The following is a 101,023-nucleotide window of genomic DNA, read 5'->3' on the forward strand; positions in this document are numbered from 1 at the left end:
GGCCTCCCCCGCCCACGAGGGTGGCGTCGTCCACCACGACCAGGGCGCCGAACGTGGCCGGGCCCTCCGTGCGGACCGGCAGGTCCTGGAGGTCGTGCCAGCCCAGGTGCGCCCCGACCCGGATGGGCGTGGGCAGCCCGGCGGCGGCGAGCCGCGCGGCGGACTCGGCGGAGTCGAGCACCGTGAGCGAGGAGCCGGCCAGGAGCCGGCGGGCCGTGCCCTCGCGGCGCGGGGACAGCTTGCCGACGCCGAGGTCGACGAACGCGACGCGGCGGCCGGCGGCCCGGTAGGCCTGGCTCAGCGTGGAGAGCGAGCGCAGGGAGAGCAGGGACTCCCGACGGCCGGCCAGCGGGCGGCCGCCGAGCACGACGAGGGTGTCGGTGTGGCCGGCCGAGCGCAGCAGGTGCGGCAGGTCCGCCGGCACGGTCGGGACGCCGGTGACGCGGGCGGTGCGCTGCGGGTCGGCGGTGGCGGCGGCCACGTCGATGCCGTCGATGCCACCGACCTCGCGGGCGACGACGGCCAGGGCGGTGTCGTCGGCGTTCTCACGCCACGGCGTGGTCTGCAGGATCAGTGCTGCGCTCATCGGTCACCTCCTGGCTCTCGGGAGCGGCGGGGGCGGTAGGGGCGGGCAGGGCCGCGTCGTCGACGGCCTCGTACAGGGCGGCGTGCCGACGCGCGACGGCCGGCCAGGTGCGGTCGGCGGCGAGGGCGTCGGTGCGCCCGCGCAGGGCGGCCAGCGCGCCGCCGTCCGCGGCGAGGGCGTCGAGGCGGGCCGCCCAGTCGGCGGCCTCCCCGCGCCCCCCGACGGAGAGCGCCGGCACGCCGATCACCTCGGCCAGGCGCGGCGAGAGCACCATCGGGGTGCGGTGCGCCAGCGCCAGCGCCAGCGGCCCGGAGGAGGCGTGCGGCTCGGGGTAGTTCAGGCAGAGGACGTCGGCGGCGCGGAACCAGTCGGCCACGTCGGCGTCGGGGACGAATCCGGTGAAGCGGGCGCGGTGGCCGTAGGTGGCGATCAGCCGCTCCTCGTAGTCGTCGCCCTGCGCGGCCAGCCGCGGGTGGGTGCCGCCGGCGACGACGACCTGCACGTCCTCCTGCGTCATGGTGGCCGCGGTGAGCACCGTCTCGAGGCCCTTGTACGGGGCCACGAAGCCGAAGCTCATCGCCACGAGGGCGTCACCGGTGACGCCGAGGCGCTCGCGGGCGCCCTCGCGGGAGCCGGGCTCCGGCACCTCGATCCCGTGCGGCACCACGACGGCGCCCGGCACCAGCCGCTCGAACGCCGGCTCGTGCACGATCGTGGTGCTGGCCAGGCGCGGCAGCGCCCGCTGGACGCCGGCGATCGCGGCCCGCGCGGCCACGGGCGGCACGCCGATCCGGTGCATCCGGGTGTACTCGGCGGTGACCTTCGCCGGGTCGACGACCTGGTGCATCGTCAGGGTCAGCGGGGCCCCGGCGCGGCGGTGGTGCGCGAGCGCCGCGACGGTCACGGGCAGCCCGGAGGCGCCGTGGTAGAGGAACAGCTCGAACTGGAGGTGCACCTGCGCGGCACCCGTGGCGCGGGCCGCGGCCAGGGCGTCGCGGACGGCGGCGGGCCGGCCGCTGGTGAAGGCCCGGCGCACCTCCACGGGGCCGTCGTGGCCCACCGCGGGCTCGCCCTCGAGCACGGGCGCGACCACGCACACCGCCAGGCCGGCGTCCGCGAGGGCGTGGGCGAGGTTGGCGGTGTAGGAGGCGACGCCGGAGTCGCCGTCGTGCCGCGAGCCGAGGCGCGGGTAGAGGCTGACGATCGCCACGTCGGGCGTGGTGCTGCCGGTCGTGCCGGTGCTGGTGCCGGTGCTGGTGCCGGCGGTGCTGCGGGGGGACGCGGGGTGCTCAGGCACGGGAGGCCTCCTGGGCGAGGGGATCGGGGGTGCGCGGGTCGTGGGCGTAGGTGTCGGGCGCGTAGGCCGCGCGCGTGCCGGCGGTCGGGTGCGGCAGCGGCTCGGGGAACCGGCCACCCCCGGCCCCGTCCGTGCCGAGCCCCGCGTCGATCACGGGCATCTCGCCGGTCGCGGGCGAGCCGGCGCCGGCGGGCAGCGACTCCACGAGGGCCTTGGCAGGCATCCGCACGGGGACGACGCGGTGGTGCAGCCAGAGGCGGCCCAGGGAGGCCGCCATGCGCACCGAGTCCGACAGGGCGTCGACGCGGGAGCCGTCGCGGTCGATCCACACCGTCGGCATCTCGGCCACGGTGAGGTCGAGCGCCCGGGCGGTGACCAGGAGGTCGACGTCGAAGACGAAGTCGCGGCTGGAGACCAGCGGCATGATCCGCTCGGCGGCGGTGCGGGTGAGCACCTTGGCCCCGCACTGGGTGTCGAAGAACGGCAGCCCGAACAGGCGACGCACCGCGGCCTGGAACCCGACGCTGGTCACCTTGCGCTTGAGCGAGCGCGGCCGCGGCAGCACGGACGCGGGGTGGAAGCGGGAGGCGATGGCGATGTCGGCCTCGGTCTCGTCCAGGGTCCGGGCGAGCAGCGCGATCTCCTCGGGCGGGGTGGAGCAGTCGGCGTCGACGAAGGCCACCTGGTCGGCCGTGCTGGCGCGCATGGCCTCGGCGAGCACGCCGCCCTTGCCGAGCCGCGGGTACTCGGTGAAGCGGATGCGGGGGTCGTGGACCGCCGCCGCGGCGACGATGTCGCGGGTGCCGTCGGTGCAGTCGTCGAGGGCGACGGTGATGACGAGGTCGGGGTCGGACAGCTCGGTGTACGCGTGCAGCGTCTGTCCGATGCGGTGCTGCTCGTTGTGCGCGGGAATGACGATCTCGATCGACACGGGATGCTCCTGGTGCTCCTCTACGTCACGACGGCCGCGCCCGACCGGGTGGTGGGGCACGCGACGTCGCGTTCGGGTGGGAACGCCGGCGCCACCCGGCGTCGTCGTCGACGTCACGGGTGGAAGGGCTCGGGCTGCCTCGTGGTGTGCGTCGCAGCGCCCTCCGATACCCGGGAGGGGGCTGCGGGACCGGGGGGGACCCGGTCGTGTCAGGGAACTGCGTTCGAGGTGGCGAGGTCGTGCGGGCGGTGCTGCTCCGTCGTCCTTCGGCGGCGGGCCCGGGCTGCGCTGGCGTCCTCACCGTGTCGAGCCACAAGGCGGCTGTGCAAGCGCGGATCGCTGTGACGCACGGCTCCGGACCGGCCGGGTGAGGGCCGTCCTGGCCGTTCCACGTGGAGGATCGACGCGGGACCCGGACCGTTACGTGACGAAGGACGCTTCTCGTTCCGTCCCCGGAATCGGGTAAACATGAGAATTGGCCTGGATTTCGGTGGCGCTCCTCTCAGTTTAGGCCGCCGTCCCGGACGTCTCGCACCACCCCGGGGCCGACCGCGAGGCCCCTGCAGGGCCCGCCACGGCTCCGTCGGGCCGCCGGCCCAGGCCCGCACGACGGCTCCGGGCACGGCACCCAGGGGCGGGCCACGCGACCCGGACCCCGCCCGGAGAGGCGGGTGGTCGCGACCCGCCACGGCTGCGACGATGCGGGCGTGACACCCCCTGCTCCGACCCCCTCCGAGGAGCCCGTCCCCGGGCCCGCCGCCGACGACCAGCCGACCCCGCTGGGATGGCCAGCCCGTGCCGAGGACGCCGTCGACGCGGTGCTCGGCCGGGCGCTGCGCGGGCGCGGCTGGACCGAGCGGGTGCTGCCCGCGCCGGGCTACGGCCTGGAGGGCGCATGGGTACGGGTGTTCGCCCGAGTGCTGCTCGCGCCCCCGCCGGAGGAGGGCGACCGCGAGCCCGCCCGCTCCGCCGAGGAGCCCGCGCCCCGGGGCTGGCGCCGCTTCACCGTGCAGTCCGTCTCCGACACCGAGGTCACGGTGGACGTCGGCGGGCGCACCGTGCTGCTGCGCACGAACCGCGAGGGCTACGTGGACGCGCGCCTCGACGTGCCGCTGCCGCCCGGGCCCACCGAGGTCTCCTTCTCGGTGCCCGGCCGGCCCCCGGTCTCGGCCACGCTGCACGTGGTCGCCGCCGACGCCCGGCTCGGCCTCGTCTCCGACCTCGACGACACGGTGATCGTCACGGTGCTCCCCCGCCGGCTCCAGGCGCTGCGCAACGCGTTCCTCTCCCGCGAGGACTCCCGCCGGCCCGTGCCGGGGATGTCCCGGCTCTACGAGGAGGTGCTCGGCGAGGACACCGGCACCGGCGAGGCGTTCTGCGTCTACCTCTCCACCGGCGCCTGGAACGTGGCGCCCGCGATCGAGCGGTTCCTGCGGCGCCACGGCTACCCCGCGGGCCCGATGCTGCTCACCGACTGGGGGCCCACCGCCGGGCGCTGGTTCCGCAGCGGGGTCGCCCACAAGCGCGGCGAGCTGCGACGCCTGCTGAACGACCTTCCCCACCTCACCTGGCTGCTGGTCGGCGACGACGGCCAGCACGACCCGGAGACCTACGCCGACCTCGCCGTCGAGCACCCGGACCGGGTCGCGGGCGTGCTGCTGCGGGACCTGCCGGCCACCGAGGCCGCGACCCGCTCCCTCCCGGGCCACGTGCACGCCCGGCGCCGGGCCACGGCCGCGGCGCGGGCGGTCGGCGTCCCCGTCGTCCACGGGGCGGACGGGGACGTGCTGCGGCGCCGGCTGCCCGAGCTGCCGCGGCTGCGGCGCCTGCGGGGCGGGCGGGCCTAGCCGCTCCTCGGCGCTAGTTCCAGGACCGGCGCCAGCCGGAGGTGCGCCCGACGCCGGCGAGCTCGCCCAGCGTGGCGGTGAGGTGGTGCAGGTGCCGCACGACGGGGTCGTCGTCGCGGTCGGCGTGCGGGCCGGCGAACAGCACCAGCCCGCCGCGGCTCAGCGGCTCCTCGGCCTGCGGCGCTCGCTGCCCCACGCCGGCGGCCGTGAGCGCCCGCAGCCCCTGTGCGATCGCCTCGGCGGCGGCCGCGGTCGCGGAGGGGTGGGCCGGGGGCCGCGCCTGGAGGCTGAGGGCCAGCGCGCGGCACTGGCTGGTGGCGGCGGCGTACAGCCCGAGGCGGCGGCGGGTGCCGCGGCTGCTGGCGCCGATCGGCAGGGTGCGCACCAGCGGCCGGGCCACGAGCGCCACCCGGCGCGCCTTGTCGTCGACCGCGCGGGCCAGCGCGTCGAGGTCGACCCGCCCCCCGCCGTCCGCGCCGGCGCCTCCACCGGCGCTCGTGCTCGTGGTCGTGCCCGACGACGGCCGCCCTCGTCGACGCGGGCGCTCGGGCTCGAGGGCGCGCGTGTAGGTGGCGACGCCGTCGAGCAGGGTGGCCATGGCCTCGTACAGCTCGTCGCGGGCGGCACGCACCGTGTCGCGGGTAGAGAGGGGCGCGATGACGAGCGCGACGACGGCGCCGGTCAGCGCCCCCACGAGGGTCTCGCCCAGGCGCAGCGCGAGCAGGTCGTCGCTGAAGGAGCCGAGCACCGTGTAGAGCTCGCCCAGCACCAGGGTGATGAAGAAGGCGGTGGCGGCCTGGGAGACCTTCACGAAGTACATCGCCAGGAAGATGCTCACCAGGATCACGGTGAGCACCAGCGGCGTGCTGCCGGCGGTGGCGTGGGCGAGCACGATGGCGACGGCGATGCCGAGCAGCGTGCCGACGACGCGGCCCAGCCCCTTGACGAAGGTCTCGGTGCGGCTGCCGGTGCCGGTGACCGTGATGAACGTGGCGACGACGGCCCAGTAGTACCGCGTCGGCGAGAGCAGGGAGCCCAGCAGCAGCGCCAGCACCCCGGCCAGCATCATCTGCACCGCCTGCCGGGTGGTCATGGAGACCCGGGTCAGCGGGTTGAGCCGGCTGCCCCGCACCTGCACGTCGCGGGCGACGGCCGGGCTGCCGGGCAGGCCGCCGAAGACGAGGCTGGTGGCGGCCTCGAACTCGACCTCGCCGGGGTCGACCTCGGGCGGCTCGTCGGCCGCGTGGGCGAAGCGGAGCAGCTCGCGCAGGCCGTGGGCCAGGTGCCGGGCCTGCCAGCCGCCGGTCAGGCCGGGCGACCCGTCGATCTCGGCGGCGCGGCGCACCAGCCGGTCCGCGGCCACCTCGGCGGCCCGGTCACGGCGGGCGGCGAGGTGGTCCAGCGCGCGGCGGGCCTCGTCGACCAGCGCGACGTCGACCCGCAGCCGCTCCTGCCCGCGCACCCCCTCGGCGCGCAGCCGGGCCAGCTCCTCGGCGGCGGACGCGCAGCGCTCGGCGGCCTGCTGGGCTTCCAGCGTGCGTCGGCGCAGCGCGGCGGCCGACCAGCCCTCGGGCACGGCCCGCGGCTCCTGCGACCACGCCTCCACCAGCAGCGCGGACTCCCCCAGCGCCGCGACCCGGGCGCCGAGGGCCCGTTCGGCGCGGGTCGCGCGGCCGGGGTTGTCGGGCGGCACCTCGAGCAGGTCCGCGGCCTCGCGGGCCACGGCGCGTCCGCCCGCGAAGAAGGCGCCGAGCGTCGCGTGCAGCACCCGCCGCGGGTCGGCGTGCAGCAGCGTCGAGGTCACCGTGGCCACCCACGCGGCGCTGACGACGGCGGCCAGCAGCAGCGCCGGCAGCTGGGGCGGGGAGACCTGCAGGAACGTGCCCGCGAAGAAGCCCATCCAGCCGAGGAAGCCGTAGAAGAACCAGGGCCCGCCGAAGCGGCGCACCCACACGGCCAGGAACAGGACGACGGCGAAGCCGAGGCCCTGGGTGAGCCGGTCGCCCAGCACGCTGGCCAGGCCGACGCCGAGGCCGGCGGCGACCGGGAACCACGCCGCCGTCCGCCAGGCGTACCCGCGGCTGCTCCCGAACAGGGCGTTGGAGCCGAGCATCGCGGTGATCGCGCCCAGCATGACCGTGGCCAGGCCGGTGGCCGCGTCGTGGCCGAGCAGGCCGGAGACGCCCATCTGGAGCGGGATCGACCCACCCACGCAGACGGCGGCCGAGAGCCCCTGCCGCAGCCGGCCCGCGCCCGGGTCGCTCACCCGGGCGCGGTCGCGGGCCTCCAGCAGGAAGCGCCGCACCGCGTCCGGCAGCGCCTCGGCGAGGCGGCGGGACAGGGTGGGCACGGGTCGATCCAACCACCGTCGATCACCCCACCGGGGCGGGCGGGGCTCAGGCGCCGAGGCTCTCCTGCGCCTCGAGGCCCCGGTCGTCGTCCACGCACGTCCGCTCGAGCTCGTGGACGAGGCGGACCCGGTCGGCGCGGAAGCGGTCGAAGACCGTCTGCACCGGCTGGTCCTCGGCGTCGTAGTAGGTGATGTCGCGGTTGATCAGCGCCGTGCCGGGCTGCACCTTCAGCAGCCGGGCGGTGCGGTCGTCGGCCACGTCCGCACCGATGCTCACGATGCCCCGGCCCACGGTGACGTGGAAGAAGCCGGAGAGCACGTCGACCATCCGCACCGGCTCGGTCACCCACACGGCGGGGTCGATCGAGTAGGAGGTGCGGAAGTAGGCGGTGCGCATGCCGAGGAGGTCGCCGTCGGCCGACCAGGTGTTCTCGACCATGCGGACCACCTCGTCGTCGGTCTGGAGCCGCTCGCGCAGCAGCGGCGACGTCGCGACCCGACCCTGCTCGGTGATCTGGAGCTCGATCTCGCCGGCGTCGTCCTGGAAGTCGGTGAGCGCCAGCTCGGTCCAGCCGCGGTTGAGCCACGTGCCGACCCGGGGACGGCGCTCGACCATGCCGGAGGCGGCGAGCTGGCCGAGGGCGGAGCGCACGGCGGCGCGCGAGGAGCCGAAGACGCGCATCAGGTCCTCCTCCGCGAGCGGGCGGTCGGGCGAGATGACGCCGTCGCGGATCGAGGCGTTGAGCAGGTCGAGCACGCGGCGGGCGGAGGGCTGGCGACCGCGGGCGGAGCCGCCGGTGGCACGAGGGTGTCCGGGCACGGGGGGAGGTTCCTCTCAGGGCGGAGACGAGGGACCCACCGGCACGGCGGCACTGACGTGGACGGGCACGAAAAGTATGTGACAGCGACGACAACGCCGCAGCCCCGAATCGGCGTGATCCGTGAAGCACCCCCTCTGACCTGCACGGATGCAGCGATCTTGATGGCGGGTAGATGCGCAAAGGCCGTTTAACCGCTGCGGTACCCGCGGCGAAATCTGGGCTGCGCACAGTTGCGTCTCGGTCGCCGCTCCAGCGTCGGGACGGCCGCCGCACCGCTCCCCGCTCCATCCCCCGCTCGCTCCCCACCACTCACCAGGAGGACGCCGTGAGCACCACCGACCACGTCGTGGAGGCCGCCCCGGCGGACCCCGACGCCGGGGCCACCGACGCCGGCACCGACGCCGAGAGCACCGCACCCCGGCGGCGCTCGGCGCCGTCGCTGCGCTGGCTCGTCCGGCCCGTGGCCACCGCCGTGGGCAACATGCTGGCGTTCGTCGTCATCTCCTTCCTGCTCGTGCAGCTGATCCCCGGAGACCCGGTGGTGACCGCCACCGGCGGCCGCCTCCAGGGCGACGCGCTCGAGGCGGCCCGCGCCTCCTACGGGCTCGACGGCTCGGTGTGGGACCAGTTCCTCACCTACCTGGGCCAGCTCGCCCACCTCGACCTCGGCGAGTCCATCGCCAGCGGCCGGCCGGTGATCGAGGACTTCGCCACCCGCATCCCCGCCACGCTCGAGCTCATCACCACCGGCCTCTTCTTCGCCTGCATCGTCACCGTGCTGCTCTCCCACTTCGTGGTGACCCACCCGAGCAACCCCGTCAGCCGCGTGCTGAGCGCCTACGCCCGCTCCGCCGGCGCGCTGCCCGAGTACGTGCTCGGCATCGCCTTCCTCTTCGTCTTCTACGCGGTGCTCGGCTGGGCCCCCGCGCCCTCGGGCCGGCTGGACCCGCTGCTCATCGCGCCCGACGACGTCACCGGCTTCCCGGTGCTCGACGCCCTGATCGCCGGCGACACCGCCGCCGCCTCGTCCTACGTCTCCCACCTGGTGCTACCGGTGATCGTCATGGTGGTCGCCCACACGCCGATCCTGATGAAGTCGCTGGTGCTCGGCCTCCAGGGCGCGATCGACGACCCCTCGACGCGGTTCCGCATCGCCGCCGGCGCACCCCGCCGCGTCGTCCTGCTCAGCATCTACCGCCGGGCGCTGCCCCAGGCCGTGGCGATGCTCGGCATGATGTTCGGCCTCTTCCTGGGCGGCGCCGTCGTCCTCGAGGCGCTGTTCGGCCTCGGCGGCCTCGGCCAGTACGCCGTGGACGCGGTGAACAACTCCGACATCTTCGCGCTGCGCTCGTTCCTGCTGGTCGCCGCCGCCCTGTGCCTGGCGATCTACCTGGTCGTCGAGATCGTCATCGCCCTGCTCGACCCGCGCCGCCGCACCGGAAAGGCCGCCTGAGATGACCGCCACCGCACCCACGCCCGACAGCGCCACCGCACCCGAGGCCGCCCTCGGCACCGGCTCCCCCGCCGGCGCCCGCAAGGCGCCCCGCACCTCGGCCACGAAGCCCCGCCACCGGCGGGTGGGCTTCTGGCTGCGGCTGCTGCCCTTCGCGATCCTGGTCGTGCTCGCCGTGCTCGGCCCGTGGCTCGCGCCGATGGACCCCGAGCGGGTCGTCGGCCCCAGCTCCAGCGCCCCCGACGGGGAGTTCTGGTTCGGCACCGACGCCAACGGCATGGACGTGCTCTCCCGGGTGCTGGCCGCGTTCCGGCTCGACGTCACCATCGCCATCGCGGTCACCGCCCTGACCACCGTCCTGGCGATCGTCATCGGCCTCGTGGCCGGCATGTACGACTCCCACCGGGGGCCGCTCGGCTGGGCGGCCCGCCTGCTCGGCCGGCTCATCGACCTGGTGCAGGCGATCCCGGTGATGATCGCCGGGCTGGTCGTGGTGTCGTTCTTCGGCCGCAACTCGCTGGTGATCTCGCTGGCCCTGGCCGTCGTCCTGGTGCCGTTCTCGGCCCGCCTCATGCGCACCGAGGTCGGCGTGGTCAAGCACGCCGGCTACCTCGACGCCGGGCGCCTCTCGGGCGAGTCCGAGCTGCGCATCCTGGTGCGCCGGGTGCTGCCGAACTCGCTGCTGCCGGTCATCGAGAACACCTCGGCGATCTTCGGCATGGCGATCATCTTCTGCGCCGCCCTCGGCTTCCTCGGCGTCGGCGTGCCGGTGCCCACCGCCGAGTGGGGCTCGATGCTCGCCACCGGCGCCCCGGACGCCGCCGTCGGCCGCTGGTGGGGCGTCCTCTTCCCCTCGCTCGCTCTCGGCTACGCCGTCTGGTCGGCCTCCACGCTCATCTCCGCCTTCGACCGCGACAAGGGCTGACGCCCCGGCCGCCTCTCTCCGCCCCGTCTCACCACCCAGCTCCCGGCTCCCACCAGGGACGTCGGCCGGGCCGGTGCGCCCTGCGCTCGGGCGCGCCACCCACCAGCACCACCCACCAGCACCACCCACCAGCACCACCCACCAGCACCACCCACCAGCACCACCGGCAACGGCGCCGTCCTCTCTCTCGGAAACCGCCCACACGCACCCTCCGCGTGCCACGGAAACGAACGGAGCTCCCCTGCTCATGAAGAACCGCACCAGGACTCGCCTCGGAGTCCTCCTCGCCGCCGGGTCGCTCCTGGCCCTGGCCGCCTGCTCCGGCGGCAGCTCGGGGTCGGACAGCGCCGCCTCCGACTCCGACACCCTCGTCATCGCGACCGCGTCGCAGCCCGCCGGTTTTGCCTACGAGATCTCCCCGACCGGCTACGAGACCGCCGAGTTCTTCGAGAACACCGGCGCCACCCTCATCCGCAACCCGTACGTGGACAACGAGGACGGCACCGCCCAGCAGCAGGACTACTACAACTTCGAGCCGATGCTCGCGGAGAGCTACGACGTCAGCAAGGACGGGCTCACCTACACGTTCCACCTCGACCCCGACGCGGTCAGCGTGAACGGCAACCAGCTGACGTCGGAGGACGTCGTCTTCACGATGCAGCGCCGGTTCAAGACCGACACCAGCATCAACGCCTTCATCTCCGCGCCGATGTTCACCGACCCCGACACCCAGGTGAAGGCCATCGACGACGAGACCGTCGCGTTCACCGTGGAGAAGAAGTCCTACGGCTTCACGCTGCTCTCGCTGCTGGCGAACATCCCCTACACGATCTACGACAGCACCGAGCTGAAGAAGCACGTCACCGACGACGACCCGTACGCCGTCGAGTGGTCCAACACCCACCCCAACTTCGGCTTCGGCGCCTACAGCGTCGCCGACTACACCCCCGGTGAGCAGATCGTCTACGAGGCCAACGAGGACTTCGTCCTGGGCGCCCCGAGCGTGAAGCGCATCGTGCAGCGCGTCGTCTCCGACGCCGGCCAGCGCGCCAACCTGCTCGCCTCCGGCGACGTCGACATCGCCACCCAGCTGCGCCCGGCCGACCAGGTCGACCTCGCCGACAGCGACGAGGCCAACATCTACACGGTCGACTCCAACGCGTTCGTGTACATGCCGCTGACCACCACCATGGAGCCCTTCGACGACGTCACCGTGCGTCAGGCGCTCACCCACGCGATCCCCTACGACGACATCATCAACGACGTCTACCGCGGTCGCGCCTCGGAGCTCTCCGGCATCCTCGGCTCCAGCGCCCCGGGCTACTCCGACGAGGGCCTCTCGCCCTACACCTACGACCCCGAGCTCGCGAAGTCGATGCTCGAGGACGCCGGCTACACCGACCCGGTCGAGTTCACGCTGACGGTCAACAACTCCTACCCCGACCTGGAGGAGGTCGCGACCCAGATCCAGACCGCGGCCGCCGACGCCGGCTTCGACGTCACCATCGACGAGGTCAACTACGCCACCTTCCAGGAGGGCCTGAGCGCCAAGACCTTTCAGGCCTCCATGGGTCGCGACTACGCGATCGTCCAGTCCCCGCCGTACGTCCTCGGCCTCTTCTACACCGCCGGCTCGCCGATCAACTGGCCGAACTGGGAGGACCAGGACTTCTACGACGCCCTCGACGCCGGCAACAACGGCGGCGACCCGCTCTCCGACGCGTCCGGCGCCTACTGGAACGAGGCCGAGCAGATCATGCGCGACCAGGTGCCGACCATCTGGATGAACTACGTCCAGCCGCTCAACGCCTTCGCCACGGACGTCGACGGCTACGCGTTCCGCTCCGACAACGTCATCGACTACTCGAACCTGTCGGTCGGCTGACGCACCCCGCCTGATCCAGGCGTCTGATCACAGCCCGCGGGGCCGGTCCACCACCGGCCCCGCGGGCCCCACCCCCGGCGGGAGGACACCCATGCCGAGCACCACCACCTCGCACCCCGAGCAGGGCACCCAGCCCGTGCTGTCGGTGCGCAACCTCGACGTCCGCTACGGCGACGTCGCCGCCGTCACCGGCGCCGACCTCGACATCCACCCCGGCCAGCGCGTCGCCATCGTCGGCGAGTCCGGCTCCGGCAAGACCAGCCTGGGCAACGCCGTCGCCGGCTTCCAGCCCGCCGCCGCCACGATCACCGCCGACCGGCTCGAGCTCCAGGGCACCGCCCTGGACCGCTCGTCCGCGCAGCCCATCCCCACCCGGACGCCGGGGCTGTCGATGATCTTCCAGGACGCCATGCGCTCCCTGGACCCCGTCTGGACGGTCGGCAGCCAGCTGCTCGCCGTCCTCAAGCCCGGCCGCAGCCGCAAGGAGGCCCACCGGGCCGCCCTCGGCTGGCTCGACGAGGTCGGCATCACCGACCCCGAGCGCGTCATGGACGTCTACCCCCACCAGCTCTCCGGCGGCATGCGCCAGCGCGTGATGATGGCGATCGCGCTGGCCTCCAAGCCGTCCCTGCTGATCGCCGACGAGCCGACCTCCGCCCTCGACGCCAGCCTGGCGGTGACCGCGATGCGGCTCATCGTCTCCATGGCCGAGCGGGAGGACGCCGCCGTCCTCGTGATCACCCACGACATCGAGCTGTGCCGGCACTTCGCCGACGTCGTCGTCGTGATGTACCACGGCGAGATCGTCGAGACGATCGCCGCGAGCGACCTCGACCGGGCCCAGCACCCCTACACCCGCGGGCTCGTCGCCTGCGTGCCCACGCTCGCCTCGGCGAAGCTGGAGGAGCTGCCCACCCTGGCCTCGGTCATGGGCACCGAGGGGGACGCGGCATGAGCGGCGTGCACCTCGCGGTCGAGGGCGCGGTCAAGCGCTACGGACGGGCCACCGCCCTGGCCGGCGTCGACCTCATCGTCCACCCCGGCGACCGGCTCGGCCTGGTCGGCGAGTCCGGCTCCGGCAAGTCCACGCTCGGCCGGCTCCTGCTCGGCCTGGAGCACCCGGAGGAGGGCAGCGTCCTCGTCGACGGCCGCGAGCTGCGCTCCGTGCTCTCCACCCGCTCCGGCCGGCTCGGCTACCGCCGCCGGGTGCAGCTCGTCGCGCAGGACACCAGCTCGACGTTCGACCCCCGGCACTCGGTGGGCGACTCGATCATGGTGCCGGCCCGCCTGCTCGGCGGGCACGACACCGCCGGCGCCCGCGCCGCGATGGAGCAGGTCGCGACCGAGCTCGAGATCCCCCTCGCGCTCCTCGACCGCCGCCCGGACCAGCTCTCCGGCGGCCAGCGCCAGCGCATGGCGATCGCCCGGGCGCTCGTCGTGCGACCCGAGCTGGTCGTGGCCGACGAGGTCGTCTCCGCGCTCGACGTCTCCGTGCAGGGCACGGTGCTGAACCTGCTCAAGCGGTACTGCCGCGAGCACGGCGCCGGCCTCGTCTTCATCTCCCACGGCCTGCCCGCCACGGCGTTCATCACCGAGCGGCTCGTCGTGCTCTACCACGGCGTGGTCGCCGAGACCGGCCCCACGGACCAGGTGCTCGAGCACCCCCAGGACCCCTACACCCGCAGCCTCGTCGCCGCCTACGCGTTCTCCGACGCCGACGCGGTCTGAGTCGCTCCCACTCATCCCCTCACGGCGGCACCCGCGTCGCCCACCAGCCACTCCCCTGAGCTTCACCCCACGAAAGGAAACGCAGCATCATGTTCCACCTCGGATGGTTCCTCGGCAACGGCTTCGGCATCCAGGCCTGGTCGCAGACCAACGGCGACGGCCCCTGGACCGGCACCAACATCACCGACTGGACGAAGCCCGACCTCTACCAGGACCTCGCCCGGGGCCTGGACCGCGCCGGCTTCGACTACATCCTCATCGAGGACACCGCGATGGTGGAGGACTCCTACCAGGGCTCCGCCGACACCTCGCTTCGCCGCGGCTTCATGGCGCCGAAGAACGACCCGATGCCGCTGGTGCCGCTGATGACCGCGGCGTCCAAGAACATCGGCATCATCCCGACGTTCTCGACCATCCAGTACCCGCCGTACATGGCCGCCCGCCTCGGCGTCACGCTCGACCACCTCACCGAGGGTCGGGTCGGCATGAACGTCGTGACCTCGGTGACCGACCGCGTGGCCCAGAACTACGGCTACGAGGAGCACCTCGCCCACGACGAGCGCTACGAGATGGCGATGGAGTGGGTGGACGTCGTCCAGCAGCTCCAGGGCTCCTGGCTGCCCGGCGCCGTCGTGGCCGACGCCGACGGCGGCGTCTACGCCGACCACACCAAGGTCAAGCCGATCGACCACGTGGGCAAGTTCTTCCGCAGCCGCGGCCCGCTGAACACGATCCCCGGCCCGCAGGGCAAGGTGCCGATCTGCTCGGCCGGCTCCTCCGAGGCCGGCCGCACCCTGGCCGCCATGTACGACGACACGATGATCGCCCTGGCCAAGACGCCGGAGTCCGCCAAGGCCCTGCGTGAGGACATGCGGGCCCGCGTCGCCGCCAACGGCCGCAACCCCGACGACTTCAAGATCTTCTTCATCGTCTCCCCCACCATCGAGGACACCGACGAGCACGCCCTCGAGGCGGCGGCGAAGTACAAGGCGTACATGGCCTCCGACAAGGGAGTCGAGTACAACCTGTGGAACATGTCCTACACCTCCGGCGGCCGCATCGACTTCGGCGCGATCGACCCGGACACCAAGGTCGAGGACATCGACCTCTCGAAGCAGAACGGTGAGTACACCTCCATCGAGAAGCTCTTCGAGAACCAGGAGGGCCGCACCCTGCGCGAGGTCGTGGCCGACTCGTTCCAGATCAACGACCTCGGCTTCGTCGGCTCCCCCGACACCGTGGCCGCCAAGATGGGCGAGTTCATGGACGGCGTCGGTGGCGACGGCTTCCTCATGTACCTGCCGACCACCCGCCACAACATCGCGAAGGTGGCCGACGGCCTCGGCCCGGCCCTGCGCCGGCGCGGCCTGATCCGCGAGGAGTACACCGGCGGCTCCCTGCGGGACAACCTGCTGCAGTTCTGACGGCTCGCCCGTCACCGGCACGGCGCGGCGCCGGCCACCCCCGGGTGGTCGGCGCCGCGCCGCGTCCGCCGCTCCCCTCCCTCTCCTTTCCTGCTGCTCCCCCTCCCGTTCTCCCACCTGGAAGGCACCCCTCGTGGACCACACCCGGCTCGGCTCGACCGGCCTCCGCATCCCCCACCTCGCCCTCGGCTGCATGAGCGTCGGCGACTCCTCGCGCGGCGGGCACCCGTGGGTGCTCGACGAGGACGCGGCGGCGCCGCTGTTCACCCAGGCGCTCGAGCTCGGCATGACGTTCTGGGACACCGCCAACAGCTACAACCTCGGCTCCTCGGAGGAGATCGTCGGGCGCGCGGTGCGCCGGTACACGCGGCGCGAGGACGTCGTCCTGGCGACCAAGCTGTGCCTGCCCGTGGGCGACGGCCCGGGCGGGTCCGGCCTGTCACGGCGGGCCGTGATGGAGCAGGTGGACGCCTCGCTCACGCGGCTCGGTACCGACTACGTCGACCTGTACCAGATCCACCGCTTCGACCCGCTCACGCCGGTCGAGGAGACGATGGAGGCCCTGCACGACGTGGTGAAGGCGGGCAAGGTCCGCTACCTCGGAGCCTCGTCCATGTGGACGTGGCAGCTGGCCAAGCTCCAGACCGCCGCCCTGCTGGGCGGCTGGACCCCGTTCGTGACCATGCAGGACCAGTACTCCCTGCTCATGCGTGAGGAGGAGCGGGAGATGTTCGGCTACCTCGCCGACACCGGCATGGGCTCGCTGCCCTGGTCTCCCCTGGCCCGCGGACGCGTCACCCGGCCCTGGGGCCAGCAGACCGCCCGCTCCTCCTCCGACCTGTTCGAGGGCGTCGTCGACCCGGCCTCCGACGAGGGCACCGTCAACGCGGTCGAGAAGGTCGCGGCCGAGCGGGGCGTGCCGATGGCGCAGGTCGCGCTCGCGTGGGTGCTGCGCAACCCCGTCGTGGACGCACCGATCGTGGGCGCCACCAAGCCCCACCACCTCACCGACGCGGTCGCGGCCCTCGGCCTCGACCTCTCCGACGACGAGGTCACCCTCCTCGAGGCCTCCTACACCCCCCGCCTCCCCACCGGCTTCTGACGCCCCCACCGGTCGTCGAGGTGCGAGGAGCCCCAGCAGCCACCGGTCGTCGAGGTGCGAGGAGCCCCAGCGGCCACCGGTCGTCGAGGTGCGAGGAGCCCCAGCGGCCACCGGTCGTCGAGGTGCGAGGAGCCCCAGCGACGAGCCACGAGACGCCCGCACCCGACCACGACGCACCCCACCGCCACCTACACCGGCCTCGCACCTCGACCACCGAACTGCCCCACCGGTCGTCGAGGTGCGAGGAGCCCCGGCGACGAGCCACGAGACGCCCGCACCCGACCGGGGCCCGGACCACGAACACGTGCACGGGTCTCGTGGCTCGGCCGTAGCCGGCCTCGCACCTCGACCACCGAACGCCCCCACCGGTCGTCGAGGTGCGAGGAGCCCCAGCAGCCACCGGTCGTCGAGGTGCGAGGAGCCCCAGCGACGAGCCACGAGACGCCCGCACCCGACCGGGGCCGGGACCACGAGCACGTGCACGGGTCTCGTGGCTCGGCCGTAGCCGGCCTCGCACCTCGACCACCGAACGCCCCCACCGGTCGTCGAGGTGCGAGGAGCCCCGGCGACGACCGGTCGTCGAGGTGCGAGGAGCCCCAGCGGCCACCGGTCGTCGAGGTGCGAGGAGCCCCAGCAGCCACCGGTCGTCGAGGTGCGAGGAGCCCCAGCGACGAGCCACGAGACGCCCGCACCGATCACCGCCCCGCTCCGCCGCGCCTCCGGGCAAGACCAGGCAGCAGGTCCGTGCGACCGGCGATCAGCGCCTCACGCTTGGCTCGGCCCCACCCCTGCAGCCGCTTCTCGAAGGCGAATGCCTCGTCCACCCGGGCGAACTCGGCTGCCCAGGCGAGCTGGACAGGACGACGACCTCGCCTGCGGGTGTACGCACTGGCGAGACCCTGGTCGTGCTCCCAGAGACGACGGTCCAGGTCGATGGTGCTGCCGACGTAGTAGGAGCCGTCGGCGCAGCGGAGGATGTAGGTCCAGGCCATGGGCGGAGCCTTGCCCGTCCTCGACCCCGCACACGTCAGCAGCCGGTGCCTGTGGAGAACGGTGGAGGCCGCCGGTCGGGTGCGGGGGTCTCGTGGCTCGGCCGTAGCCGGCCTCGCACCTCGACCACCGAACTGCTCCACCGGTCGTCGAGGTGCGAGGAGCCCCAGCAGCAACCGGTCGTCGAGGTGCGAGGAGCGCCAGCGACGAGCCACGAGACGCCCGCACCCGACCATGGCGAGCGCCACCACCACGTGCACGGGTCTCGTGGCTCGGCCGTAGCCGGCCTCGCACCTCGACCACCGAACTGCTCGACCACCTAGGGGGGACAGCACAAGGCCCGGCCCACCCCGAGACGGTGGGCCGGGCCTCGCGGGTCCGGTGCGGGTCCTGGCGGGTCAGGCCGGGGTCAGCGTGAGCAGCGACATCGCCGGGTTGGGCAGCTCGAAGTCGACCGTCACGGCGCCGGTGGCGTCGGCAGTGACGGTGCGGGCGGGCTCGAGGTGCTCGAGGTGGTCGTGGGCGCGCAGCTCGGCCCACTGCGGCTCGGTCGGCCAGGCCTGGTCGGCGTCCTTCATGGCGCCCCAGCGGCCGGTGACGTCGGAGTGGTCGGCGTCGACGCGCTCGTGGGTGAGCGTGTAGGTGCCGCCGGGGATCAGCCCGGTGACCGACACCGACACGTCGCGGGCCAGCTCGGCGCAGCCGGAGGCCTTGGTCTGGTCGAGGGTGAAGTTCCAGGCCAGGACGCCGACGGTGCCGTCGTCCTCGCCCCCGACCGTGCGGGCGGAGACCGCCTCGACCAGCGACCCGCCTCCGTCGCCCCCGGCGACCAGCGGCAGGCGGGTGTCGCCGAGCCGCTCGAGCATGGCCAGCGCCCACCAGCGGGGCTTGCGGAGCTCGCCGACGGTGCGCAGGCCGAAGCCGCCGTGGGTCAGCTCCTGCGGGCGGCCGAGCTCCTCGAAGTGGTCGGAGACGACCCAGTAGGACAGCGCCTCGATCCGGTCCATCGCCGAGTACATGCCGGTCAGCAGGAACGTGCCGGCGAAGACGGCGTCGGAGACCTCGTTGAAGTGGGTGGGGGTCACGCCCCACTCGGTCCACCAGATAGGGGTGCCGGCCCTGTCGTAGCGCTCGAGCATCGGGCGGAAGTCCAGCGGCGGGCTGCCGTAGGTGTGGGTGGAGATGAAGTCCACCGGCGAGCCGGTGCGCTCCGCGTGGGCCAGCAGCTCCTCGACCCACCCGGCGGCGGCGGACGACGGCCCGCCGACCACGAGGCGGGGGTCGACGTCGCGCACCGCGGCCGCTGTGACGTCGTAGAGGCGCAGGTACTCCTCCGGCGTCCCGGACCAGAAGACCTCCAGGTTGGCCTCGTTCCAGACCTCGAAGCTCCACTCGGTCACGACCTCCTCGCCGTAGCGCTCGAGCAGGTGCGCGGTGAGGTCGCGGACGAGGGCGTACCAGCGGTCCCAGTCCTTCGGCGGGCTGATGATCGCCTCGTACTCGAAGACCGTCTTGGTGGGGTCGGAGGCCAGGTCGTGCGGCATGAAGCTGATCTCGACGCACGGCTTCAGGCCGAGGGAGAGGATGTGGTCGTAGACCTTGTCGACCCCGGTGAAGTCGTGCACCGGCTGCCCGTCGACCTCGCGGTAGACGGCGTTGTCGTCGCAGAGGATGCCGTGGGCGCGCACGGTCGCCACGCCCAGCTCGTCGTGGGCGGCCTTGAGCGCGGACGACAGCTCGGCACCGATCGAATGGCCGCCGGTGGTGTCGGTGAGCAGCGCGTGGGACAGGTGCTCCGAGCCGATCATCGGACGCCACGGCCGCGCCAGCGGACCGGCGTCGCCGCCGGCGTCCACCGTGATGGTCGTGGCCTCCGCGGGTGCCGCGAGCGGGGCGGCGGCCACGGCCTCGCTGCGGGGCCCCTCGACGTGGACGTCGGAGAGGCTGGCCACCGCGTAGTAGCGGGTGACTCCCGGGGTGCCGGTGGTGTCGGTGTAGGGCGGGTGCGGCACGGCGAGCACGTCGCGACCGGCGTGGTCGAGCGCGCCCCACGGGCCGTCGGGGCTGTCGGCGACGTGCACCTGGTAGCCGATCGCGCCGGGCACGGTCTCCCAGGTGAGGGTGACCTGGTGGCCGCCGGGCGTGGCCGCGAGCGCGGTGGGCGGGTCGAGCAGCGGGGCGTTGCCGCCGAACGCGGTGCCCGAGGCGGTGCCGATCCGGGCCTCCCAGTCGGCGCGGGCCTCCGGGGTGCCGTCGGTGCGGGTGGACCCGCTGGGGTTGTGCTGGGTGCTGGTCATGGGGAGCTGCTCCTGTTCCGAGGAGGGTCAGGGGTGGCCGCCGAGTCGGCAGCAACGTGCTGCCGACTCGGCGACGGGGAGAGCGGGGTGGGGGTCAGTCCTCGCGGGGCGCGGAGGCGAACACCTCCTGGGCCATGAGCGGCTTCAGCGCGCTGCGCATCTCGTCGGTCGCGACGTCGTGGCGCAGGTCGTCGCCGGTCAGCGCGTTGCCGAGGGCGGCCATGATCATCCCCTGGTCCAGGGAGAGGTACTCGTGGCTGACCTGGCCGGACTGCGTGGCGATCGCGTCGTAGAAGCCGCCGGCGCCGTAGGCGTCGAAGTCGGTGCGGATCTTGCGCAGGTTGGCCAGCGCGGCGCCGGGCTTGTAGCGCAGCGCGAGGAACGAGGCGTGCGGGGTGACGACGCCGTCGCCGTACTCGGTGGGCGCCTCGGAGCCCTCGCGGCAGCCCTCGAAGGGCTGGTCGACGTCGGTGCGCTCCTGGTCGGAGGTGTAGCCGGGGCCGTCGAGGCCGAGCTGGTCGACGCCGTACTCGCGGTAGCCGCCGGCCGGGTTGTTCGAGGGGCTGAAGCCCCAGTAGCCGTAGCCGGCCTCGTCCAGGCCGTGCTCCATCTGGCCCTGCACGTAGAGCGGGTGGTTCACGCCCCAGGACTGCGGGCCCCACTCGTCCTCGGGCACGAACAGCGGCACCATCAGCGCCTCGAACATGGAGCCGCCCCAGGTGGGCACGATGTCCATGCCGCGGTAGGGCAGGGCGCCCTCGAAGACGCGCTCGCCGTCGTAGGTCTTCCACTCCCCCACCGGCTTGGTCTCGGTCCAGGACCAGTCGCAGGTGTCGCTGGGGAACGTGCGGTACATGCCCCAGTAGTGGCGCGCGGGGATCTGGCCGGCCGCGATGCCGAGGTAGGACGCCATCCGCGGCTCGGTGTTCAGCGCGCCGTAGTGGTGGCCGGTGTAGTAGACGTCGGTGCCCATGTCGCAGTAGTCGTCGAGGACGGCCGCGTCGTTGTCGGGGTCCTCGTCCCAGAAGCCGCCGCGGATCTGGTTCTCGGCCGGGTTGTAGTAGCAGCCGAAGTCCATCGAGGTGCGCAGGTCGTGCGCCTCCTCGGCGAGCGCCGGGACGGCCTCCTCGGTGACGAGCAGCCCGGTGGCGAGCCAGCCGTTGTCGACGGAGGAGAGGAAGTGCTTGACCTCGTTGCCGTCGTCGGGCCAGACGTCGACGCGGTCGCCGGTGGCGGGGTCGTACCAGTTGTAGAACTGGCCGGACGGCTCGTGCCGCTGCAGGCCCTCGACGGTCTCGAGCGTCTGGCTCATCCGCTCGCGGGCCTCGTCGGCGGTGATGAGGCCGGTGTCGCGGGCGACGACCGTGGACCACAGGTAGGCGCCGATGTTGGTGGGCGAGGTGTAGCCGGCGCGGGACGCGGCCGTGAGGTCGCCGCCGATGTTGTCGGTCGGCAGGCCGGTGGCCGGGTCGACCATCGCCTCGAACGAGTGCCAGGTGTCGGCCACGTACTTCTCGAGCTGGGCCTTGCGGCCGGTCGGGAAGCCGTCGTCCGACGTCTTCTGTGTGGTCTTCTCCCCCGCCGTGGAGGGCTGCCGGTCGGTGGTGCTGGTCGTGGCGGCGGTGGCCGCGGCGTGGATCGGGACGGTGAGGGCGAGCGCCGTGAGGGCGCCCAGGATCGGTGTGCGCACCGAGCTGCGCATGGTGACTCCTAGGGGTGGGGGTTACTTGATGCCGGTGCTCGCGACGCCCTGCATGATGTGGCGCTGCAGGACGAGGAAGACGGCGAGCACGGGCAGGACGACGACGACGGCACCGGCGATGAGCAGGCCGTAGTCGGTGGCGTTCTGGCCCACGGCGTAGAGCGCGAGGGCGACGGGGAGCGTGTACTTGTCCTCGCTGGTGGCGACCACCAGCGGCCAGAGGAAGTTGTTCCAGCTGGACAGGAACGTGAGCACGCCGAGCGTGGCCAGGGCCGGCCCGCACAGGGGCAGGACGACGCGGGCGAAGATCCGCAGCTCGCCGGCGCCGTCGACGCGGGCGGCCTGGATCAGCTCGTCGGGGATGGACAGGATGAACTGGCGCATCAGGAAGACCCCGAACGGGCCGGCCATGAACGGCAGGATCATCGCGGGCAGCGTGTTGGTGAGGCCGAGGTTCGTGGTGAGCACGAACAGCGGCACGAACGTCACCACGCCGGGCACCATGAGGGTGCCGACGACCAGGGCGAACATGATGCGGCGGCCCGGGAACTGCAGCTTGGCCAGGGCGTAGCCGAGCATCGAGCAGAAGATCATGTTGCCGACCATCGTGCCGAGGCTGACGATCGCGGAGTTCAGGAAGAACTGCGGGAAGTCGAGGTCGGTGAACAGCGCCTCGTAGTGGCTGAACGTGATGCCCTCGGGCAGCAGCGTCGGCGGCACCTGGCGCAGCTCGGCGTTGGGCTTGACCGAGCTGACGACCATCCAGATGAACGGGATGACCACCAGGAACAGGCCGGCGACCATGACGGCGTAGAGCCAGGCGGGGGTGCGCAGGCGTCCGTCGTCGCGGCCGCCGCGGCGTCCCTTCTTGTTCTTCTCCGGGGTCATGGTGTTCTCGTGCGTGGGCGCTTCGAGCGTGGCCATGGGGATCAGTCCTTCGAGCGCAGCAGCCGGAACTGCAGCATGGTGAGGAGCACGATGGCGAGGAAGAGCAGGTAGCTTGCGGCGGCGGCGAGGCCGTAGTTGCCGAACCCGAACTGGTCGTAGGTGTAGAAGCTGATCGACCGGGTCGAGTCGAGCGGGCCGCCGGAGGTCATCACGAAGGCCTCCTCGAAGAACTGCAGGTAGCCGATGCCGGTGATGACGGCGCCGAACAGGATGGTCGGGCGCAGCATCGGGACCGTGACGTGGCGGAAGCGGGACCAGGCGGACGCGCCGTCGGACTCCGCCGCCTCCAGCACCTCGGTCGGCACCGACTGCAGGGCCGCCAGGAAGATGACGGTCATGGTGCCGAAGTTGCGCCACACGGCCATGACGACCAGGGACGGCAGCGCGAGGTGGGTGGAGTCGAGCCACGCCTGGCCGGGCAGGCCGACGAGCTCGAGGGCGGAGTTCAGCAGGCCGCCGTTCTCGCGCAGCAGGTACTTCCACACCACCGAGACCGCCACGATCGAGGTGACGACCGGCAGGTAGAAGCCGACGCGGAAGAAGCCCTTGAACCGGGTGACCCGGTTGAGGCCCACCGCCACCGCCATCGCGACGCCGAGGGTCAGCGGGACGCCGAGCAGCAGGTAGAGCAGCGTGTTGAGCGCGACCTTGCGGAAGAGCTCGTCGCCCAGCAGCCGGGTGTAGTTCTCCAGGCCGACGAACTGCACCGAGAGCGGGTTGCGCACGTCGGTGGAGCGGATGTCGGTGAAGCTCATCCCGAGGCTGGCCAGCACCGGGCCGGCGGTGAACACGAGGAACACCGCCATGAACGGGACCGCGAGGATCCACGCGGCCACGGCCTGGGAGCGGGCGGTCGGGTCGTTCGACCGCCCGCCGAACGGGTGCCGCAGCGTCCTGCTGCGGGTCGGCGGCTGCGGGGGCGTGCGGCTACCGGTGGCGCGGGGCAGGTCGAGCCCCGCGTCCTGCTTCTCCCCCGTCTCCCGCGAGGGATGGGGTGCGTGCGTGGAGGACATGCGCGTTCATCTCCTCTGCTGGTCGGGTGGGTGCCTGAGGCGCGAGCCTCAGAGACCCGTCCCGACGCTCGAGGCCTGCGACTGCATCTCGTCAACTGCCTCGTCGACGTCCTGGACGCCCTTGGCGGTGCGCTCGACGCGGGCGTCGATGATGTCGGCGACCTGCTCCCAGGTGGGGACGGCCGGCGGGGAGACCGCCCGGTCGAGCTGGTCGCCGAAGACGGCGAGCTGCTCGTCGTCGGCCAGCGCGCCGGAGTCCCAGGCGGTGCTGTTGGCGGGCAGGTCGCCCACGGTCTCGTAGAAGTCCTTCTGGGTCTCGGGCTCGGAGAGCCACTGCACCAGCTTCCAGGCGCCGTCGGGGTTCTCGGCGTCGGTCAGCACGGCCAGGTTGCCGCCGCCGATGAAGCTGGCGCCGGGGCCGTCGGGGCCGGGGATGGGGGCGACGGCGTACTCGGACGGGTCGGTGCCGGCGTCCTCGATGAGGGCGGCGTGCCACGGGCCGGAGATGAACGAGCCGTAGCGGCCGTCGGTGAAGCCGGACTCGAGCTCGCCGGCGTCCATGACGCGGGTCTGTGCGAGGCCCTCGGCGAAGAAGTCGGAGTAGTACTGCAGCGACTCCTTCATCGGGTCGCTGGCGATGGACCACTCGGTGCCGTCGGCGTTGGCCAGCTCGGCGCCGTCGGACCAGGCGAAGGGCAGGAAGGTCTGCCAGGAGCCGGTCTGGCCGGGCTGGAGGTTGATGCCGTACTCGGCGCCGGCCTTGCTCTGCAGGTCGGTGGCGAACTGGGTGAGCTCGTCCCAGTCCTGGGGCGCGGCGTCCCAGCCGGCCTGCTGGGCGAGGTCGGTGCGGTAGTAGAGGACGCGGGTCTCGACGTACCAGGGGATGCCGTACTGGGTGCCGCCGACCTGGTTGCCCTCCCACGCGCCGGGGAAGAAGTCGTCGCCGTCCACGAGGTCCTCGGGGGTCGGCATGAGGCCGCCGGCCGCGCCGAACTCGCCCATCCACGTGGACCCGACGAGGGTGACGTCGGGGCCCTCGCCGGAGGTGATGGCGCCCTGGATCTTGTCGTGGGCGGAGTCCCACGGGATCGCGGTGACCTCCACCTCGGCGTCGGGGTTCTCCTCCTCGAACGCCTGGGTGAACTCGTCGAGGGCCTCGCCCTCGGCGCCCATCGCCCAGACCTCGATCGTGCCCGAGGCGGGGCTGTCGTCGATGGCGTCGCTCTGGGCCTCGCCTCCGGCGCTGGTGGCGTCGCGGCCGCAGGCGCTGAGCGCCAGGCCGGCGATGGCGAGGGCGGCGAGCGTCTTCGTCCCGGTCTTCATCGTCCGGTTCGTCTTCATGCGGGTTCCTTCCCGAGGAGGGTGCTGCTGGTGCGCACGACGAGCTCGGTGTCGAGCAGCTCGTGGCGGGGAGCGGTGCGGGTGCCGTCGAGCTGCTCCTCGAGCAGCCGGGCGGCGGTGGCGCCGAGCTCGCGCATCGGCTGGCGGACCGTCGTGAGGCCGGCCCAGCGGGCCGCCATCACGTCGTCCCAGCCGGTGACGCGGACCCTGTGCTCCTGGCCGGCCTCGGTGAGGCGGGCGAGGAGGCCGAGGGCCAGCTCGTCGTTGGCGCAGACGACGGCGTCGGGCAGGGTGCTCGACGGGTCGCAGTGGGGGGTTCTCGTGCCTGTCGTGTCGTGCAGGAGTGCGTCGGCCGCCCGGCGGCCGTTCGTCTCGTCCAGGTCGTCGACGGGCAGGATGCTCATCCGTGTCTGCTCGCCGCTCGCGGCCAGCGCCTGGCTGACGGCGGCGTGGCGGTCGGCGACGTCCGGGCCGGCGGCGGGGTCGCCGACGAAGACGAAGGTGCGGGCGCCGTCGTCGAGCAGGTGGCGCACCAGCGCGGTGGCGCTGCTGGTGGCCGCGGTGCTGACGGAGTCGATGCCGGCGTCGGCCGGGCGGGCCACGAGGACGAGGTGGGTGCCGGTGGCCTTGAGGTGCTGGACGAGCGGCTCCGGGACGGCGGGCCCCAGGATGACCAGGCCGTCGCAGCGTCCGGCCATGTCGGTGACCTGCTTCTCGACGTCGGCCCGGCCGCGGGTGCTGCTGATCAGCACGGAGCGGCCCACCTCGGCGGCGACGGACTCGTACCCCATCACGACGTCGGCGTAGTAGGGGCCGGACAGGTCGGGGAAGACGACCCCGGCTGCCGCGTGCCGACGCTCGGCCAGCTGGCGGCCGAGGTGGCTGGGGCGGAACTGGAGCCGCTCGGCGGTCTCGAGCACCTTGGCGCGGGTGTCCGGCTTGACGATCGCCGGGTCGCGAAGGGCGCGGCTGACCGTGGCGATCGAGACGCCGGCCTCGCGGGCCACGTCGCGGATGGTGGTCATCCCGGTTCCTCCTCAGTGCGAATGTGACCGGTTTCTGTAACCGGTATCAGCGGCTGTCTGGACCAGACCCTGCCTCACCCTTTGCCGACGTGTCAACCGTCACATCTGCCGCTTGTCGGACGGATGTGCCCGGTGAGAGGACGCGGCAATCCCCCGTGCCCGCAGCGTTGCTCACCGCGGGACAGGCGTGTGACCTGCGCCGATACGCACACAGGCCCGCGACCGGGGTGGTCACGGGCCTGTGTGTCGCTGCTCTGCTCGACGGGTATGTCGGCCGGCGCGTCGGCCGGCCGTCAGCTCGGCGTCACCCAGCGGCGGAGGTGCCTGCGTCGGCGGCGCCGTCCCCGTCCTCCCCGGCGTGGCCGCCGGTCTCAGGGTCGCTGCTCGGGTCGGCGAAGAGCGGCTGCTCGTCCTGGTCGTCACCGAGCAGCGACAGCTGGTGGGAGCGCCCCCTCCCCCGGGCTCCCGGCCGGCCCGCCGCGGGCCCGTCGGCCGAGGGCCGGACGTGGCGGTCGAGCGCGTCGTGCAGGCCGCGCCGCACGGTCTCGGCGAGCGTGTCCGCGTCGGTCTCGCCGAGGGCGACCCGACCGTTGCGGACGGCGACGATCGCGCGGATCATCCGCACCCGGTCGTCGTCGAAGAGGGTGGCCACGTGGCGCGCGGGCACGGGCCCGTCGTGCAGCAGCTCGACCACGCCCACCAGGGCCTGGTCCACCCGCTCGGCGGGGAGGCGGCGCTGGTCCGCGGCCTCGCTCGAGCGGTCCTCCGGGTGGCCGGTCCGGGGCGGTGAGGCTCCCGGGGACTCCCCCGGCGACCCACCCGGGGGCTCGAGGAAGAGCCGGCCGCCGTGCTCGGCGGCCACCTCGTCGGCGAGCAGCTCGGCCTCGACGGCGAACCGGGCGACCCAGGACATCAGGTGCTCCGCCACGAACGGGGCGGCGGGCAGCTGGCTGCGGGCGACGAGCTCGTCCTCCACGACCGCGAGGGACAGGAACGGCACCCGGGCCGCGATCCGGGGCAGCGCCCGCTGGACCGCGTCGGGCCGGGGCAGCTCGACGACCAGGTGGGCGGTGAGGTGGAGCAGCGGCCGCTCGTCGTCGGGGCGGACGAACACCACGCCGCTGCCGGCGGGGACGGGGCTGTCGCCGTCGGGGTCGCGCGGCGGGGCGGAGCCGAAGTGCGCGGCCAGGGTCGCGTCGACCAGCTGCTGGAGGTGCTCCGGCCCGGCCGGGATCGTCAGCGGCGGCGGCACGGGGCCGGCGGCCGGCTCGGCGACGTCGCTGCGCAGGCCCTCGAGGTCGATCTCCTCGCTGACCAGGAACGCGGGGTCGAGCACGCCCAGCGCGTCGCGCAGGGTCGTCACCACCACGTCGGCGGCACGGTCGGCCTCGTCCGGCCCGAGGTCGAGGCTGCGCGTGCCGTCGGCCGGCAGCCCGTAGCCGAGCTCGGCGAGGACGCGCTGCCCCGCCTCGTCCAGGGAGCGGGTGGGCGGGAGCCCCACCTCGCAGCGCAGGCCCTCCTGCGGCGACGGGCCGACCTGGACCACGGGCCCGACCTCGTCGGTGCCCGGTGCCCCGAGCTCGACCTCCAGCAGCACACGTGTGCCGTTCTCACCCAGCGTGGCCAGCGTCAGCGCCAGCCGGCGGCGCAGCTCAGGCCACGCCCCCTCGTTCTCGACCCGGTCGGTCACCCGCACCTCACTCCTCGGGCGGACCCTCCACCCGACGTCAGGGAACGTAGACAGCCCCACCGACAGCGGTGGCACCACTGGTCGAGACCACCGCCGTCGTCCCAGGTCAGAGCCAGGTCAGGGCCCAGGTCAGAGGTCCTCTGCCGTCACGCCCGGCGGCAGCGTCAGGGCGGGCACCCACTTGCCGCGGACCCGCGCGGGCGGCCCCGGCGAGGGGTCCTGGGCCACCGGCACCTCCCCACCGACGACCCGGACGTTCAGCGCGAAGCCGGGCCAGCCGAGCAGCAGCGCGGTCCGGTGCAGGCGCGCGGCGTGGCCCGGCTCGACCGACCCGGTGAACGGGTGGTGGTGCCAGAGCGCGGTGCGCTCGCCGCTCAGGGCGGCGACGACGACCACGTGGCCGTCGACCTGCTCGACGAGCACGTCGACCCACTCGTCGGTGTCGACGACGGCCAGGACCTGCTGGCGCAGGTCGGGGAAGTGGCCCGGCTCCATCGACACCGGGGTGCCGGGCTCGGGGTACAGCGGGCAGCAGCCCATGACGGTCCTCCTACGAGGTCAGGGGACCTCGACGAGGCCCCGCGTTGCCTCCGCCGGTCGGCGGACGCCGGCTCTTCCTCCGGGGGCACCTTGCGCGGGGGCAGGTAGCCGAGCGACCAGCCGGAGGGCTTGTGGTCGCTGCTCGTGAGCCAGTCATGAACGTAGAGGACGGCACCGACAGCCGCGTCCTCCTCCGCGTCGCCGCGCCCGTTCGTCGCGCCCGTGCTGGCGCCCCCGCGCCGGCTCAAGTGCGGGGGCGCGGATGCCGACACCCGTCAGGGCAAGGCTGTCGTCGAGGTGAGGAGATCGGTGTGGCTGCTGGCGGGTCGGCGCTGCGGCGCAGCCGTGAGCTGGAGGAGGACGCGGAGGCGCTCTTCTCCCTCAGCGAGCTCAAGCGCGAGGAGGCGCGGCGCTACCTGCGGGCGAGCGCGTCCGAGGCCGAGCTGGGTGGCGTCCTGGCTCCCCTGGCCGAGCTCGGCTGGCACGTCCTCGAGGACCGGCAGTGGCCCGGGTCGCGGCGGGCCAACGTGGACTTCCTGCTCGTCGGGCCGGGCGGCGTGGTGGTGCTCGACGCCAAGGACTGGGCCGAGCTCAGCGTCCGCGACGGCGCCCTGCACCGGGGCGAGGCGCGGGAGGACGAGGAGGTCGCCAAGCTGCGCGCCCTGTGCGACACGCTGGGCGAGCACCTCGCGCCGACCGGCGTCACCCGCGCCGCGATCCGCGCGGCCATGGTGTTCACCCGGCACGCCGTGAGCGCGGAGGTCGACGGGGTCGCCGCCCTCGGCCCGCGGGACGTGGCGGGCTGGCTGGCCCGGTTGCCGCTGCGCGTGGAGGACTCGCGGGTGGCCGAGGTGCTCGCGGCCGTCGAGGAGGCGAGCCCGCCGATGCCGGCTGCCCCGCCGGCGTCCGCCCGGGTGGGGGCCTCGACCCGACGCGGTGCCGCGGCCGCCGAGGTGCCCGTGGCGCAGGAGCCGCTGGAGGGTCTCGAGGACCTGACCGAGGCCCTGGTCGAGCGGGCGCTGGACGGTCCGCTGGAGGACTGGATGACCTTCCTGCACCCGGCGCAGAACCGGCTCGTGCAGGTGGGGTGGACCGGGCCCGGCCGGGTCCGCGGGCCGGCGGGCACCGGCAAGACGGTGGTGGCGCTGCACCGGGCCGTGCACCTGGCCGAGCGGCACGACGAGCCGGTGCTGTTCGTGAGCTTCGTGAAGACGCTGCCGCAGGTCTTCGAGGGGCTGGCCGAGCGGCTGCGTCCCGGCATCGGCGAGAAGATCGAGTTCACCGGCGTCCACGCGCTGGCCTACCGCGTCCTGCAGGACCTCGGCGGCCAGCCCGCGCCGGACCCGCGCCGGGCGTTCGCGGCCTTCCGGCGTGCCTGGCGCGCCTGCCCGCAGCAGGAGGTGCTGCACGGCATCGACCCTCGACCCACGTACTGGCAGGAGGAGATCGACCACGTCATCAAGCCACGGCGCCTCGCCGACCTCGACGCCTACCGCGAGCTGCGTCGGCACGGGCGGGTGACGCCGCTGCGAGGTGCGGGCCGCGAGGCCGCGTGGGAGCTGTACCTGGCCTACGAGGCGGAGCTGGCGCAGGCCGGCGTCCAGGACTTCAACGACCTCCTGCTGCAGGCCGAGGACGCCGTCGAGCGGTTCCCCGAGGCGTTCGGCTACGCGGCGGTGGTGGTGGACGAGGTGCAGGACCTGAACCTGGCCGGCCTCCGTCTCCTCGCGGCGCTGGCCGAGGGGACGCCGGGGTCGCTGCTGCTCGTGGGCGACGGCCGCCAGTCGGTCTACCCGGGCGGGTTCTCGCTGGCGGAGGCCGGCCTGTCGGTGGCCGGGCGGGGTGCTGTGCTCAGCACCAACTACCGCAACACGCGGCAGGTGCTGGCCTGCGCCCAGTCGGTGCTGGGCGACCACGACGTCGAGGACCTCGGCGAGGCGCCGGCGAGCCACGAGGTCGAGGTGCTGCGCACCGGACCGGCGCCGCTGGTGGTGCAGGGCGCCGGACGCGAGGACGTCGACGCCGCCCTGATCAGCCTGCTCCGCACCTCTCACGAGCGCGACCCCCGCGGGTGGGACCGCTACGCCGTGCTCACCGAGCGCTCCGCCGACGCCGAGCGGATCACCCGGCTGCTGCGGGAGCACGACGTCCCCAGCCTCCAGCTCACCTCGTACCGGGGCGTGCCGAGCGACAAGGTGAAGGTGGGCACCATCAAGCGGGCCAAGGGGCTGGAGTTCCCGTACGTGCTGCTCCCCTACCTGAGCCTCACCCCGCCCGAGCGGGGCGACGGCGAGCCCGAGGAGAGCCACACCGAGCGGGTCGACCGCTGGCGGCGGGAGATGTACGTCGGCATGACCCGGGCCCGGGACGGGCTGTGGCTGGGGTACGTCGAGGGCTGAGCGCTGCCCCGGTGAGGGCTCAGCAGCCGAGCCGCTTGGCCACGTCCGCCCTTATCGAATGTCGCGCAGCGTGCATATTCGGCGCAGCCAAATCAGCGCCGCTGTCTGACCGATGCGTCAAGCTATCCCCGATGAGCAACGCAATGCCCCAGGGCCTGTACGAAACCCTTCTCACCGAAGCGATCCGGCAAGGCCTTTCTGAAACGCCTGACGCCGTAGTCGAGACCGCCGATGTCCCTCGCGGCGAACGTGCGACTGCACTTGCACGACTCGTACACAGGGCCGCACTTTCTGCCTTCACGGCGGCCGGCGAAGGCGAAGAGCAGACCACGCTAGCGAATCAGGTCCTGGCCCTTCTCGACCAGGACACCGCGGTCGCAAGCCCCCCGTCTGAATTGCTTTCAATCGCCCCGCCCTCGTCGTCTTTGTTGCAGCCAGCCCCCATGCGTCGCCCAACCACGAGACTTTCCGACACCGCGCTCCTCACTAACGCGCGAGGCGAACCCAACCTGGGTGGCGAGCTCCGACTAGAGATCGAGTCTGCCGACGAGATCGACCTCCTATGCGCCTTCGTGAAGTGGTACGGACTCCGCCTTCTCGAGCCGGAGCTCGCCCGTGCGCACGCCGAGGGGCGCCGACTCCGCGTCATCACCACGACGTACCTGGGATCGACGGAACGTCGGGCAGTCGATCGCCTCATTCGCGACTTCGGCGCCGAGGTCCGTATCCAGTACGACAACACCAGGACTCGGCTGCACGCCAAGTCGTGGATGTTCCGGCGGCACAGCGGCTTCGACACCGCGTACGTCGGCTCGTCCAACCTGTCACGGGCAGCTCTCCTGGACGGGGTCGAGTGGAACGTGCGTGTCTCTCAGGTGGCCACGCCGAACCTGATCGACAAGTTCAATCTCACCTTCGAGTCTTACTGGAATGACCCGAACTTCGAGGAGTACGACCCCGACCGCGACGCGGACAAGCTCGACGACGCGCTGGCCGAGGCAAGTGGCCGGAAGCAGGGTGACCACGTCACGGTGTCCCTCTCCGGCCTCCAGGTGAATCCCTATCCGTATCAGCAGCGCATGCTTGAGGAACTCGCCGCCGAGCGCGCCGAGCATGACAGGCATCGCAACCTCGTCGTGGCAGCCACCGGGACCGGCAAGACGGTTCTCGCCGCACTGGATTACCGCAACCTTGGCGAGGCCATGGGGCGGCGCCCGTCCCTGCTCTTCATCGCTCACCGCCGCGAGATCCTGCTGCAGTCACTGCGTACGTACCGAGAGGTGCTGCATGACGCCACCTTTGGTGAGCTTTTCGAGGGCGGACGTCGCCCCGAGCGAGGCGAGCATGTCTTCGCCAGCATCCAGTCGCTGCACTCGGTGGGCATCGAGACCATCGCGGCAGACAGGTTTGAAGTCGTCGTGGTGGACGAGTTCCATCACGCCGAGGCCTCGAGCTACCGACGAGTCCTCCAACACCTCGAACCGACCGAGTTGCTCGGACTAACTGCTACGCCCGAACGAGCCGACGGTGCGGACATCCGTACGTACTTCGACGGCCGCATCGCCACCGAACTCCGTCTGTGGGATGCCCTCGGCGCCGACCTTCTTTGCCCTTTCCACTACTTCGCGGTGGCAGATGGCACGGACCTCTCCAGCATCTCGTGGGCGCGCGGTCGCTACGACGAAGCCGCCCTGGAGGCGATGTACACGGGAAACCGGGCACGCGCCGCGCTCGTCCTGCAGGAGGTGTCGGACAAGATCCTCGATCCCGGCAGCATGCGCGCGTTGGGATTCTGCGTGAGCGTTGCGCACGCCCACTTCATGGCTGAGGAGTTCGCACGGGCCGGTATCAACGCCCGTGTGGTCAGTGGCTCTACCCCGCCGACGGAGCGCGCCGACGCGCTTCGCCTCTTGGCGCACGGGGAGGTTCAGGTTCTCTTCACTGTGGACGTCTTCAACGAGGGTCTCGACATACCTGACGTCGACACCGTTCTCTTCCTGCGCCCCACTGACAGCGCCACGATCTTCCTGCAGCAGCTTGGCCGCGGCTTGCGCCGCACCAAGAACAAGGCCGTCCTGACGGTCCTCGACTTCGTCGGGGCACAGCGACGGGAGTTCCGATTCGACCTCAAGCTGCGCGCGCTGACCGGGCTGTCCCGGCGAGGTCTCGAACGTGAGGTCGAGAGGGACTTCCCACTTCTTCCCGCCGGCTGTCAGATTGTGATGGACCGCGTGGCCCGTCAACTCATTCTCGACAACATTCGAGGGCAGATCAGCGGACGCTGGAAGGACCTCGTTCGCGAGCTACGCGACCAGCCCACCACTGACCTGTCGTTCTTCCTCGGCGACTCGGGTGTTGAACTCGCCGATGTCCTCAAGAAAGGCAACAAGTCGTGGACCGCACTGCAGCGTGAGGCCGGCATCGTAGATGTGCCGGAACTCGACGGGGAAGCACCACTCCTCAAGCGCATTCGCGCCATGGCACACGTTGACGACGACGTTCGAAGGCGAGGCTATCTAGCGCTCCTGGAGGAACCAGCCGACCTGGCATCCCTGTCGAACGAGCAGCAACGACTCGCACGCATGCTCTACTTCACTGCGTTCCCGTCCGGTCCACACAAGTCCTACGAAGAGGGACTAGCGGAAGTTCGGCGCCACCCAACTGTGACCGCCGAGGTCCGCCAGGTCGTGGACCTCGCTTTCTCACAGTCCCGGCGTCAGACCATCGAGCTAGGAGGCGAGCTGGCGGCTGTTCCGCTCCGAGTGCACGCCAGTTACCAACGGGAGGAGATCCTGGCGGCCCTCGATTACGCGTCACTATCTCGGAAGCCGACAAGCGTGATGCAGGGGGTTGCCTACTCGGAAGGGTTGAACGTCGACATCCTCTTTATCACCTTGAAGAAGTCGGAGGCTGATTTCTCCCCCACGACGATGTACCGCGACTATCCCATCGACGCCCACACATTCCATTGGGAGTCGCAATCAACTACCACACTGCGCTCCCCCACCGGGCGTCGCTACATCGACGGCACGAGCACCGTCTTGTTGTTCGTCCGACACGAGGGCACCGATGACCTCGGTACCTCGCCGTATCTGTTCCTTGGACCTGCCACCCACCTCAGTCACAGAGGCGAGCGGCCCATCGCGATCACCTGGCAACTGGAACATGCGATGCCTGCGGCTTTCCTCAATCGAGCTGCACTCATCGAGCGCTGAGCTCGGTTCTTCCACGGCTGCCAAGCAACTGAGCCCCCGACCGCATCGCGGTCGGGGGCTCAGTCGTTGAGGCTCGCTAGCCGATCAGCTGCAGCCCGAGGTGCTGCCGCAGCCCTCGCACACGTAGCACGAGCCGGCGGGGCGCATCTTGGTGCCGCAGGTGAAGCAGAGCGGGCTGTCGACCGCGGTGCCGGTGATGGCCTCGAGGAGCTCGGCGGAGGTGTGGGCCTTCTTGGCCGCGCCCTCCGGTGCCTTCTCGCCGTGGACGGCGTGGGTCCCGGGCTCCTCGGTCGTCTCGGTCTCGCGACGGTCGTGGCCGACCTCCTCGACCAGCGACGAGGCAGGTGGGGTGCTGACGAGCTCAGCGGCGGAGCCGGTCTCCTCGGCGGGCTCGTACGAGCCGGTCTCGAGGTAGCGCTGACGCTCCTCGGCCGAGTAGATGCCCATGGCCTGGCGCTCGTCGAACGGCAGGTAGTCGAGGGCGAGGCGACGGAAGACGTAGTCCATGAGGGACTGGGCCATCCGCACGTCCGGGTCGTCGGTGAGGCCGGCGGGCTCGAAGCGCAGGTTGGTGAACTTCGAGACGTAGGTCTCCAGCGGCACGCCGTACTGCAGGCCGATGCTGACCGCGATCGAGAACGCGTCCATCACGCCGGCCAGGGTCGAGCCCTGCTTGCCGAGCTTGAGGAACAGCTCGCCGAGCTGGCCGTCCTCGTGCGCACCCGAGGTCAGGTAACCCTCGGCGCCACCCACGGTGAAGGAGGTGGTCCGGGCGATGCGGGACTTCGGCAGGCGCTTGCGGGTCGGGGCGTAGACGACCTTCTCCACGACCTTCTCGACGACCTCGGCCGCGGGGGCGTCGGTGGTCGACTCGGCCTTCTTGGCCTTCGCGTCGGCGAGCGGCTGGCCCACCTTGCAGTTGTCGCGGTAGATCGCAGTGGCCTTGAGGCCGAGCTTCCACGACTGGAAGTAGACGTCCTCGATCTCCTCGACGGTCGCCGACTCCGGCAGGTTGACCGTCTTGGAGATGGCGCCGGACAGGAACGGCTGGCAGGCCGCCATCATCCGCACGTGGCCCATGGGCTTGAGCGCACGCTGGCCCATGGCGGTGTCGAAGACCTCGTAGTGCTCGGTCTTGAGGCCGGGGGCGTCCACGACGTGGCCGTTCTCGGCGATGTAGTCGACGATCGCCTCGACCTGCTCGTCCTGGTAGCCGAGCTTGCGCAGGGCACGCGGGATGGTCTGGTTGACGATCTGCATGGAGCCGCCGCCGACGAGCTTCTTGAACTTCACCAGGGAGAAGTCGGGCTCGATGCCGGTGGTGTCGCAGTCCATCATGAAGCCGATGGTGCCGGTGGGCGCGAGCACCGAGGCCTGCGCGTTGCGGAAGCCGTTCTTCTCGCCGAGCTTCACCACGTCGGCCCACATCTGGGTCGCGAGCTTGTGGACGCCGGAATCGGAGACGTGCATCGGGCGCACCGAGTCGTTGGCCGCCTGGTGCTTGCGCATCACACGGTTGTGGGCCTCGGCGTTGCGCGCGTAGCCGTTGTACGGACCGACGACGGCCGCGAGCTCGGCGGAGCGCTTGTAGGAGGTGCCGGTCATCAGCGAGGTGATGGTGGCGGCCATGGTGCGGCCACCCTCGGAGTCGTAGCCGAGGCCCATCGCCATCAGCAGGGCGCCGAGGTTGGCGTAGCCGATGCCGAGCTGGCGGTAGTCGACGGTGGTCTGGCCGATGGACTCGGTCGGGAAGTCCGCGAAGCAGATCGAGATGTCCATCGCGGTGATGATCAGCTCGACGGCCTGGGCGAAGCGCCCGGCGTCGAAGGTGTCGTCGTCCTTGAGGAACTTCAGCAGGTTCAGCGACGCCAGGTTGCAGGAGGAGTTGTCCAGCGACATGTACTCCGAGCAGGGGTTGGACGCGGTGATGCGGCCGGTCTCGGGGTTGGTGTGCCAGTCGTTGATCGTGTCGTCGTACTGCAGGCCCGGGTCGGCGCAGGCCCACGCGGCCTCGGCGATCTTGCGCCACAGGGTGCGGGCGTCGACGTGCTCGATGACCTCGCCGGTCATGCGGCCGCGCAGGGCGAAGTCGGTGCCCTCCTCGACGGCGCGCATGAACTCGTCGGTGACGCGCACCGAGTTGTTGGCGTTCTGGTACTGCACGGAGGTGATGTCGTCGCCACCGAGGTCCATGTCGAAGCCGGCGTCACGGAGGACGCGGATCTTGTCCTCCTCCTTCGCCTTGGTCTCGACGAACTCCTCGATGTCGGGGTGGTCGACGTCCAGGACGACCATCTTCGCGGCGCGACGGGTGGCGCCACCGGACTTGATGGTGCCCGCGGAGGCGTCGGCACCGCGCATGAAGGAGACGGGGCCGGAGGCGGTGCCGCCGGAGGAGAGCAGCTCCTTGGAGGAGCGGATGCGGGAGAGGTTCAGGCCGGCGCCGGAGCCGCCCTTGAAGATGAAGCCCTCCTCCTTGTACCAGTTCAGGATCGAGTCCATCGAGTCATCCACGGAGAGGATGAAGCAGGCGGAGACCTGCTGCGGGGACTGCGTGCCCACGTTGAACCAGACGGGGCTGTTGAAGGAGAAGTACTGGTTGACCAGCAGCCAGGTCAGCTCGTGCTCGAAGACCTCGGCGTCGGCGTCCGTCTTGAAGTAGCCGTTGTCCTTGCCGGCCTTCACGTAGGTGAGGACGACGCGGTCGACGAGCTGCTTGAGGCTCCACTCGCGCACGTCGGAGCCGACGGCGCCGCGGAAGTACTTGGTGGTGACGATCGTGGAGGCGTTGAGCGACCAGGTCGTCGGGTACTCGACGCCCTTCTGCTCGAACACGGTCACGCCGGTCTTCCAGTTGGTCTGGACGACGTCGCGACGCTCCCACTCGAGCTCGTCGTAGGGGTGCACGCCCTCGGTGCTGAACACCCGCTGGATCGTGAGGCCGCCTGCCGCCTTGCGCGACCGTGCGCCCGTCTTCGCGCGGCCGCTCTGCGTCTCCGTCATTCCTGGTTCTCCTGTGTCCCGCGATGTCCCGCGATGGTGGGGGTTCGTGCGTTGCTCGTGCTGGCTGGGGAGCCTGGCTGTCTCCGTCGTACACGGAGGCTCCGACAGCGTGGGGGGAGGAAGCGTGGTGGTGCGCCCGGCCGGCAGCTTCCCCACTCCCGGCCGGGCGGTCCTGGGTCAGCCGGTCGGTGCAGGCTGAGGGGTGGGCGCCGGCTGGGCCGCTCCGTCGCGGCGCATCAGCGCGATCTCCTCCTCGAAGTCCGCGGCCGAGGTGAAGGCCCGGTACACGGAGGCGAAGCGGAGGTAGGCGACCTCGTCGAGGTCGCGCAGCGGCCCGAGGATGGCGAGGCCGACCTCGTGAGCCTGGATCTCGGCGGAGCCGGAGGCCCGCAGCACGTCCTCGACGTCCTGACCCAGGCACGCCAGCTGGTCCTCGTCCACCGGGCGGCCCTTGCAGGCCTTGCGCACGCCCGCGATCGCCTTGCTGCGCTCGAACGGCTCGGTGGCGCCGGAGCGCTTCACGATCGAGAGCTGCATCTGCTCCACGGTGGTGAACCGCTTCGAGCAGGACGAGCAGGTGCGGCGCCGGCGGATCGCGGAGCCGTCCTCGGTGACGCGGCTGTCCACGACGCGGGTGTCGCCGGCCCGGCAGTACGGACACTGCATGGCGGACCTCCCTCTCCTGGACTGCTCGCGTGCTGAGGTGTGCTGGTGGGTGTGGAGAACTCGCCTCCGCATGTGGAGAAACGAGCCGCTCCTGTGGGCTATCCGCCGGTTGCTGTGCAACAAGATGTGGATAACTACATCCGTGTAAGTACTAGATGTTGTGGGAAGCCTAGTTCCGCACCACCACGCCCGCAACCTGATCCTGTGAACCCGCACGACTGATTTCGAATGCGCAGGTCGCGACGGAAGAACGCCCATCGGGGTGGGGCCTGATCCGGGGCTCAATCACCACATGTGGGGGTGTGAAGAACGCCTCCCACCACCCCTGGGGGGTGGGGAACCAGGGGTGTGGACGACGCACCACGCCGTTTCCGGCGGCCCCGGTGTATCCGCCCGGCGGTGTCCGCTCAGGAGGCGGCGGCGTCCAGGGAGAACCAGACGGTGGTGCCGGCGGCGTCGCGCTCGGAGCCCCACCGGTCGGCGATGGCCTCGACCAGCATCAGCCCGCGACCCCAGACGGCCAGCGGGTCGTCGACCTCGTCGGGGTCGGGAGGCTGCACCTCGCCTGAGCCGCCCCGGTCGCGCACCAGCACGGTGAGGACGCCGTCCAGGAGGCTGACCCGCAGCAGCGAGCGCGAGTGGGCATGGTTGACCGCGTTGGTGACGACCTCGGAGACGCAGAGCAGCGCGCTCTCGACCACCTCGTCGTCCAGGCCCCAGCGGTCCAGCTCCTCGCGCAGGAAGCTGCGGGCCACCCCGGGGGCCTTCGCCGTCTCGGGCAGCGACACCGCGGCGCGCAGTGCCTCGGAGTCGGACTCCTCCTCCGCCTCGGCCAGCTCGACGGCCTGCTCGCGGGCGAGCCCGGCGCGGATGCGCTGCACCGCGTCGGAGGCGGTCAGCGCCACCGCGTCCAGCAGGGCCCGGTAGCGGGTGGAGAACTCGACGTCGGCCTCGAAGAACAGCACCACGGCGCCGATGGGCGACCCGGTGCCGGGCAGCGGCAGCGCCGCCAGGGACGTGGAGCCGGCGGCCAGCTCGCGCTCGACCAGGTGCTCGAAGCTGCGGCGCACGTCGGCCAGCCGGGCCAGGAGCGGCTCCCCGGAGCGGACGACGGCGGTGATCGGCACGTCCTCGAAGGCGTCGATGTGGCACCAGGGCAGCGGCTCGCCGTCGGGCGGCAGCGCGTCCTGGGGCAGGAACCGGATGCGGCGCCCACCGCCCTCGGTCAGCCCGAAGCCGACCCGTCGCACGCCCGGGAGCGCACCGAGGTCGCGGACCATCGCGCGGGCCACGTCGTCGACGTGCTCGGCGGCCGCGAGGGCCTCGTCGAGCTGCGAGAGGCGTCCCAACGGGGCGCGCGGACCTGCGGTCCCACGCGGCGACGCCTCCCAGTCGACCTCCGGCACGACAGCAAACTAACGCGTGTCCGACACCTGTGCACGCTTCCTCGTCACCCTTTCTGGTCCGGGACGGGTGCGGCGTCGGCGACACTCTGGCCCCGTCCGTCACACTGTGGGCGTGGCAGAGGGAGGTACCGGACGAGGCGGGCGACACGGCGGCGCGCGTCGGGCCGCCCCCGCGCCGAAGCAGCCCAAGCCGCCCCGCCCGGCGCGTGGGCCTCGGCAGCCGGGCGCGTCGTCCGGCACCGCACGTCGACTGGCGCTCCCAGCCATCGGCATGACCGCGGCGGTCGGTGCCTGGGGCTACCTGGTGTGGGCCGCGATCGACTTCGGCCGCGGCCTGCGGGACGGGGATCAGGGCGTGCTCGCCTTCTTCCTGCTCGCGTGCGTCGGCGCGGTCGCCTGCCTGTTCATCGGGCTGATGCTGCTGGCCCGGATCGTGCGGACGCTGTCCAGCACGGGCGAGGAGGCTCCTCCCCGGGCGGACGACGCTCCTCTGGAGAACCCGTACGAGGTGCCGCCGACGGACTCCCCCGACCCGGCGCCGAACCCGGCTCCGAACCCCGTGCCGAACCCTGTGCACCACACGAAGCCCGGGGGCAGGCGGAAGAAGTAGCGCCTCGGCACGGTGAGCCGAGGAACGAGCAGACAGGAAAGAGCAGAGGGGCGGGCAGCGTCGGGTGAGTGACGCGGCCCGCCCCTCGGCGTTCCCCGGTGTCGCCGGCCGGGGTCGAAGCGACCGGCGACGTCTGTGGCGGTCGGCTCAGCCGACCGGGACCTCGAGCGTCTGACCGGCGACGAGCATGCCGCCGTCCAGGTCGTTGAGCTCGGAGATGAGGGTCATGGTGGAGCGCAGGTCGGAGCCCGTCTCCTCGGCGATCTCGCCGGAGATGCCCCAGAGCGTGTCGCCCGTGCCGACAACGATGTCGTGGGTCTGCACGGCGCTGTCGGTGCCGGCGGCCATCGACGCGCCGATCACGGCGACCAGGCCGGCCAGGGCCAGACCGAGCAGCACGACCACCACGCGGCCGCGGCGGGTGAGCCTGAGCTCGCCGGGCCGGGCGGACCGGACGGGAGCGGTGCGGGCCAGCTGCGGGTGGATCGTCATGGTGCTCATGGGTGTCTCCTGGGGAAGTCGGAGTGGTGTGTCGGTGGGTGCTCGTCCTTGCGGGAGATAGGTCTACTCGCGACCTCCGACAGCCGGCCCCGACCGAGCTCTCGCCCCGCCGGACCGGCGCTGCCGGCATCCCGCTCGATCGTGCGTTCGATCGAACACAGGTACGAAGGTAGATCAGGTGTTCGAACGACCGCAAGGGCCCGACCGAACGAATTTTCGACGGAGTCGCGTTCGATTGAGTCGCGACCACCTGCACACTCACCCGGAACGGTGGACGACACGCCGTTCGAACAGACGTTTGAGGTCAGGCGTTCCCAGGCACTACGGTTGACCCACATCCAGCGGGAACCACGCCAGAGGAAGGCAGCAGATGGCCGACGAGACAGGCAAGGCCGGCGGACGCCGCGGCAAGGTCACCGAGCTGCCGGACCGTCCCACGTCGACCGCGGGGCTGACCCAGCGCCAGCTCAAGGTGCTCGCGACGATCAAGAAGGCGGTCGAGGCCCGGGGCTTCCCGCCGAGCATGCGCGAGATCGGTGACGCCGTCGGGCTCACCAGCACCTCGAGCGTGGCCCACCAGCTGAAGGTGCTGGAGGAGAAGGGCTTCATCAAGCGCGACCCGCACCGCCCCCGCGCCATGGAGATCTTCCTGCCGCAGGAGAACGCCAGGCCGCGGGCCATCTCCTCGGCCGACGAGTCGGACTTCGACGAGACCGACGTCGGCGACTCCATGCCGACCGCGACCTACGTGCCGATGCTCGGCCGGATCGCCGCCGGCGCGCCGATCCTCGCCGAGGAGCAGGTGGAGGAGGTCTTCCCGCTGCCCAAGCAGCTCGTGGGCGACGGCCAGCTCTTCCTCCTGGAGGTGCGCGGCGACTCGATGATCGACGCCGCCATCTGCGACGGCGACTACGTCGTGATCCGCCAGGCCAACACCGCCGAGAACGGGCAGATCGTGGCCGCGATGATCGACGGCGAGGCCACGGTCAAGACGCTCTCACGCAAGAACGGCCAGGTCTGGCTCCTCCCCCACAACGAGGCCTACGAGCCGATCGACGGCACGCACGCCTCGATCCTCGGCGTCGTCAGCGCGGTGCTGCGCCGCCTCTGACGCACACGCACGACCCGGGACGCCGGCGGCGCGACCCCTCTGGCAGGGGTGGCTCCGCCGGCGTCGTGCTGTCTGGGGTCGGCGGGTGCGGGCGTCGGCGTCGGGTGCGGGCGTCTCGTGGCTCGGCCGTGGACGGCCTCGCACCTCGACGACCGGTGGGGCCGTAGACGGCCTCGCACCTCGACGACCGGTGGGGCCGTGGACGGCCTGGCACCTCGACGACCGGAACGATCTCAAACCTCGGTCCCAGCGGTGACGTCCCCGTGAACGGACGGTGGCATCGCGGGACCTGGCGTCACGTCCGGCTGGGTGCGTCGTTCGAGAGTCGTGACCACTTCCGCTGACGACCAGTCCCAGCCGGCCCGACCCTCGCGCCGCACGGTGCTCTCGGGCGCCGCTGCCACGGGCCTCACCGCGAGCGCTCTCACCGCGTCCACGGGCACCGGCCCGGCCACCGCGGCCACCAGCACCCACCAGACGCAGGACGCCGACGAGGCAGCGGCGCGCCGGGCCGGGCACCGCGTCTTCCGGCACGGCGTCGCCTCGGGCGACCCGCTGCCCGACGCCGTCGTCCTCTGGACCCGCGTGACCCCGACGAGGGAGGCCTCGCCCGGCTCCGGGATCGGTCCGCGCACCACGGTCGGCTGGCAGGTGGCCGCCGACCGCGCCTTCACCCGGGTCGTGCGCCGCGGCCGGTTCACCACCGGCCGCGGCCGCGACCACACGGTCAAGATCGACGTCACCGGTCTGGCTCCGGCCACCACCTACTACTACCGCTTCACCGCCCTGGGGCAGACCTCCCGGACCGGCCGCACCCGCACCGCCCCGTCCCACGACGCCGCCCTGGCCAGCCTGCGCGTGGGCATGGTGTCCTGCGCCAACTGGCAGGCCGGCTACTTCGCCGCCTACCGCGGCCTGGCCGACCGCGACGACCTGGACCTGGTGCTGCACCTGGGCGACTACCTCTACGAGTACGGGCCCGGCGAGTACGGCTACGGCCCCGACGACGTCGACATCCGCAGCCACGAGCCCGCCCACGAGATGGTCGGTCTTGCCGACTACCGCCGTCGGCACGGCCAGTACAAGACCGACCGCGACCTCCAGCGCGCCCACGCCCGCCACCCGTGGGTGGTCACCTGGGACGACCACGAGACCACCAACGACGCCTACGACGACGGCGCCGAGAACCACCAGCCCGACACCGAGGGCGACTGGCCCACCCGCCGGGCCCGGGCGCACCGCGCCTACGACGAGTGGATGCCGGTGCGGATGGCGGGCACGGCCGACCTGCGCGACGGCTCCCGGCTCTTCCGCCGGCTCCGGTTCGGCACGCTCGCCCAGCTCAACATGCTCGACCTGCGCACCTACCGCTCCCAGCAGCCCGGCCTCACGGACGGAGCCGCCATCGACGACCCGGACCGCACGATCACCGGCGCGCAGCAGATGGCCTGGCTCAAGGACAGCCTCACCAACGACGCGGGCACCCCGCAGTGGAAGGTGGTGGGCAACCCGGTGATGATCGCGCCGGTCACGTTCGCCGGCCTGCCGAGCCGCGTCACCCGCGCCGTCGACGACGTCACCGGTCTGCTGCCCGACGACGGCCAGCCCTACAACGTCGACCAGTGGGACGGCTACACCGCCGACCGCCGCGAGGTGTTCGCCCACCTCCAGGACGAGGGGGTCACCGACGTCCTCTTCCTCACCGGCGACATCCACTCCGGCTGGGCGTGCGAGCTGCCGGTCGAGGCGGGCGACTACGCGGTGACCCGCGAGTCCGTCGGCGTCGAGCTCGTCTGTGCGTCGGTCACGTCGGGCAACCTCAAGGACATCACCGGCGCTCCGGAGGCCACCCCGGCGGTCGAGGCCGCGATCCTGGCCAACAACCCGCACGTGAAGCACCTCGACTTCGACAACCACGGCTTCTGCGTCCTCGAGCTCACCCCGGAGCGCGCCCAGTGCGACTGGTTCGTCATCGGCGACCGCGCCGAGGTCGACACCCCGATCACCTGGTCGGTCTCGTGGACCACGGAGGCCTCCAGCAACCGCGTCACCCGCGCCGCCGCTCCCCTGGCCGGCACGCCTGAGGAGGTCCGCTGATGTGCGGCACGACCCGGGCCTGCGCGGACCCGGCCCACCGGCACGTCCGCCCCTTCGAGCGCGGCGCCCAGGCCCTGCGGACGGGGCGGCGCACCCTGCTCACCGGCGCCACCGCGGCCGCCGGCGCCGCGGCCATCTCGGTCGCGGCGTCCCGGCCGGCCTCCGCCGTCGTCCCGACCGACACGCGGCGCCGCGCCTACGTGCTCGTGATCGACGGGTGCCGCCCCGACGAGATCACCCGCACCCTCACCCCGCACCTGTGGGCGCTGCGCCAGGGCGGCGCCTGGTGGCCGAACGCGCGGTCGATGCCGGTCATGGAGACCATCCCGAACCACGTGATGATGATGACCGGCGTGCGCCCCGACCGCACCGGCGTGCCCTCGAACGCCGTCTACGACCGGGCGCTCGGCGAGGTCCGCGACCTCGACCAGGAGTCCGACATCCGGGTGCCGACCGTCATCGAGCGGCTCAACGCCCAGGGGTTCACCACCGGCACCGTGCTCTCCAAGGAGTACCTCTACGGCGTCTTCGGCGAGCGGGCGACCTACCGCTGGGAGCCGACGCCGACGCTGCCGGTCACCGGGCACGCGCCCGACGTCTTCACCATGCAGGCCGCCCTCGACATGCTCGAGGCCGACCCGCACCTGATGTTCGTCAACCTCGGCGACATCGACCGCTTCGGGCACGCCGACGTCACCGGCGGCACCGTCAAGGCGCTGCGCACCACCGCCCTGGTCGACACCGACCACCAGGTCGGCCGGTTCGTCCAGGCGCTGAAGGACGCCGGGACGTGGGAGCGCTCGCTGGTGATGGTGCTGGCGGACCACTCCATGGACTGGTCCGACGGGTCCGACTACATCACCCTCTCCCCGCTCCAGGAGGCCGACGACCTGCTGGCCGGCCAGGTCGCCATCGCCGACAACGGCGGCGCCGACCTCCTGTACTGGACCGGCCCCGACGCCCAGCGGGACGAGGCGGTCGACCGGATGCTCGCCATCGCCCGCTCGGCCGACGGCGTGCTGCGGGCCTTCAGCCCGGCCCGCGAGCGGGCCCGCTACCGGCTCGGGGACGAGGCGGGCGACGTCGTGGCGTTCTGCCGGGCCGGGCGCCGCTTCTCCGACCCCGACCCGTGGTCCAACCCGATCCCCGGCAACCACGGCCACCCCGCCACCCGGCCGATCCCGTTCTTCCTCTCCGGCGGTGCGGGGGTCGTGCCGTCGGGGCAGGTCAGCTCGGCCCAGGCCTCGACCATGGACGTGGCCCCCACCGTCGCGACGTTCTTCGGCCTGCGGCACGGGTCGCGGGTCTACGAGGGGCGGGCGCGCATCTGAGCCGGACCTCCGTGCCGGCACCCCAATAGTGCGCGACGAAAAGCACCCCAGACGCCGGGTCTGTGGTGCTTTTCGTCGCGCACTATTGGCGGTCGGGCCGGGTCAGGAGGAGACGGCCGCGGAGAGCCGCTTGAGGGCCTGGCGGACGATGCCGCCGTCGGTGGTGGTCCACATCGGCGGGAGGCTGGCCTTGAGGAAGCTGCCGTAGCGGGCGGTGGCCAGGCGCGGGTCGAGGACGGCGACGACGCCCTTGTCGGACGTGGTGCGGATGAGGCGACCGGCACCCTGGGCCATCAGCAGCGCGGCGTGGGTGGCGGCGACCTGCATGAAGCCGTTGCCGCCGGCGTTGTCGGCCGCCTTCTGGCGCGCCGACATCAGCGGGTCGTCGGGGCGCGGGAACGGGATGCGGTCGATCAGCACCAGCTGGCAGGTGTCGCCGGGCACGTCGAGGCCCTGCCACAGGCTCAGCGTGCCGAACAGGACGGTGTGCGGGTCGGCCACGAACTGCGCCGACAGCTCGGGCAGCTGGGCGTCGCCCTGCGCGAGGGTGGTCAGGTGCGGGAGCCGCTTGCGGACCTCCTCCGCGGCGGTCTCCGCGGCCCGCCGGGAGGAGAACAGCCCAAGAGCACGCCCGTCGGCGGCGTCGATGAGCTCGACGATCTCGTCCAGCTGGGCCTTGCCGAGGCCGTCGCGGCCCGGCTGCGGCAGGTGCCGGGCGACGTAGAGGATGCCCTGCTGGCCGTAGTCGAACGGGCTGCCGACGTCGAGGCCGCGCCACGGCAGGACGTGGTCGGGCACGTCGTGGCCGCCCGAGCCGACCTCCACGCGCTCGCTGGGCTTGAGGCCGACGCTCGTGGCGACCGAGGAGAAGTCTCCGCCGAGCATGAGCGTGGCCGAGGTGAACACGACCGTCTTCTCGGTGAGCAGCTTGTCGCGCATCTGGCCCCAGACCTGGAGCGGCGCCACGCACAGCCGCTGCGGGCCGCGGTCACCGCCGTCGGTGAGCCAGAGGACGTCGGCGTCCGACCCGGCCGCCATCCGCTCGGCGGTCGCGAACACCTCCTGGACCCCGCCCTTGGCCTGCTGCCGGCCGGGGTCACCGTCCCCGCCGTCGCTGTTCTGCTCCTTGGGGAACGCGCTCACGCAGGCGCGGGCGGCGTCGCGGACCAGCTGGAGCGCGTCCGCCATCTGCTCCGGCAGCGCCTCGAACCGGCCGGTCGGCGCGGCGGCGATCGCGTCGCGCAGCGCGTCTCCGGCGTCCGCGAGGTCGTCGGCCTGGTCGCCCTCGACGTACCGCTGGGCGCGCTTGGCGGCGCGGTCGACCTCGGGGGCGGTGAGCTCGTCGGTGGCCGCCTGGGTGACGCGGGCAACCAGCTCGTGCGCCTCGTCGATCACCACCGCGTCGTACTCGGGGATCATCGGCACGCCCTCGATCGCGTCGATCGCGAGGAGGGAGTGGTTGGTGACGATGAGGTGGCTCTTCTGGGCCTTCTCCTTCGCCACCTCGGCGAAGCACTCCTGGCCGAACGGGCAGCGCGTGGCGCCGAGGCAGTCGCGGTGGTTGACCGAGATCTGGCGCCACTCACGGTCGGTGTGCCGGGGGGCGGCGTCCTTCTCGCCGGTCCCGCCCTCCTCGGCCTGCTTCTCGGCCCAGCCGCGCAGCTCGAGGATCTTGGCGCCCATCGACCCCTCGGGCAGCTGCACGAGGGCGCCCTGGTCGTCCGGCACGCCCTCACGCACCCGGTGCAGGCAGGCGTAGTTCGAGCGGCCCTTGAGCACGGCGTAGGAGGTGTCGAGGCCCGGGACGTCCTTCACGGCCTCGACGAGGCGGGGCAGGTCGCGCTCCACGAGCTGGTGCTGGAGCGCGAGGGTCGCGGTCGCGACGACCACCCGGTCGTCGTGGAGGAGGCTCGGGACGAGGTAGCCCAGCGACTTGCCGGTGCCGGTGCCCGCCTGGACGACGAGGTGCTCCTCGTTGACCAGCGCCTCGCCGACGGCCTGCGCCATGGCCACCTGGCCGGCGCGCTCGGAGCCGCCCAGCTGCTCGACGGCGCGCGAGAGCAGCGCGGCCACGTTGTCGCGCGTGGTCGGGAGGGTCTGCTCGGCCGACTGCTCGGCCTGCTGCTCGTCGGGGTCCTCAGGCACCCGAGAACCCTAGAACGCGGCACCGACCGTCCGCGGCACCGGTGCGGCGGGGCTGTGGACGAGCGGGGCCGGAGCCGCGCCGGAGCCGCGCCGGAGGCCTCAGGGCGTCGAGGTCGCCGACGCCGGCTCGGTGGGGGTCTCGGTCGGGGTAGCAGTGGGGCCTTCGGTGGTGGCGCTCTCGGTCGGGGTCCCGGTCGGGGACTCGGACGGAGACTCCGTCGGTGAGGCCGAGGGGCTCGCGGACGCCGTAGGCGTGTGGCTGTGCGTCGGGCTCGGCGTCGGGTCGCTCCCCCACGCCAGGTCCGGCTCGCGGGCGTCGGCAGCCTCGATCACCCCGACGGGCTCGGGGGTGGCCCAGGCCAGGTCGGGCTGCGAGGTGGGGTCCGGGGCCTCGTCCTGCCGTGCGGGGAGCACGACGGTGACGGTCACGTCGGTGACGCAGACACCCTCCTCCAGCACGGCGGGAGCGACGCAGGGGGCCCAGCGGAGCACCCGGGTGGGCCGGGCGGCCGTCGGTACGGTCGCGGGTTCCGCGAGGGCGGCCGCCGTGGTCGTGGTCGCTGCAACACCCGAGGTCGCCGCGGCGGGGGTCACCGCGGGCGCGCCGTCGGGCTCCCCGCGCGCGGCACCGAAGGCGGCCACGGCCGCGAGCGCTCCCCCGCCGGCCAGCAGGGCGGTGAGCCCGACGCAGGCGGGCACGGTCCACCGGCGTGCGCACGCACGGGCGGGCGCGGACGCACGAGACGTGGGATGGGAGGCAGGCACGAACCCCTGATCGTCCGACAGGGCGACCGGAACAGCCGGAGGAGGACCGGCCGGGGCATCTTCACCCAAACTTGTCCGGCGCGGACGCGGACCGGACCGCCACGGGCCGATGGAGGCGGCATGACCTACTCGTCCGCGACGCGGGACCGCTTCCGCCTGCTCGTCTCCGCCCTCACCGGGCTGGGGGCGGCCGGTGCGCTCGTGGGCACCGCCGCGGCGGCGGGCGTCGCCGCCCGCGAGCACGACGAGCAGCAGGTCGACAGCACCTCCGCCGACACCACGCAGAGCCGCGCCCAGCTCCGGGAGCAGCGGCAGGCCCAGCGCCGGTACGAGCGCGACCTGGCCGCCTACGAGGCCGCGGTCGCCGCCCGTGCCGAGCCGGGCGAGACGGGCGAGTCGGGTGCCGGACGGGCGAGCACGGACGCGGCGGCGCGCCGCGTCGTCCTGCGCCAGCGCCCCACGGCCACCCGCACGACCACGGTGCACGTGACGGCCGCGGCCGAGGCGGGCCCGTCCCAGGTGACGGCGAGCGGGGCGGCCGCCGGCGCGGCCGGCCAAGGCACCCAGACCTCCACCGCACAGACCGGGAGCCAGAGCCAGACCAGCACCCAGACCGGGAGCCAGACCCAGACCGGGAGCCAGAGCGGCAGCACCCCCGCCACCCCGGCACCCTCGGCCGCACCCCCGCCACCGCCGGCCAGCCCGACCCCACCGCCGCCCCCGCCGACGACGAGCGCGTCGTGAGCACGCTCCTCCAGCGCCCGCTCGCCGCGGCCACGCAGCCCGCCCCGGTCATGGCCGGCGCCGCCGCGTCGTGGCGTGCGCTCGGCACCACGGTCGAGGTGCGCACCGAGCGCCCCGACGAGATCGAGTGCGCCACCACGCTGCTGGGTCAGGTGCTCACCGACGTCGCCGACGTCGCCAGCCGCTTCGACCCCGACTCCGACCTCTCCCGCGTCAACGCCGCGGCCGGCCACTGGGTCGAGGTCGACCCGCTGCTCGTCTCGGCCGTGCGGGTCGCGCTGGACGCCGCGGCCGCGACCGACGGCCTCGTCCACCCGCTCCTGGGGCGCCCGATGATCGAGCTCGGCTACGACGCCGACCTCACCCAGGTGCGCCGCCGCGGCGAGCTGACCCCGCTCCCCCACGCACCCGCCCCGGCCCCGGCCGTCGACGCGTGGGAGGACGTGGCGCTGCGCGAGGACGCGGTGCGCATCCCCGCCGGCACCGCGCTCGACCTGGGCGCCACCGCCAAGGCGTGGTGCACCGACCTCGCCCTGGCCGCGTTCCGCGCCGCGGGCCTGCACCGGGCCCTCGTCTCGGCCGGCGGCGACCTGCGCACCCACGGCCCCGGAGCCTGGACGGTCCGGGTCGCCGAGCGCCCCGGCGACGCCGCCGAGGCGGGCCGCACCCAGCTCGTGGACGCCACCGGTGCGCTCGCCACGTCCTCGGTGCTCGAGCGACGCTGGCGCGCCGCGGGCACCGAGCGGCATCACCTGCTCGACCCCCGCACCGGGCAGCCCCTGACCGGCCCCTGGCGCACCGCCACCGTGGCCGCTCCCACCACGGTGCTCGCCAACGTCGCCGCCACGCAGGCGCTGGTGCTGGGCCACGACGCCCTCGCGCACCTGCACGCCACCGGCCTGGCCGCCCGCCTCGTCGACCACGACGGACGGGTCACCGCCGTCAACGGCTGGCCCACCACCCCCCTCACCGACCCGAGCCCCGACGGAGACCCGCACGCATGATCGACGGCCCGCTGACGTGGTTCCTCGAGCGCGGCACCGGCGTCACGCTCGTGGTGCTGCTCAGCCTCACCACCGCCCTCGGCGTGCTCACCGTGGGCGACCCCCGCGGCGGGCGACCCGCCGGTGGGGACGGCGGCGCGCGACTGCCCCGGTTCGTGGTCCGCGCCCTGCACCGCAACCTCGCGCTGCTCAGCGTGCTGGTCCTCGCGGGCCACGTCGTCACCTCGGTGCTGCACGACTGGGTCGGGCTGCGCTGGATCGACGTCGTCGTCCCCGGGCTCGCCTCCTGGCAGCGCCTCGGCGTCGCGCTCGGCACCCTCGCCACCGACCTCGTGCTGCTGGTGCTGCTCACCACGGCGCTGCGTGCCCGCCTCGGTCGCCGCGCCTGGGCCGGGGTGCACCTGACCGCCTGGCTCGCCTGGGCCGCCGGCACGCTGCACGGCGTGCTGGTCGGCACCGACCTCGCCGGGCTGCGGACCCTCCAGCCCTCGCTGGGCTGGGCCGAGGTCGCCACCCTCGGCTCGGTGCTGCTGGTGGGCCTCGCCGCGCTCGCGCGCCTCGGCCTGCTCGTGCGTGCCCGCCGGTCGCCGCTGGCACGGCCGGTCCGGGCTCGGGCGGGCAGCGCCGACAGCGCACCTGGCCGACGCGCCGGGCTGCCGCCGCTGGGCCGGCCGACCTTCCAGGTCGTCGACCCGCACACCGGTCGCGCCCACGCTCCCGCGGGCCCCGAGAGCACGGCCGACACCCAGGCCGGCACCCACGCGGGGCTCGCCGGCACCCGCGCCGACCACGAGGCCGTCTACGGCACCGGCCCGCACGCCGGTCCCCACGCCGGCCCCCACACGGGCACCGACCACCTGGAGGGCCACCGATGAGCACCACCCCGTTCCCGCGCCGCGCGGCCGTGGCGGCCCGTGGCGTGCCGCTGGGCGAGGACGTCGTCGTGCTGCCCGGCCCGGTGCTGCTCGCCGGCGTGGGCGACGGCCCCTCGCTGCTGGCCCACCGCGCCCGGCACGGCGCGCTGGACGCCGCGGACCCCACGTTCCCCGACGCCGCCGGCCTCGCGGCCCGGGCCGCGAAGGTCCGGCTGCGTGGACGCGGCGGGGCCGGCTTCCCCCTCGCCGAGAAGCTGCGCCGCGTCGCGGCCGTGCGGGACCGGCCGGGCCTGCCCGGCACGGCCGCCCGCCGGCGTCCCGTGGTGGTCGTGAACGGCGCCGAGGGCGAGCCGGCCAGCCACAAGGACTCCGCGCTGCTGCGGCACGTGCCGCACCTGGTGCTCGACGGCGCCGCGGCCGCCGCCCACGCGCTGCGCACCCACGAGGTGCACGTCGTCGTGCCAGGCGAGCGGCCGCGCGTGCGCGAGGCCGTCGAGGCGGCGCTGGCCGAGCGTCGCGACCGCCGCGACCTCAGCGACCGCGACCGCTGCGGCGAGCGGCTCACCTGGCACGTCCACGTGACCGCGCCGCGGTTCGTGGCCGGGCAGGAGACCGCCGTGCTGCAGCTGCTGTCCGGGCGCGAGAACCTCCCCGTCACCGCCGACGCCCCGGCCGCGGCGCGCGGCCTGCGAGGGCGACCCACGCTGCTCTCCAACGCCGAGACGTTCGCCCACCTGGGCGTGCTGGCGCTGCACGGCCCCGGGCCGCTGCTGGCGCACGGCACCGACGAGGAGCCCGGGACGACCCTGGTCACCACCGTGCAGCCGACGGTGCCGGGCTACCCCACCACCGACGCGGTGGTGCGCGAGGTCGCGTTCGGCACGTCGGTGGCCGCCGTGCTGCCGCCGGGCCACGACGGGTACACGCTGCCGGTGCTGGTCGGCGGGTTCCACGGCGCCTGGCTGCCGCCGGCGCAGGTCGCGCGCGCCAAGGTCAGCCCTGCCGACCTCGCCCGCCGCGGAGCCGCGCTGGGCGCCGGCGTCCTGATCGCGCCGAGCGCCCGCACCTGCCCCCTGTCGCTGACCCGCACCGTGGTGGCCTACCTGGCCGCCGAGTCGGCCGGCCGCTGCGGCCCCTGCGTGCACGGGCTGCCCGCGCTCGCCGACGCCGTCGACGCCCTCGCCCGGGGCCGCGACGGCGCGGCCGAGGAGGCCGCGGAAATCGCCGGGCTGCTGCCGGGACGCGGCGCCTGCCGGCACCCCGACGGCACCGGCAGGCTCGTCGCCTCGGCCCTCGACGCGCTCGCCGACGAGGTCCGCGCCCACGCCGCGGGCGCCTGCACCGCCCTGCGCGGCCGGGAGGAGCAGCAGCGATGGGCCTCCTGAGAGGGTCGCGCGCGGCCACCCCGCTGCACGCCCGGTCGCAGCTGCGCGTGGACTGGAACGCCTGCCACGCCGCCGGCCTCTGCCACGAGCTGCTGCCCGAGGTCGTCTCCCTGGACCCCTGGGGCTACCCCGTCGTCGAGGACGGCCCGCTGCCGGTCGAGCAGGTGCGGGACGCCCGCGCCGCGGCCCGGGCCTGCCCCCGGTTCGCGCTGCGGGTCGTCGAGGCCCCCGCCGGCTGAGCCCGCCTGAAGCCCTTCAGCCCAGCCGACTCAGCCCAGCCGGTTCAGCCCCGGTTCAGCCCAGCGCGACGCCCGCGTCCGCGAGCCGACCGGCGACGAGCCGACCGAACGTCCGGTGCGAGGCGGCGGAGAGGTGCAGGTCGTCGGAGAGGTAGTTCAGCCCGGTCACGTCGATGACGGAGACGTAGGTGACGCCGGCGTCCGCGGCCAGCCGGGAGAGCAGGCCGTCGACGTGCTGGGCCTGCACGGCCCGCGAGGGCGCCGGGGCGGGGCCGACGACCACCAGGTCGTGCTCCCCCACGGCGCCCACGGCCCGGACGACGCGGGCGAACCCGGCCGCGACGGCCGCGTCGGGCAGGTCCCAGTCGTTGAGGCCGCCCATCACGACGACGGGGGCGTCCTCGTCGACGGTGAGCAGCGCGTCGTGCATCCGCGCGGCGAAGGAGAACCGCGGCCCGCAGGGGCTGGCGAGCGCCCCGAAGCCGGACCCGGAGAACGCGGCCACGTGCACCGTGCCGGGCAGCTGGCGTGCCCACGACTGCGACGGGTCGTCCAGGCCCAGGCCGGCCGACCAGGAGTCACCGACCACCAGCACGTCCGCGCCGGAGCCGGTCACCGCCGCCGCCCGCGCCTGCGAGCCGGCGACGTAGACGTCGCAGCGGCTGGGCCGCGAGCCGGTGGCCGTCCCGCCGGTCACGCCGTCGGCCAGCACCACCACGCCCGCGACGAGCAGCACCAGCGCCGCCAGCACGGCGAGGCGCAGGCGGGTGCGGGCGGGCCCGGTGGGCAGCCGGAGGGGGGAGGTGGGCATCGGCACGGTTCCAAGGATCAGTCAGGAGGGGCGGACGCGGGGCCGGAGTGCACGAATCGTTGACGTCGCGTGACCGGATCGTGGACCAGACCAGTGCGACCCCGCCGTCCGGCCCCTCTCGCCGAGTCGGCAGAAAGCTGCTGCCGACTCGGCGGGCGGGGGTGCTCAGGCGGGGGCCGCGTCCAGGGCGTAGGGCGCGAGCTCGCCGGCGAGCTGCTCGGTGGCGCGGCCGACGACCACGGACCCCTCGGCGGTGTGCTCGAGGGAGTCGATCTCGCCGCCCTGGTGCAGCTTGTTGAGCAGGTCGCCCCGCTCGTAGGGCAGCAGCACCTTGAACTGCACGGCGGGCCGCGGCAGCTCGGACTCGATCACCGCGAGCGCCTCGGCGATGCCCTGGCCGGTCTTGGCCGAGACGACCACCAGGTGCGGCTCGTTGGCCTGGAGCCGGGCGAGGACCAGCGGGTCCGCCGCGTCCGCCTTGTTCACCACGACGAGCTCGGGGACGTCGGAGGCGTCGACGTCGGCCAGCACCGCCCGGACCGCGGAGAGCTGGCCCTCGGGGTCGGGGTGGGAGCCGTCGACGACGTGCAGGATGAGGTCGGCGTCCGCGACCTCCTCCAGAGTCGAGCGGAACGCCTCGATCAGCTGGTGCGGCAGGTGCCGGACGAAGCCGACCGTGTCGCTCATCGTGTAGACGCGGCCGTCGGCGGTGGTGGTGCGCCGGGTGGTCGGGTCCAGCGTGGCGAACAGCGCGTCCTCGACCAGGACGCCGGCGGAGGTGAGCCGGTTGAGCAGGCTCGACTTGCCGGCGTTGGTGTAGCCCGCGATCGCGACGCTGGGCACCTCGCGGCGGCGACGCTCGGAGCGCTTGGCGTCGCGGGTGACCTTCATCTGGCGCAGGTCGCGGTGCAGCTTGGCGATCTTGGTGTTGATGCGCCGACGGTCGGTCTCGATCTTGGTCTCACCGGGGCCACGGCCACCGATGCCGGCGCCGCCGGCGACCCGGCCACCGGCCTGGCGCGACAGGTTGCCGCCCCAGCCGCGCAGGCGCTGCTTCATGTACTGCAGCTGCGCGAGCTCGACCTGGGCCTGGCCCTCCCGGGACTTCGCGTGCTGGGCGAAGATGTCGAGGATCAGCGCGGTCCGGTCGACGACCTTGACCTTGAGCCGGTCCTCCAGGTTGCGCAGCTGGCTCGGGGCGAGCTCGCCGTCGCAGATCACGGTGTCGGCGCCGGTGACGGCCACGATCTCCTTGAGGGCGTCGGTCTTGCCGCGGCCGATGTAGGTGGCCGGGTCGGGCGAGGTGCGGCGCTGGTAGAGCGCCTCGAGCACCTCGGAGCCCGCGGTCTCGGCGAGCAGGGCCAGCTCGGCCATGGAGTTCTCCGCGTCCTGGGCGGACCCGGAGGTCCAGACGCCGACGAGGACGACGCGCTCCAGCCGCAGCTGGCGGTACTCGACCTCGGTGATGTCCTCGAGCTCGGTGCGCAGCGAGGCGACGCGGCGCAGCTGGTGGCGCTCGGCGAGCTCCATCGCGCCGGTGGTCGGGTCGACCTCCTCGGGGTCCTCGCCCGAGGCGTCCACGAGGTCGTGCGGCTCGTCGCCGGCGTAGCCCGACTCGAAGTCGTCGTCCTCGGCGCTCGCCCGCGTCGACGCGGCGTCCGCGTCCGTGGGGTCGAGGGCGTCCTCCCAGCCGGCGGTCTCGGCCAGCTCGGTGTCGAGGGAGAAGGGCTGTGCGTTGCTCATGTGCCTCCGTGGCAGTCGGTGTCCTGCATCCAGGGTAGGTCCGGTTCAACGCGGGCGCGAAGCAGTTTCATCCCGACGTCAACCCCACCCGACCCCTCGTGCGTTGATGGGGGGCACGCTCGGGAGAGGACAGGGATGAGAGAGACGGACCGGCACTCCTTCGAGGAGTGGGCCCGCGGCCGGCAGCAGGCGATGCTGCGCACCGCCTACCTGGTGACGGGAGACCTGCACCGGGCCGAGGACCTCCTCCAGGAGGCCCTCGTCGCGGCGGCGCAGCGCTGGGGCACCCTGCGCGAGGGCAACCCGGAGGCGTGGGTGCGCACCGTCGTGGCCCGTCGGCACATCTCCTGGTGGCGCAAGCACCGTCGCGAGACGCTCACCGACGCCCCCGCGGGTGCGGGCGAGGGGCGGACGCCGGCGGCGGACCCCTCCGGTCGCGTCACCGGCCGCGTCGTGCTGCTCGACGCGCTCGACCGGCTCACCGCCAAGCAGCGCTCGGTGCTGGTCCTGCGGTTCCTGGAGGACCTCTCCGTCGCCGAGACCGCCCATGCGCTGGGCGTCACCACCGGCACCGTCAAGCGGCAGACCTCCGTGGCGCTGGAGCGCCTGCGCGACGTCGCCCCCGAGCTGCGCGACCTCGTGGAGGAGAACCGATGAACAGCAACGACCTGCACGACCGGCTCCTCGCGCTGCGCGAGGACCTCGACCTGCCCGAGACCCGCGTCGCCGAGGGCGCCTGGGAGACCGGGCGCACCCGCCAGCGGCGCCGCCGTGCCGCGGGGGCGGTGGCGGGCGTCGCCGCCGTGGCCGTGATCGCGGCCGGCACCGCGCTCGTCGGTGGCGGCACGACCGACGCCGGGAGGATCGGCCCCGCGAGCACGGTGCCGTCGACGTCCCTGCCCTCCGCCACCGCGACGAGCGGTCCGGTGACGCCGATGGGTGAGTTCCGCGGCCTGGGGGTCGGCGGCGCCGTGGTGACCCGAGCCGGTTTGGGAGGCCTCGCCGAGGAGGCCGCGTCCGTGACGCTCCAGGGCCGCAGCGCCGGCACGGTGTCCGAGGCGATCGAGGTCGTCGGCGGTGCCCTGCCCGACTGGGCAGCGTCGTCCTCCGACGGCGTGCTGATCTGCTGGGCCGGCGGGGAGCAGGCACTCGTCGCCGACCCCACCCAGCAGCTGCGCCCCGACTCCTTCAGCCCCACCGGGGCTCTCCTCGCCACGTTCTCCGACCAAGGCCTCGAGGTCCTCGACCTCGTCGACGGCGGCGGCTCCACCTACCCGTTCGACTCGCTCGGCGACCTCGCCGACGTCGGCCCCGACGCCCTCCAGCTGACCTGGGCGGACGACGAGCACCTGCTGATCGCCGAGGCCCGCTCCGCCTACGAGGACGCGGGCACGCCGCGCGCCGTGCTGCTCGACGCCGTCACGGGCGACGTCACGGCGACGGCACTGTCGGGCGGCACCGTGTACCTCGACGGCTCGCCGATCGTCCTGCACGCCAGCCGCGCCTACACCGGCAGCACCGTCTGGTGGAGCCGCGCCGGCAACCTCGGGATGACCACCCTCCTGCCGCTCGCCGCCGACGGGCTCGTCGCCGGGAGCAGCTCCACCTCGATCCCAGGCGCGGACTCGGCCGAGGCCGGACGATTCACCCAGGTCGAGGTGTGGGACAGCACCGACTTCGCCCTGGCCGCCCAGCTCCCGGTGCCGAACGGCACGCACCCCGCCGTCCTCGACCTCGACGCGAGCCACGTGCTGGCGAGCCTGCGGGACGCGGACGGCACCACGCTGGTCGACGTGCCGTTCGGGGCGCGGGAGGGCGAGCCGGTCACCGGCGTCCTGCGCCTGGACGGGGCCACCGGCGCCGTCGCCGTCCGCCCCGGCGGGCTGGGCTGAGCCAGGCCCGGCGGACCGAACGTCATACGGAGCGGACGCACAGTCCCTCAGAGGTATGACGCTGCGCGGCCGAGAAGAGGAGCAAGGTCTGGTCAAGGCCGACGGCAAACGCTTGTGACCGGACGCACCCGTGCCGATGGCACGGGTGCCATGAACACGCTGCAGATCCTGACGTCCCGGCCCGTCCGACGGTGGCTCGCGCCCCTCGGCGTCCTCGGCGTCCTCGCCCTCGCCCTGCTGTTCCTCCACCGCTCGCTGGGCGGGTACGACTGGCACGCGCTGCCGGCCGACCTCGGCGCGATCGGCCCTGTGCCGGTCACGGGGGCACTGGCGGCGACGGCGCTGAGCTACCTGGCGATGACGGGGTACGACGCCCTGGCGCTGCGCTACGTCGCCGACCTGGTGCCGCAGCGGCTGCCGTGGCGGCGCTACGCCTCGGCGTCCCTGGTGGCCACCGCGTTCGGCAACAGCCTCGGCGCCTCGGCCATCGTCGGCGCCGCGCTGCGCGCCCGGGTCTACTCGGCCTGGCAGATCCCGGCCGCGGCGATCCAGCGGATCATCGGCTTCAACCTGCTCACCCTCGGCCTCGGCTTCGCGGTGCTCTCCGGCGGCGGCGTGCTCGCCCACCCCGAGCGGGCGTCGGCGGCGCTGCACCTCCCGGAGCCGGTGGTCACCGGTCTCGCGGTCGCCGTGCTCGCACCGGTGGTCGGCTACCTCCTGTGGTCGCGGCTCGGACGCCGGCCCCTCACCGTCAAGGGCCACGAGCTGGCCCGGCCGGGCTACGGCCTCGCGGTGACCCAGGTGGCGCTGTCCACCGTGGAGGTCGCGCTCATGGCCGCGGCGCTGTGGTTCCTGCTGCCCGTTGGCCTGGACGTGGCGTTCGTGCCGTTCGTGGCCGCGTTCGCGATCGCCACGGTGGTCGGGCTGGTCAGCAACGTGCCCGGCGGCGTGGGGGTGTTCGAGTCCGTGCTGCTGGTGCTGCTCTCCTCGGCCGTGGACCCGGTCGCCCTGGCCCCGGCGCTCGTGGCGTTCCGGGTCGTCTACTTCCTGCTGCCGCTGCTGGTGGCCGCCGTCCTGCTGGTGGCCCTCGAGGCCCGCCGCGGACGCGACGCCGAGACCGGCGCCTCCCGCTCCCAGACCGTCGAGCTGGTCGGTGTGCTGACCCCGTCCGTGCTGGCCCTCATCGTGGCCGGCCTGGGCGTGGTGATGCTCGCGACCGGCGAGGTGCCCGGCCTGCGCGCGCACCTGCCCGAGGGCTCCGCCTTCGCGGTGAGCCTCGTGGGCATCACGCTGCTGCTGCTGGCTCGCGGCCTGCACCGGCGCCTGCGCGAGGCCTGGGTCGTGACCCGCGCCCTGCTCTTCGCCCAGGTGGGGCTCTCGCTGCTGCTCGGCGCCACGGTGCCGGGCCTGGCCGGCCTCGGCGTGCTGGCGCTCCTCGCCCCGGCGCGCGGCGTCTTCCACCGCCGCTCCGGCTCCTTCCACCACCCCCGCGGCCTGTCCTGGACCCTCGCGGCGACCGGCATCGTCGGCGCCGCCCTCTACTGGCACCAGAGCGCCGCGTGGGGCACCGACGGCACCGTGCTGCTCAGCGTGAGCGACCAGCACCCGGCCAGCGTCCGCGTCGCGGCCCTGCTGGGCGTCGTCGGCGTGCTCGTGCTCGGCCTGCGCCTCCTGCGCCCGCTCGTGCCCGGCCCCCGCACCACCCGCTGCCCCGAGGAGCTGGCGAAGGCCGAGGAGATCGTCTCGACGCGGGGGCGCGCCACGTCCCACCTCGCCTTCACCGGCGACAAGCGCCTGCTGTTCTCCGCCGACGGCGCCTCGTTCCTGATGTACCAGGTCGAGGGCCGCTCCTGGATCACCATGGGCGCCCCCGTCGGCGACCCCGGCACCTTCGCCGCGCTGCTGCGCGACTTCGTGGCGCTGGCCGAGCGGCACGACGGCCGCCCGGTGCTCTACAGCGTCGGCGAGGAGCACGCCGACCTCTACCGCGAGCTGGGCCTGAGCCTGACCAAGCTCGGCGAGGAGGCCGTCGTCGACCTCACCACCTTCGCGATGACCGGCAAGCGCTACGCCAAGATGCGCCGCTGGGTGAACATCAACGTCACCGCCGGCTCCGAGGTCGAGATCCTCGCCCCCGAGCAGGTCACCGACGCCCTCATGGCCGAGATGCGCGAGGTCTCCGACGAGTGGCTGGCCGAGCGCAACGCGAAGGAGAAGCGGTTCTCCCTCGGCCCGTTCGACGACGAGTACGTGCGCCGCTTCCCGGTGGCCACCGTGCGGTTCGAGGGCCGGCTGCTCGCCTTCGCCACCCTCTGGGTGGGCCAGGAGGACGGCTCCGTGGCCGTCGACCTCATGCGCCAGCGCTCCGGCGGCCCGGCGAACGTCATGAACTTCCTCTTCGTCCGCATCATGCAGTGGGGCCAGGAGCAGGGCATGCGCTCCTTCAGCCTCGGCATGGCCCCGCTCTCCGGCCTGGCCACCGGCGAGGACGCCACCACGTGGGACCGGATCGGCGCCCTCGTCTTCGCCCGCGGCGAGAAGTACTACAACTTCCAGGGCGTGCGGCACTTCAAGGACTGCTTCCACCCCACCTGGGAGTCGCGCTACGTGGTGACCCCCAAGGGCCTCGCGTTCCCGACCGCCATGGTCAACGTCGCCACGCTCGTCGGCGGCGGCGTGCGGGGGCTCGTCTCCCGCTGAGGCCGGCGGCCGGGTGGCGGCGATCTCGAGGCTCCTCGCCAGGGCTCGTCGCGCCTCGATCACCGGTAGGGGCCAGGGCTCGCCGCGCCTCGACCAGCGGCCCCGGGGCCACCACTAGGGTGGCCGCATGCAGCGCTGGCCGCGGTGGGTCTACGGCGAGGGCGAGGACCCGGACTACCGGTTCACCCTCGCCAACGAGCGCACGTTCCTGGCCTGGATCCGCACCGCGCTGGCGCTGATCGCCGGTGCCGTCGCGGTCCGCGCCCTCGACCTCGGCCTGCCCGGCTGGGCGACGCAGGCGCTGGCCGGCGTCCTGGCCGTGCTCGGCATGGCCGGCGGCGTGGTCGCCTGGTTGCGCTGGGCGCGCGGCGAGCGGGCCATGCGCAGCAACGCGCCCCTGCCCGACAACCGCGCCGGCCTCGGCCTCACCGGAGGCGTGGTGCTGGTCGCGGCCGTGGTCGTCGTCGTGCTCGTCGCGGTGGCATGACCCCGGGCATGACTGATGGAACCGGCTCGGGGACGACGGGGCCCTGGCGCGACCCCACCGTCGGCACCGCGCCCGAGCGGGCCGCCCAGCACGAGCGCACGGCACTGGCCTGGCAGCGCACCGGCCTGTCGGTCGCCGTCGCGGCCCTGGCCGCAGCGCGGTTCGCCTGGCTCGAGGTGGGTCCGCTGGCCCTGGTCGACGTCGTGGTGGCGCTGAGCCTGATGGGGTGGTTCGTCCGCGAGTCCCGCCGTCGGCACGGACGACGGCAGGCGGGCGTGCCCGCCGCACCGGCCGTGGGCCCGGCGCTGGTCGCGGGCGCCGTGGTGGTGCTGGGTGCCGTCGAGCTGGTCGCGGTGCTCCGGGCCGCGGCGGGCTGAGAAACCCTGCGGTAGCCCGGGCCGGCCTCAGAGGTCGGTCTCGCCCCGGGCGACGAGCACGGCGGGGCCGGTCATCACGATGCGCCCCTCGGCCGTCCAGTCGACGGTGAGCGTGCCGCCGGGCAGGTCCACGACCCGGGTGACGGCCTCCCCCTCGGCGCGGCCGTCGCGCAGCGCGCTGGCCACCGCCACCGCGCAGGCGCCGGTGCCGCAGGAGCGGGTCTCGCCCGAGCCACGCTCGTGCACCCGCATCCGCACGTGGCCCGGGGCGACGTCCTCGACGAACTCGACGTTGACGCCCGCGGGGTAGAACGACCGGTCGAAGGTGGGCTCGGCCAGCAGCGGACCGACCGGGCCGCCGGCGTCCACGCTCTCGACGAACGCCACCGCGTGCGGGTTGCCCATGTCGACGCCGACGGCGCCCCACGAGGTCTCGCCGACCGCGACGGTGGTGTCGCCCATCAGCCGCGGGACGCCCATGTCGACGCTGATCTCGCCGTCGGCCGCGCCGCCGGCGAAGGTGATCGTCTTGAGGCCGTCGCGGGTGGCCACCGGCAGCGGGGCGGAGGCGTCGGCCAGGCCCTCGGTGACGAGGTGGCGGGCGAAGACGCGGATGCCGTTGCCGCACATCTCGGCGACCGACCCGTCGGCGTTGCGGTAGTCCATGAACCACTCGGCCTGCTCGGCGCCGGTGCCGGGCTGGTCCACGTACCGGGCCCGCACGACCCGCAGCACGCCGTCGCCGCCGAGGCCGGCACGGCGGTCGCACAGGGCCGCCACGCGGGACGCGGGCAGCTCGCCGTGCAGGTGCAGGTCGGGGTCCGGCAGGAGGACGAAGTCGTTCTCGGTGCCGTGGCCCTTGAGGAACGGGTAGGTCACCGCTCCACGGTACCGGCCACGCGGGGACCAGACGGACCTAGTCCGAACGGGCCATCCGAGTGCACCCGTTCACTCCTGACGCGGCCCGCCCGCCGAACGTAACGTTTCGGACAAGGGCGACCCGCCGGATCCCGGGCCGCTCCGCTACTGCTCCCCCTCCCCCCTCTCTCGATCCCGCTCCCCTCCCCCCGCCCCCGTCCGCCGACGTCCCCCGTCGGCCTGCCGAGCGCGCCCGGAGGTGGCCCCCAGCGAAGGAGCCTCCGCCCATGAGTCCCCGACCTCCCACGCCCCCCACCCGCCGCAGCAGGCTGCGCCGGCTCACGGCCGCGACCGCGACGGTCGGCACCGGGATCGCCGCGTTCGCGGTGCTGCCGGCCCTGCCCGCCGCGGCCGCCGACCCCGACTGGACCGCGAGCGCGCACAGCGACGTGGTGGACCTCAGCGCCTCGCTGCTGGGCCAGAGCCTCACCGACGTGGTCGTGGGGCACTCGCTCGCCGAGGTCGACACCGCGGGCGCCCCGGTCGTCACCGCGACCTCCTCCAACGTGGACACGGCGCTGCTCGGGATGGCGCTGCCCGCCGACGGCCAGGTCGCCACGGCCCCGCCGAGCACCGACCCGGCGTCGGAGACCCTGCTCCCGCTCGACCTCGCGCCCCTGCTCACCCTGGGCGTGATCACCGGCGACACCGAGGCCTCGTGGAACGCCGACGGCACCTGCGTCAAGGAGGTCGACGGCGTGCGCACCCTCGGCGGTGCCGACACACGGCTGGCCGAGCTGAGCCTCGTCGGCGTCGAGGGGCTCGCCACCCTGGTCGACGTCGGCGCCTCGCGCGTCACCTCCACCACCGACCTCGTGCCGACGTTCGGCGACCGGCACGACGTCGTCTCCACCACCACCGCGCGGATCGGCGACATCTCCCTGCTGGACGGGGCGGTGCAGGTGCACGTGGGCAGCCCGGCCGTGCTCACGGCAACCTCGGACGGCACCACCGGCACCGTGGAGTACACCGCGCCCGTGGTCACCGTGACGGTCGCCGGGCAGTCGCAGCCGATCACCCTCGAGGCCGGCACCACCGACATCCCGCTGGACCTGGGCCTGCTGTCCGCCGACGTCTCCCTCACCCTCAACGACGGCGTCGACGCCTCCAGCGCGGCCGCGGCCTCCGGGTCCGTGGACGACGTGCTCGCCATCGACCTCACGGTCGACACGCTCATCCTGGAGGTCGCGAACGTGCACCTCGGCGTCGGCCGCCTGGAGGCCGACGCGACCGCACCCGCCGGAGGCGTGACCTGCACGTCGGAGACCGACACCGACGGCGACGGCCTCACCGACGCGGTGGAGGGGACGCTGGGCACCGACCCGGCCGACCCCGACACCGACGACGACGGCCTCTCCGACGGCGAGGAGGTCGACACCTACGGCACCGACCCGCTCGACGCTGACTCCGACGACGACGGCCTGACCGACGGCGACGAGGTCAACAGCACCGGCACCGACCCGCTCGACGCGGACACCGACGACGGCGGCGTGGACGACGGCGACGAGAACGCCGTGGGCACCGACCCGCTCGACGGCAGCGACGACGGCAGCGGCGGCCCCAGCGGCACCGACACCGACGGCGACGGCCTCTCGGACGCGGCCGAGGACGTCCTCGGGACCGACCCCGACAACCCCGACACCGACGGCGACGGGCTCACCGACGGCGCCGAGATCAACACCTACAGCACCGACCCGCTCGACGCCGACAGCGACGACGGCGGCGTCTCCGACGGGGCCGAGGTCGCCAACGGCACCGACCCGAACGACGGCACCGACGACGTGCTCGTCGACGACATGGACGGCGACGGTCTCACCGACACCGAGGAGGTCGCGCTCGGCACCGACCCGGCGGACGCCGACACCGACGGTGACGGCCTCACCGACGGCGCCGAGGTCAACATGGTCGGCACCGACCCGCTGGACTTCGACACCGACGACGGCGGCGTCTCCGACGGGGCCGAGGTCTCGGCGGGCACCGACCCGCTCGACGGCAGCGACGACGTCGAGGTCGACGACGCGGACGGCGACGGCCTCAGCGACGAGGCGGAGGCCGGTCTGGGCACCGACCCGGCGGACGCCGACTCCGACGACGACGGCCTCACCGACGGCGCCGAGGTCAACACCTACGGCACCGACCCGCTCGACGCGGACACCGACGACGGCGGCGTCCTCGACGGCGCCGAGGTCTCCCGCGGCACCGACCCGCTGGACGGCACCGACGACGTCGCGGCCGGCCCGACCGACCCCGACCGTGACGGCGACGGGCTCACCGACGGCGAGGAGCTCTCCCTGGGCACCGACCCCGACGACCCGGACTCCGACTCCGACGGGCTCACCGACGGCGACGAGGTCAACACCTACGGCACCGACCCGCTCGACGCCGACACCGACGACGACCGGATCAAGGACGGCCGAGAGGTGGCCGGTCCGATCAGCCGCTACCCGCGGTGCACGACCGACCCGCTGGCGACCGACTCCGACGGCGACGGTCTCACCGACGGCGCCGAGGTCCGTGGCATCACGATGAACCTGCTGGTGGTCCGCCCGAACAAGAAGCTGACGGTGAAGAAGGTCCGCACGAGCCCGTGCCGGGTCGACACCGACGGCGACAAGCTCACCGACCGGCGCGAGGTCCGCGGGTCGCGGCTCGGCATCCGGGTCGTGCTGCGCAGCGGCACCATCCGCATCGGCTCCCGCAAGACCAACCCGCTGGTCCGCGACACCGACGGCGACGGCCTCTCCGACCGCGTCGAGGTCACCGGTGCCCGCAACACCGCGTGGGGTCGCAAGGCCACCGACCCGACCCGTGCGGACACCGACCGGGGCGGTCGCACCGACCGCGCCGAGATCCGGGCCGGCTCGAACCCGAACAACGTCTACTCGGGGCCGAAGAACCCCGACCGGACCAAGCCCTCGCCGCGGGCCTCGGCCCGGCTGGGCTGAGCCCCGGCCTCCACCCCGGCTCGACCCGCTCCATCCCGGCGCCCGTCGTCGTCCTCCGTCCCCACCCGGGGCGGGCGGACGGCGGCGGGCGCTGCTACGCCGTGGCCGCCCGCACCGCCGCGAGCGCACGGGTCAGCCGGTCGGGGTCGTCGAACCGGACCCACGTGATCCGCGGGTCCTTGCGGAACCAGGAGTCCTGGCGCCGGGCGAACCGCCGCGTCGCGACCACCGTGCGCTCCTTGGCCTCCTCGAGGCTCAGGACGCCGGCCAGGTGGTCGGCCACCTCGCGGTACCCGATCGCGCGGCCGGCGGTGCGGCCCTCGGCCAGTCCCTCGCCGAGCAGCCGCTCCACCTCGTCCACGAAGCCGTCGGCGAACATCTGCTCCACACGCTGCTCGATGCGTGCGTCCAGGGTCGGCCGGTCGATGTCCACACCGACCTGCACCGCGCCGGGCAGGGCGTACTCCAGCCGGGGCAGCGTCGCGGTGAACGACCGCCCGGTCAGCTCCACCACCTCCAGCGCCCGGACGATGCGGCGACCGTTCTCGGGCAGGATGCTCGCCGCCGCGGCCGGGTCCACCGCGGCCAGCCGCGCGTGCAGGGCGCCGCTGCCCACCTCCGCCAGCTCCGCCTCCAGCCGCTCGCGCAGCGCCGGGTCGGTGCCGGGGAACTCGAACTCGTCCAGCACCGCCCGGGTGTAGAGGGCCGAGCCGCCGACCAGGACGGGCACCCGGCCTCGTCCGCGGAGGTCGGCGACCAGCCCGCGGGCCCAGGCCTGGAACTCGGCGACGCTGGCGGGCTCGGTGACGTCGAGGACGTCGAGCAGGTGGTGGACGACGCCGCGGCGCTCGGCGGGCGGGAGCTTGGCGGTGCCGACGTCCATGCCCCGGTAGAACTGCATGGCGTCGGTGTTGAGCACCTCGCCGGGCGTGCCGGCGGCGGTGAACGCCTCGGCCAGGTCGAGGGAGAGCGCCGTCTTGCCGGACGCGGTGGCCCCCACCACCGCGACCACGGGCAGGCCGACCGGCACCCGGGCGGGCGAGTCAGGAGCACTCGTCATGTGGCTAGTGTGGCAAGACCCGAGGAGCAGACCTGAAGGAGGAGCCGATGGGCTTCCTGGACAAGGCCCGCCGCCAGCTGGACACCCCCGCCAACCGCCAGCGGCTCACGCAGCTGCGGGGCAGGGTGGCCGACACGGTCGCGAAGAACGAGACGAAGATCGGCCAGGGCCTGGACAAGGCCGCCGCGGCCGTCGACCAGCGCACCAAGGGCAAGCACCACGCACGCATCAGCCAGGGGGTCGCCGGCGCCAAGAAGGGCGTCTCCTACCTGGGCCGCAAGCCCAGCAGCGCTGATGGCGGGCCCGGCACCACCGACGGCAGCACGGGAGGCACCCGATGACCGCACCCATCCCCGAGGAGCGCGACGCCGCGCCGCTGGAGGACTCGATGGACGGCATCCGCCCGCCCGGCGAGCACGGCGAGGACCTCCCCGACGGCAAGGACGGGGCGTCCGCCGCGGCAGCCGAGCAGGAGTCGAACGCCGAGGAGTCGGACGCCGGCGAGCCCAGCCAGTGACCGACGCGCACGTCCCGGAGGTGGGCGGCCGCTTCGTCGTCGTCCCCGCCTCCTACGTCTTCCTGCTCCGCGACGGACTGGCCGGCCTGGAGGTGCTGCTCCAGCTGCGCACCAACACCGGCTTCATGGACGGTCACTGGGCCGCCGGCGCGGCCGGGCACGTCGAGCGCGGCGAGACCGCGGTGGAGGCGGCCCACCGCGAGGCGGCCGAGGAGATCGGCGTCTCCGACCTCGTCCTGGAGTTCCTCACCACCATGCAACGCACCCGCGGCGGGGAGCCGATCGACGAGCGGGTCGACTTCTTCTTCGCCGCACGCTCGTGGTCGGGAGAACCCGCCCTCCAGGAGGGCAAGGCCGCCGACCTGCGGTGGTGCCCACTCGACGCGCTCGACACCCTGCCCGGGCCGGTCGTCCCCCACGAGAGGGTGGTGCTCGAGGCGCTGCGCACGCGCACCCTGGAGCCGTACAGCACGCACGGCTTCGTCACGGGGTGACCAGCATGTCCGAGACCAGCACGACCAGCGACTCCACCGACTCCAGCGCCTCCACCGGCAGCGACCTGGGGCCGATGCCCCAGCCCGAGGCCACCAGGCCCCAGCTCGTGCCGGGCGGCCCCGACGCGGTGCTCGAGGCGCAGCGCAGCCCGGTGGTGCCGGACGTCGCCGCCGAGGCGAACCCGGCCACCGCCGCCACGCCCGCGGCGAACCGCTCCGGCGAGGACACCTCCACCCAGGCCACCCGCGGCGAGAAGGCCCCGGCGGCGTCGGAGTCCCCCGCCTGAGCCCACCGGCCTCGTCCGTCCACCCGGGGAGTCGGCGTGGGCCGACCGGAACATCCGCCCGGATGCTCTGACCCGCGCCACGGACCCGCAGGCCAGCGGCGTGTGCCGGAGGAGGGCTCGGCGTTGTTCCGGTCCGCCGACGTCACGCGGCAGTCCTCAGCCGCACCGCGTCCCGCAGGGTCTGCTCGACCCGGCGCGGGTGGAGCATCACCTCCTCCCAGCTGAACCTCAGCACCGTCCAGCCGTGGACGACCAGCGCGTTGTAGCGGGCGGCGTCCCGGACGAGGTCGGCCCGGCCACCGTGCCAGGAGAAGGAGTCGGCCTCCGCGACGATCCGCGCCCGTCGGTCGACCAGGTCGGGCTGGCCCAGCCACCGCGGGCTCGCGATCGGCACCTGGGGCTCCGTGCTCAGGCCGGGGGACGGTCGCGGCGATCGCGCGCAGGACCGACTCGAACGGGTTCGCCGCCCGGCCGTCGGCGGCCGCGGCCACCGTGCGAGCCCGGGCGCTCCCCGGCCCCCTCAGGCCGGCGACCAGGTCGAGGAGGTCCCCGCGTGCCAGGCCGTCGCGCAGGGCCGAGTCGGCCACGCAGAGCGCCTCGGCGAAGGGCAGCGACCGCAGGCAGTCGGCCACGGTCCGGTCGGGCGAGGTCACCCCGGCCTGCTGCTCGGCCCGGGTCAGGGGCGCCCACCGGACGTCGGCCCCGTCCGCCTGCCCGGCGGCGAGGCGGCGGTGCCGCGGGACGGTGGCGACCGGCCGGTCGGGCGACCACTGGACGGCCAGGCCGTGCAGCAGGGCCGCGCTGAGGTGCGAGGCAGCCCCGGAGAGACGGGCCGCCTCCGTCCTCGCGCGGTCGGCCCCGGGCAGCGCGTAGCGGCCGCGGGCGACGCGGACGACCGCGCCGGTGTCCCGAGCGGCCTCGGCGCGGGCGCGGCCGACCAGGTCCACCAGCCGCGACCAGGTGGTCACGCCTCCGGTGCGTGCGAGCTCGGTCTCCAGGTCCACACCGGCAGCCTGCCGCGCCGGAGTCGCGCGTGCACGCGGCTCTCCACAGGGACGTCGCAGGACCGGAACAACACCCGGCCCCGAGCCGGCAACCCGGCGAACCCGCAGGTCAGCGTGCCGCACACACCAGGGGCAGGCCGTTGTTCCGGTCCGCCGACGAGGGGCTCAGAGCCGGGTGACGTCCAGCGGGGTCTCGACGACACCGTCGGCGCCGGCCTCGACGAAGTAGGCGCCGGCGTCATCGGTCTCGGCGTACGCGCCCACCATCTCGGTCCCGCGGTAGAGCACGCCGGCGCCGTCGTCGGTGGCGTACCCGGCGGGCAGGGTGCCGTCGGCCACCAGCGACTGGAACAGCGGGCGCCGCTGCGGCTCGCTGTCGTAGTGGACGCCGTTGCTGAAGGGCACCAGGCCGAGGCCATTGGTGACCGGGCGCAGGTCGGGGCCGAAGGAGTCGGTGGTGCCGCCGGCGTGCCAGCAGATGGAGCCGGCCGAGACACCGGTGAGCACGACGCCGGCCTCCCAGGCGGAGCGCATCGCCTCGTCCACGCCGTGCAGGCGCCACATGGCGAGCAGGCCGGCCACGGAGCCGCCCCAGACCCAGACCACGTCGGCGTCGAGGAGGTGGGCGGTCACGTCCTCGACGTTGGGCATGGTGAACAGCTGCAGGTGCGAGCCGGTCCAGCCGCGGGTCTGCACCGCGTCGTAGAAGTCGCGGATCAGCCCCGGCGAGTCGCCACAGGCGGTGCCGAGGAAGCAGACCTTGGGAGCACGGCCGGTGACCCCGGCCAGGTCGACGGCCAGCTCGGTGAGCGGGCCGGGCTCGAACCTCGTGCGGGTGCCCATGACGGCACCGCCAGAGGTCGCGAGGATGGTGGGGGCGTCAGCGGGCACGGCGGACCTTCCGAGAGAGGTTCGTCAAGGATCCCTGACCGTAGCGGAGCGTCCGCGCGCGACGATGCGCGGGGCGCGCCCGCGAGGGGCCGGGGGGTGCCCCGATGCTGCCACCTCGGCCCGGCCGCGCGCTGCACCGGGGCGAGCGTCGGTGCGTCAGCGGCAGGCCGGGGCGTCCGGCAGCGGGGCCGGGACGCCGACGGTGGGCATGCCCAGGCCGACGCCGGCCGGTGCCGGCGGGGCGGCGTGGCGGCGCTCCCAGGCGTCGCCCGAGCGGGTGCGGCGCACCGCGTGCACGGTGTCGGCGACCAGGTGGTGCGGGGCGGCGTAGGTGACCTCGACGGTGACCATGTCGCCCGGGCGCGGCTCGCCGAGCGAGGCGTCCGGAACGGCGAAGTGCACGAGCCGGTTGTCGGGGGCGCGGCCGGAGAGCCGGCGGGTCTCGGCGTCCTTGCGCCCCTCCCCCTCGGCGACCATCACCTCGAAGGTGCGGCCGACCTGGAGCTTGTTCTGCTCCCAGGAGATCTCCTCCTGGAGCGCGACGAGGCGCTGGTAGCGGTCCTTCACGACGGACGCCGGCACCTGGTCGTCCATCGTGGCCGCCGGCGTCCCGGGGCGGATGGAGTACTGGAAGGTGAACGCGCTGGAGAACTTCGACTCCGCGACCACGCGCAGGGTCTCGGCGAAGTCCTCCTCGGTCTCGCCGGGGAAGCCGACGATGATGTCGGTGGTGATCGCGGCGTGCGGGATCTGCTCGCGGACGCGCTCGATGATGCCCAGGAACTTCGTCGAGCGGTACGAGCGGCGCATCGCCTTGAGGACGCGGTCGGAGCCGGACTGCAGCGGCATGTGCAGGCTGGGCATCACGTTCGGGGTCTCGGCCATCGCGTCGATGACGTCGTCGGTGAACTCGGCCGGGTGCGGGCTGGTGAAGCGCACCCGCTCGAGGCCCTCGATGTCGCCGCAGGCGCGCAAGAGCTTGGAGAAGGCCTGACGGTCGCCGAACTCGACGCCGTAGGCGTTCACGTTCTGGCCGAGCAGGGTCACCTCGGTGACGCCCTCGGCGACCAGCGCCTCGATCTCGGCGAGGATCTCGCCGGGGCGGCGGTCCTTCTCCTTGCCGCGCAGGCTGGGCACGATGCAGAACGTGCAGGTGTTGTTGCACCCGACGCTGATCGAGACCCAGGCCGCGTAGGCCGAGTCGCGCTTGGTGGGCAGCGTCGACGGGAAGACCTCGAGGCTCTCCAGGATCTCGACCTGGGCCTCCTCGTTGGCCCGGGCACGCTCCAGCAGGGCGGGGAGAGAGCCGATGTTGTGGGTGCCGAAGACGACATCGACGTACGGCGCCTTAGCCGTGATCGTGTCGCGGTCCTTCTGTGCCAGGCAGCCGCCGACGGCGATCTGCATGCCCGGCCTGGCCGCCTTCACCGGGGCGAGGTGGCCGAGGTTGCCGTAGAGCTTGTTGTCGGCGTTCTCGCGCACGGCGCAGGTGTTGAACACGACGACGTCCGCCTGCTCGCCGTCGGGCGCGGCCGTGTAGCCCGCGTCCTCCAGGAGGCCGGTGAGGCGCTCGGAGTCGTGGACGTTCATCTGGCACCCGTAGGTCTTGACCTCGTAGGTGCGGGGCTGCGCGAGCGGGGCGGCGGTCTCGGTCATGGCCTCACCAGGGTAGGAGCCTCCCGTGGCGAGCGGGAATCGTGAGCGCTCAGAGCACGACCCACGCCGCAGTCCCGTGCATGATCGCCACCGTCGGCACCTCGACGAGGAGAGGGTGCGCGAACACGAATCCGTCGGCGCTGTCCCGGACCCAGGACGAGATCGGCCGAGCGTGCGACCACCCGTGCTCGATCACCACGAAGCAGCCGCCGAACGTGAGTACTGCCGGCAGCACCGTGAGCGGGGCCAGGACGAGGTGGAGGCCGGTGAACCACAGCATGAACGATCCGGCGAGCAGGCTCATGACCGTGACTCTGGTCCAGCTGGACAGCAGGACGGAGCGCAGGCGCGCCCCCACCGAGGCCGCGCGAGCGGCGCGCTCGGACCCCGGGCGGGTGTGGGTGGACGGGAGGTCGGTGCGGTGCGAGGTGGTCATGCCCGAGAGGCTGCCCGCGGGCGGGACGGCGAACCGGACGCCGCCGCGGCCTGTGGAGAACCACCGGCCCCGCCTCGTCCTGGCCCACTCGTTCCGACACCTGTCAGGCATCGCCGACTGACCCGGTCCGGCCAGCGCCGTGACCCTCGCGTGGCACCACTGGGCCTGTTTCGTGACCCGTCAGGGCCAGGGGGGATGGCTCCGAACCTGAGAACTTGGTTAGGGTGCCGACGCATGACGGCAGAAGCGACTGCGGCCGAGACCGCCGCCCGCCCCGGCGAGCCCCTCGTGGTGCTCGACCACGTGGACAAGCACTTCGGCTCCCTCCACGTGCTCCAGGACATCGAGCTCACGGTCAACCGTGGCGAGGTCGTCGTGGTCATCGGCCCCTCCGGCTCGGGCAAGTCCACGCTCTGCCGGACGATCAACCGCCTCGAGACGATCGACGACGGCTCCATCACCCTCGACGGCGAGCCGCTGCCCGCCGAGGGCAAGGCGCTCGCCCGCCTGCGCGCCGAGGTCGGCATGGTCTTCCAGTCCTTCAACCTGTTCGCGCACAAGACGATCCTCGAGAACGTCACGCTGGGCCCGACCAAGGTCCGCGGGATGAAGAAGGCCGAGGCCGACAAGCTGGCCAAGGAGCTCCTGGACCGCGTCGGCGTCGGGCACCAGGCGGACAAGTACCCCGCCCAGCTCTCCGGCGGCCAGCAGCAGCGCGTCGCCATCGCCCGCGCGCTGGCCATGCAGCCGAAGGTGATGCTCTTCGACGAGCCCACCTCGGCGCTGGACCCCGAGATGATCAAGGAGGTCCTCGACGTCATGGTCGACCTCGCGAAGCAGGGCATGACCATGGTCGTGGTGACCCACGAGATGGGCTTCGCACGCACCGCCGCCGATCGCGTCGTGTTCATGGCCGACGGCGCCATCGTCGAGGAGAACACCCCCGAGGAGTTCTTCACCAACCCGCAGAGCGCTCGTGCGCAGGACTTCCTCGGGAAGATCCTCAAGCACTGAGCCGCACCAGGCCGACCCCTCGGCCCCTCACACCCCTCCCCGCCGACCACCGACGGGGAAGCACCGCACATCCATCGAAGGAGACCCCCGTGCGACTCAACCGACTCAAGGCCGGCGCCGCTGCGGCAGGCCTCGCCCTCGCCCTCACCGCGTGCGGCTCGGACTCCGGTTCCGACGTCGAGGTCGCGAGCGACACCGACTTCCCCGCCGGCTCCACCATGGCCGAGATCGCCGACGCGGGCACCATGACCGTGGGCACGAAGTTCGACCAGCCCGGCTTCGGCCTGGCCAACCTCGAGGACGTCCCCGAGGGCTTCGACGTCGAGGTCGCCAAGATCATCGCCGGCGCCATGGGCATCGCCCCCGAGGACATCGAGTGGACGGAGACCCCCTCCGACATCCGCGAGCAGGTCATCGAGGACGGCGACGTCGACATGGTCGTCGCCACGTACACGATCAACGACGAGCGCAAGCAGCGCATCACGTTCGCCGGCCCGTACTACACCGCCGGCCAGCAGCTCATGGTCGCCTCGGACAACGACACCATCACCGGCCCCGACGACCTCGCGAGCAACCCGGACGCCAAGGTCTGCTCGGTCACCGGCTCGACCCCGGCCGACCAGATCAAGGAGTACCTGACCAGCGACGACCAGCTCGTGCTGTTCGACGTCTACGAGAAGTGCGCGGACGCCCTGAGCACCGGCCAGGTCGACGTCGTCACCACCGACAACGTCATCCTGCTGGGCCTGTCCTCCGAGGCCGACGGCGAGTTCAAGCTCGTCGGCGAGCAGTTCACCGAGGAGCCCTACGGCATCGGCATCGCCAAGGGCGACACCGAGTTCTGCGAGTTCATCAACACCACGCTGCAGGAGAACGAGGACGCCTACAACGAGGCCTGGGCCTCCACGGCCGGCGAGGTCGAGGGCACCGAGGCCCCGACCCTCCCCGAGCCCGACGAGTGCGTCTGAGCCTCGACAGGCACCACGCGCGGCCCGACGAGCGGCCGCGCAGCAGGACGGCGGCGGGGCACCGCCCCGCCGCCGTCCCCCGTCCCGGACCGAGTGAAGGAGCCGCGCCGTGGGACCGGTGATCGACAACCTCGACCTGTACTGGTCGGGATTCCTCCAGTCGCTGGAGTTCATCCTGTGGTGCCTGGTCGGCTCCCTGCTGGTGGGGACAGTGATGGCGGCCTTCCGGGTCTCGCCCGTGCCGTCGCTGCGGGCGCTGGCGGTGGCCTACGTCAACGTCTTCCGCAACACGCCGCTCACCATCGTGCTGTTCTTCATGGCGTTCGGACTGCCCGAGCTCGGCATCAACCAGAGCTACTTCTTCTTCGCGGCGCTCGGCCTGATCCTCTACACCGGCGCGTTCGTGTGCGAGGCGCTCCGCTCGGGCGTGAACGCGGTCCCGGCCGGTCAGGCCGAGGCGGCCCGCGCCCTGGGCCTCACGTTCACCCAGTCGATGCGCCAGGTGATCCTGCCGCAGGCGTTCCGCAGCGCGATCCCGCCGCTGGGCAGCGTCCAGATCGCGATGTTCAAGAACTCGGCCGTGGCCGGCGCCTTCGGCATCGGCGGCGACCTCTACAGCGTGGGCAAGACCCTCACCAGCGCTCGCGGCTACGACTACGTCCCGGTGCTGACCGGCGTGGCCATCGGCTACCTGATCATCACCCTGACGGCCGCGGCCCTGCTGACCCTCCTCGAGCGGAAGGTGGCGATCGTCCGATGACGGACTCCTCCAGCGTCCTCTTCGACGTCCCCGGCCCCAAGGCACGTCGCCGGGCCCAGGTGCTCACCGTCGTCGGTGGCCTCGTGATCCTGGCCCTGGTAGCGCTCGCCGTCATGCGCCTCGCCGAGCGCGGGCAGTTCGACGCCGAGCTGTGGAGCCCGTGGATCAACCCCACGGACGAGAACTTCGCCCAGGTCTGGCGCCTGGTCGGCGAGGGCCTGCTCGCCACCGTCATCGCGGCGGCCCTGGCGATCGCCCTGTCGCTGGTCGTCGGCATCGCCGTCGGCGTGACACGCATGATGTTCACGCCGATCCTGCGGATCCCCGTCGTCGCGTTCATCGAGCTGTTCCGTGGCCTGCCGGTGGTCATCACGATCGTCTACGTCTGGCGGGCGATCGTCGAGACCGAGGTCCCGATCGACTGGCTGCCCGGGGACGACGCGCTGTGGTACCTGGTCATCGGCCTCACGCTCTACAACTCCGTGATCATCGCCGAGATCCTCCGTGCCGGCGTCGCCTCCCTCCCCCGCGGCCAGCGCGAGGCGGGCCTGGCCATCGGCATGACGCCGTGGCAGACGATGCGGAGCATCCAGCTGCCGCAGGCGTTCCGCACGATGCTGCCCGCCCTGGTCAGCCAGCTGGTCGTGATCCTGAAGGACACGTCCCTCGTCGCCGTCATCGGCCTGGGCTACCGGGAGCTGCTCGACCGCGGCAACCAGATAGCGCAGTTCCTCGACAACCCGATCCAGTCGCTGTTCATCGTGGGCGCGATCTACGTCGTCATCAACTACACGCTGTCGCGGATCGCGATCTGGCTCGAGCGACGGCTCAGCCGGGCGTCGTCGTCCGCCGACGAGCCGGAGGCCGAGCCCGCCGCCGCGGGCGCCTGAGCACCACGGCCCCGACGCGCACAGCGCCCGCCACCTCGCTCGAGGTGGCGGGCGCTGGTGCGTGCGCGGTCAGTCCTTCTTGCGCGGCGTCACCCAGAGGTGGATGACGCCCTCGATGACGACGGTGCCGTCGGTGCGCGTGCCGCGGACCCGGACGTCGAGGGCCGGCTCGTCCGAGGTCCACTGCTCCGGGTCGGTCTCGGCCACGCACGTGACGTCGCTGCTGGCCTTCGCGGTGTAGGCCACGTCCATGCCCTTCGGTATCCACCGCTTGTCGGCGGGGATGGTCACCTCGGCCAGGGCGCCCATGGCCGCTTCGAGCCCGTTGCACAGCGCGATGGCGTGCAGGGTGCCGATGTGGTTCTTCACCCCGCGACGCAGCGGGATCACCAGCTCGGCCCGGTTGGGCTCGAGCACGGTGAACCGCGGACGGATGGTGGCGAAGTAGGGGGCCTTCTGCCCGAAGAGGAGGGAGAAGACCCGCTTGCCGAGGACGGGGCCGACGACCGGCAGGTTCGTCGTGGTGCGCCACAGCGCGTGGACCGAGCTCATGTGAGCCAGCCTACAACGGATCTACCGATCGGTAACTTGCGTGTGCGAACCGACCGTCAGGTCATGGAGAGGAAGCTGCGCTCGAGGCGAGCGACCTCCTCCTCCGAGAGGTCGGCCAGCGAGCGACGCAGCTCGGTGGCGATGAGGGCGAAGCCGGCACGGTCGAGGGCGCGCGAGACGGCCTTGAGCTGGCTCAGCACGTCGTCGGTCTCGCGACCTTCCTCGATCATGCGCAGCACGCCACCCAGCTGACCCTGCGCACGGCGCAGGCGGTTGACGACGCTGACGAGCTCAGGCTTGCTGTCCATGACGGGTGGTGCCTCTCTGCTGCGGGAATCTGTCTGTGGCTCGACCCCATGTCGAGCCGCCAGTCGCCGGTCCGGTCTCCCGCACTCCCCCGTGTCGTTCTCCGGTCGACGCCCAACACTTCTCCAACGCTCCCCGTGGGTCGAGGTTATGCCCGCACGGGCATCTGGTGAGAGAGGTGTCAGTGATCACCTGTCGCCCGAACGACAGGGTGGTGCTCAGCCTGCCGAGCATCCGGGTACCCCGTGGGGGATTCTCGGAGATTTGCCCAACTTCGGGCAGATCGCTCGACGACAAGCGTCCCATGACGTCCTGGCGGGAACGTCCGCGACGCTCCGACAAGGTCCTCACGACCTCACAGCGTAGTAGACCGGTCCAGCCCGGAAGCCCGAACGACCCCAGTACCTCCCCACACCCCTCCCCGCACCGACCGAGATTGTCTCGACGTCGAGAATCTCGACGGTCCGCGGCATGGCCTACACTGGTCGGGTGCGGGACGACGTCGACGAGCTGAGCGAGGCCTGGGGCCGCGAGCGCCCCGACCTGGACATCGCCCCCGTCGCGGTCTTCAGCCGGATCAGCCGACTGGCCCGCCACCTCGACCTGGCCCGCCGCGAGGCGTTCACCGCCGAGGGCATCGAGGCCTGGGAGTTCGACGTGCTGGCCGCGCTGCGGCGCGCCGGCGGCTCCTACGAGCTCTCCCCCGGCCGGCTCATCCGCGAGACGCTCGTGACCAGCGGGACCATGACCAACCGCGTCGACCGGCTCACCTCCCGCGGGTTCGTCGAGCGCCACCCCGACCCGGCCGACCGCCGAGGCGTCCTGGTCCGGCTCACGCCCGAGGGCCGCGCGGTCGTGGACAGCGCCTTCACGCGCCTCCTGGACGCCGAGCGCGTCCTGCTGGCCTCGCTGCCGGCCGAGCGCCACGAGGAGCTGGCCGACCTGCTGCGCACGCTCCTGGTGCCCTTCTCGGGCACGCCGCACGCCTGAGGCCGCGCGGGCCCGGGCAGCGGACCCGGACAGCGAGGTCAGACCGCGAGGTCGCGCACGCCGCCCAGGACGGCCCGCGCGTGCTCGCGCCCCAGCCGCACGTGCTCGGCGGTGCGCGAGAAGTCGTGCATCCGCACGTCGAGGTCGGGGGCGGTCAGGTGCACGAGCTCCACCCCGGCCAGGTCGACCCGCGGACGGATGCGCATGGAGACCGACAGCGCAGCCAGCAGCACGTCGATCGGGTGCCGCAGGGGCCGGTTCCGCGGGCCCACGGTGGCGTCGAGGAGGAACACCCGTGTCGGCGCCAGGGCGGCCGCGCCGGCCAGCGGCACCAGGTCGCCGATGCCGCCGTCGACGTGCGTGCCCGCCAAGCCGTCGTCCCCCGGCAGGACGACGGGCGGGAACACGCTCGGCAGGGCGGTCGAGGCGAGCAGGACCGACCGCAGCAGGCCGGTGTCGTGGTAGACGGCCTCCCCGGTCTCCAGCCGCGCGGTGCACACGCGCACGGGCACGGGCAGGTCCTCCAGCCGGCGGGCCGTCGTCCACGCGTCCACGAGCCGCTCGAGGCCCTCGGTGCGGTAGAGCGAGGTGCGGTGCCGCAGCACGTGCAGCGGGCGGCCCCAGTGGCTGCCGGGGAAGACATCGCGCGAGCGCAGCCGCAGCCAGTGCTCGGCCAGCTCGTCGGGGCCGTCGACGGGGTCGTGGCCGGCCAGGTAGGTGGCGTTCAGCGCGCCCACGGAGGTGCCGACGAAGCCGGCGGGGCGCACCCCGTGCTCGGCCAGGGCCTGCATCATGCCGACCTGCACGGCGCCGCGCGAGGCGCCTCCGGTGAGGACGAGGACGTCACGGTTCGTCTGCACGGGCACCTCCTGGGCAACGGGCGACAGCGGGGGCATCGGGGGCGGCTGGTCCCAGTCCTGATCGGCCGTGATCGGGCGCGGTTGAGGCCGTGCCGGCACGCGCCTCAGCCGCGGCGGGCCACCGCGAAGACCCGCCGGAACGGCAGGACCGTGCCGTGCTCCCCCGGCGGGTACGCCTCGGCGAGCGCCGCGCGGTAGGCCTCCACGAACGCCGGGCGCAGGTCGTCGGGCAGCGCGTCCAGGGTCGGCCGGGCCCCGGTGGCACTGACCCATGTGAGGACCGGGTCGGGGCCGGTGAGCACGTGCAGGTAGGTGGTCTCCCAGGCCTCGACGGTGCAGCCGGCACCGGCGAGGACCTCCAGGTAGTCGGCCGGGTCGTGGGCGCGGGGGAAGGCCACGCCGACGAGGTGCTCGGCGTACGGCTCCCGCGCGCCCAGCCGGCGCAGCAGGGCGTGGCTGGGCGCGTCCTGGTTGCCGGGCACCTGCAGCGCCAGCAGGCCGCCGGGGGCGAGCCGGGAGACCAGCGTGGGCAGCAGCGCGAGGTGCCCAGGGACCCACTGGAGCGTGGCGTTGGTGACGAGCACGTCGACCGGGTCGCCGGGCTCGGCCGCCCAGTCGCGCAGGTCCGCGTGCCGGACCTCGAGGCCCTCGACGCCCTCCAGCTCGCGCGCCCGCTGCACCATGGCGGCGCTCGCGTCGACGCCGAGCACGTGCGCGTCCGGCCAGCGGCGCGCCAGCAGCGCCGTCAGCGTCCCGGGCCCGCAGCCGAGGTCGACGACACGACCCGGGGCGGACGCCGGCACCCGGGCGAGCAGGTCGAGGAACGGGCGCGCCCGCTCGTCCGCGTACGTCAGGTAGTGCCCGGGGTCCCAGTCACCGCTGCGCACGTCCGCCCGCCCGTCCCCTCACTCGAGGAGCTCGGCGGCCTCCAGCCACTCGGCCTCGACGTCGTCCTTCTCCGCCGCCAGCGCGGAGAGCTCCGCGGAGAGGCCTGCGAGCCGCTCGTGGTCGGTGGCGTGCTCCAGGACGGCGGCGTTCAGCTCCGCCTCACGCTCGCCGATCCGCTCCAGCCGCTTGTCCAGCCGCGCCAGCGTCTTGCGCGCGGCCCGCTCGTCGGCGGAGCCGGCCTTGGCGCGGCCGGCGGAGGACCCGGCCGGAGCCCCGGGAGCGGCCGGGGAGGCGGCCTCGGCGCGCTCCTGGGCGGCCAGGAGGGCCGTCCGCCGCTCGAGGTACTCGTCGACGCCACGCGGCAGCAGCGAGACCTGGCCGTCGCCGAGCAGCGCCCAGGTGGCGTCGGTGACGCGCTCGAGGAAGTACCGGTCGTGGGAGACCACGACGAGCGTGCCCGGCCAGGAGTCGAGGAAGTCCTCGAGCACCCGCAGCGTCTCGATGTCGAGGTCGTTGGTGGGCTCGTCGAGGAGCAGCACGTTGGGCTCCTCCAGCAGCAGCTTGAGCAGCTGGAAGCGGCGGCGCTCGCCGCCGGAGAGGTCGCCCAGGCGCGCGGTGAGCCGGTCGCCGGTGAACCCGAACTGCTCCAGCAGCGCGGTCGGGGTCAGCTCGCGGCCGCCGACGGTCCTCACCTCGGCCTTGGTGCGCTCGATCGTGGCCAGCACCCGGGCCTCGGGGTCGACCTCGTCGATCGCCTGCGTGAGGTGGGCGAGCGCGACGGTGCGGCCGTGCTTGACCCGGCCCGCGGACGGCGGCACGGCGCCGGAGACCAGGTTGAGCACGGACGTCTTGCCGGCGCCGTTGACGCCGACGAGACCGATCCGGTCGCCGGGGCCGATGCGCCAGGTGGCGCGCTCGAGCAGCCGCCGGTCGCCGCGGACCAGGTCGACGTCCTCGAGGTCCACGACGTCCTTGCCCAGGCGCTGGGTGGCGAACTTCTCCAGCTCGAGCCGGTCGCGCGGCGGCGGCTCGTCCTCGATGAGCTGGTTGGCCGCGTCGATGCGGAACTTCGGCTTCGAGGTGCGGGCGGGGGCGCCGCGACGCAGCCAGGCGAGCTCCTTGCGCACGAGGTTCTGCCGCTTCTCCTCGGTGGCCGCGGCCTGGCGGGCGCGCTCGGCCTTGGCGAGGGTGAAGGCGGCGTAGCCGCCCTCGTAGACGTCGACGGCGCCGTCGTGGACCTCCCACGTCCACTGGCAGACCTCGTCGAGGAACCACCGGTCGTGCGTGACGACGACGAGCGCGGAGCTGCGGCGGGCCAGGTGCCGGGCCAGCCAGGCGACGGCCTCGACGTCGAGGTGGTTGGTGGGCTCGTCGAGGACGAGCAGGTCGTCGTCGGCCAGCAGCAGCGAGGCCAGCGCGCAGCGGCGGCGCTCGCCGCCGGAGAGCCCGACGACGGCGCGGTCGAGCTCGACGCCCGCCAGCAGCTCGGTGACGACCTCGCGGGTGCGGGAGTCCGCGGCCCACTCGTGGTCGGCGCGACCACCGAGGACGGCCTCGCGCACCGAGTGGGTGTCGTCGAGCCGGTCTCCCTGGTGCAGGTAGCCGACGAGCAGCCCGCGCTGGGCCGAGACGCGGCCGTCGTCCGGCTCCTCCTGGCCCGTCATGACCCGCAGCAGCGTGGTCTTGCCGTCGCCGTTGCGGCCGACGATGCCGATCCGGTCGCCGGAGCCGACGCCGAGCGAGACCTCGCTCAGCAGCGGGCGGACGCCGTAGGACTTGGAGACCTTCTCGAGGTTGAGCAGGTTCACGGGGGCGGCCATCAGGCGTGCTCCACCACGTGGACGCCGGCGACGGGCGCCGGGACGGCGGTGACCCGCTCGTGCCCCAGCCCGGCCAGCTTCTCGCGGGCCGCGTCGGCCTCCTCGCGGCTGGCGCACAGCACCAGCACGGTGGGACCGGAGCCGGAGAGCACCGCGCCCCGGCCGCACGAGCCGGCGTCCTCGAGGGTGCGGCGCAGGTCCGGGCGCAGGTGGAGCGCGGGCTCCTGGAGGTCGTTCCACAGGGTGACGCCGACGAGGTCGACCTGGGCGTTGACCAGGCCCTCGACCAGCGTGGTCGGCAGCTCCAGCGCGTGCGGGTCGGGCTCGGTGCCCTGCTGGGCGTGCAGCTCGTCGAACGCGCGGTAGACGGCCGGCGTCGAGAGGCCCTCGTCGCTCTCGACGACGACCCACCACCAGCCGCCGGCGTCCTCGAGGTCCTCCAGCTGCTCGCCGCGGCCGCGGCCCACGGCGGTGCCACCGAGGAGGGAGAAGGGGACGTCGCTGCCCAGCTCGGCCGCGATGGCCAGCAGGTCGTCGTCGGAGGTCTGGAGGTCCAGGGCGCGGTCGACGGCCACGAGGGCGGCCGCGGCGTCCGCCGAGCCGCCGGCCATGCCGCCGGCCACCGGGATGGACTTGTGGATCGTCATCGCGGCGGCCCGGTGCTCCATGCCGTGGTGAGCGAGCAGCCGGCGCGCGGCGCGCAGCGCGATGTTGGAGTCGTCCGTGGGCACCGCGTCCAGGTCCAGGCGCGGGTCGCCGACGACCCGCAGCGACCACTCCGTGGCCTCGCTGACGGTGACGTCGTCGTAGAGCCCCACCGCCTGGAAGACGGTGGTCAGCGGGTGGAACCCGTCCGCGGCCAGCGCGGCGACACCGAGGTAGAGGTTGATCTTGGCCGGCGCCCGCACCGTGACCCGGGGGCCGAGGGGCTCGTCGGTCAGCAGGCTCACGCGTTCTCCTCCCCCGGTGACCCGGGGCTCTTCTCCTGGCTGTCGGTGGCCCGGGTCCGGGCCTTGCCCGACCTGGCGGTGGCGGACCACCCGGTGGCGGCGAGCGCCTCGGCGACCGCGACGAAGTGGTCGATGACCAGGCTCTCACCCCGGGCCAGCGGGTCGACGCCCGCGGCCGCCAGGGCCTCGTCCACCGACGCGGCGGGGGCGATGGCCCGCAGGGCCCCGCGCAGGGCCTTGCGGCGCTGGGCGAACGCGGCGTCGACGACGGCGAAGACGTCCTCGCGCCGCACCGGGCCGCCCGAGGGGCCGAGCGGTGCCGGGTGGCTGGTCCAGGCGACGAGCCCGGAGTCCACGTTCGGTGCGGGCCAGAAGACGTTGCGGCCGATCGCGCCGGCGCGGCGGACGTCGGCGAACCACGCGGCCTTGACCGAGGGCACGCCGTAGACCTTGGAGCCCGGCTTCGCGGCGAGCCGGTCGGCGACCTCGGCCTGCACCATCACCAGCCCCCGCTCCAGCGACGGCAGGAGCGCGAGCAGGTGCAGCAGCACCGGCACCGAGACGTTGTAGGGCAGGTTGGCGACCAGCGCCGTGGGCGGCGGGCCGGGCAGGGCGTCCACCTTGAGGGCATCGGAACCCACGATCTCGAGGTCACCCTCGCGACCGGGCGCGCGCTCGGCGATCGTGCGCGGGAGCCGGGAGGCGAGCAGGTCGTCGATCTCGATCGCCACGACCCGCGGCACCACCTCGAGCAGCGCCAGGGTCAGCGACCCCAGCCCGGGGCCCACCTCGACGACGACGTCGGCCTCGCCCACGCCGGACTCGCGCACGATGCGGCGCACGGTGTTCGGGTCGATGACGAAGTTCTGGCCGCGCTGCTTGGTGGGGCGCAGGCCGAGCTCGTCCGCGAGCAGACGCACCTCCGCCGGCCCGAGCAGGCTCGGACCGGCGGAGGTGTCTGTCATGGGGTCAGGCTAGTCGGCCCGGGGCCGTCGACCGCACTCGGCGGCGACGGGCGCCGATCAGGCGCCGATCAGGTCGGCAGGCCGAGCGAGGCCGCGCAGCCGGGCCAGGCGCCGTAGCCGCCGTTGGCGTCACGGAGCTTGGTGGCGATGGCGATCTGGGTCTCGCGACTGTTCTCGCTCGGGAGACCGGTGCCGCCGTAGGCCTGCCAGGTGCTGAGGTTGAACTGGAGGCCGCCGTAGTAGCCGTTGCCGGTGTTGATGGCCCAGTTGCCGCCGGACTCGCACTGGGCGAGCTGGTCCCACACGGTGCTGCCGGAGGCGAAGTTGGTGGCGGTGCTCGACTTCGTCGCCTTGGGCTCGGGTCGCGCCTTGGTGCCGACCTCGACGACCTCGTCGACCGGCTCCGTGGTGACGACGGCCTTCACGAGGGTGCGCTTGACCACCTCGCCGTTGCGGTAGAGGACGCGGTAGGTCGCGTCGCGGCTGCCGGAGACACCGTCGGTCACGACGGTCTCGGTGCCCTCGAACGAGGAGGAGTCCTCGCGCTCGACCGTGTCGAAGCCGATGGCCTCGGCCACGGTGCGCTTGCGGACCTCCATGTCGGTGACGACGATCCGGTCGCCGCTCTCGACGGCGGCACGCGGGCCGGGCTTCACCGAGTCGCGGCCGTCCAGCTCCACGCCGGCGGCGGCGAGCGCCTCGCGGACGGTGGAGACGGTGTAGGTGCGGGTGACCGGCTTCTTCGCGCCGACCTTGAGCGTCAGCTTCTTCGGCGTGACCACGGAGAGCGTGGCGCCGGAGCGGTCGAGCGTGCCGCCGCGGGAGAGCGAGAGGTCGGCGTTGCCGTAGCTCTGGCCGATCTCGTCCAGGGCGGAGCCGATGTCGGTCGCGGTGACCCAGTAGCTCTTCTTCTCGCCGTCGACCTCGACGTGCAGCTGGCGACCGAACTTCACGGTCACGGCGGTGCCGTCCTCGAGCGACTCGTCCACGCCCGGCGCCACGACGTCGTGCGGGCCGACCTCGACGCCCTCGGCGTCGAGGAGCTCGCCGACGGTGTCGGCACGGGAGTCCACGGTCTGGGTGGAGCCGTCGAGGCTGAGGGTCACGGTCTTGCCGAGGGCTGCGTAGCCCACCGTGGTGCCTGCGAGCGCCAGCACCACGACGGTGGCGAGGGCGACGAGCAGGGCGCGGCTGCGGGCCAGGGTCATCAGCGAGTGCTGCACAGTTCTCCGAACGTCGAGCTACCCGGGCAAGGCGACCGGCGGGCCGGCTGCGGCCGCGGGCAGGACCCGTGGCCGCTCTCGCTCCTCCGGCGCGGTGGGTGCACCGTCCGGCTGCACGAGAGGGCTCCGCCGGTGGGTGCGTGGTGCGCGCCCACCCGGCTGTCAGCGACCCAGAAGACCAGCGAGTCCCGGTGAGCGCAAGTTGATGTCCACAGCCTGTGGACGACCTCTCACCCCGATGTGCCGCTCCCCGGGGGTGGTCGCCGACCTGCGCAAACACCCGGACCCGTGTCCCGACCTGCACGGACGTGATCTTTTCGTGACCTTGCGCGGGCCCGTCCCGCGACGGTCGCCCGGATGGGACGCGCCCCGGACGCCGGTGACGATCTTCACGGGTGGTTCACGGCAGGACGGGCATCCCGGGAGCAAGCGTTTGTGACGCCTGTGGTGGGTGTGACGGACGAGGCCGGCGGCCGAGGCCTCAGCGCCCGTTCCCCGCCGCGCGTCCCGCAGCGCTTCCCCAGGGCCCACCGAACGCCCGGTCGGTGGTGGCGTCGATCGCCGCGCACAGCTCGCCCAGGTCCTCACCGCGGGTCTCGGCCATGACCCGCAGCGTGACGGGCACGAGGTAGGAGGCGTTCGGGCGCCCGCGGTAGGGGTGCGGCGTCAGGTAGGGGGCGTCGGTCTCCACGAGCACCCGGTCCTGCGGGGCCACCCGCAGCGCCTCGCGCAGGGCGTCGTTCTTCTTGAACGTCACCGGGCCCGCGAACGACAGGTAGGCCCCGCGGTCGAGGCAGGCCCGCGCGAAGGCGGCGTCGCCGGAGAAGCAGTGCATGACCCAGCGCTCGGGCGCGCCCTCCGCGTCCAGCAGGTCCAGGACGTCGGCGTGGGCGTCGCGGTCGTGGATGACCAGCGTGCGGTCCAGCCGCTTGGCGAGGTCGACGTGGAAGGCGAAGGAGCGCTTCTGCGCGGCCACGCCCTCGGGCCCGGTGCGGAAGTAGTCGAGCCCCGTCTCCCCCACGGCGCGGACCTTCTCGTGCGCGCCGGCCAGGCGCTCGATCTCGGCCAGGGCCGCGTCCAGCTCGCCCGCCTCGTCCAGCACGGCGGCGTCGTTGGGGTGGATGGCCACGCCCGCCACCAGGTCGTCGTGGGTCGCGGCGGCCTCGACGGCCCAGCGGGCGCCCTCGAGGTCGCAGCCGATCTGCACGATCCGCGGCACGCCCACCGCGGCCGAGGCGGCGAGGGCGTCGGCGGTGGCCAGCCAGTCGCCGTCGGCGATGTCGAGGTGGCAGTGGTTGTCGACCACCGGGTGCGGCAGCGGCTCCGGTGCCGGCGGGCGCTCGCGGTTGCGCCGGGCGCCGTCCTCGCTGGTCGCCGCGCGGCTGCGGACGGCCCCCTGGTCCTGCTCGCTCACTGCTGCTCCTCGTCCGTCTGCGTCTCCAGGTCTCCCCGCACCCGGGCGGCGATCGCCTCGGCGGCGGCCTCGGGCGCCTGGGTCGGGATCCAGTGCGTGACGCCGCCCAGCACGACCAGCTCGTACTCGCCCACCACGAAGTCCTCGCAGCCCTCGGCCGCGGCACGGCCGATGGCGTCGTCGCCGTCGGACCACACCATCGTGGTGGGCACGCGGACGCGGCCCACCCTCGGCGGCGCCAGCGGCAGCGCGCGGTACCAGCCGAGGGCGCCGGTCAGGGCACCGGTCTCCACGACCTCGGCGCGGAACCGGGCCAGCTCCGGCGTCGTCATGCCGGTGCGCGCCAGCAGGCTCTCCAGCGGTCCACCGGCGCTGCGGGCCAGGGCCTCGGGCACGCGGGGAAGCTGGAAGAAGCCCATGTACCAGGAGCGTCGGGCCTGGTCGGAGCGGGTGAACGAGCGGACGAAGGCGGCCGGGTGCGGCACCGAGAGGGCGGTGAGGGAGGCCACCAGCCCGGGTCGCGCGGCCACCGCCCAGGCGACGGCGGCGCCCCAGTCGTGGCCGGCCACGTGCACGGGCTGCCCGGTGGCGGCGCGGACGGCGGCCACGACCGCCCCGGCGTCGTCCGCGAGGTTCTTCAGCCGGTAGGCGCGGCGCCCGCGCGGCCGGGCCCGCGGGGCGTACCCGCGCTGGTCGACGGCGAAGGTCCGCAGGCCCCGCTCGTGCAGCAGCGGGGCCACCAGCCGCCAGGAGGTCGCGCGCTCGGGGAAGCCGTGCAGCAGGACGACGGGCGTGCCGTCCAGCGGTCCGGTGTCGGTGACGTCGAGGACGAGGCCGTCGGGCGTCGTCACCTCGGTGAGGCGGTCCATCGTGGCTCCGATCTGGGGGCGACTCGGGGGCTCGGGTGTCAGGCCGGGGGCCAGGCGGACGGGTTGTGCACGAGGTCGTAGACGACCCGCTTGGGCACGCCGGCCAGGCGGGCGACCTCGCGGATCGCGTCCTTGCGCGGGGTGCCCTCGGCCTCGGCGTCGGCGACGGCCGCGAGCAGGGAGGCCGGGTCGCTGCCCACGGCGGCCACCGGCTCGGCGCCGGTGACGACGAGGGTCACCTCGCCGCGGACCCCCTCGGCGGCCCAGTCGGCCAGCTCGCCGAGCCCGCCGCGCACGACCTCCTCGTGGGTCTTGGTCAGCTCGCGGCACACGGCGGCGCGGCGGTCGGCGCCGAACGCCTCGGCCATCGCGCGCAGGGCCGCCTCGGTGCGGTGCGGGGCCTCGAAGAAGACCATCGTCCGCTCCTCCGCGGCGATGCCGGCCAGGCGGCGCGACCGCTCGCCGGCCTTGCGGGGCAGGAAGCCCTCGAAGCAGAACCGGTCGACCGGCAGGCCGCTCACGGCCAGCGCGGTCAGCACCGCGCTGGGGCCCGGCACGGCCGTGACCGGCACGTCGTGCTCGACCGCCGCGGCGACGAGGCGGTAGCCGGGGTCGGAGACGCTGGGCATGCCCGCGTCCGTCACGAGCACGACGCGCTCGCCGTCCAGCAGCGCCTCGAGCAGCACCGGGGTGCGGGCCGACTCGTTGCCCTCGAAGTACGAGACCAGCCGCCCGGGGGCCTCGATCTCGAGCTCGCGCAGCAGCCGGGTCAGGCGACGCGTGTCCTCCGCGGCCACGACGTCGGCGCGCACCAGCTCGGCGGCCAGGCGCGGCGGGGCGTCGTCGACGCGGCCGATGGGGGTCGCGGCGAGGACGAGGCGGCCGGCGGGGCTGTCGCTGCTGTCGGTTCCGGGCACGCCGCCATCCTGCCTCCTGCGGACGAGGAGGGCGATCTCGGCAGGGCGATGCGCCGGGCCCGGTCAGGCGCCGCTGCGTACGATGCCCGCCGTGAGCACCCAGGCGCCGGAGGGCGAGGCAGCACCGCGCCCAGGACCGGCCCAGGGACCGGCCCAGGAACCGACACAGGGGTCGACCGAGCGACAGCTGCTCTCCCGCAGCGCCGGCGGGTCCGGCGTCCCCTCGGCGTGGCAGCGCGCCCGGCACCGGCTGCGTGGCGAGGACCCGGTGATCGCGTGGGCCTCCGCGCTGGCCCTGGGGCTGCTCGCGCTGTTCCTGCGGCTGTGGCACCTCGGCCGCCCGGCGGAGTTCGAGTTCGACGAGACCTACTACGCCAAGGACGCCTGGTCGCTGATCAACCACGGCTACGTCCAGGGGTACGTGGACGACGCCAACGACCAGATCCTCGACGGCACCGTGCGCGGCCTGTGGGACGGCGAGCCGTCGATGATCGTGCACCCCGAGGTCGGCAAGTGGCTGATCGGCCTCGGCGAGAAGCTCTTCGGGATGGACCCGTTCGGCTGGCGCATCGCCGCCGCCGTGATCGGGTCGCTGATGATCGTGGTGATGGTGCGGCTGGTGCGCCGCCTCACCCGCTCCCTGACGCTCGGGCTGGTCGCGGGCGTCCTGCTGATGCTCGACGGGATGCAGTTCGTGCTCTCGCGGCTGGCGCTGCTCGACATCTTCTGCGCGTTCTTCCTGCTCTGCGCGGTGGCGGCGATCGCGGCCGACCGCGACTGGTTCCGGCGCCGCCTCGCCGACCGGCTGCCGGCCCAGGTGGACGGCGGCTTCGGACCCGTCCGCGGGCTGCTGCTGCGGCCCTGGCTGATCGTGGCGGGGGTGAGCTTCGGCCTGGCCGCGGGCACGAAGTGGACCGCCGCGTACCCGCTGGCAGCGTTCGGCGTGCTGGTGTGGCTGTGGAGCGCCGGCGCGCGGCGCAGCTTCGGGGTCCGCGGGGCCTGGCTGCGCTCGGCGCTGGTCGACGGCCTCGGCGCGTTCTCGCAGCTCGTGCTGGTCGCGCTCGTGGTCTACGTGACCTCGTGGACCGGCTGGCTGGTGCACGCCTCGCAGTACGAGGAGCACCTCTCCTCGACCCAGTACACGCAGTTCACCGGCTCGGGCCATTGCGACGGGGAGTCGTTCGTCTCCGACGACCCCGACCCCGACGCGCGCTGGCCCACCGCCACGGAGCCGGACGCGAGCGGGCTGGGCGAGGTCGTCCAGTCGCTGCGCTCGCTCTGGTACTACCACCAGGACGTCTACACGTTCCACACGCACTTCCTGAACTGCGCGACCCACACCTACCAGTCGCAGCCGTCGGGCTGGCTCTTCCTCAACCGCTCCGTCGGGGTCGCCGCCGACACCGGCATCGAGCCGGGCACCCGCGGCTGCACCGCCCCCGAGGGCAGCGACTGCCTGCGCCAGGTGCTGCTGATCGGCACCCCGGTGCTGTGGTGGGGCGGCTGCATCGCGCTGCTGTTCTCGTGCGTGATGTGGGTGCTGGCCCGCGACTGGCGCCACGGCGTGGCGGTCGTGGGCACCGCGTCCACGTGGCTGCCGTGGCTGCTCTACGACGAGCGCCCGATCTTCCTCTTCTACGCGATCCTCACGCTGCCGTTCCTGGTGCTGAGCGTGACGCTGGGCATCGGGCACCTGATCGGGCCCTCGCGCGAGCCCACGGCGCGACGCACGATCGGGGTCGTGGTCAGCGGCTCGTTCGTGGTGCTGGTGCTGCTGAACTTCGCGTGGTTCTGGCCGATCTTCACCAACCAGCTGCTGACGCACTCGCAGTGGCTGGGCCGCATCTGGTTCGAGAGGTGGATCTGATGGCGTCGCTGCGCCCGTCGACACGACCGGACGGCGGCTGGGAGCCGCTGCCCGAGGCCCTCGCGGCCTTCTGGACCGAGCGGCACCTGTGCACGCTCACCACGCGTCGCCCCGACGGCCGCCCCGCCGTCGTCCCGGTGGGGGTCGCGCTGGACCCCGAGCGGGGCTGCGCGTGGGTGATCGCCGGCGGCGGGTCGCGCAAGGTGCGCACGCTGCGCGCCGCGGCCGCCTCCGGCGACCCGCTGGACTCCTTCGTGGCCGCCTGCCAGGTGGACGGGGCACGCTGGTCGACCCTCGAGGCGCAGGCCGAGGTCGTCGACGACCCGGCCGAGGTCACCCGTGCCGTCGAGCGCTACGCCGCCCGGTACCGCCAGCCGCGGGAGAACCCCGAGCGGGTGGCGCTGCGCCTCACCGACTGCCGGTTCGTGTTCGGCGCGCGGCTGGCCGGCTGAGGCCGCTCCCCCACCGGTCGCGCCTCACAGCGGCCAGGTGACCCCGGTCCGGGCCTCGGAGACCTCCCACAGCCGCGCCGCGGTGGCGGTGTCGAGCGCCTCCGCCGACCGTCCCACCGGGCCCGGGGCACCACGGGTGCCGCCGAGACGGGTGGGGCCGACGAAGGTGTTGCCGGGCAGGTCGTCGGTGAGCGCCATGAGGGTGGGGCGGGCGCCCTCGGCCGCGGACGTGGCGACGACCGCGTTGCCGATCGCCATCGCGGCCACGGCCAGCCGGCTGGCGTGGTGGCTCTGGAGATGGGTGGCCGCATACCCCGGGTGGGCGGCCAGCGCCCGCACCGGCGAGCCGGCGGCGACCAGGCGCCGGTCCAGCTCGAGCACGAACAGCAGGTTCGCCAGCTTGGAGGCCTGGTAGGCCCGGGTCGGGGTGTAGCCGCCGGCGAGCTCGAGGTCGTCGAGGTCGACCTGCGGGCCGCGGTGCAGCAGGGAGGAGACCGCCACGACGCGGTCCGTCACGCGCGGCAGGAGCAGGTTGACCAGCGCGAAGTGGCCCAGGTGGTTGGTGCCCATCTGCCGCTCGAAGCCGTCCGCGGTGCGCCCCTCGGGCACCATCATGATCCCGGCGTTGCACGCCAGGCCGGCGATCGGCCCGTCCCAGGCGTCCGCGAACGCGTGCACCGAGGAGAGGTCGGCCAGGTCGAGGGCCCGCACCTGCGTGGAGCCCGGGCCGGTCACGGACGCGGCGGCCTGCCGGCCACGCTCGGTGTCACGCACCGCGAGCACCACGTGCGCCCCGGCGCCCACCAGCGCCCTCGTCGTCTCCAGCCCGAGGCCGGAGTTCGCGCCGGTGACCACGTAGGTCGAGCCGGTCAGGTCGGGCAGCGTCAGCGGTGGCGCGGAGGGGAGCAGCGGCATGGGCCCACGCTAGCCAGTGCACCCTCAGCCAGTGCACCCTCGTAGTCGCGCCCTCGTGGTCGCACCCTCGTCGTCCCGCTCGCGGCGGGAGCACCGGCGGGGCTACTCGAAGCTCGAGAGCACCTCGCGCACCTCGACCTCGTGGCCGGTGACCACCTCGAGGCGGATGCCCATCGACTCCGGCACGTCCAGCAGGTCCAGCAGGTCCTGGTGCGGCGGCAGGTCGCCCGGTGCCGTCACCGAGACGACGGCGGTGAACCCGTGCAGCTCCACGCCCGTCACCGTGGCCCCGTCGACGTCCGCGACCCACGCGGTGGCGGCACGCTCCACGTCGCGCGTCCAGGTGTCGACGAACCACGCGACCGTGGTGTTGAGCGCCAGCGGCAGGCTCACCAGCAGGACGAGGGTGGTGAGCAGCACGTAGGTGCGGGCACGGGTGCGGCCGTGACCGGGAGCGGGCACGGCGTAGCCGAGCACGGCGAAGACCAGGGTGCCGGCGAGCACGAGCGCCAGCACGTTGGAGACGAACAGGAGGCCGGCGCCCCAGGCGAGGTCGGACCGACCCAGCCCGAGGCAGATCCCGACGACGGCGAGCGGGGGCACGAGCGAGATCGCGATGGCGACCCCCGGGAGGACGGCGGCCAGGTCCTTGCGGGCCAGGGCGACCGCCCCGGCCAGGCCGGTGGCGATCGCGGCCACCATGTCGAGCAGGCTGGGCGAGGTGCGACCGGCCACCTGCGCGTTGGCGAGCAGGTCGTAGCCGTCGGGCACGGTGAGCGCCGCCAGCCAGCCGATCAGCACGACGACCACGACGCCCCCGAGGACGAACACCGCGGTGCCGCCGCGCTGCCGCTTGGTCAGGGCCAGCGCGGTGCCCATGATCGGGGTGGAGAGCGGGGCGATGATCATCGCCCCGATGACGGTCGCGGTGGAGTCGGAGAGGACGCCGGCGGCCGCGATCGTGCCGGAGAGGGTCAGCATCGTCCAGTAGGCGGTGAGCCGGCTGCGCCGGTCCCCCACCCGCAGGTCGAGCTCGGTGGTCATCTCCTCCAGCGTCCGGCGCTGCTGCGGTGGCAGGACGAGACCTCTCAGCGACACCGGACCCCCCTCGCTCGCCGTCGGCCGGCTGCCGACGAGCGGAGGCTCCCGCGCCGCGGCCGTCGCCGACAAGGCACGTGCCGCGGCCGCCACCCGTCCGGTGAGGGGCGGGTGGCGGCCGGCGGGGTCAGCGGGCGATGACGGAGCGCTTGCGCCGGCGTCCGACCTGCGCCTTCTCCTCGGCCTCCAGGGCGGAGGTGAGCAGGGAGACCAGCGCCTCGAGCTGGACGTCGCCGGAGGAGCCGACCTCCTCGTCGGAGCCGTCGAGCGCCACGGCGGCCAGGCCGGCCTTGGAGTCGATGAGCTCGGCGATGCGGGTGTCGATCGTGTGGGCGGCGATGACGCGCCAGGCGGTGACGGGCTCGTCCTGGCCGATCCGGTGGATGCGGTCGATGGCCTGGGTCTGCTCGGCGTCGGTCCAGGAGAGCTCGGCGAGCACCAGGTTCGAGGCGACCTGGAGGTTCAGGCCGACACCGGCGGCCATGAGCGAGCAGACGGCGATCTCGACGTCCGGGTCCTCGACGAAGGCGTCGATGTTCTTCTGCCGCACGCCGGGGGTCTGGTCACCGCGGATGGAGGAGTACTGGATGCCGCGCTCGTGGAAGAGCCGCTCGGCGGTGTCCATGACGTCCACGTGCTTGGCGAAGAAGACGACCTTGCCGACGTTGCGGGCCAGCTGGGCGGCGTAGTCGGCCGCGAGGCCCGCCTTGGCCTGGCCGATGCGCCGGACCATCGAGAAGACGTTCTCGCCGTCGGCGCTGCCGGAGGAGTCCTCCAGCTCCCAGCCGGCGACGCGGCGGACCAGCTCGTGGTCGATGCCCTCGACGGTGCGCCCGGAGATCCGCGTCTCCAGCGCCGTGTGGTACCGGCTGACCATCCGCTTGGCCAGGTCGGCCTCGGCGGCCTTGATGGAGCGGCCGAGCGCGTCGTCCAGCTCGACGGGGAGGTCCGCGACGCGGCGGGCGGGGATGTCGGCGGCGACGTCGACCTTGCGGCGCCGGACGATGCCCTGGTTCACCACGCAGGTGCGGGCGGCGCCGTAGAACTGCGGACCGTCGGCGGGGTTGAGGCCCAGCTCGTCGAGGCACTCGGCCAGCGGGCCGAGCGGCGCGACGTCGTCGATCCAGCCCAGGAACTGCCAGATCGCTCGGAAGTCCTCGATGTCGTTGATCAGCGGGGTGCCGGTCAGCGCCATCAGCAGCGGGCGGCCGCCGCGGGCACGGATCTTCTCGGAGAGGTGCAGCACGTGCTGGCTGCGCTGGGAGGTCTTGTTCTTGATGAAGTGCGCCTCGTCGACCACCATCCCCTGGAACCCGAGCTCGCCGAGCCAGCCGACGTGCCGGTCGAGGATCTCGTAGTTGACCACGACGATGTCGGCGAAGCCGTTGATGTCGTCGCCGTCGCCGTGCACCACGGTGACGGGGTGGCCCGGCGTCCAGCGCTCGGCCTCGCGGGCCCAGTTCGTCTTCACGACGTTGGGCACGACCACGAGCAGCGGGTAGGCGTCGGCGGCCTGCGCGGCGAGCAGCGCCTGGGCCGTCTTGCCGAGGCCGGGCTCGTCGGCGAGCAGGAAGGTGCGGTGGCCGGACGCGGCGGCCTCGATGACCTGCGCCTGGTGCTTCATCAGCGTGGCGGTGCCGGGCGCGCGCAGCGAGTCGGGCTCGGGCAGCGGCATGCAGGCGGACGCGCCGCCGTACTCGAAGCTGCGGAACAGCGGGCCCAGCAGCTCCCAGCCGGCGAGGCGGCGGGGGCGGGCCTGGAGCGGGACGCCGGTGAAGTCCGGCTTGAGGAACGGGTTCGAGAGGCGGCGGGAGACGACCGAGGCCGGCGTGACGCGGCGGTGCTCGGTGCCCTCCAGGCCGTCGGGGCCGCTGCGGCGGGCCGGGGCCGGCTCGTCCGGCACCTCGAGGCCGGCACGCTCCATCATCTCCCGGCGCAGCGCCCGGGCGTCGGCACCGATCTCGGCGTCCTCGGCGAGCAGCTGGAGCAGCGAGGTGTCGCGGGTGCCGGTCTTGGCCAGGATCGTCGCGATGCCGTCGAGCCGCTTGAGCTGCTCGGCCCGCTGCGACTCCGTGCTCTCGGTGTCGGCCTTCAGCCGGGCCCGCTCCTCGCGGACCAGCAGGGCCACCACCTGGAACTTCGTGCGGCCGGACCCGGAGACGGGGCCGCGCTGGGCAGCGTTCTCGACCTCGCGCACGGCGCGGGCGAGGACGGGGATGATCCCCTCGTTGTCCAGGTCGCGCACACGGCGCTGCGAGCGTCCGTTCTGCGAGCGTCGTGGGGCTCGTCGAGCCACTGGCTCCTCCTTCGCCGAGCCCTCAGGGCTCGACCGGTCGGCACCTGCGCCCGAGGTCCCACTCCTCGGACGCGGCAGGCAGGCTTCTCGCGCAGCGCTCGCCGACGTGCGCCGGGCACCGGGTCGACCACCGGGCCCCGGGCGTCGCGCCCGGGTACGGGTCCGACGGACCGGTCGTCGTGGAGACGACGACAGGGCCGAGGAGAGGTGGTCGGCGAGGTGTGCGACCCAGGGTCCCGGCGCCTGCCGGCACCTCGGGTCGGCGGCTCCCGGGGTAGGAGCCTCGCTGCGACTACCACCATGCTCTCACACTCACCCACCTCGCGTGCATCGACGCGAGAACTGGGTGGGACCTGTGGATCGCCCACCGGACCAGCGTCCGGCCTGTATGGACGGCACCCGGCCGGGTGAGATGAACCCGCCGGCGGCGGGGCACGGTGAAGGTGTCCTCGAGCGAGTCACCACATCCGGGTGGTTCCTCCACCCGCAGGGGTGATCGAGGACGCCGCGGTCGGGGGCCGGAGCACCGCCCTGGCCGCGGCGCCCGCGCACCCGGGTCGCAGGTCCTGCCGACTCGGACGGCCCCGCGCGGCCGTGCGAGACTCCTCCGTCGTGAGCAGCAGCACCCCGCGCACCCGCCGCGAGGGCCAGGTCGGCCCCGGGGCGCTGTGGTCGCGGGCGGCGCTGCTCGGCTCGCTGGTGCTGCTCCTCGGCACCGTGGGCCACACCAGCGCCGCCGGACTCCTCCCCGGCCCCGGCGCCATGCTCGGGCTGCTCGTGGCCACGATCGTGCTCGTGGCGCCCGCGCTGGCCCGGCCGGCGTCCGCGCTGCGCATCGTGGTGCTGACGGTGCTGGGGCAGACCGGCGTCCACCTGGCGCTCACGCTCACCGCCGGCCACGCCGGGGACGCCACCACGACCGCGGCCACGCACGGCCCGGTCGCCGGGGCCGGCGGCCCGACCCTGCCGACCGTCGACGGACACCGGGTCGGCTCCCTGGCCGAGGCCTGGTCCGGCACGGCGGACGTCGCGCACGTCGCGCCCGCGCTGCCCGTCGCCCACCTGGTCGCCGACATGACCGCGCACGCGCCGATGATGCTGGCGCACACGCTGGCGGCCGTGGCCGTCGGGCTGTGGCTCGCGGTCGGCGAGAAGGCCCTGTTCACCGTGCTCGCGCTCACCGGACGGCGGCTCGTGCTGCCGGTGGCGCTGCTGCGTCGGGCCGCGGCGGTGGCCGCCGTCCTGACCCCCTGCTCGCGGACGTGGTCCGCGGCGCTCGTGGTGCCCGCGCCGGTCTCCGGGTGGGCCCGGTCGGTGCCGGTCCTGCGCGGACCGCCCACCGTCGCCTGAGCAGGCCGCCGCACGTCGAGCCCCACCGGGGTCCTCCGGCGCGCCCCGGTCCTGCGGTTCCCACCACCGGCGCACCTGCGTGCGCCGCCAGGACGACACCCCACGAGGACCACCCATGCCCAGCACCACCGCGCGCCTGCGCGCGCTCGCACCCCTGACCGCCCTCGCCCTCACCGCCGGCGTGGGCCTGACCGCCTGTGGCTCCGACGACGCCGCCACGGACGCCGCCGGCGACACCTCCACCAGCAGCACCACGAGCAGCAGCACCGAGGCGTCCTCCGTCACGGTGACCGACCCGTGGGTCAAGGCCGTCGACGCGGGCGACATGACCGCCATGTTCGGCACCCTGACCAACGACGGGGACGCCGACGCCGTGCTCGTCTCCGCGACCACCGAGGCGGCCTCGATGGTCCAGCTGCACGAGACCGTCGAGACCGACGACGGCTCGATGCAGATGCAGGAGAAGGACGGCGGCTTCGACCTCGCCGCCGGCGACGGCCACGAGCTCGCCCCCGGCGGCGACCACGTGATGCTGATGGGCGTCTCCGACGACCTGCTGCCCGGCGACACCGTCACCGTGACCCTCACCTTCGAGGACGACTCCACGCTCGATGTGGACGCCGTCGTGAAGGAGTACACCGGCGCGGACGAGGAGTACTCCGACGGGATGGACGAGGACTCCGACATGTCCGGCACGGACATGAGCGAGGGCAGCGACTCCTGATGAGCGCCGACCACACCCCCGAGCACGTCCCGGACGGGGCCGACGAGCCCCGCCGGGCGCGCGGGTTCGGTCGGCGCCAGCTGTTGCGCACCGGTGCCGCCGCCCTCGGCGGCACCGGTGTCGGCTGGGTGGCGGCGAGTGCCGCCACCGGCGCGACCGGCCCCGCCGCGTCCACCACCGCGACCGGCGCCACCACCACCGACGGCAGCGCTGCCGGCAGCCGGCCGGAGGTCGGGATGCGCACCGTGGCCTTCCACGGCGCCCACCAGGCCGGCGTGGCCACGCCCCCGCAGGCCTACCTGACCCTGCTCGGCCTCGACCTGCACGACGTCGTCGACCGCGAGGCGCTGGGCCGGATGATGCGGCTGCTCTCCGACGATGCCTCCCGCCTCTCGCGCGGCGTGGCCGCACTGGCCGACAACGAGCCCGAGCTGGCCGAGCGGCCCGCGAGCCTGTCGGTGACCTTCGGGTTCGGGCCGCGGGTGGTGCGCGAGCACTTCTCCGGCACCTCGATGACGCTGGAGGAGCTGCCCGCGTTCTCCACCGACCGGCTCGAGGACGCCTGGGGACAGACGGACGTGGCGGTGCAGATCTGCTGCGACGACCCGCTGACGCTGGCCCACTGCCGCCGGATGCTGCTCAAGGACTCCCGCGCCTTCGCCGACGTGCGGTGGATGCAGGAGGGCTACCGCCGTGCCGTCGGCACCGAGGCCGAGGGCACGACGGTGCGCAACGTCATGGGCCAGGTCGACGGCACCGTGAACCCCGCCGAGACCGACGACGACTTCTCCCGGCTGATCTGGTCGGAGGAGAGCGGCTTCGAGGGCGGCAGCGTGATGATCGTGCGCCGCATCCGGGCGCGGATGGAGTCCTGGGACAAGGTCGACCGCGCGGGCCGGGAGAACACGGTGGGACGTCGGCTCGACACCGGCGCCCCGCTGACCGGCACGAAGGAGCACGACACGGCCGACTTCTCGGCCACCGACGAGCTCGGGTTCAAGGTCATCGACCCCGCCAGCCACATCGCGCGGGCGACCGCCCGGACGCCGGAGGAGAAGTTCCTGCGTCGTCCGTACAACTACACGGTCCCGGACGTGTCACGACCCAGCGGCGAGGACGCCGGGCTGGTGTTCATCGCCTACGCTGCAGATCCGGTGAAGCAGTTCGTCCCCGTGCAGCAGCGCCTGGCCGAGCTGGACCGCCTCAACGAGTGGATCACGACGATCGGCTCGGCCGTCTACGCCGTCCCCCCGGGCGCCGCCGACGGGGAGGCCGTGGCCCAGCACCTGCTCGCCACGTGAGCCCGCCCGCACCCCAGGAGACCCCCGTGTCCACCACCGCGCACGACGCCATCGACGAGCCCCAGGACGAGGCGGTCGAGTACGACGAGGAGGCCCTCGAGGCCGCCCTGCGACCCACCCGGGCCGGCGGCGTCCTCGTGACCGTGCTGGGGGCCCTGGGCCTCCTGGCGGCGTTCACCCTCGCCGTGGAGAAGGTCGAGACGCTGCTCGACCCGAACTACGTGCCGTCGTGCAACTTCAACCCGGTGCTCTCCTGCGGGTCGGTCATGTCCACCGACCAGGCCGCCCTGTTCGGGTTCCCGAACCCGTTCCTGGGCATCCTCGGCTTCTCCGTGGTCGTGACCGTCGGCGTCGTCCTCGCCTCCGGCGTCCGCCTGCCGGTGTGGATACACTGGGGCCTCGCCCTGGGCTGCACCGCCGGCCTGGTGTTCATCCACTGGCTCGCCTGGCAGAGCCTCTACGACATCAAGGCCCTGTGCCCGTACTGCATGGTCGTGTGGACGGTCACCATCCCCCTCTTCGTCTGGTCGACGCTGTCGGCCGCCCGGATGTCCTCGGGCAGCCGCCTCGTCCACGGCCTCTGGTCCTACCGCCTGGTGATCGTCCTGGCCTGGTACCTGGTCTTCATCGCGGCGATCGGCGAGGCCTTCTGGAGCTACTGGAGCACTCTTCTGTGACACCCGCGCACCACCTGTCCCACCCCGCCCGCGCAGGCCTCGCCCGCACGGGCGCGGCGGGGCTGCTCGTCTCCCTGCTCGTCTCCCTGCTCGTCTCCCTGCTGGCCGCGCTGCTGCTGACGGTGGGGGCGGCCCCCGCCTCCGCGCACGCCTCGCTCATCGGCACCGACCCCGAGGACGGTGCGTCGCTCGACGCGCTGCCGACGTCGGTGACGTTCGAGTTCTCCGAGGAGATGTCCGACCCGGCCTACGTGGTCGTGACCGCCCCCGACGGCAGCGAGGTGGCCGACGGCGACCCCGTGGTCAGCGACAACCTGGTGACCCAGGCGCTGCTCGACGGCCCGGCCGGCGCTTACACGATGGCCTACCGCGTCGTCTCCGCCGACGGGCACCCGGTCTCCGGGCAGATCAGCTTCACCGTCGCCGCCGGGGAGACCGCGTCCCCGTCGGCCTCCGCCTCCGCGTCTACCTCGGCCTCGGCCTCCGCGTCCGCCTCCCCGTCGGCCCCGGCCACCAGCGCCGAGGCCACCACGGACGGCGCCACCGAGAGCACCCCGAGCACCGAGGACGACGGCTCCTGGCTGTCGCGCAACGCGCTGACCGTCGGCGTGCCCGTGGTGCTGGTGCTGCTGGCCGGCGGCCTCCTGCTGCTGTCGCGGCGGTCCTCGTCGTGACCTCCACGGAGCCCGACGCCGGGGCCACCGAGCAGCCCGGCACCGAGCAGCCCGCCACCGAGCAGCCCACCACCGAGCAGCCCGGCGCGGCCGCCGTCGTGTCCCGGCCCCGCGGGCCGGTGGCCGGCGCCCTGGTCATCGCCGGGCTGCTGGTCCTGTGGCTGACGCTGGAGCTGGCCGGCGGCGCCCCCGTCCCCGCGCCCGAGGGCCTGCCCGACCCCGGGCCGCTGACCGGCTGGGGCCTGCCGATCGTCACCTACGCCGCCATGCTCGTCGGGCTCGTGGTCGTCGGCTCGCTGCTCGTGCCGCTGCTGGCGCTGCCCTCCCCCAGCACCGAGCTGACCGGCCGCTCGGTGCGGGCGGTGCTCACCGTGCGCCGCCTGGCACCGGTGTGGGCCGTGCTCGCCCTGGTCGAGCTCGTGCTGACCTGGTCGGACCAGTTCGCCATCCCGGTCTCCGGGTTCAGCTGGCGTGCCGTGCAGGGCTTCGCGCTCGAGGTGGACCAGGGGCAGGCCCTCCTCGTGCAGGCCGGCCTCGCGCTCGTGGTCGCCGTGGCGGCCCGCTTCGTCTTCAGCGTCCACGCCTCCGTGTGGGTGCTCGTCATCGCGCTGGTCGCGCTGCTGCCGCCGGCGTTCACCGGCCACTCCAGCGCGTCCGGCAGCCACGACACGGCGATCGTCAGCCTCGTGGTCCACGTCGGTGCGGTCGGGCTGTGGACCGGCGGCGTCGTCGCGCTGTGGTGGTACCTGGCCGACCGGCCGCGCCCCCGCGCGGTCGCGGCTCGCCGGTTCTCCTCCCTGGCCGCGTGGTGCTTCTTCGTCGTCGCCGTGACCGGCGTCGTCAACGCCGCCGTGCGCATCGCGACGTTCTCGGGCTGGTTCACCAGCGACTACGGCCGCGCGGCCCTGGTGAAGGTGCTGCTGCTGGTGCTGCTCGGCGTCGTCGCCGCCCGCGCCCGGGCGCTCGTGCACACCCGCGTCGCCGCCGCCGCGGCCGAGGGCGAGGACGCCGCCACGTCAGCCGCCTGGCGTCCGCTGGTCACGCTCACCGGCATCGAGCTGTCCCTCATGGCCGCCGCCGTGGGCCTCGGCGTGGCGCTGAGCCGCACGCCCCCACCCGTCGGCGAGCCGTACAGCTCGGCCGCGGAGTCGCTGCTGGGCGGGCCCATCCCGCCCGCCGTGACCGTCGAGCACCTGCTCACCCTCGTGCAGCCCTCCGGCATCGGCATGGCCGTCGTCGGGCTCGGCGGGGCGGGCTACGTCGTCGGCCTGGTGACGCTGCGTCGCCGCGGCGACTCCTGGCCGTGGTGGCGGGCGGTGCTCTGGTTCGCCGGCCTCGCCGTGGTCGCCTACGCGACGATGGGCGGCGTCGGCGTCTACGGCACCGTCATGTTCAGCGCCCACATGGGGGCGCACATGCTCATCTCGATGATCGCCCCGATCATGCTGGTGCTCGGCAACCCGATCGTCCTGGCGCTGCGGGCCCTGCCCGGCGCCGACGTGCCGGGTGGTCGCGGACCGCGGCAGATGCTCTCGGACTTCCTGCGGCTGCCCTACGTCGCCTTCTTCACCCACCCCGTGGTGGCTGCGGTGAACTTCGTCGGCAGCCTCTACGTCATCTACCTCTCCGGCCTGTTCGACTGGCTGATGGAGACCCACGTCGGCCACGCCGCGATGGAGCTGCACTTCCTGCTGGCCGGCTACCTCTTCTTCGAGGTCCTCATCGGCTCCGCGCCGCTGGCCCACCGCCTCGGTCACCTGGCCCGGCTGGGGCTGCTGCTGGGCTCGATGTCGTTCCACGCCTTCTTCGCCGTGGCGCTGATGAGCTCGGAGCGGATCATCGGGGCCGACTACTACTCGATCCTCGACCTCTCCTACGTCGACCTGGCCGACGACCAGCGCCTCGGCGGCGCGATCACGTGGGGCACCGGGGAGATCCCGATGGTCCTCGTGCTGATCGTGCTCGTCGCGCAGTGGTTCACCTCCGACCAGCGCGCCGCCAGGCGCGCCGACCGGCGGGCCGACGCCGACGGGGACGCCGACCTCGAGGCCTACAACCGGATGCTCGCGGGGCTCGCGCAGCGCGACGGGGGCGCCGGCACCGGTACCGGGGCCGAGAAGCAGGACTGAGCCGCCCGGGCCGAACGGGGCCGGCCACCGTTCACCCGGTGGCCACCCCACGGTTGGACACCGGACATCGACCGAGGTGAATATTCACCTGTGTCTATCTCCACCCCGCCCGCCGAGGCGGCCGCCTGCTGCGCCCCGCTGACGGCGCAGCCCCTGGACGCGGACGCGGCCGAGGCCGTCGTCCCGCTGCTCAAGGCGCTGGCCGACCCGGTCCGCCTGCGGATCGTCTCGCTCGTCGCCGCCCACGAGGGCGGCGAGGCGTGCGTGTGCGACCTGCAGGAGGCCTTCGAGCTGAGCCAGCCGACGATCAGCCACCACCTCAAGGTGCTGCACACCGCCGGCGTCCTGGACCGCGAGAAGCGGGGCACCTGGGCGTACTACCGGGTGCGCGCCGAGACCCTCGGATCGGTGGCGGCGCTGCTCGCGGCGCCGGCCGGCGTGGGCACCTCCGAGCGGACGCCGGGGTGCGACTGATGGACCTGCTGCGCAAGGGTGTCGCCGAGCTGGTCGGCACCGCCTTCCTCGTCGCGACCGTCGTCGGGTCGGGCATCTTCGCCCAGACCCTGAGCGAGGACGCCGGCCTCCAGCTGCTCGAGAACACGATCGCCACGGGCGCGGTGCTGGTGGCGCTGATCCTGGCGCTCCAGCCGGTCTCGGCCTCCTTCAACCCGGTGGTGACGCTGGTGGAGCTGGCGCTCGGCCTGGTGCGGTCGTCCGTCGCGGGCGTGCTGATCGCCTGCCAGGTGGTCGGCGGCCTGCTGGGCACCGTCGTCGCGAACCTCATGTTCGAGCTGCCCGCGGTCTCGGTCTCGACCAACGACCGCTCGTCGGGCGCCCACTGGCTGGCCGAGGTCGTGGCCACGATCGGCCTGGTGCTGATCGTCTTCGGCACGGTCCGGTCGGGGCGTGGTCACGTGGTGGCGTTCGCCGTCGGCGGCTACATCACCGCCGCCTACTGGTTCACGTCGTCCACCAGCTTCGCCAACCCGGCGGTCACCGTCGCCCGCAGCATCTCCGACACCTTCGCGGGCATCGCGCCGGTCGCGGTGCTCCCCTTCATCGGGTGCCAGCTCCTCGGGGGCGCCCTCGCGTTCGCCCTGGTCAGGCTGCTCTACCCCACCCTGTCCGCGGCGGACCTGCCCGACCCCGCCGCGTCCGCCCATCCCTCCGCAGCATCCCCCGCCACATCGTCCGCACCGTCCTCCGAGGAGATCGCATGACCACCCCCGCCAGCACGCCCCGGCCCACCGTCCTGTTCGTCTGCGTGCACAACGCCGGCCGCTCGCAGATGGCCGCGGGCTGGCTGCAGCACCTGGCCGGCGACCGGGTCGAGGTGCTCTCGGCCGGGTCCGCGCCGAAGGACCAGATCAACCCGGTCGCCGTCGAGGCCATGGCCGAGCAGGGCGTCGACATCGCGCACAACTCCCCCAAGGTGCTCACCGACGAGGCCGTCGAGGCCTCGGACGTCGTCATCACCATGGGCTGCGGGGACGCCTGCACGTTCTACCCGGGCAAGCGCTACGAGGACTGGCAGCTCGACGACCCGGCCGGCCAGGGCATCGAGTCCGTCCGCCCCATCCGCGACGAGATCAAGGCGCGCATCGAGGGGCTCCTGGCCTCGCTGGACATCCCCGTCCAGGCCTGATCCCCACCACTCCTCCCCCGGCCGGGCGACCCCACCTGGGGCGCCCGGCCTAGGCTTTGGTTGCACCTTGCAACTTCTGCCCCGAGGAGATCCCCCGATGCGCCTGGTCAAGCACACCCACGCCACCGTCACGCTGCACGGCGAGGACGGCGGCACCCTGCTGATCGACCCGGGCTCGTTCACCGCCAACGCCGCCGAGCTGCTCGCGCAGGCCGACGCCGTGCTGGTCACCCACGACCACCCCGACCACCTCGACGCCGACGCGGTCACCGCCGAGCTCGGCCGCCGGCCCGACCTGCCGGTCTACGTGCCGGCGTCCGTCGTGCCGAGCCTGGAGGGCACCCGCCCCGTCGGCCACGGCGACACGATCGAGGCCGCCGGCTTCACCGTGCGCGCGTTCGGCAAGGAGCACGCCGAGATCCACGCGACCGTGCCCACGCCCGAGAACGTCGCGTTCTTCACCGCCGGCGTCTACCACCCCGGTGACAGCTACCTCGTGCCCGAGGAGATCGTCGGGTCCGTCGAGCTCGCGCTCGTGCCGTCCTCGGGGCCGTGGTCGAAGACCGGCGAGGCCGCCGACTTCGTGCTCGGCCTCCAGCCGACCCGGGCCATCCAGCTGCACGACCTGCTGCTCAGCGAGCAGGGCAAGGGCGGGTTCACCTCGTTCCTCCAGCGGATCACCGGCTTGGAGGTCCCCGCGCTGGCCGACGGGGAGTCCGTCGAGCTCTGAGGCACCTCCCGGATAGTCCGTGACGTTGTGCAGGCCGATCACGGCTTGGGTTCATGCGGTGGTCGCAACACCTAGCCCTGGAGGGGTGTATGGGTGTCGGAGGCCGGCCGCGGGTACGGCGGAGCGTCGAGAGAGCTTTCTGGGAGCTGGTTCCTGAGCATCGGTCCTGG

At 73.5% G+C, this 101,023-nt stretch carries 88 protein-coding genes and 1 riboswitch (1 of these 89 running past the window's edge); of the genes, 46 read left to right on the plus strand and 42 right to left on the minus strand.

Annotation, left to right across the window (positions count from 1 at the left end):
• The 3 genes in view from M8330_RS07470 to M8330_RS07480 are tightly spaced (each overlapping or abutting the next) and all read right to left on the minus strand, a layout consistent with a single transcriptional unit that may run on beyond the window.
• Positions 1 to 586: the 5' portion of a hypothetical protein gene (locus M8330_RS07470; RefSeq protein ID WP_250826810.1), read on the minus strand. It extends 503 nt beyond the left edge of the window; the window shows 586 of its 1,089 coding nt (coding positions 1-586); it begins with the start codon at positions 584 to 586; the stop codon falls past the left edge of the window.
• The gene (locus M8330_RS07475) at positions 546 to 1,883 is read right to left on the minus strand and encodes a glycosyltransferase (RefSeq protein ID WP_308196252.1); all 1,338 of its coding nucleotides are present in this window, start codon (positions 1,881 to 1,883) and stop codon (positions 546 to 548) included. Before M8330_RS07475 ends, M8330_RS07470 begins: the two co-directional genes overlap by 41 nt.
• A complete protein-coding gene (locus tag M8330_RS07480; RefSeq protein WP_250826811.1) occupies positions 1,876 to 2,814 on the minus strand; it encodes a glycosyltransferase in 939 nt (312 codons plus the stop codon). Before M8330_RS07480 ends, M8330_RS07475 begins: the two co-directional genes overlap by 8 nt.
• 707 nt (positions 2,815 to 3,521) lie before the next feature.
• Between M8330_RS07480 and M8330_RS22405 the strand changes: the two genes are divergently transcribed.
• Positions 3,522 to 4,661: an App1 family protein phosphatidate phosphatase gene (locus tag M8330_RS22405; protein ID WP_250826812.1), complete on the plus strand. Its 1,140-nt coding sequence runs from the start codon at positions 3,522 to 3,524 to the stop codon at positions 4,659 to 4,661.
• Positions 4,662 to 4,674: 13 nt separating this feature from the next.
• Here the strand turns inward: M8330_RS22405 and M8330_RS07490 are convergent, their stop codons facing one another.
• A complete protein-coding gene (locus tag M8330_RS07490) occupies positions 4,675 to 7,011 on the minus strand; it encodes an FUSC family protein (protein ID WP_250826813.1) in 2,337 nt (778 codons plus the stop codon).
• 46 nt (positions 7,012 to 7,057) lie between these two features.
• A complete protein-coding gene (locus tag M8330_RS07495) occupies positions 7,058 to 7,831 on the minus strand; it encodes a GntR family transcriptional regulator (RefSeq protein WP_250826814.1) in 774 nt (257 codons plus the stop codon).
• Between the two features lie 326 nt (positions 7,832 to 8,157).
• Between M8330_RS07495 and M8330_RS07500 the strand changes: the two genes are divergently transcribed.
• The 7 genes from M8330_RS07500 to M8330_RS07530 all read left to right on the plus strand — a co-directional run bounded on the left by M8330_RS07500 (position 8,158) and on the right by M8330_RS07530 (position 16,349).
• The gene (locus M8330_RS07500; RefSeq protein WP_250826815.1) at positions 8,158 to 9,285 is read left to right on the plus strand and encodes an ABC transporter permease; all 1,128 of its coding nucleotides are present in this window, start codon (positions 8,158 to 8,160) and stop codon (positions 9,283 to 9,285) included.
• A gap of 1 nt (position 9,286) precedes the next feature.
• Positions 9,287 to 10,210, plus strand: a complete 924-nt coding sequence (locus tag M8330_RS07505) for an ABC transporter permease (protein WP_250826816.1) — start codon at positions 9,287 to 9,289, stop codon at positions 10,208 to 10,210.
• A gap of 247 nt (positions 10,211 to 10,457) precedes the next feature.
• The gene (locus tag M8330_RS07510; protein WP_250826817.1) at positions 10,458 to 12,095 is read left to right on the plus strand and encodes an ABC transporter substrate-binding protein; all 1,638 of its coding nucleotides are present in this window, start codon (positions 10,458 to 10,460) and stop codon (positions 12,093 to 12,095) included.
• A gap of 91 nt (positions 12,096 to 12,186) precedes the next feature.
• Positions 12,187 to 13,050, plus strand: coding sequence for an ABC transporter ATP-binding protein (locus M8330_RS07515; RefSeq protein ID WP_250826818.1), 864 nt, complete (start codon positions 12,187 to 12,189; stop codon positions 13,048 to 13,050).
• A complete protein-coding gene (locus tag M8330_RS07520; RefSeq protein ID WP_250826819.1) occupies positions 13,047 to 13,823 on the plus strand; it encodes an ABC transporter ATP-binding protein in 777 nt (258 codons plus the stop codon). Before M8330_RS07515 ends, M8330_RS07520 begins: the two co-directional genes overlap by 4 nt.
• Before the next feature lie 89 nt (positions 13,824 to 13,912).
• Positions 13,913 to 15,247 carry an NtaA/DmoA family FMN-dependent monooxygenase gene (locus M8330_RS07525; RefSeq protein ID WP_250826820.1) on the plus strand — a complete coding sequence of 445 codons (1,335 nt, stop codon included), beginning with the start codon at positions 13,913 to 13,915 and terminating at the stop codon, positions 15,245 to 15,247.
• A gap of 133 nt (positions 15,248 to 15,380) precedes the next feature.
• Positions 15,381 to 16,349, plus strand: a complete 969-nt coding sequence (locus M8330_RS07530; protein ID WP_250826821.1) for an aldo/keto reductase — start codon at positions 15,381 to 15,383, stop codon at positions 16,347 to 16,349.
• Between the two features lie 695 nt (positions 16,350 to 17,044).
• Here the strand turns inward: M8330_RS07530 and M8330_RS07535 are convergent.
• From M8330_RS07535 to M8330_RS07575, 9 genes are all read right to left on the minus strand, one after another.
• Positions 17,045 to 17,341 (minus strand): GIY-YIG nuclease family protein, encoded by a 297-nt coding sequence (locus M8330_RS07535; RefSeq protein ID WP_250053068.1) that lies wholly within the window; start codon positions 17,339 to 17,341, stop codon positions 17,045 to 17,047.
• Between the two features lie 396 nt (positions 17,342 to 17,737).
• Positions 17,738 to 19,636 (minus strand): GH39 family glycosyl hydrolase, encoded by a 1,899-nt coding sequence (locus M8330_RS07540; RefSeq protein WP_250826822.1) that lies wholly within the window; start codon positions 19,634 to 19,636, stop codon positions 17,738 to 17,740.
• A gap of 94 nt (positions 19,637 to 19,730) precedes the next feature.
• Positions 19,731 to 21,338: a glucoamylase family protein gene (locus M8330_RS07545; protein ID WP_250826823.1), complete on the minus strand. Its 1,608-nt coding sequence runs from the start codon at positions 21,336 to 21,338 to the stop codon at positions 19,731 to 19,733.
• 21 nt (positions 21,339 to 21,359) lie between these two features.
• Positions 21,360 to 22,262 carry a carbohydrate ABC transporter permease gene (locus tag M8330_RS07550; protein ID WP_250826824.1) on the minus strand — a complete coding sequence of 301 codons (903 nt, stop codon included), beginning with the start codon at positions 22,260 to 22,262 and terminating at the stop codon, positions 21,360 to 21,362.
• Between the two features lie 5 nt (positions 22,263 to 22,267).
• Complete coding sequence (locus M8330_RS07555; RefSeq protein ID WP_250826825.1) at positions 22,268 to 23,299, minus strand: carbohydrate ABC transporter permease; 1,032 nt, start codon at positions 23,297 to 23,299, stop codon at positions 22,268 to 22,270.
• A gap of 48 nt (positions 23,300 to 23,347) precedes the next feature.
• A complete protein-coding gene (locus tag M8330_RS07560; RefSeq protein ID WP_250826826.1) occupies positions 23,348 to 24,640 on the minus strand; it encodes a sugar ABC transporter substrate-binding protein in 1,293 nt (430 codons plus the stop codon).
• A complete protein-coding gene (locus M8330_RS07565; protein ID WP_250826827.1) occupies positions 24,637 to 25,665 on the minus strand; it encodes a LacI family DNA-binding transcriptional regulator in 1,029 nt (342 codons plus the stop codon). The genes M8330_RS07560 and M8330_RS07565 overlap by 4 nt, the downstream gene beginning before the upstream one ends.
• A gap of 304 nt (positions 25,666 to 25,969) precedes the next feature.
• Positions 25,970 to 27,355 (minus strand): T3SS (YopN, CesT) and YbjN peptide-binding chaperone 1, encoded by a 1,386-nt coding sequence (locus tag M8330_RS07570; protein ID WP_250826828.1) that lies wholly within the window; start codon positions 27,353 to 27,355, stop codon positions 25,970 to 25,972.
• Between the two features lie 129 nt (positions 27,356 to 27,484).
• Positions 27,485 to 27,895 carry a hypothetical protein gene (locus tag M8330_RS07575; protein WP_250826829.1) on the minus strand — a complete coding sequence of 137 codons (411 nt, stop codon included), beginning with the start codon at positions 27,893 to 27,895 and terminating at the stop codon, positions 27,485 to 27,487.
• Positions 27,896 to 27,931: 36 nt separating this feature from the next.
• Positions 27,932 to 28,045, minus strand: a riboswitch (SAM riboswitch).
• 161 nt (positions 28,046 to 28,206) lie between these two features.
• On the opposite strand from M8330_RS07575, the gene M8330_RS07580 reads away from it, so the two are divergent.
• Positions 28,207 to 30,294 (plus strand): nuclease-related domain-containing DEAD/DEAH box helicase, encoded by a 2,088-nt coding sequence (locus M8330_RS07580; protein WP_250826830.1) that lies wholly within the window; start codon positions 28,207 to 28,209, stop codon positions 30,292 to 30,294.
• Positions 30,295 to 30,425: 131 nt separating this feature from the next.
• Positions 30,426 to 33,509 (plus strand): DEAD/DEAH box helicase, encoded by a 3,084-nt coding sequence (locus tag M8330_RS07585; RefSeq protein ID WP_250826831.1) that lies wholly within the window; start codon positions 30,426 to 30,428, stop codon positions 33,507 to 33,509.
• Positions 33,510 to 33,593: 84 nt separating this feature from the next.
• Here the strand turns inward: M8330_RS07585 and M8330_RS07590 are convergent, their stop codons facing one another.
• The 3 genes from M8330_RS07590 to M8330_RS07600 form a co-directional block, all read right to left on the minus strand.
• Entirely contained in the window at positions 33,594 to 36,512 is a 2,919-nt protein-coding gene (locus tag M8330_RS07590; protein ID WP_250826832.1) for a vitamin B12-dependent ribonucleotide reductase, read from the minus strand.
• Between the two features lie 177 nt (positions 36,513 to 36,689).
• Positions 36,690 to 37,178 (minus strand): transcriptional regulator NrdR, encoded by a 489-nt coding sequence (gene nrdR, locus M8330_RS07595; RefSeq protein WP_250826833.1) that lies wholly within the window; start codon positions 37,176 to 37,178, stop codon positions 36,690 to 36,692.
• 407 nt (positions 37,179 to 37,585) lie between these two features.
• Positions 37,586 to 38,584 (minus strand): ATP-binding protein, encoded by a 999-nt coding sequence (locus M8330_RS07600; protein WP_250826834.1) that lies wholly within the window; start codon positions 38,582 to 38,584, stop codon positions 37,586 to 37,588.
• A gap of 271 nt (positions 38,585 to 38,855) precedes the next feature.
• On the opposite strand from M8330_RS07600, the gene M8330_RS07605 reads away from it, so the two are divergent.
• Positions 38,856 to 39,194: a hypothetical protein gene (locus tag M8330_RS07605; protein ID WP_250826835.1), complete on the plus strand. Its 339-nt coding sequence runs from the start codon at positions 38,856 to 38,858 to the stop codon at positions 39,192 to 39,194.
• Between the two features lie 147 nt (positions 39,195 to 39,341).
• Here M8330_RS07605 and M8330_RS07610 read toward each other — a convergent pair whose 3' ends face one another.
• Positions 39,342 to 39,695, minus strand: coding sequence for a LysM peptidoglycan-binding domain-containing protein (locus tag M8330_RS07610; protein WP_250053045.1), 354 nt, complete (start codon positions 39,693 to 39,695; stop codon positions 39,342 to 39,344).
• Positions 39,696 to 40,065: 370 nt separating this feature from the next.
• Here M8330_RS07610 and lexA point away from each other — a divergent pair, with 370 nt between their 5' ends.
• The 3 genes from lexA (at position 40,066) to M8330_RS07625 (ending at position 44,234) form a co-directional block, all read left to right on the plus strand.
• Complete coding sequence (gene lexA / locus M8330_RS07615; protein ID WP_250053044.1) at positions 40,066 to 40,806, plus strand: transcriptional repressor LexA; 741 nt, start codon at positions 40,066 to 40,068, stop codon at positions 40,804 to 40,806.
• Positions 40,807 to 41,133: 327 nt separating this feature from the next.
• Positions 41,134 to 42,903, plus strand: coding sequence for an alkaline phosphatase D family protein (locus M8330_RS07620; protein ID WP_250826836.1), 1,770 nt, complete (start codon positions 41,134 to 41,136; stop codon positions 42,901 to 42,903).
• Positions 42,903 to 44,234: an alkaline phosphatase family protein gene (locus tag M8330_RS07625; protein WP_250826837.1), complete on the plus strand. Its 1,332-nt coding sequence runs from the start codon at positions 42,903 to 42,905 to the stop codon at positions 44,232 to 44,234. The genes M8330_RS07620 and M8330_RS07625 overlap by 1 nt, the downstream gene beginning before the upstream one ends.
• 102 nt (positions 44,235 to 44,336) lie before the next feature.
• On the opposite strand, the gene M8330_RS07630 is transcribed toward M8330_RS07625, so the two are convergent.
• Together M8330_RS07630 and M8330_RS07635 are read right to left on the minus strand one after the other, a co-directional pair.
• Positions 44,337 to 46,241: an ATP-dependent DNA helicase gene (locus M8330_RS07630; RefSeq protein ID WP_250826891.1), complete on the minus strand. Its 1,905-nt coding sequence runs from the start codon at positions 46,239 to 46,241 to the stop codon at positions 44,337 to 44,339.
• A 237-nt stretch (positions 46,242 to 46,478) separates the two neighbouring features.
• A complete protein-coding gene (locus M8330_RS07635; RefSeq protein ID WP_250826838.1) occupies positions 46,479 to 47,078 on the minus strand; it encodes a hypothetical protein in 600 nt (199 codons plus the stop codon).
• Between the two features lie 186 nt (positions 47,079 to 47,264).
• Between M8330_RS07635 and M8330_RS07640 the strand changes: the two genes are divergently transcribed.
• The 5 genes from M8330_RS07640 to M8330_RS07660 are packed head-to-tail and all read left to right on the plus strand — an operon-like array spanning position 47,265 to position 51,391.
• Entirely contained in the window at positions 47,265 to 47,888 is a 624-nt protein-coding gene (locus M8330_RS07640; RefSeq protein ID WP_250826839.1) for a hypothetical protein, read from the plus strand.
• Positions 47,885 to 48,892, plus strand: coding sequence for an FAD:protein FMN transferase (locus tag M8330_RS07645; RefSeq protein ID WP_250826840.1), 1,008 nt, complete (start codon positions 47,885 to 47,887; stop codon positions 48,890 to 48,892). Before M8330_RS07640 ends, M8330_RS07645 begins: the two co-directional genes overlap by 4 nt.
• Positions 48,889 to 49,767 (plus strand): hypothetical protein, encoded by an 879-nt coding sequence (locus M8330_RS21915; protein ID WP_284704384.1) that lies wholly within the window; start codon positions 48,889 to 48,891, stop codon positions 49,765 to 49,767. Before M8330_RS07645 ends, M8330_RS21915 begins: the two co-directional genes overlap by 4 nt.
• Positions 49,764 to 51,152 carry an NADH-ubiquinone oxidoreductase-F iron-sulfur binding region domain-containing protein gene (locus M8330_RS07655; RefSeq protein ID WP_250826841.1) on the plus strand — a complete coding sequence of 463 codons (1,389 nt, stop codon included), beginning with the start codon at positions 49,764 to 49,766 and terminating at the stop codon, positions 51,150 to 51,152. Before M8330_RS21915 ends, M8330_RS07655 begins: the two co-directional genes overlap by 4 nt.
• The gene (locus M8330_RS07660; protein ID WP_250826892.1) at positions 51,140 to 51,391 is read left to right on the plus strand and encodes a ferredoxin; all 252 of its coding nucleotides are present in this window, start codon (positions 51,140 to 51,142) and stop codon (positions 51,389 to 51,391) included. Before M8330_RS07655 ends, M8330_RS07660 begins: the two co-directional genes overlap by 13 nt.
• 55 nt (positions 51,392 to 51,446) lie before the next feature.
• Here the strand turns inward: M8330_RS07660 and M8330_RS07665 are convergent, their stop codons facing one another.
• Positions 51,447 to 52,202 carry an SGNH/GDSL hydrolase family protein gene (locus tag M8330_RS07665; protein ID WP_250826842.1) on the minus strand — a complete coding sequence of 252 codons (756 nt, stop codon included), beginning with the start codon at positions 52,200 to 52,202 and terminating at the stop codon, positions 51,447 to 51,449.
• Positions 52,203 to 52,367: 165 nt separating this feature from the next.
• Positions 52,368 to 53,945: a GTPase HflX gene (hflX, locus tag M8330_RS07670; protein ID WP_250826843.1), complete on the minus strand. Its 1,578-nt coding sequence runs from the start codon at positions 53,943 to 53,945 to the stop codon at positions 52,368 to 52,370.
• Between the two features lie 135 nt (positions 53,946 to 54,080).
• On the opposite strand from hflX, the gene M8330_RS07675 reads away from it, so the two are divergent.
• The 5 genes from M8330_RS07675 (at position 54,081) to M8330_RS07695 (ending at position 59,401) form a co-directional block, all read left to right on the plus strand.
• Complete coding sequence (locus tag M8330_RS07675; protein WP_250826844.1) at positions 54,081 to 54,602, plus strand: SigE family RNA polymerase sigma factor; 522 nt, start codon at positions 54,081 to 54,083, stop codon at positions 54,600 to 54,602.
• Positions 54,599 to 55,837 (plus strand): hypothetical protein, encoded by a 1,239-nt coding sequence (locus M8330_RS07680; protein WP_250826845.1) that lies wholly within the window; start codon positions 54,599 to 54,601, stop codon positions 55,835 to 55,837. Before M8330_RS07675 ends, M8330_RS07680 begins: the two co-directional genes overlap by 4 nt.
• Before the next feature lie 150 nt (positions 55,838 to 55,987).
• Entirely contained in the window at positions 55,988 to 58,537 is a 2,550-nt protein-coding gene (mprF, locus tag M8330_RS07685; protein ID WP_250826846.1) for a bifunctional lysylphosphatidylglycerol flippase/synthetase MprF, read from the plus strand.
• A gap of 127 nt (positions 58,538 to 58,664) precedes the next feature.
• Complete coding sequence (locus tag M8330_RS07690; RefSeq protein ID WP_250053030.1) at positions 58,665 to 59,024, plus strand: YidH family protein; 360 nt, start codon at positions 58,665 to 58,667, stop codon at positions 59,022 to 59,024.
• Positions 59,025 to 59,032: 8 nt separating this feature from the next.
• Positions 59,033 to 59,401 carry a DUF202 domain-containing protein gene (locus M8330_RS07695; RefSeq protein ID WP_250053029.1) on the plus strand — a complete coding sequence of 123 codons (369 nt, stop codon included), beginning with the start codon at positions 59,033 to 59,035 and terminating at the stop codon, positions 59,399 to 59,401.
• A 27-nt stretch (positions 59,402 to 59,428) separates the two neighbouring features.
• Here the strand turns inward: M8330_RS07695 and dapF are convergent, their stop codons facing one another.
• Positions 59,429 to 60,280 (minus strand): diaminopimelate epimerase, encoded by an 852-nt coding sequence (gene dapF, locus M8330_RS07700; RefSeq protein ID WP_250826847.1) that lies wholly within the window; start codon positions 60,278 to 60,280, stop codon positions 59,429 to 59,431.
• 266 nt (positions 60,281 to 60,546) lie between these two features.
• On the opposite strand from dapF, the gene M8330_RS07705 reads away from it, so the two are divergent.
• Positions 60,547 to 63,264, plus strand: coding sequence for a hypothetical protein (locus M8330_RS07705; protein WP_250826848.1), 2,718 nt, complete (start codon positions 60,547 to 60,549; stop codon positions 63,262 to 63,264).
• A 94-nt stretch (positions 63,265 to 63,358) separates the two neighbouring features.
• Here M8330_RS07705 and miaA read toward each other — a convergent pair whose 3' ends face one another.
• Positions 63,359 to 64,324: a tRNA (adenosine(37)-N6)-dimethylallyltransferase MiaA gene (gene miaA, locus M8330_RS07710; RefSeq protein WP_250826849.1), complete on the minus strand. Its 966-nt coding sequence runs from the start codon at positions 64,322 to 64,324 to the stop codon at positions 63,359 to 63,361.
• A gap of 47 nt (positions 64,325 to 64,371) precedes the next feature.
• Here miaA and M8330_RS07715 point away from each other — a divergent pair, with 47 nt between their 5' ends.
• From M8330_RS07715 to M8330_RS07730, 4 genes are read left to right on the plus strand one after another with little or no spacing between them, the layout of a single operon-like run.
• Positions 64,372 to 64,665 (plus strand): antitoxin, encoded by a 294-nt coding sequence (locus tag M8330_RS07715; protein WP_250826850.1) that lies wholly within the window; start codon positions 64,372 to 64,374, stop codon positions 64,663 to 64,665.
• Complete coding sequence (locus M8330_RS07720; protein ID WP_250053023.1) at positions 64,662 to 64,841, plus strand: hypothetical protein; 180 nt, start codon at positions 64,662 to 64,664, stop codon at positions 64,839 to 64,841. Before M8330_RS07715 ends, M8330_RS07720 begins: the two co-directional genes overlap by 4 nt.
• Positions 64,838 to 65,335: an NUDIX domain-containing protein gene (locus tag M8330_RS07725; RefSeq protein ID WP_250826851.1), complete on the plus strand. Its 498-nt coding sequence runs from the start codon at positions 64,838 to 64,840 to the stop codon at positions 65,333 to 65,335. The genes M8330_RS07720 and M8330_RS07725 overlap by 4 nt, the downstream gene beginning before the upstream one ends.
• A 5-nt stretch (positions 65,336 to 65,340) precedes the next feature.
• Entirely contained in the window at positions 65,341 to 65,622 is a 282-nt protein-coding gene (locus M8330_RS07730) for a hypothetical protein (RefSeq protein WP_250826852.1), read from the plus strand.
• Positions 65,623 to 65,764: 142 nt separating this feature from the next.
• Here M8330_RS07730 and M8330_RS07735 read toward each other — a convergent pair whose 3' ends face one another.
• The 4 genes from M8330_RS07735 to M8330_RS07750 all read right to left on the minus strand — a co-directional run bounded on the left by M8330_RS07735 (position 65,765) and on the right by M8330_RS07750 (position 69,609).
• Positions 65,765 to 66,016, minus strand: a complete 252-nt coding sequence (locus tag M8330_RS07735; protein ID WP_250826853.1) for an endonuclease domain-containing protein — start codon at positions 66,014 to 66,016, stop codon at positions 65,765 to 65,767.
• A 775-nt stretch (positions 66,017 to 66,791) separates the two neighbouring features.
• Entirely contained in the window at positions 66,792 to 67,517 is a 726-nt protein-coding gene (locus tag M8330_RS07740) for a Type 1 glutamine amidotransferase-like domain-containing protein (RefSeq protein ID WP_250826854.1), read from the minus strand.
• Between the two features lie 156 nt (positions 67,518 to 67,673).
• Complete coding sequence (gene miaB, locus M8330_RS07745; protein ID WP_250826855.1) at positions 67,674 to 69,173, minus strand: tRNA (N6-isopentenyl adenosine(37)-C2)-methylthiotransferase MiaB; 1,500 nt, start codon at positions 69,171 to 69,173, stop codon at positions 67,674 to 67,676.
• Positions 69,174 to 69,222: 49 nt separating this feature from the next.
• On the minus strand, positions 69,223 to 69,609 hold the full coding sequence (locus M8330_RS07750) for a hypothetical protein (protein ID WP_250826856.1): 387 nt from the start codon (positions 69,607 to 69,609) through the stop codon (positions 69,223 to 69,225).
• A 234-nt stretch (positions 69,610 to 69,843) separates the two neighbouring features.
• On the opposite strand from M8330_RS07750, the gene M8330_RS07755 reads away from it, so the two are divergent.
• The 4 genes from M8330_RS07755 (at position 69,844) to M8330_RS07770 (ending at position 73,241) form a co-directional block, all read left to right on the plus strand.
• Positions 69,844 to 70,623 (plus strand): amino acid ABC transporter ATP-binding protein, encoded by a 780-nt coding sequence (locus M8330_RS07755; RefSeq protein WP_250826857.1) that lies wholly within the window; start codon positions 69,844 to 69,846, stop codon positions 70,621 to 70,623.
• A gap of 89 nt (positions 70,624 to 70,712) precedes the next feature.
• A complete protein-coding gene (locus tag M8330_RS07760) occupies positions 70,713 to 71,591 on the plus strand; it encodes a glutamate ABC transporter substrate-binding protein (protein ID WP_250826858.1) in 879 nt (292 codons plus the stop codon).
• Positions 71,592 to 71,700: 109 nt separating this feature from the next.
• Entirely contained in the window at positions 71,701 to 72,351 is a 651-nt protein-coding gene (locus M8330_RS07765) for an amino acid ABC transporter permease (RefSeq protein WP_250053007.1), read from the plus strand.
• Complete coding sequence (locus tag M8330_RS07770) at positions 72,348 to 73,241, plus strand: amino acid ABC transporter permease (RefSeq protein ID WP_250826859.1); 894 nt, start codon at positions 72,348 to 72,350, stop codon at positions 73,239 to 73,241. The genes M8330_RS07765 and M8330_RS07770 overlap by 4 nt, the downstream gene beginning before the upstream one ends.
• 69 nt (positions 73,242 to 73,310) lie before the next feature.
• Here the strand turns inward: M8330_RS07770 and M8330_RS07775 are convergent, their stop codons facing one another.
• Together M8330_RS07775 and M8330_RS07780 are read right to left on the minus strand one after the other, a co-directional pair.
• On the minus strand, positions 73,311 to 73,793 hold the full coding sequence (locus tag M8330_RS07775) for a hotdog fold domain-containing protein (protein ID WP_250826860.1): 483 nt from the start codon (positions 73,791 to 73,793) through the stop codon (positions 73,311 to 73,313).
• Between the two features lie 56 nt (positions 73,794 to 73,849).
• A complete protein-coding gene (locus M8330_RS07780) occupies positions 73,850 to 74,101 on the minus strand; it encodes a metal-sensitive transcriptional regulator (RefSeq protein WP_250052996.1) in 252 nt (83 codons plus the stop codon).
• A gap of 469 nt (positions 74,102 to 74,570) precedes the next feature.
• On the opposite strand from M8330_RS07780, the gene M8330_RS07785 reads away from it, so the two are divergent.
• A complete protein-coding gene (locus tag M8330_RS07785; RefSeq protein WP_284704385.1) occupies positions 74,571 to 75,089 on the plus strand; it encodes a MarR family winged helix-turn-helix transcriptional regulator in 519 nt (172 codons plus the stop codon).
• Positions 75,090 to 75,127: 38 nt separating this feature from the next.
• Here the strand turns inward: M8330_RS07785 and M8330_RS07790 are convergent, their stop codons facing one another.
• The 9 genes from M8330_RS07790 to rsmI all read right to left on the minus strand — a co-directional run bounded on the left by M8330_RS07790 (position 75,128) and on the right by rsmI (position 84,995).
• Positions 75,128 to 75,949 (minus strand): patatin-like phospholipase family protein, encoded by an 822-nt coding sequence (locus M8330_RS07790; protein ID WP_250826861.1) that lies wholly within the window; start codon positions 75,947 to 75,949, stop codon positions 75,128 to 75,130.
• A 104-nt stretch (positions 75,950 to 76,053) separates the two neighbouring features.
• Complete coding sequence (locus M8330_RS07795; RefSeq protein WP_250826863.1) at positions 76,054 to 76,836, minus strand: trans-aconitate 2-methyltransferase; 783 nt, start codon at positions 76,834 to 76,836, stop codon at positions 76,054 to 76,056.
• Between the two features lie 18 nt (positions 76,837 to 76,854).
• Positions 76,855 to 78,657: an ABC-F family ATP-binding cassette domain-containing protein gene (locus M8330_RS07800; RefSeq protein WP_250826864.1), complete on the minus strand. Its 1,803-nt coding sequence runs from the start codon at positions 78,655 to 78,657 to the stop codon at positions 76,855 to 76,857.
• The gene (locus M8330_RS07805; RefSeq protein WP_250826865.1) at positions 78,657 to 79,607 is read right to left on the minus strand and encodes a 4-(cytidine 5'-diphospho)-2-C-methyl-D-erythritol kinase; all 951 of its coding nucleotides are present in this window, start codon (positions 79,605 to 79,607) and stop codon (positions 78,657 to 78,659) included. The genes M8330_RS07800 and M8330_RS07805 overlap by 1 nt, the downstream gene beginning before the upstream one ends.
• Positions 79,604 to 80,572, minus strand: coding sequence for a 16S rRNA (adenine(1518)-N(6)/adenine(1519)-N(6))-dimethyltransferase RsmA (rsmA, locus tag M8330_RS07810; protein ID WP_250826866.1), 969 nt, complete (start codon positions 80,570 to 80,572; stop codon positions 79,604 to 79,606). The genes M8330_RS07805 and rsmA overlap by 4 nt, the downstream gene beginning before the upstream one ends.
• A gap of 68 nt (positions 80,573 to 80,640) precedes the next feature.
• Positions 80,641 to 81,780 (minus strand): resuscitation-promoting factor, encoded by a 1,140-nt coding sequence (locus tag M8330_RS07820; RefSeq protein WP_284704387.1) that lies wholly within the window; start codon positions 81,778 to 81,780, stop codon positions 80,641 to 80,643.
• Between the two features lie 496 nt (positions 81,781 to 82,276).
• Positions 82,277 to 83,209, minus strand: a complete 933-nt coding sequence (locus M8330_RS07825) for a TatD family hydrolase (RefSeq protein ID WP_250826867.1) — start codon at positions 83,207 to 83,209, stop codon at positions 82,277 to 82,279.
• Positions 83,206 to 84,078, minus strand: coding sequence for an alpha/beta fold hydrolase (locus M8330_RS07830; protein ID WP_250826868.1), 873 nt, complete (start codon positions 84,076 to 84,078; stop codon positions 83,206 to 83,208). The genes M8330_RS07825 and M8330_RS07830 overlap by 4 nt, the downstream gene beginning before the upstream one ends.
• 38 nt (positions 84,079 to 84,116) lie before the next feature.
• Positions 84,117 to 84,995, minus strand: coding sequence for a 16S rRNA (cytidine(1402)-2'-O)-methyltransferase (gene rsmI, locus M8330_RS07835; RefSeq protein ID WP_250826869.1), 879 nt, complete (start codon positions 84,993 to 84,995; stop codon positions 84,117 to 84,119).
• Positions 84,996 to 85,086: 91 nt separating this feature from the next.
• Here rsmI and M8330_RS07840 point away from each other — a divergent pair, with 91 nt between their 5' ends.
• Entirely contained in the window at positions 85,087 to 86,862 is a 1,776-nt protein-coding gene (locus tag M8330_RS07840) for a dolichyl-phosphate-mannose--protein mannosyltransferase (protein ID WP_250826870.1), read from the plus strand.
• Positions 86,862 to 87,314, plus strand: a complete 453-nt coding sequence (locus M8330_RS07845; RefSeq protein ID WP_250826871.1) for a pyridoxamine 5'-phosphate oxidase family protein — start codon at positions 86,862 to 86,864, stop codon at positions 87,312 to 87,314. Before M8330_RS07840 ends, M8330_RS07845 begins: the two co-directional genes overlap by 1 nt.
• Positions 87,315 to 87,338: 24 nt before the next feature.
• Here M8330_RS07845 and M8330_RS07850 read toward each other — a convergent pair whose 3' ends face one another.
• From M8330_RS07850 to M8330_RS07860, 3 genes are all read right to left on the minus strand, one after another.
• The gene (locus tag M8330_RS07850; protein WP_250052981.1) at positions 87,339 to 88,229 is read right to left on the minus strand and encodes an SDR family NAD(P)-dependent oxidoreductase; all 891 of its coding nucleotides are present in this window, start codon (positions 88,227 to 88,229) and stop codon (positions 87,339 to 87,341) included.
• A gap of 102 nt (positions 88,230 to 88,331) precedes the next feature.
• Positions 88,332 to 89,327, minus strand: coding sequence for a DUF389 domain-containing protein (locus M8330_RS07855; protein ID WP_250826873.1), 996 nt, complete (start codon positions 89,325 to 89,327; stop codon positions 88,332 to 88,334).
• 127 nt (positions 89,328 to 89,454) lie between these two features.
• A complete protein-coding gene (locus tag M8330_RS07860; protein WP_250826874.1) occupies positions 89,455 to 91,623 on the minus strand; it encodes a DEAD/DEAH box helicase in 2,169 nt (722 codons plus the stop codon).
• Positions 91,624 to 92,235: 612 nt separating this feature from the next.
• On the opposite strand from M8330_RS07860, the gene M8330_RS07865 reads away from it, so the two are divergent.
• The 10 genes from M8330_RS07865 to M8330_RS07910 all read left to right on the plus strand — a co-directional run bounded on the left by M8330_RS07865 (position 92,236) and on the right by M8330_RS07910 (position 100,853).
• Complete coding sequence (locus M8330_RS07865; RefSeq protein ID WP_250826875.1) at positions 92,236 to 92,973, plus strand: hypothetical protein; 738 nt, start codon at positions 92,236 to 92,238, stop codon at positions 92,971 to 92,973.
• Positions 92,974 to 93,088: 115 nt separating this feature from the next.
• Positions 93,089 to 93,697, plus strand: coding sequence for a copper chaperone PCu(A)C (locus tag M8330_RS07870; RefSeq protein WP_250826876.1), 609 nt, complete (start codon positions 93,089 to 93,091; stop codon positions 93,695 to 93,697).
• Positions 93,697 to 94,998, plus strand: a complete 1,302-nt coding sequence (locus M8330_RS07875) for a Dyp-type peroxidase (RefSeq protein ID WP_250826877.1) — start codon at positions 93,697 to 93,699, stop codon at positions 94,996 to 94,998. Before M8330_RS07870 ends, M8330_RS07875 begins: the two co-directional genes overlap by 1 nt.
• Before the next feature lie 26 nt (positions 94,999 to 95,024).
• A complete protein-coding gene (locus M8330_RS07880) occupies positions 95,025 to 95,675 on the plus strand; it encodes a vitamin K epoxide reductase family protein (protein WP_250826878.1) in 651 nt (216 codons plus the stop codon).
• Entirely contained in the window at positions 95,672 to 96,349 is a 678-nt protein-coding gene (locus tag M8330_RS07885) for a copper resistance CopC family protein (protein WP_250826879.1), read from the plus strand. The genes M8330_RS07880 and M8330_RS07885 overlap by 4 nt, the downstream gene beginning before the upstream one ends.
• Positions 96,346 to 98,478, plus strand: coding sequence for a bifunctional copper resistance protein CopD/cytochrome c oxidase assembly protein (locus tag M8330_RS07890; RefSeq protein WP_250826880.1), 2,133 nt, complete (start codon positions 96,346 to 96,348; stop codon positions 98,476 to 98,478). Before M8330_RS07885 ends, M8330_RS07890 begins: the two co-directional genes overlap by 4 nt.
• A gap of 90 nt (positions 98,479 to 98,568) precedes the next feature.
• Positions 98,569 to 98,952, plus strand: coding sequence for an ArsR/SmtB family transcription factor (locus M8330_RS07895; RefSeq protein WP_250826882.1), 384 nt, complete (start codon positions 98,569 to 98,571; stop codon positions 98,950 to 98,952).
• A complete protein-coding gene (locus M8330_RS07900; RefSeq protein WP_250826883.1) occupies positions 98,952 to 99,698 on the plus strand; it encodes an aquaporin in 747 nt (248 codons plus the stop codon). The genes M8330_RS07895 and M8330_RS07900 overlap by 1 nt, the downstream gene beginning before the upstream one ends.
• Complete coding sequence (locus M8330_RS07905; protein WP_250826884.1) at positions 99,695 to 100,123, plus strand: arsenate reductase ArsC; 429 nt, start codon at positions 99,695 to 99,697, stop codon at positions 100,121 to 100,123. The genes M8330_RS07900 and M8330_RS07905 overlap by 4 nt, the downstream gene beginning before the upstream one ends.
• Positions 100,124 to 100,220: 97 nt before the next feature.
• Entirely contained in the window at positions 100,221 to 100,853 is a 633-nt protein-coding gene (locus tag M8330_RS07910; RefSeq protein ID WP_250826885.1) for an MBL fold metallo-hydrolase, read from the plus strand.
• Positions 100,854 to 101,023 lie beyond the last annotated feature (170 nt).

The organism is Nocardioides bruguierae (genome assembly GCF_023656415.1).
GTDB classification, from domain to species: Bacteria; Actinomycetota; Actinomycetes; order Propionibacteriales; family Nocardioidaceae; genus Nocardioides; species Nocardioides bruguierae.

Coding starts and splice junctions, on each gene's coding strand:
- M8330_RS07505 (WP_250826816.1), top strand. CDS start 9,287: ATGACCGCCACCGCACCCACGCCCGACAGCGCCACCGCACCCGAGGCC.
- M8330_RS07510 (WP_250826817.1), top strand. CDS start 10,458: ATGAAGAACCGCACCAGGACTCGCCTCGGAGTCCTCCTCGCCGCCGGG.
- M8330_RS07515 (WP_250826818.1), top strand. CDS start 12,187: ATGCCGAGCACCACCACCTCGCACCCCGAGCAGGGCACCCAGCCCGTG.
- M8330_RS07520 (WP_250826819.1), top strand. CDS start 13,047: ATGAGCGGCGTGCACCTCGCGGTCGAGGGCGCGGTCAAGCGCTACGGA.
- M8330_RS07525 (WP_250826820.1), top strand. CDS start 13,913: ATGTTCCACCTCGGATGGTTCCTCGGCAACGGCTTCGGCATCCAGGCC.
- M8330_RS07535 (WP_250053068.1), bottom strand. CDS start 17,341: ATGGCCTGGACCTACATCCTCCGCTGCGCCGACGGCTCCTACTACGTC.
- M8330_RS07540 (WP_250826822.1), bottom strand. CDS start 19,636: ATGACCAGCACCCAGCACAACCCCAGCGGGTCCACCCGCACCGACGGC.
- M8330_RS07545 (WP_250826823.1), bottom strand. CDS start 21,338: ATGCGCAGCTCGGTGCGCACACCGATCCTGGGCGCCCTCACGGCGCTC.
- M8330_RS07550 (WP_250826824.1), bottom strand. CDS start 22,262: ATGGCCACGCTCGAAGCGCCCACGCACGAGAACACCATGACCCCGGAG.
- M8330_RS07555 (WP_250826825.1), bottom strand. CDS start 23,299: ATGTCCTCCACGCACGCACCCCATCCCTCGCGGGAGACGGGGGAGAAG.
- M8330_RS07560 (WP_250826826.1), bottom strand. CDS start 24,640: ATGAAGACGAACCGGACGATGAAGACCGGGACGAAGACGCTCGCCGCC.
- M8330_RS07565 (WP_250826827.1), bottom strand. CDS start 25,665: ATGACCACCATCCGCGACGTGGCCCGCGAGGCCGGCGTCTCGATCGCC.
- M8330_RS07575 (WP_250826829.1), bottom strand. CDS start 27,895: ATGGGCTGCTGCCCGCTGTACCCCGAGCCCGGCACCCCGGTGTCGATG.
- M8330_RS07585 (WP_250826831.1), top strand. CDS start 30,426: ATGAGCAACGCAATGCCCCAGGGCCTGTACGAAACCCTTCTCACCGAA.
- M8330_RS07590 (WP_250826832.1), bottom strand. CDS start 36,512: ATGACGGAGACGCAGAGCGGCCGCGCGAAGACGGGCGCACGGTCGCGC.
- nrdR (WP_250826833.1), bottom strand. CDS start 37,178: ATGCAGTGTCCGTACTGCCGGGCCGGCGACACCCGCGTCGTGGACAGC.
- M8330_RS07605 (WP_250826835.1), top strand. CDS start 38,856: ATGACCGCGGCGGTCGGTGCCTGGGGCTACCTGGTGTGGGCCGCGATC.
- M8330_RS07610 (WP_250053045.1), bottom strand. CDS start 39,695: ATGAGCACCATGACGATCCACCCGCAGCTGGCCCGCACCGCTCCCGTC.
- lexA (WP_250053044.1), top strand. CDS start 40,066: ATGGCCGACGAGACAGGCAAGGCCGGCGGACGCCGCGGCAAGGTCACC.
- M8330_RS07625 (WP_250826837.1), top strand. CDS start 42,903: ATGTGCGGCACGACCCGGGCCTGCGCGGACCCGGCCCACCGGCACGTC.
- M8330_RS07630 (WP_250826891.1), bottom strand. CDS start 46,241: ATGGCGCAGGCCGTCGGCGAGGCGCTGGTCAACGAGGAGCACCTCGTC.
- M8330_RS07640 (WP_250826839.1), top strand. CDS start 47,265: ATGACCTACTCGTCCGCGACGCGGGACCGCTTCCGCCTGCTCGTCTCC.
- M8330_RS21915 (WP_284704384.1), top strand. CDS start 48,889: ATGATCGACGGCCCGCTGACGTGGTTCCTCGAGCGCGGCACCGGCGTC.
- M8330_RS07655 (WP_250826841.1), top strand. CDS start 49,764: ATGAGCACCACCCCGTTCCCGCGCCGCGCGGCCGTGGCGGCCCGTGGC.
- M8330_RS07660 (WP_250826892.1), top strand. CDS start 51,140: ATGGGCCTCCTGAGAGGGTCGCGCGCGGCCACCCCGCTGCACGCCCGG.
- M8330_RS07665 (WP_250826842.1), bottom strand. CDS start 52,202: ATGCCCACCTCCCCCCTCCGGCTGCCCACCGGGCCCGCCCGCACCCGC.
- hflX (WP_250826843.1), bottom strand. CDS start 53,945: ATGAGCAACGCACAGCCCTTCTCCCTCGACACCGAGCTGGCCGAGACC.
- M8330_RS07675 (WP_250826844.1), top strand. CDS start 54,081: ATGAGAGAGACGGACCGGCACTCCTTCGAGGAGTGGGCCCGCGGCCGG.
- M8330_RS07680 (WP_250826845.1), top strand. CDS start 54,599: ATGAACAGCAACGACCTGCACGACCGGCTCCTCGCGCTGCGCGAGGAC.
- mprF (WP_250826846.1), top strand. CDS start 55,988: ATGAACACGCTGCAGATCCTGACGTCCCGGCCCGTCCGACGGTGGCTC.
- M8330_RS07690 (WP_250053030.1), top strand. CDS start 58,665: ATGCAGCGCTGGCCGCGGTGGGTCTACGGCGAGGGCGAGGACCCGGAC.
- M8330_RS07695 (WP_250053029.1), top strand. CDS start 59,033: ATGACTGATGGAACCGGCTCGGGGACGACGGGGCCCTGGCGCGACCCC.
- M8330_RS07705 (WP_250826848.1), top strand. CDS start 60,547: ATGAGTCCCCGACCTCCCACGCCCCCCACCCGCCGCAGCAGGCTGCGC.
- miaA (WP_250826849.1), bottom strand. CDS start 64,324: ATGACGAGTGCTCCTGACTCGCCCGCCCGGGTGCCGGTCGGCCTGCCC.
- M8330_RS07715 (WP_250826850.1), top strand. CDS start 64,372: ATGGGCTTCCTGGACAAGGCCCGCCGCCAGCTGGACACCCCCGCCAAC.
- M8330_RS07720 (WP_250053023.1), top strand. CDS start 64,662: ATGACCGCACCCATCCCCGAGGAGCGCGACGCCGCGCCGCTGGAGGAC.
- M8330_RS07730 (WP_250826852.1), top strand. CDS start 65,341: ATGTCCGAGACCAGCACGACCAGCGACTCCACCGACTCCAGCGCCTCC.
- miaB (WP_250826855.1), bottom strand. CDS start 69,173: ATGACCGAGACCGCCGCCCCGCTCGCGCAGCCCCGCACCTACGAGGTC.
- M8330_RS07750 (WP_250826856.1), bottom strand. CDS start 69,609: ATGACCACCTCGCACCGCACCGACCTCCCGTCCACCCACACCCGCCCG.
- M8330_RS07755 (WP_250826857.1), top strand. CDS start 69,844: ATGACGGCAGAAGCGACTGCGGCCGAGACCGCCGCCCGCCCCGGCGAG.
- M8330_RS07770 (WP_250826859.1), top strand. CDS start 72,348: ATGACGGACTCCTCCAGCGTCCTCTTCGACGTCCCCGGCCCCAAGGCA.
- M8330_RS07775 (WP_250826860.1), bottom strand. CDS start 73,793: ATGAGCTCGGTCCACGCGCTGTGGCGCACCACGACGAACCTGCCGGTC.
- M8330_RS07780 (WP_250052996.1), bottom strand. CDS start 74,101: ATGGACAGCAAGCCTGAGCTCGTCAGCGTCGTCAACCGCCTGCGCCGT.
- M8330_RS07785 (WP_284704385.1), top strand. CDS start 74,571: ATGGCCTACACTGGTCGGGTGCGGGACGACGTCGACGAGCTGAGCGAG.
- M8330_RS07800 (WP_250826864.1), bottom strand. CDS start 78,657: ATGGCCGCCCCCGTGAACCTGCTCAACCTCGAGAAGGTCTCCAAGTCC.
- rsmA (WP_250826866.1), bottom strand. CDS start 80,572: ATGACAGACACCTCCGCCGGTCCGAGCCTGCTCGGGCCGGCGGAGGTG.
- M8330_RS07820 (WP_284704387.1), bottom strand. CDS start 81,780: ATGACCCTGGCCCGCAGCCGCGCCCTGCTCGTCGCCCTCGCCACCGTC.
- M8330_RS07830 (WP_250826868.1), bottom strand. CDS start 84,078: ATGGACCGCCTCACCGAGGTGACGACGCCCGACGGCCTCGTCCTCGAC.
- M8330_RS07845 (WP_250826871.1), top strand. CDS start 86,862: ATGGCGTCGCTGCGCCCGTCGACACGACCGGACGGCGGCTGGGAGCCG.
- M8330_RS07850 (WP_250052981.1), bottom strand. CDS start 88,229: ATGCCGCTGCTCCCCTCCGCGCCACCGCTGACGCTGCCCGACCTGACC.
- M8330_RS07870 (WP_250826876.1), top strand. CDS start 93,089: ATGCCCAGCACCACCGCGCGCCTGCGCGCGCTCGCACCCCTGACCGCC.
- M8330_RS07875 (WP_250826877.1), top strand. CDS start 93,697: ATGAGCGCCGACCACACCCCCGAGCACGTCCCGGACGGGGCCGACGAG.
- M8330_RS07900 (WP_250826883.1), top strand. CDS start 98,952: ATGGACCTGCTGCGCAAGGGTGTCGCCGAGCTGGTCGGCACCGCCTTC.
- M8330_RS07905 (WP_250826884.1), top strand. CDS start 99,695: ATGACCACCCCCGCCAGCACGCCCCGGCCCACCGTCCTGTTCGTCTGC.
- M8330_RS07910 (WP_250826885.1), top strand. CDS start 100,221: ATGCGCCTGGTCAAGCACACCCACGCCACCGTCACGCTGCACGGCGAG.